The organism is Longimicrobium sp. (genome assembly GCF_036399935.1).
Classification (GTDB): domain Bacteria; phylum Gemmatimonadota; class Gemmatimonadetes; order Longimicrobiales; family Longimicrobiaceae; genus Longimicrobium.
The window spans coordinates 57,672-144,417 of record NZ_DASWMD010000054.1 but is presented as its reverse complement, the minus strand read 5'-3'; the positions used below and the strand labels follow the sequence as shown (position 1 = coordinate 144,417).

Annotated in this window: 77 protein-coding genes (1 of these 77 running past the window's edge); 29 read left to right on the top strand and 48 right to left on the bottom strand. The window is 71.9% G+C overall.

Annotated elements, in window-relative coordinates; translation table 11 throughout:
* A partial coding sequence (locus VGB24_RS16950) for a BlaI/MecI/CopY family transcriptional regulator (RefSeq protein WP_331071643.1) occupies window positions 1-216 on the bottom strand: 216 nt, incomplete at its 3' end.
* A gap of 267 nt (window positions 217-483) precedes the next feature.
* On the opposite strand from VGB24_RS16950, the gene VGB24_RS16945 reads away from it, so the two are divergent.
* Both VGB24_RS16945 and VGB24_RS16940 read left to right on the top strand, forming a co-directional pair.
* A complete protein-coding gene (locus VGB24_RS16945; protein ID WP_331074130.1) occupies window positions 484-876 on the top strand; it encodes a BlaI/MecI/CopY family transcriptional regulator in 393 nt (130 codons plus the stop codon).
* Complete coding sequence (locus VGB24_RS16940) at window positions 876-2,699, top strand: M56 family metallopeptidase (RefSeq protein WP_331074129.1); 1,824 nt, start codon at window positions 876-878, stop codon at window positions 2,697-2,699. Before VGB24_RS16945 ends, VGB24_RS16940 begins: the two co-directional genes overlap by 1 nt.
* Before the next feature lie 226 nt (window positions 2,700-2,925).
* Here VGB24_RS16940 and VGB24_RS16935 read toward each other — a convergent pair whose 3' ends face one another.
* Together VGB24_RS16935 and VGB24_RS16930 are read right to left on the bottom strand one after the other, a co-directional pair.
* A complete protein-coding gene (locus VGB24_RS16935) occupies window positions 2,926-4,428 on the bottom strand; it encodes an alpha/beta hydrolase (RefSeq protein ID WP_331074128.1) in 1,503 nt (500 codons plus the stop codon).
* A gap of 137 nt (window positions 4,429-4,565) precedes the next feature.
* Entirely contained in the window at window positions 4,566-5,918 is a 1,353-nt protein-coding gene (locus VGB24_RS16930; RefSeq protein WP_331074127.1) for a M56 family metallopeptidase, read from the bottom strand.
* A gap of 260 nt (window positions 5,919-6,178) precedes the next feature.
* Between VGB24_RS16930 and VGB24_RS16925 the strand changes: the two genes are divergently transcribed.
* Window positions 6,179-6,340, top strand: coding sequence for a hypothetical protein (locus tag VGB24_RS16925; RefSeq protein WP_331074126.1), 162 nt, complete (start codon window positions 6,179-6,181; stop codon window positions 6,338-6,340).
* A 66-nt stretch (window positions 6,341-6,406) separates the two neighbouring features.
* Here the strand turns inward: VGB24_RS16925 and VGB24_RS16920 are convergent, their stop codons facing one another.
* The gene (locus tag VGB24_RS16920) at window positions 6,407-6,820 is read right to left on the bottom strand and encodes a BlaI/MecI/CopY family transcriptional regulator (RefSeq protein WP_331074125.1); all 414 of its coding nucleotides are present in this window, start codon (window positions 6,818-6,820) and stop codon (window positions 6,407-6,409) included.
* Window positions 6,821-7,013: 193 nt separating this feature from the next.
* On the opposite strand from VGB24_RS16920, the gene VGB24_RS16915 reads away from it, so the two are divergent.
* Window positions 7,014-7,601 (top strand): outer membrane beta-barrel protein, encoded by a 588-nt coding sequence (locus VGB24_RS16915; protein WP_331074124.1) that lies wholly within the window; start codon window positions 7,014-7,016, stop codon window positions 7,599-7,601.
* A 28-nt stretch (window positions 7,602-7,629) separates the two neighbouring features.
* Here VGB24_RS16915 and VGB24_RS16910 read toward each other — a convergent pair whose 3' ends face one another.
* The 8 genes from VGB24_RS16910 to VGB24_RS16875 form a co-directional block, all read right to left on the bottom strand.
* Window positions 7,630-8,589 (bottom strand): hypothetical protein, encoded by a 960-nt coding sequence (locus VGB24_RS16910; protein WP_331074123.1) that lies wholly within the window; start codon window positions 8,587-8,589, stop codon window positions 7,630-7,632.
* Window positions 8,590-8,779: 190 nt separating this feature from the next.
* Complete coding sequence (locus VGB24_RS16905; protein WP_331074122.1) at window positions 8,780-10,135, bottom strand: M56 family metallopeptidase; 1,356 nt, start codon at window positions 10,133-10,135, stop codon at window positions 8,780-8,782.
* Window positions 10,128-10,514, bottom strand: a complete 387-nt coding sequence (locus tag VGB24_RS16900) for a BlaI/MecI/CopY family transcriptional regulator (RefSeq protein WP_331074121.1) — start codon at window positions 10,512-10,514, stop codon at window positions 10,128-10,130. Before VGB24_RS16900 ends, VGB24_RS16905 begins: the two co-directional genes overlap by 8 nt.
* A 187-nt stretch (window positions 10,515-10,701) precedes the next feature.
* On the bottom strand, window positions 10,702-11,334 hold the full coding sequence (locus tag VGB24_RS16895) for an outer membrane beta-barrel protein (protein ID WP_331074120.1): 633 nt from the start codon (window positions 11,332-11,334) through the stop codon (window positions 10,702-10,704).
* A 131-nt stretch (window positions 11,335-11,465) separates the two neighbouring features.
* On the bottom strand, window positions 11,466-14,090 hold the full coding sequence (locus VGB24_RS16890) for a TonB-dependent receptor (RefSeq protein ID WP_331074119.1): 2,625 nt from the start codon (window positions 14,088-14,090) through the stop codon (window positions 11,466-11,468).
* Window positions 14,087-15,109, bottom strand: coding sequence for a FecR family protein (locus tag VGB24_RS16885; protein ID WP_331074118.1), 1,023 nt, complete (start codon window positions 15,107-15,109; stop codon window positions 14,087-14,089). Before VGB24_RS16885 ends, VGB24_RS16890 begins: the two co-directional genes overlap by 4 nt.
* Window positions 15,110-15,153: 44 nt before the next feature.
* A complete protein-coding gene (locus VGB24_RS16880) occupies window positions 15,154-15,702 on the bottom strand; it encodes an RNA polymerase sigma-70 factor (RefSeq protein WP_331074117.1) in 549 nt (182 codons plus the stop codon).
* Between the two features lie 172 nt (window positions 15,703-15,874).
* A complete protein-coding gene (locus tag VGB24_RS16875) occupies window positions 15,875-16,483 on the bottom strand; it encodes a hypothetical protein (protein ID WP_331074116.1) in 609 nt (202 codons plus the stop codon).
* 279 nt (window positions 16,484-16,762) lie between these two features.
* On the opposite strand from VGB24_RS16875, the gene VGB24_RS16870 reads away from it, so the two are divergent.
* From VGB24_RS16870 to VGB24_RS16860, 3 genes are all read left to right on the top strand, one after another.
* Window positions 16,763-17,152, top strand: coding sequence for a BlaI/MecI/CopY family transcriptional regulator (locus VGB24_RS16870; RefSeq protein ID WP_331074115.1), 390 nt, complete (start codon window positions 16,763-16,765; stop codon window positions 17,150-17,152).
* Window positions 17,149-19,206: a M56 family metallopeptidase gene (locus VGB24_RS16865; protein ID WP_331074114.1), complete on the top strand. Its 2,058-nt coding sequence runs from the start codon at window positions 17,149-17,151 to the stop codon at window positions 19,204-19,206. The genes VGB24_RS16870 and VGB24_RS16865 overlap by 4 nt, the downstream gene beginning before the upstream one ends.
* A gap of 160 nt (window positions 19,207-19,366) precedes the next feature.
* Window positions 19,367-22,009: a DUF5916 domain-containing protein gene (locus VGB24_RS16860; RefSeq protein WP_331074113.1), complete on the top strand. Its 2,643-nt coding sequence runs from the start codon at window positions 19,367-19,369 to the stop codon at window positions 22,007-22,009.
* Window positions 22,010-22,016: 7 nt separating this feature from the next.
* Here the strand turns inward: VGB24_RS16860 and VGB24_RS16855 are convergent, their stop codons facing one another.
* From VGB24_RS16855 to VGB24_RS16760, 20 genes are all read right to left on the bottom strand, one after another.
* Window positions 22,017-22,811 (bottom strand): LytTR family DNA-binding domain-containing protein, encoded by a 795-nt coding sequence (locus VGB24_RS16855; protein WP_331074112.1) that lies wholly within the window; start codon window positions 22,809-22,811, stop codon window positions 22,017-22,019.
* Window positions 22,808-23,899: a sensor histidine kinase gene (locus VGB24_RS16850; protein ID WP_331074111.1), complete on the bottom strand. Its 1,092-nt coding sequence runs from the start codon at window positions 23,897-23,899 to the stop codon at window positions 22,808-22,810. The genes VGB24_RS16855 and VGB24_RS16850 overlap by 4 nt, the downstream gene beginning before the upstream one ends.
* Complete coding sequence (locus VGB24_RS16845; RefSeq protein WP_331074110.1) at window positions 23,896-25,230, bottom strand: acyl-CoA thioesterase/bile acid-CoA:amino acid N-acyltransferase family protein; 1,335 nt, start codon at window positions 25,228-25,230, stop codon at window positions 23,896-23,898. The genes VGB24_RS16850 and VGB24_RS16845 overlap by 4 nt, the downstream gene beginning before the upstream one ends.
* Window positions 25,231-25,238: 8 nt before the next feature.
* Window positions 25,239-26,729 carry an alpha/beta hydrolase gene (locus tag VGB24_RS16840; RefSeq protein ID WP_331074109.1) on the bottom strand — a complete coding sequence of 497 codons (1,491 nt, stop codon included), beginning with the start codon at window positions 26,727-26,729 and terminating at the stop codon, window positions 25,239-25,241.
* A gap of 173 nt (window positions 26,730-26,902) precedes the next feature.
* Window positions 26,903-29,632 (bottom strand): DUF5916 domain-containing protein, encoded by a 2,730-nt coding sequence (locus VGB24_RS16835; RefSeq protein ID WP_331074108.1) that lies wholly within the window; start codon window positions 29,630-29,632, stop codon window positions 26,903-26,905.
* A 35-nt stretch (window positions 29,633-29,667) separates the two neighbouring features.
* Window positions 29,668-30,426 (bottom strand): hypothetical protein, encoded by a 759-nt coding sequence (locus VGB24_RS16830; protein WP_331074107.1) that lies wholly within the window; start codon window positions 30,424-30,426, stop codon window positions 29,668-29,670.
* Between the two features lie 37 nt (window positions 30,427-30,463).
* Window positions 30,464-33,352: a HEAT repeat domain-containing protein gene (locus VGB24_RS16825; RefSeq protein WP_331074106.1), complete on the bottom strand. Its 2,889-nt coding sequence runs from the start codon at window positions 33,350-33,352 to the stop codon at window positions 30,464-30,466.
* Entirely contained in the window at window positions 33,349-33,744 is a 396-nt protein-coding gene (locus tag VGB24_RS16820; protein WP_331024257.1) for a BlaI/MecI/CopY family transcriptional regulator, read from the bottom strand. The genes VGB24_RS16825 and VGB24_RS16820 overlap by 4 nt, the downstream gene beginning before the upstream one ends.
* Before the next feature lie 64 nt (window positions 33,745-33,808).
* Window positions 33,809-34,525 carry an alpha/beta hydrolase gene (locus tag VGB24_RS16815; RefSeq protein ID WP_331074105.1) on the bottom strand — a complete coding sequence of 239 codons (717 nt, stop codon included), beginning with the start codon at window positions 34,523-34,525 and terminating at the stop codon, window positions 33,809-33,811.
* 241 nt (window positions 34,526-34,766) lie between these two features.
* A complete protein-coding gene (locus VGB24_RS16810; protein WP_331074104.1) occupies window positions 34,767-35,264 on the bottom strand; it encodes a LytTR family DNA-binding domain-containing protein in 498 nt (165 codons plus the stop codon).
* Window positions 35,265-35,384: 120 nt separating this feature from the next.
* Window positions 35,385-36,848 (bottom strand): amidase, encoded by a 1,464-nt coding sequence (locus tag VGB24_RS16805; protein ID WP_331074103.1) that lies wholly within the window; start codon window positions 36,846-36,848, stop codon window positions 35,385-35,387.
* Window positions 36,848-38,146: an AarF/ABC1/UbiB kinase family protein gene (locus tag VGB24_RS16800; RefSeq protein WP_331074102.1), complete on the bottom strand. Its 1,299-nt coding sequence runs from the start codon at window positions 38,144-38,146 to the stop codon at window positions 36,848-36,850. The genes VGB24_RS16805 and VGB24_RS16800 overlap by 1 nt, the downstream gene beginning before the upstream one ends.
* On the bottom strand, window positions 38,146-38,826 hold the full coding sequence (locus VGB24_RS16795; protein WP_331074101.1) for a TetR family transcriptional regulator: 681 nt from the start codon (window positions 38,824-38,826) through the stop codon (window positions 38,146-38,148). Before VGB24_RS16795 ends, VGB24_RS16800 begins: the two co-directional genes overlap by 1 nt.
* 114 nt (window positions 38,827-38,940) lie before the next feature.
* Window positions 38,941-41,526, bottom strand: coding sequence for a M16 family metallopeptidase (locus VGB24_RS16790; protein ID WP_331074100.1), 2,586 nt, complete (start codon window positions 41,524-41,526; stop codon window positions 38,941-38,943).
* 431 nt (window positions 41,527-41,957) lie between these two features.
* Entirely contained in the window at window positions 41,958-43,208 is a 1,251-nt protein-coding gene (locus tag VGB24_RS16785; RefSeq protein WP_331074099.1) for a hypothetical protein, read from the bottom strand.
* A 35-nt stretch (window positions 43,209-43,243) separates the two neighbouring features.
* Entirely contained in the window at window positions 43,244-43,615 is a 372-nt protein-coding gene (locus VGB24_RS16780) for a hypothetical protein (RefSeq protein ID WP_331074098.1), read from the bottom strand.
* A 149-nt stretch (window positions 43,616-43,764) separates the two neighbouring features.
* Window positions 43,765-44,793: a hypothetical protein gene (locus VGB24_RS16775; RefSeq protein ID WP_331074097.1), complete on the bottom strand. Its 1,029-nt coding sequence runs from the start codon at window positions 44,791-44,793 to the stop codon at window positions 43,765-43,767.
* The gene (locus VGB24_RS16770; RefSeq protein ID WP_331074096.1) at window positions 44,786-45,328 is read right to left on the bottom strand and encodes a sigma-70 family RNA polymerase sigma factor; all 543 of its coding nucleotides are present in this window, start codon (window positions 45,326-45,328) and stop codon (window positions 44,786-44,788) included. The genes VGB24_RS16775 and VGB24_RS16770 overlap by 8 nt, the downstream gene beginning before the upstream one ends.
* Window positions 45,329-45,392: 64 nt before the next feature.
* Window positions 45,393-46,463: a hypothetical protein gene (locus VGB24_RS16765; RefSeq protein WP_331074095.1), complete on the bottom strand. Its 1,071-nt coding sequence runs from the start codon at window positions 46,461-46,463 to the stop codon at window positions 45,393-45,395.
* Complete coding sequence (locus VGB24_RS16760; protein ID WP_331074094.1) at window positions 46,460-47,686, bottom strand: amidohydrolase family protein; 1,227 nt, start codon at window positions 47,684-47,686, stop codon at window positions 46,460-46,462. Before VGB24_RS16760 ends, VGB24_RS16765 begins: the two co-directional genes overlap by 4 nt.
* A gap of 369 nt (window positions 47,687-48,055) precedes the next feature.
* Here VGB24_RS16760 and VGB24_RS16755 point away from each other — a divergent pair, with 369 nt between their 5' ends.
* From VGB24_RS16755 to VGB24_RS16735, 5 genes are all read left to right on the top strand, one after another.
* Window positions 48,056-48,412 (top strand): PadR family transcriptional regulator, encoded by a 357-nt coding sequence (locus VGB24_RS16755; RefSeq protein ID WP_331074093.1) that lies wholly within the window; start codon window positions 48,056-48,058, stop codon window positions 48,410-48,412.
* Window positions 48,409-48,867: a hypothetical protein gene (locus VGB24_RS16750; protein WP_331074092.1), complete on the top strand. Its 459-nt coding sequence runs from the start codon at window positions 48,409-48,411 to the stop codon at window positions 48,865-48,867. Before VGB24_RS16755 ends, VGB24_RS16750 begins: the two co-directional genes overlap by 4 nt.
* A gap of 94 nt (window positions 48,868-48,961) precedes the next feature.
* The gene (locus VGB24_RS16745) at window positions 48,962-49,927 is read left to right on the top strand and encodes an alpha/beta hydrolase (RefSeq protein ID WP_331074091.1); all 966 of its coding nucleotides are present in this window, start codon (window positions 48,962-48,964) and stop codon (window positions 49,925-49,927) included.
* A 109-nt stretch (window positions 49,928-50,036) separates the two neighbouring features.
* Window positions 50,037-50,726, top strand: coding sequence for an energy transducer TonB (locus VGB24_RS16740; RefSeq protein ID WP_331074090.1), 690 nt, complete (start codon window positions 50,037-50,039; stop codon window positions 50,724-50,726).
* Window positions 50,727-50,861: 135 nt separating this feature from the next.
* The gene (locus VGB24_RS16735) at window positions 50,862-52,016 is read left to right on the top strand and encodes a sensor histidine kinase (protein ID WP_331074089.1); all 1,155 of its coding nucleotides are present in this window, start codon (window positions 50,862-50,864) and stop codon (window positions 52,014-52,016) included.
* A 517-nt stretch (window positions 52,017-52,533) separates the two neighbouring features.
* On the opposite strand, the gene VGB24_RS16730 is transcribed toward VGB24_RS16735, so the two are convergent.
* The 11 genes from VGB24_RS16730 to VGB24_RS16680 form a co-directional block, all read right to left on the bottom strand.
* Window positions 52,534-53,562, bottom strand: coding sequence for a dipeptide ABC transporter ATP-binding protein (locus VGB24_RS16730; protein ID WP_349263934.1), 1,029 nt, complete (start codon window positions 53,560-53,562; stop codon window positions 52,534-52,536).
* 233 nt (window positions 53,563-53,795) lie between these two features.
* The gene (locus VGB24_RS16725; protein ID WP_331074087.1) at window positions 53,796-54,959 is read right to left on the bottom strand and encodes an ABC transporter ATP-binding protein; all 1,164 of its coding nucleotides are present in this window, start codon (window positions 54,957-54,959) and stop codon (window positions 53,796-53,798) included.
* Window positions 54,956-55,567: a Uma2 family endonuclease gene (locus VGB24_RS16720; RefSeq protein WP_331074086.1), complete on the bottom strand. Its 612-nt coding sequence runs from the start codon at window positions 55,565-55,567 to the stop codon at window positions 54,956-54,958. The genes VGB24_RS16725 and VGB24_RS16720 overlap by 4 nt, the downstream gene beginning before the upstream one ends.
* Window positions 55,568-55,574: 7 nt before the next feature.
* Window positions 55,575-56,486, bottom strand: coding sequence for an oligopeptide ABC transporter permease (gene opp4C / locus VGB24_RS16715; RefSeq protein ID WP_349263933.1), 912 nt, complete (start codon window positions 56,484-56,486; stop codon window positions 55,575-55,577).
* A 275-nt stretch (window positions 56,487-56,761) separates the two neighbouring features.
* Window positions 56,762-57,745, bottom strand: a complete 984-nt coding sequence (locus tag VGB24_RS16710; RefSeq protein ID WP_331074084.1) for an ABC transporter permease — start codon at window positions 57,743-57,745, stop codon at window positions 56,762-56,764.
* Window positions 57,746-57,749: 4 nt separating this feature from the next.
* Window positions 57,750-59,465 carry an ABC transporter substrate-binding protein gene (locus VGB24_RS16705; protein WP_331074083.1) on the bottom strand — a complete coding sequence of 572 codons (1,716 nt, stop codon included), beginning with the start codon at window positions 59,463-59,465 and terminating at the stop codon, window positions 57,750-57,752.
* A gap of 127 nt (window positions 59,466-59,592) precedes the next feature.
* On the bottom strand, window positions 59,593-61,224 hold the full coding sequence (locus VGB24_RS16700) for an ABC transporter substrate-binding protein (protein WP_331074082.1): 1,632 nt from the start codon (window positions 61,222-61,224) through the stop codon (window positions 59,593-59,595).
* A gap of 65 nt (window positions 61,225-61,289) precedes the next feature.
* Window positions 61,290-62,093, bottom strand: a complete 804-nt coding sequence (locus tag VGB24_RS16695; RefSeq protein WP_331074081.1) for a lipoate--protein ligase family protein — start codon at window positions 62,091-62,093, stop codon at window positions 61,290-61,292.
* A 141-nt stretch (window positions 62,094-62,234) separates the two neighbouring features.
* The gene (locus tag VGB24_RS16690; protein ID WP_331074080.1) at window positions 62,235-62,924 is read right to left on the bottom strand and encodes a metal-dependent hydrolase; all 690 of its coding nucleotides are present in this window, start codon (window positions 62,922-62,924) and stop codon (window positions 62,235-62,237) included.
* Between the two features lie 127 nt (window positions 62,925-63,051).
* Window positions 63,052-63,441: a glycine cleavage system protein GcvH gene (gene gcvH / locus VGB24_RS16685; RefSeq protein ID WP_331074079.1), complete on the bottom strand. Its 390-nt coding sequence runs from the start codon at window positions 63,439-63,441 to the stop codon at window positions 63,052-63,054.
* 73 nt (window positions 63,442-63,514) lie between these two features.
* The gene (locus VGB24_RS16680; protein ID WP_331074078.1) at window positions 63,515-64,261 is read right to left on the bottom strand and encodes an adenosylcobinamide-GDP ribazoletransferase; all 747 of its coding nucleotides are present in this window, start codon (window positions 64,259-64,261) and stop codon (window positions 63,515-63,517) included.
* Between the two features lie 167 nt (window positions 64,262-64,428).
* On the opposite strand from VGB24_RS16680, the gene VGB24_RS16675 reads away from it, so the two are divergent.
* Complete coding sequence (locus tag VGB24_RS16675; RefSeq protein WP_331074077.1) at window positions 64,429-64,983, top strand: GNAT family protein; 555 nt, start codon at window positions 64,429-64,431, stop codon at window positions 64,981-64,983.
* 36 nt (window positions 64,984-65,019) lie between these two features.
* On the opposite strand, the gene VGB24_RS16670 is transcribed toward VGB24_RS16675, so the two are convergent.
* Both VGB24_RS16670 and VGB24_RS16665 read right to left on the bottom strand, forming a co-directional pair.
* A complete protein-coding gene (locus tag VGB24_RS16670; RefSeq protein ID WP_331074076.1) occupies window positions 65,020-65,772 on the bottom strand; it encodes a hypothetical protein in 753 nt (250 codons plus the stop codon).
* 135 nt (window positions 65,773-65,907) lie between these two features.
* The gene (locus VGB24_RS16665) at window positions 65,908-66,096 is read right to left on the bottom strand and encodes a hypothetical protein (protein WP_331074075.1); all 189 of its coding nucleotides are present in this window, start codon (window positions 66,094-66,096) and stop codon (window positions 65,908-65,910) included.
* Window positions 66,097-66,206: 110 nt separating this feature from the next.
* Here VGB24_RS16665 and VGB24_RS16660 point away from each other — a divergent pair, with 110 nt between their 5' ends.
* Window positions 66,207-66,362 carry a hypothetical protein gene (locus tag VGB24_RS16660; RefSeq protein WP_331074074.1) on the top strand — a complete coding sequence of 52 codons (156 nt, stop codon included), beginning with the start codon at window positions 66,207-66,209 and terminating at the stop codon, window positions 66,360-66,362.
* A gap of 213 nt (window positions 66,363-66,575) precedes the next feature.
* Here VGB24_RS16660 and VGB24_RS16655 read toward each other — a convergent pair whose 3' ends face one another.
* Window positions 66,576-67,073 (bottom strand): FKBP-type peptidyl-prolyl cis-trans isomerase, encoded by a 498-nt coding sequence (locus tag VGB24_RS16655; protein WP_349263932.1) that lies wholly within the window; start codon window positions 67,071-67,073, stop codon window positions 66,576-66,578.
* On the opposite strand from VGB24_RS16655, the gene VGB24_RS16650 reads away from it, so the two are divergent.
* From VGB24_RS16650 to VGB24_RS16640, 3 genes are all read left to right on the top strand, one after another.
* Window positions 67,064-68,836, top strand: coding sequence for an amidohydrolase family protein (locus tag VGB24_RS16650; RefSeq protein WP_331074072.1), 1,773 nt, complete (start codon window positions 67,064-67,066; stop codon window positions 68,834-68,836). The two genes, VGB24_RS16655 and VGB24_RS16650, sit on opposite strands and share 10 nt — an antisense overlap.
* Entirely contained in the window at window positions 68,833-69,339 is a 507-nt protein-coding gene (locus tag VGB24_RS16645) for a GNAT family N-acetyltransferase (protein ID WP_331074071.1), read from the top strand. Before VGB24_RS16650 ends, VGB24_RS16645 begins: the two co-directional genes overlap by 4 nt.
* Window positions 69,340-69,536: 197 nt before the next feature.
* On the top strand, window positions 69,537-70,715 hold the full coding sequence (locus VGB24_RS16640; protein WP_414676731.1) for a Fic family protein: 1,179 nt from the start codon (window positions 69,537-69,539) through the stop codon (window positions 70,713-70,715).
* Window positions 70,716-70,796: 81 nt separating this feature from the next.
* On the opposite strand, the gene VGB24_RS16635 is transcribed toward VGB24_RS16640, so the two are convergent.
* Entirely contained in the window at window positions 70,797-71,966 is a 1,170-nt protein-coding gene (locus tag VGB24_RS16635) for an acyl-CoA dehydrogenase (protein ID WP_331074069.1), read from the bottom strand.
* 225 nt (window positions 71,967-72,191) lie between these two features.
* On the opposite strand from VGB24_RS16635, the gene VGB24_RS16630 reads away from it, so the two are divergent.
* The 5 genes from VGB24_RS16630 to VGB24_RS16610 all read left to right on the top strand — a co-directional run bounded on the left by VGB24_RS16630 (window position 72,192) and on the right by VGB24_RS16610 (window position 77,235).
* Window positions 72,192-73,544, top strand: a complete 1,353-nt coding sequence (locus tag VGB24_RS16630) for a hypothetical protein (RefSeq protein ID WP_331074068.1) — start codon at window positions 72,192-72,194, stop codon at window positions 73,542-73,544.
* Window positions 73,545-73,732: 188 nt separating this feature from the next.
* A complete protein-coding gene (locus tag VGB24_RS16625) occupies window positions 73,733-74,671 on the top strand; it encodes an ABC transporter ATP-binding protein (protein WP_331074067.1) in 939 nt (312 codons plus the stop codon).
* A complete protein-coding gene (locus VGB24_RS16620; protein WP_331074066.1) occupies window positions 74,655-75,542 on the top strand; it encodes a hypothetical protein in 888 nt (295 codons plus the stop codon). Before VGB24_RS16625 ends, VGB24_RS16620 begins: the two co-directional genes overlap by 17 nt.
* Complete coding sequence (locus VGB24_RS16615) at window positions 75,539-76,498, top strand: ABC transporter ATP-binding protein (RefSeq protein WP_331074065.1); 960 nt, start codon at window positions 75,539-75,541, stop codon at window positions 76,496-76,498. Before VGB24_RS16620 ends, VGB24_RS16615 begins: the two co-directional genes overlap by 4 nt.
* Window positions 76,495-77,235, top strand: a complete 741-nt coding sequence (locus VGB24_RS16610; protein WP_331074064.1) for an ABC transporter permease subunit — start codon at window positions 76,495-76,497, stop codon at window positions 77,233-77,235. The genes VGB24_RS16615 and VGB24_RS16610 overlap by 4 nt, the downstream gene beginning before the upstream one ends.
* Window positions 77,236-77,312: 77 nt before the next feature.
* On the opposite strand, the gene VGB24_RS16605 is transcribed toward VGB24_RS16610, so the two are convergent.
* Complete coding sequence (locus VGB24_RS16605; protein ID WP_331074063.1) at window positions 77,313-77,543, bottom strand: hypothetical protein; 231 nt, start codon at window positions 77,541-77,543, stop codon at window positions 77,313-77,315.
* A 234-nt stretch (window positions 77,544-77,777) separates the two neighbouring features.
* Here VGB24_RS16605 and VGB24_RS16600 point away from each other — a divergent pair, with 234 nt between their 5' ends.
* The 7 genes from VGB24_RS16600 to VGB24_RS16570 form a co-directional block, all read left to right on the top strand.
* On the top strand, window positions 77,778-79,670 hold the full coding sequence (locus VGB24_RS16600) for a hypothetical protein (protein WP_331074062.1): 1,893 nt from the start codon (window positions 77,778-77,780) through the stop codon (window positions 79,668-79,670).
* Between the two features lie 14 nt (window positions 79,671-79,684).
* Entirely contained in the window at window positions 79,685-80,488 is an 804-nt protein-coding gene (locus VGB24_RS16595) for a glutaminyl-peptide cyclotransferase (protein WP_331074061.1), read from the top strand.
* Window positions 80,489-80,868: 380 nt separating this feature from the next.
* Window positions 80,869-81,576 (top strand): hypothetical protein, encoded by a 708-nt coding sequence (locus tag VGB24_RS16590; RefSeq protein WP_331074060.1) that lies wholly within the window; start codon window positions 80,869-80,871, stop codon window positions 81,574-81,576.
* Window positions 81,576-81,902 (top strand): ATP-dependent Clp protease adaptor ClpS, encoded by a 327-nt coding sequence (locus tag VGB24_RS16585; protein WP_331074059.1) that lies wholly within the window; start codon window positions 81,576-81,578, stop codon window positions 81,900-81,902. The genes VGB24_RS16590 and VGB24_RS16585 overlap by 1 nt, the downstream gene beginning before the upstream one ends.
* A 1-nt stretch (window position 81,903) precedes the next feature.
* On the top strand, window positions 81,904-84,165 hold the full coding sequence (locus VGB24_RS16580; RefSeq protein ID WP_331074058.1) for an AAA family ATPase: 2,262 nt from the start codon (window positions 81,904-81,906) through the stop codon (window positions 84,163-84,165).
* 278 nt (window positions 84,166-84,443) lie between these two features.
* Window positions 84,444-85,736, top strand: a complete 1,293-nt coding sequence (locus VGB24_RS16575; RefSeq protein WP_331074057.1) for a tetratricopeptide repeat protein — start codon at window positions 84,444-84,446, stop codon at window positions 85,734-85,736.
* A 468-nt stretch (window positions 85,737-86,204) separates the two neighbouring features.
* Window positions 86,205-86,746 carry the 5' portion of an AraC family transcriptional regulator gene (locus tag VGB24_RS16570; RefSeq protein ID WP_331074056.1) on the top strand. It continues 217 nt past the right edge of the window, so only the first 542 of its 759 coding nucleotides appear in the window; the start codon lies at window positions 86,205-86,207; the stop codon falls past the right edge of the window.

The following is an 86,746-nucleotide window of genomic DNA, read 5'->3' as shown; positions in this document are numbered from 1 at the left end:
TTCCGGCGCCACGGTGGGGAAGTAGCGGTAGGCGCGCCCCTCTGCCTCGTGGCGCACGAACCTCTTCTCCTCCAGCGTCTGCAGCGCCGACAGGACCGAGGTGTAGGCCAGGTCCTCGCCCAGTTCCTCCCGCACCTCGCTTACCGTTCCCGAGCCGCTGCGCCACAGGATGCTCATCACGTCCAGCTCGCGCGGGGTAAAGCTAATCTCGTCCATGAAATCCTCGCTACGGGTTCTTCCGTAGCAGTGTAGTCGCGGCGCCTGCACTTGTCAACTGTTTTTCCCGTAGATAGGCTCGGCGAGCGCCGGGACCCCCAAGGTCGCCAGCGACGCGGGGCGGCACCGGCCGACGAACGGCCGCGCGGGGGAGGCGGAGACAGGCCCCAGCGCACGTCCATGGTTTCGCCCGCGCGCCACACGACGGTCTTGACTACTCGTGTAGGCACGATTATCATCGTCTCATGACGACACGTGTAGGCACCCATGGCCCGTGAATCGACGATCGGCGAGCAGGAGCTGGCGCTGGTACGGCACATCGCCGACCGGGGCGGCGCCAGCGTCGCGGAGGCCGTCGACGAGTTCGGCGCCAGCCGCGCCCTCGCCCGCTCCACCGTGCTCACGATGATGGAGCGCCTGCGGAGCAAGGGGTACCTGTCGCGCCAGATGGCGGACGGCGTTTACCGCTATCGCGCCTGCGCCTCGTCGGCGGACCTGCTCAAGGACGCGGTGCAGCGGTTCGTGGAGCGGAGCCTGGACGGGTCCGTCTCGCCGTTCCTGGCCTACCTGTCCGACGCGCCCGAGCTGTCCGACCAGGAACGGCAGGCGCTGGAGCAGATCGTCGCCCGCCTCGACGCCGCCCAACGAAAGGACCGCTGATGCTCGCCCTTCTCGCCCGTGCGTCCATCGAAGGGGCGGTGCTGGCCGCCCTCGTCTGGCTGGCCTGCCGGGGGCTGCCGCGGCTGCCGGCCAGCGTCCGGGCGCTCCTGTGGTGGAGCGTGGCCGCGAAGTTCATCGTGGCGCTCGCCTCGCCTTCGGCGATCGTGCTCCCCGTGCTGCCCCGTGCCGCGGCCCATGCGCCAGCCGGCGAGGCGGCCGTCACGCCCGCTCCGCCGCTGCCGGTGGCGCAGGCGGGCGCCGCCGCCCGCCCCGCTCCCCTGCCCGCGCGCGAGTCCGGCGCGCCGGAGATCCCCTGGACCGCGGTCGTGGTCTGCGCGTGGGCGCTGGGACTGGGGCTGTCGCTGCTGCGGACGCTGCGCGGCTGGCGCCGCACGCGGGCCGTGGTCGCGCGATCGCGCCCCGGCGGCCCCGCGCTGCAGGCGGTTCTCGGCGAGCTCGCCGGCCGGCTCGCCCTGCGCGGAACGGTGGAGGTACGGGTCTCCACGGAAGTCGAAACGCCGCTGATCGTGGGCGGGCGCCGGCCGGTGATCCTGGTGCCGGGCGAAAGGTTCGCCGCGCTGCACCCCGCCGAGCAGCGCATGGCGCTCTGCCACGAGCTCGCGCACCTGAAGCGCGGCGACGTGTGGCTGGGGTGCGTTCCCGCGGCGGCCGAGCGATGCTTCTTCTTCCATCCCCTCGCCCGCCTCGCCGCCCGTGAATACGCGTTCTGGCGCGAAGCCGCCTGCGACGAGGCCGTCCTCGCCACGCTGGGCGCGTCGCCGCAGAGCTACGGCCGCATGCTGCTCGCCCTGGGGGTGTCACGGCAGACCGCCACCTTTTCCGCGGCAGGAGCCGCGTGGTCGTTCGGAAACCTGAAACGGAGACTCACCATGCTCGACCGCACATCCCCGCTCTCGCTTCGCGGCCGCCTGCTCGCCGCCGGCGCGGTGGCGCTCGCCCTGCTCGCGATCGCCCCCATCCGGGCCGTGGCGCGCTCCGCCACGGCCGCCGCTCCCGCCGTGGCGCAGACGGCCCGGGCGACGCCTCCACCGGCCGTGGCCGCGCGGATGGCGCCGCGGAGCACCGGCGGCGCATCCGCCACCCCCGCCGCCGGGCGTTCGGCCGGTCCGGGTCCGGAGCACGCCGCGCCGGCAGCCGCGGAGGCGGCGGCCCCGCCCGTACAGGAAGTGCACTTCATCCTGTTCCGCGAAGACGGGAGCACCACGATGTCCGGGCAGTCGGGAGACGCCGAGCGCGCGCGGCGCCACCGCCGGGCGGGCGAGCCGATGCTGTGGTTCCGGTACGGCGGCCAGGAGTACGTCGTCCGCGATCGCGGGGTGCTGGGACAGGTCGAAGAAGCGTGGGAGCCGGTGGGCCGCGTGGGCGAGGAGCAGGGCCGCATCGGTGCGCAGCAGGGTGCCATCGGCGAGGCACAGGCCCGCATCGGCGCGCGGCAGGCCGAAGTCGGGGCCCAGCAGGCCGCGATCGGGGCGCAACAGGGCGTCATCGGGGCACGCCTGGGGGTGCTGGCCAGCCGGGAGGCCGCGGGGGTTTCGGCGTCGGAGCGCCGCGAGATCGAGCGGGAACGTGCGGAACTGGGAGACGAGATGCGCCGGCTCGGCTCCGAGATGGCGGTGCTCGGCCGGAGGATGAGGGAAGTCAGTGCACCGATGAGCGAGCGCGGCGACGAGATGGCGGCGCTCGGGCGCGAGATGGGGGAGCTCGGCGACCGCATGCGAGCCGCGGTGGCGCGCGCCAACGCCGCGACGGTGGCGCTGGTCCGGCGGGCGATCGAGAGCGGCGCGGCGGCCGCCGTCCGCTAGGCGCGCGGAACGCCCCGGTTTTCCAGCCGGGGCGTTCCGCGTCCGGCGCAAAGCGACGATCTTCCGCCTCCCGCAGGGCTACTTCACCGGCCACCCCCAGGCCTGGTCGGGGGGCGGCGCGGGCAGCGGTCCCCCGGCTCCGGCGCGCACGCGCCGCACGAGGGAGTCGTGCTGGCGGAACGGCGCGCCCGCAGGAGCGGACGCGCGTTCTCCCGCCTGGCTTCATTCACCGGTTCGCCCGGGGCGGGGAAACCCGGAGCGACCGGGTGCGGGGCCCCCGCTCGCCCTGGAAGTAGCCCTGGATGACCTGCGCGATCTCGGGGGTGGAGAGGAAGAGGTCGTCTCCGTGCGACGCGCCCTCGACCACCAGGTGCGATCCGTTGGCGAGTCCCCGGAGCGCGGCTTCGGCGTTCTCCACCGTGGTGCGCCCGTCCAGCGTGCCGCTGATCAGCAGAACGGGGACGGACGAGCGCACCGGCTCGCCGTACGACGCGGGGAGCGGGGCCACGCCCCATCCCGCGCACGCGTCGGGAAAGTCCAGGGTGGCCCGCCCCAGCAGCGCCGCGCCCGCCTGGCTCTCCACCCGCGCGCGCCGGCCGCTCGAGACGGGCACCTGACAGTCCGACAGCGCCTCGTACGGCGAGGTGATCCCCCCGCGCAGCCCCTCGAGCTTGAATGCCGCCAGCATGCGGTAGTCGCCCCGGGCCGCCGCCCCGAACGCCGTCGGCAGCATCGCCATCTGCCGTCGGTCGCCCAGGGTGCCCGCCACCAGGAACTGTGCGTCCGTCTTGCCGAGCCCCACGGTGACGGCCGACCCGGAGCGGCGATCCTGCACGCTCACCCGTTGCGGTGCCGCGTCCAGCGCCGCGAACACGGTGCGCAGCAGGGGCACCAGCTTCGCCGCCGTGTCGGACGGGGCGGCCGCCGCGAGCGCCGCTTCCAGCGCGTGGATCACCCGGTCGTGTTCGGCGGGCATGTCCAGCATCTGGTCGGGTGCCTGTACGCCGGCCAGCACGGCGCTCTCCACGTGGCGCGGGTGGCGGCGGATGTACTCCAGCCCCAGCTGGCTTCCCGTGCTGATCCCCCACAGCCTCACCCGCGGTGCGCCGAGCGCCGCGCGAACGGCCTCCACGTCGGCCACGATCTCGCGCACGTTGAAGCCCTCGGGGGCTACCCCCGCGCTCCTCAGGGCGGCGGCGCACGCCCGTGCGTTGCGGCCCAGGATGGCGGTGAGCGTGTCGTGGACGATGGGGACGGCGACGGGGAGCGGCTCCCCTTCGGGACACGCGATCCGGGGCTCCGACCGCCCCGCCCCGCGCAGGTCGATGGCGATCACGTCGCCGAGTTCGCTGAGGCGCCGGAAGAGGGGAAGCCGGGGCCCGCGAGCCGCGGCGATCCCCGATCCGCTGCCCCCGGACAGGTAGATGATCGGTGCCCCGGGCGTGCTGGACGAAGACCGGAACCGCACCAGTCGAAGCGTCACCGGCGAATGAGCCGTTCCGCCGCCGCGGACCTGTGGAAGCTGGAGCTCGCCGAATTCCACCGGCACCCGCGCCGAGTCCGCGGCCGTGATGGTCCCCGGCTCCCATCGGATGGCGGCCGAAGGCGCAGGCGCGGCTGGCCCGTGTCCCGGCGGGGTGCAGGCGGAGGCGAGGACGACGGCGGCGGCGGCGACGCGCAGACCGCGGAACTGAAAACGGGGGCAAACGCCGGGCTTGAGATGGTCCATTCTGGACGCTCCCTGGAGTGAGCAGCACCGCGATGGCGCTGTTTGGGTGGATGACGCCGCGTGGGTGCGGCGGAACGGATGGGACCCTCGATGGCGGGGCGGCGTTCGCCCCGCTCAGCGGTTCGTGGACGCGCGGGCTAGGGTGCCCGCTCGATGGAGATGTTGCCGACGCGGCTGCCGACGACCAGCGACCGTCCGGACCCTGGATCGCCACCGGAACCGTGCTCGCCCAGGCTGCCGCGGCGGCGCATTCGCTCCCACCTCCCCAGCCGGTGCCCGCGCAGGGGAAAGTCGCTGGACACCCTGCCCGTTTCGGAGCGGGCCGCCAGCGACACCTGCGGATTCGTGGGGAGCCACACGCGGATGTTGCCGCTCAACGTGCTGACGAAGAGCGTGTCCGCCCAGGTAGTGCTTCCCATCCGCAGCCGCACGTTGCCGCTGCCGGTGGCCGCCGAGGCGTGGGAGGTGGTGCGGACGTCCACGTCGCCCGCGGAGGACTCGGCGTGCACGGGTCCGCGCAGGAGCCCGGTGCGGATCGTCCCGGTGCTGGTGTATCCATGGAACGCCACCCCGGCCGGCACCTGGACGACGAAGTCGATCTCCACGTCGTTCACCCGCGTGTTCCGCTGCGCCGACGGCCGCCCCGGGATGCACCGGTTGGGCGACGAGCCGGCGGGGGCCGGGTACAGCGCGCAGATCGTCACGCGGTCAGGCGACCGCACCACCTCGAAGCGAACGTCGGGCTCGGTCGCGCGCCCGTGGCGGGTGGCGCGCACCACCACGGAATCGCCCGCGGCCGGCTCGGCGCGGATCGCCCCCAGCAGGCCGCCGACCTCCACCACGGTTCCCGGTGCGGCCACCCCCGACCACTGGAACGCGGGTGTTCCCCACGCCCACGGCCCGCCGGCCGTGAACCCGGGCGCCACGGTCATCACCAGCGCGAGCGCGGCCAGGCCGAAGGACCACCTCGCCACCCGGGGGAGCCGGGACGCCGGCCAGCCGTCGGAAAGGAGGCAGCGCACGCGGCGGGCGATTGAGCCGCGGTGCTCGCCCAGCGCGGGCGCCAGCAGCGGCTCGCGTTCCGCCGACAGCCAGCCGCCCACGGCGGCCAACGCACGGGCCAGCGCAAGCCGAAGGCTGCCGGCCCGCTCGACGGCGAGCTGGTCGCTGAGGTATTCGGCCTGCTCCTGCAGGTGGGTCCGCGCCGCGCGATTGAGCGGCTGAAAGAAGAAGATGGATTCCACCGTCACCGAAACCAGCAGCCACGCGGGATCGTGCCGCACGAGGTGGGCGACTTCGTGCGACAGCACGGCGCGCATCTCCTCTTCCGAGCACTCCTCCAGCGCGCGCCGGGGCAGGCAGATCTCCGCCCGGCCCAGGGCGACGGGGGTGCCCAGCGACTCGGACACGGTGAGCCGGACGGTACGGCGGAATCCCAGCCTGGCGCAGGCGTCCCGCAGCAGGGAGCACGCCCGCGTCTTCCACGTCACGGCGCCGGCCCATGGAACGGCGTGCCCGGCGCGTGGCGAACGCAAGGCGGGCCAGCATGGCGCCCGCGAACATCATCCACGCCAGCACGAGCGCCAGCGGCGCGGCACGCAGCAGCGTTCCGGCCGAGGGCAGGCGCGAAGCGTACCGTTCCGGTCCGGAGGTGCCGTCCGACGGCGCTGCGCCCCGGCGCCCCGGCACGCGGGCAAGGGGAGCGGAAGGCGCCTGGCCCGACCAGTGCCGGGCTTCGACCAGGCCGCCGGTGGACACTCGCGCGAACACCGCGGGAACGGCCCCGGTCGTCTGCAGGGTGGCGGTCGCCAGGCCGCCGAGAAGCGCCGTCCGCCACAGCAGCTCACGCGTCTGCGCCGAGGCCGAGCGCGTGGATGCCCACCAGGCGCCGGCCAGCAGCACGGTGCTGTGAACGAGGTACGTGGCCACCCAGGCCAGCGTGCCAGCGCCCACGCGTACCAGCAGGTACAGCACGGATTCAGCGCTCATGGGTGCCTCCCCGGCCGGTGTCGTCGAGCGCCTTTTCCTTTGCCGCGATCATGGCCTTCACCTCGGCCAGCTCTTCGCGGGTGACGTCGCGCTCGGCGAGCAGGTGGCTGATGACGGTGGGAACGTCGCCGGTGAACAGCCGCTCGGTGATGCTGCCGATCACCGAGCGCTGCACCTCGCCCTCCACGAGGGCGGGGGAGTAGATGAAGGAGCGCCCTTCGCTGCGGTGGGTGACGGCGCCTTTGGCTTCCAGGCGGCGCAGCAGCGTCGCCACGGTGCTCTGCGCGATGCCGCGCGTGGCGCCAAGGTCGCGCTGGACGTCACCGACGGTGGCCTCGCCGCGCCGCCACAGCACGCGCATGAGTTCCAGCTGAAGATCGGTGAGGGAGCTTTTTGCGGGCATGCGGAAACGGGGGCTGGGAGGACGGGCCGCGATGGGTTACACATGTAATATTACAAGTGTAACTCAATCCCGTCAAGGAGGGCGGTGGCGCCCCCTTTCCGCAGACGCGAAACTTCGCTACTACTCGCGATGTACACTGCGGCTGGCCGGGCACTCTCGTCCGGTCCTTCCCACTCTCCCACCAGAGGCCCCTATGAAGCTCGCATCGCGGATGGTCACGGGGGCGGTCGTGGTCCTGCTGGCCTCCGGCGGTTCGGCCGCGGCGCAGGAGAGCCGGCCGTCCGTCGCGGGATTTGCCCTGGGCACCCACGCCGTGGGAATGAGCAGCGACCAGGGAGCCGCCGCGCCCCGGCGGGGTGGGGGCGTGGGGGGCTTCATCGGGATGGGGGTGACCCGCCACCTGATGGTACTCCTGAACGTGGACCTCGCCGCCGGCGCGTTCCAGGACGACGAGAGCATCGGCCTGCTGGGCCATGCCGACATCGCCGCGCGGGTGGCGCCGTTCCGGGCCGGCGTGGCGTTCCCCTACGCGCAGGTCGCGTTCTCCAGCGGGCTGAGGGAAACCACGGCCGACCGGCAGCTCCAGGGGACCGGGTGGACGGTGGGCGGGGGAGTGGAAGTGGTGTTGAGCCCGATGGCGAGCCTGGATCTCGCCGTTCTGCGCACCCGCGTGCGGCACGACGAGCTGACCGGCTCCGGGCCGGGAGATCCGGTCCGCGTGCGCGAGGCGACCACGCGGGTGCAGCTGGGGACGGTGTGGCGCCCGCCCTACCGGCCCTGACGCCACGAATCTCCCGCGCGGGGTTGCGTCAGCGCGTCGTGTGCCACGCTTTCCACTCCTGCTCGAGCGCGGGGATTCCGTGCGGCAGTCGGCGTGCGTGGGCCGCCAGCACCTCCTCGACCGTCTTGCCTCGCGCCAGCCCTTCGCCCAGGCGTGCCACGAACACGGGCCCTTCGCGCTCTGCCATGAACTCCAGAACGGAGTTCGTTTGGGAGTAGAAGGTAATGCCGCGGGTGCCGCCGAACTCGCCCGGGCGTACCCGCAGCCGGGTGATTCCCGGGCCGGTGCCGGGGACCCGCGCCGTGTCTCCCGCCCCGGCGCGCTGCGCATCCATCACGTTCTGCAGCTGCCGCCAAACCGGGTGCTCCATGCTGAACAACTCCGCCAGGGGGATCGTCGAATCGGCCACGGCGCGGAGCTGGGCGACTCGCGACTCGTGGAGTGCCTCCGGCTCGCAGAGCGTCGCCACTCCCTCGTCGAACCAGTCCGGCAGCGCCGGGTCGCCGTAGCTTCGCGGCGCGCCGGCCCCCGGGCGGGCCGCGGGGCCGGCCGTGCGGCCCAGGGTCACGGAGGTCTGCGCCATCAGGAAGACGTGACAGGCTTCGTGCGAAATCGCGCGCTGCCCTTCGACGCCGGTCGCGCTGACCGTGGGATCTCCTTCGAACTGCACCAGCCAGGGGAGGACCGCGCGGAATCGCGCCCGGAAGGGGGCCCAATCGAACGCCCTCATCTCGTCCGTCGAGTTGAAGACCATTACGCCGATCAGGGGCGGCGCCACGCCGAAGTGCCTTTCGAAGATTGCCGCGCCCCGGTCCAGCTCCTGGCGGACGGCCTCCGCGACCGCGTCGTTGGGGGCGTAGAGCTCGTAGGACGCGGTCCGAACGCGCGCCGCCGGGAGTGCTTCGGCGGAGGGCCCGGCCGCGGCGGCCGGCGCGCGCTGCGGGGCCGCGCACGCCGAGGCCAGCCCGGCGAGAGCCAGGGTGATCATGCGCGCAGCCATCCGCCCGCGGCGGTGCGCCGTAGAAACCCAACAGGTCTGATCGCGGTTCATGAGGATGCTCCGGCCAAGTGACGGGTGAGTCAGGGTCGCGACCACCACGGCCACGAGTCTTACACATTGTAATACTACATTATGTAGAACTATTGCGCAAGCAGGCCCGCGCACGGTTCCAGAGCGGCTACCTGGGCCCGGGCGCGGGAGCGGGACGGACTGCCGCGACGATGCCGGCCAGCAGCTCCTCCGGAGACTCCGTCCCTGAGCGCCCCACTTCCTGGAGCAGCTCGAGGATCCGAGCTTCCGCCCCGCGCAGCTGGGCCGTGTCCGCGCCGTTCCGGTTCATTCTGGCGACGTAGACGGCCGGCGCCGTGCCTGGCTTCTGTCTTTCCAGCAGCTCTGGAATGGGCGGGGCCCGTTCAAGGCGCAGCACGTGTACGCGGGGGCCGGGCCCACCTTCCGCGCCAGGCGCCGAGCCGGCCTCCACCGCACCCTCGAATTTGGGGGGTGTGGCCATGGACCACGCCGGCGCGGCGATCGCGACCACGCACACGCCGAGAGCGGCGAGCACCAGGTCGCCCGCCGCGACGGATCGCGGCGGCTCGCGCCGGCCGTTCACCAGGCGCTCCGCGCGGGCGAGAACCGCCGAGGGGGTCGCCGCCATCGCGGCGGCACCTACCGCGGGGGGAGCCGCACGCTCGACGTGCCTCTCCGCCACCGCGGCGAGCGCCCGCAGCAGTCCGAGCGGCGTACCGGTACGCCGCACCGCATGATCGTCACACGCGTACTCGGCCACCTCCACCATCCGGCGGCGAGCGACCCCGTTCAGCGGCTGGAAGAACATCACGCGGGACAGCACGAGCGCGCCCGTCTGCCACAGGGCGTCGCCACGAGCAAGGTGGGCCAGCTCGTGCGCGAGAATGCTCCGCTGCTCCAGTGGTTCGAGCGTGTGCAGGAACCAGCCGGGGACGCAGACCTCGCTCCATCCGAGCGCCACCGGCGAAGAGCAGGCGGGCGCGACGGAGAGCCGGACCGGCCGCCTGAGCCCGGCCTGCCCGTGGAGCTCCGCGAAAATGCCGAGCAGCTCCGCGTCCTCGACGGCGCGGCGCTCCATGAACCGGCGAAATCGCCGGTGCGACCGCACCACCCCGGCCAGCCCGAGCCCGGCGACTGCGAGCCACGCCAGCACGAGGGCGGGTGCGAGCAGGCTCGTTCCGCGGCCCACCCCCGCATCCAGCGCCGCGGCTCCCGCGCCGCCGCCGGGCGCCGGCGGCAGCGCCAGCCATCGTCCCGCCCGGGCGGCGGCGGCCGGGGTCCAGGCACCCGCGAGGGGCGCGTAGCCGAGGCCGACCTGGAGGGTAGCGGAGGCGAGGGGTGCCAGGAGAGCCGACTTCCAGAGCAGATCCACCCGGGCGACGGACCGCACGAGCCGCCCCGACGCGAGCGCAGCGCCGCCCAACACGAGGGTGCTGTGCAGGAGGTAGGTGACGAGCCAGCTCACCAGGAGCTCGGCCACCGGGCCGAAGGTGGGCTCAGCCATCGGCATCTCCGCGTTCGCGGGCCTCCAGGTCGTGGATCAGCTCCCGCAGGCGCGCAAGGTCGCTCCGGCTGACCGCGGAGACGGCAAGAAGGTGGCTGACCATCGCCGTAAGGTCGCCGTCGTAGAGCGGCACGGCTGCCTCGGAGAGCTCGCTGATCGCGATCTCTCGTACCTCCGCCTCCGTAGCCGCCGCGCGATAGACGTACTGACGGCGGTCGGTGCGGTGCTGCACCAGCCGCCGGTCCTCCAGACGCGAGAGCAGTGTCGCTACGGTACTGTGCGCACGCGGCTCCGTGAGCGCCCCCTGGACCTCGGGAACCGTGGCTTCTCCGCGGTCCCAAAGCACGCGCATGATCTCCAGCTGAAGTTCGGTCAGCATCGCCGCTCCGGTACGGGTACGTACTTCCTACACCGTGTAGAAGTAATTGTTGCGGCGAGTGGGGGCCGCCCGGGGAGCGGCAGCGGACGCGCGCACTCCCGGGGCGAAGAAGGGCTGGTTCGGCCGGGGCGCTCCGGCCCGTGAGCGGCTTCACGGGCCGGAGTCGGCGGGCGCTCCTGCGCCGGCGCTACGGATGCCAGGTCACGCCCAGCTTCAGGCGGGCCACGGTGAGGTCGGACCCCGCGCCCGCCGGGTCGATCGCCTCTCCGTCCTTCTCGAACTCCGACAGCGAGGTGATGGACTCCTGTACGGCCAGCTCCACCGCGAGCCGCCGGGATACGAAATACTGCAGCCCCGCGCCCACGCTGAACCCGCTGCCCCCCGCGGAAGCCACGAACGGCTCGCCGCCCTCCTCGTCCGCGAATTCGTCGGCCACGCCCGTCGAGGCGATCGCGGCGCTCACGTACGGCCGCAGCGCCGAACCGGCGCCCAGAAAGGTGTAGCGAAGGCCGATGTCCAGCTGCCCGACCACGTACTCCCCGTCGAGCTCCTCGATCTCCCTCCCGCCGTCGTACCGCACCTGCAGCGCGTCGACCGCAAGATAGAGCGCGATGCGCTCGTTGAAGCCGTAGCCCAGCAGGAAGCCGAAGCCCGTCCCCGTTTCGCGGCTCTTCACCCCCTGTGATTCGGTGTTCAGGACCGCGCCGGCCGCGTTCAGGTTCAGCAGGAGCCCGGAGTTGTCCGAGACCTGGGCCACCGCCCGGGGTGCCGACAGGACCGCCGCCGCCAGGAGGGCGGAGCGGATGATGATGTGTCTCATTGCGCTGCTTTCGTTGGTGAGTTGGCCCCGGGTGCCGGCGCGATGAAGGATTCATCGCGCCACGCGGCCGGGGTGGTCACGGCCGGGAATCACGCGATCCCGGCCGTTGGCGTACCCGTCTCCCGCCCCGGTCAGAATTCCCAGTCCACCGATACGCTGAACCATCGCGGCACCGCGTAGTCCGGGCGGGCGGAGATGAACGGCGGCTCCTCGCCGGTGGAATCGTCGGGGAGGTTCGAGGCGTCGTACGCGTTGAACACGTCGAGCGAGGTGCGGATTCTCCCCGGGCGCGTGTTCCAGCTGCGCGCCACGCGGATGTCGAGGCGATGGTAGGCGCCGAGCCGCTCGCCGTGGAGCGGGCCGAAGCTGCGGGCGAGTTCGACGGTGGTGTCGGCGAAGGCGCGGAGAACGACCGTGGTGCGCGTGGAAGGCCGTCCGGAGCGTGCCTGCCAGGCGGCCCCGACCTGCCAGCCCGGCCGCGGAGCATAGCGCGCCTCGGCGCGCACGGAGTGGCGCTCGTCGAAGGCGGAGGGCAGGGACCGGCCCTCGGCGCGCATGCGCGCCTCCGCCAGCGCGTAGCTCACGGTCCACCCCAGGGCGCGGTCCGGGTCGCCCTCGGCGAAGAGCTCCACCCCACGGCCGGTGAGCCCCTCCGGCGCCAGCCACACCCCCTCGTCGGCAAAGAGCTCCGGGACGATTTCGGGGAACAGGGCCGGGTCCACGTGGCGCGCGGCCACGGGCCGGTGCCGCCGCACGTAGGCTTCGGCGCGCAGCGTCGCGAAGCCCGGTGCACGATGCTCCACCCCCGCCACCCGGTGCTCGGCACCGTCGGCCCGCGCAAACCGCGTCGCCCCGCGCGAAACCTGCAGCTCTTCGATCCCCTGCGGCTGGTGGTACAGTCCCCATCCCGCGCGCAGGGTGGTGCGTGGCCCAACTTCCAGAGCGGCGCTCGCCCGGGGCGCCCAGCTCGCCTGGCGCGTCAGCCCCGACCAGTCGTAGCGAAGCCCGGCTTCCACGGTGAGCGCCTGCCAGGGCCGCACGCGGTGCAGGACGTACGCGCTGGCCCGGGTTCCCGCCGGCGCCACGTCCACCCGCACCGCCTTGGAGAGGGGACCCAATCGCACCGACCCTTCTTCGTCCAGCCGGACGCGGTGCCGCTCCAGGCCGTAGTGGTATTCGGCGGAGGCGTTCCTGAGGTCGATCCCCCAGCGGAGCTGGTAGGCCGGCGAAAGCGGGTGCGTCCAGTCCTGGCGCAGCGCGGCGATCCGGAAGCCGCGGCTGTCCGCAACGCGCAGGACGGGGGTCGGCTGGCCCGACGGATCTTCGGCGGAAAGAAGGAAGAGCGAACTGTTGCGCCGCCGCCACTGGGACGAGAGCGAAAGGACGGTGCGCACGGCGGACCCGCCGCCCAGGGCCGACGTGGTGGTGACCCACGCATATGCGCTGCGGTGCCGGCTTCGGTAGCCGGCGGCTTGCTCGCGCAGGTGGTCGGCCGCACCCAGCAGGTGGGCCGCTACGCGATGGCGGCTGGCCACCTGGTACTCCGCCTTGGCGAACACGTCCGCGTAGTCGGCCGACTGTACCTCGAAGTTCAGCTGCTTCAGCAGCCACAGCCCCGGATGGCCGCGCCGCGCCGAGACGAGCCAGCCGCCGCGCCCCGACGAAAAGCCGCCCTCGCCGTGCAGGCGCGACTCCTGGAGGCTCAGGCCCGCCTGGCCGCGCGCCGAGTCCCGCCGCGGGCTGGTGGAGCGGATGTCGAGCACGGCGCCCAGCCGGCCTCCATGCTCCACGGGAAAGCCGCCGGTCAGCAGCCGCACCTGCCCGACGTTCTGGAGGTCGACGATCGACACGAGGTCGTATACCTCCTGCAGGTGGAACGGCCGGTACAGCTCCATCCCGTCCAGGAGGACCAGGACCTCGTCGGGGCTTCCGCCACGGACGCCGAACCGCGCGGAAAGGTCGCTCGACGAAACCCCGACGAGCCGCTCGACCGCCCGGAAGGCGTCGGCCGCGACGTGGGGCAGGGCCCGCACCTGCTCCCGCGAGCGGGCCTGGGTCGTTCCCCCCGCTTCGCCGACGGCGCCGTACGTTCCGGGGGCGACGACGACCTCCGACAACGCCACGGGCGCCACCCCCAGCGTCAGCACCACCTCCGTCGCACCGCCGCTCCCGACCTCCACCGAATCCAGCCGGGCGGGGGCGTGGCCCAGCCGCGTCGCGGCCAAGCCGTAGCGCCCGGGGGGGAGCTCCTCCACCCGAAAGCGGCCGTCCGGGCCCGACACGGCCGCCAGGGGGGTGCCCACGACCCGCACGAGCGCTCCGGCGACCCCGGTTTCCCGCCCGTCGCTCCGCACCGTGCCGTGAATGGCCCCGCGGCCCGGCTGGAGCCCCGCCGTCCGGACGGGAACGAGGATCAGCGTGCCCGCCGGCGAAACCAGCAGGTCCAGCGCGCTCCCCCGCAGCAGCGCGGCCAGCGCGTCGCCCACCGCGATGCCCCGCGCATGCAGCGAAACGCGCCGCTGCAGCTGCGGCAGCTCGGGGTCGTACACCAGGCTCAGCCCCGCGTCGGCCGCGATGCGGCGCAGCGCGGAAGCGAGAAGCACCTGCTCCAGCGCCACGTCTACCGGGCGGCTCAGCGGGGCGGAGCCCGCGATGGCATCTCGCAAGGGCACGCCCGGGCGCCCGCGCTCCTGCGCCCCCGCGGGGGCGGCGGCGAGTGCGCAGCCGGCGGCCAGCAGCGCCAGGAGGCGCCTCACGATCCCTCCGGCGGCCGGGAGATCGTCACGACGCCGCCCTTTACCTGGTGCTGCACGTTCAGCGCGGCGGAGATCGCGTTCAGGACTTCGGAAAGCGAGGCATCGGCGATGGACATGGTCACGCGGCGCCGCCGGAGCGCGGGGTGAACCTCCACCCGCACGTCGTACCATCGCTCGATCGCCGCGGCCACGTCTCCCAGCTGCGTGCCGGAAAACACCATGCGCCGGTGCGTCCAGCCGATGTACGCGCCGACGTCGGCGCCGCGCGCCACGCTCAGCCCCGAATCCGGGTCCAGGCGTCCCAGCTCTCCCCGCGCGAGCACGACGCCCGCGGCGCGCGCACCGCCGGCCGGGCCCAGGCGCACCCGCCCCTCGGCGACGGCCACGTCCACCCGTGCCCCGGGCCGTGCGCTCACGTCGAAGACCGTGCCCAGGACCTCGACGACTGCCGCGCCCGCATGCACCCGGAAGGGGCGGTCCGGCCGCCGGGCCACCCGGAACAGCGCCTCGCCCCGCAGGTGCACCTCCCGCGTGCCGCCGAAGGCCGCCGGATAGCGCAGGCGGCTCTCGGGCGCCAGCATCACCTCGCTCCCGTCCGCGAGCCGCACGGTCACCAGCTGGCCGCGGCTCGCCACGGCCTCGCGCATGGCCGGGGCGGGCGGGGGGCCTCCGCCGGTGATGCGCGCCGCCAGGGCCGCGCCCCCCAGGAGCAAGGCAGCCACGGCCGCGGCCCGCAGCACGGGCCACGACCGGGCGGCCCGCCCCGGGAGCGGGGCGCGGCCGAAGCGGCCTTCCCCCGCGGGGGAGCGCGTGTCGCTCCCGGTCCGCGCCTGGACGCGGGCCCAGGCGGCGTCCACGTCGTACGCCGCGGCCGGCCGGCCGGCGCCCCCGAGCGTGTCGACGAGCTGGCGGAACTCCGGGTCGTGAAGCACCCGCCGACGAACGGCCGCCCGCTCCTCGGCCGGCGACTCACCGGCCAGGTAGCGGCCGAGCACTTCCCAATCGATGTCGCCCTGCATTGCTCCCCCTTGCAACGGACCGCTGGACAGGTGTGCGGCGGGACCTACGCCCGCAGGTGCGCGAGGCGCTCGCGCAGCACCTTCACCGCGCGCCCCAACTGGTTCTCCACTCCCTTCACCGACACTTCCATCACCGCCGCGATTTCGGCGTACGTCATCTGCTGCTGCCAGCGCAGCACGACGGCCAGGCGCGCCCGCTCGGGGAGCTGCTGGATCGCGTCGTCCACGGCCCGCGCGACCGTCTCGGAGTGCATCCGGTCGTCCACGGCGGGTCCGGCCTCCGCCATCCCCGGAACGGCGCCGCTTCCGTGGTCGAGCAGCCTGCGCCGTACCCGGCGGTGCTTCAGATGGTCGAAGGCACGGTTGCGGGCCGCTCCGAACAGGTACGCGGCCAGGCTCCCCCGCACCGTCCACTGGGCCCGCTTCTCCCAGATGGAGACGAACAGGTCCTGCACCAGCTCCTCGGCGGTCTCGGGCAGGTCGGCGTACCGCTCGACGAAGGTGCAGAGCCGCGGGTAGTATGCCCGGAACATCAGTTCGAAGGCATCGCGGTCCCCGCGGCGAATGCGCTCCGGCCATTCGCTTTCACGCATGCCTTCGCGTACCCCGCCGTTCCCGGGATCTCTCATTCCGTCGGCCGAAACGAGGGTGCGATTCGTGAGTCCATTCGTGCGCGCATTGCTGAGGCCGGCGAAGGGCAGCCCTGGCGGGAAGCCGTGCAGGCGCCCGCCCGCGATATTTCCGCGGACGGGCCCCGCGGGGTTGCTACGCCGCGTCCAGGGGGACCCGTTCGTCGACCTGCTCGCCGCAGACCGTCCCGGTGATGGTCAGCGTTTCGCCCGAGGCATCGACTGCGCCGCTGACGTCGAGGGAGCAGCGGCGGGTGGGCCCGGTCCGGCGGGCCCACGCGAACGCCCCCGCCAGCGAAACGTCCAGCCGCGTGATCATGGGCCCTGCCATGGTCATGCCCACGTGCAGGGCCATGTCCGGGTCGCCGGTGATGCGGACCCACTGGCCGCCCTCGGTGGGGATGGCGCACCCCCGGTGGGTGACCGTCGCCTCCAGGTCCGACTGCACGGTGTACGAAGCTTCGTCGTACTCCCCCACCAGCTGGCCGGCCAGCGCCACCTCGCCCGACGAACAGGGGTGGACCTCGGAAACGGCGATGGTGAACGGGTTGGTGGCCGGCGCCTGCAGCCAGCCGGCACTGGTGGCCTCCGCGAAGCCCGCGGTGGCGTCGAACACCACCGCCTGCACGAGCGCGCCGATCTCGGCGCGGGTGAGCCGTTCCGGGGCGGCCGCGGGGTTGTCGCTGCAGGCGGCGCCGAGCAGCACCGTCATCGAAAGGCACGCGGGGAAGATTCGGTTGCGCATCGTACTCTCCTGGGAGGGGGAACCGCACATGGGAGCGGACCTTGGCAGCGGCGGATGCGCGCTGCTCGATCGTTCCATCCAGGGAGACGACGCACACCCGCAAAACCCCACACCGCGGGAGCGTCGTCTTCACCCGCGCTCCCCCCACGCTGCTTCAGGGCGACGCGGCTTCACGGAGCGCGGCCGGGCGCACACGAGGCTCTTGACACGGAACGTGGAATGCTGAATATTCAGCACAGGCTGAAAATTCAGCACACACGATCCCGTGGTGGACCCGTCATGCAAGCCAGCACTCCAGTCCCGCTCAGCCGGCGCGAACGCCAGATCATGGACATCGTGTACCGCCGCGGCAGGGTGACCACCGCCGAGGTGCTGGAGGAGCTCGAGGATCCCCCCACCTACAACGCGGTGCGGTCCGCCCTGCGGCTGCTGGAAGAGAAGGGCCACCTCAAGCACGAGGAGGAGGCGCGCCGGTACGTGTACCTGGCGACCACGCCCCGCACGCGGGCCCGCAGCCATGCCCTGCAGCACCTGGTGAAGACCTTCTTCGGCGGAAGCGCCGAGCAGGTGGTCAACGCCCTCCTGGCCGAGACGGAGCTTTCGCCGGCGGAGCTGGACCGCATGGCGCGCCGCATCGAAGAGGCCAGGCGCGCCGAGGAGGAGTCGTGAGCCCCGCGCCGGACGGGTTCGTGGCGCTGGCGGCCGCGGGTGCGCTGAAGGCGAGCGTGCTGCTGGCGGCGGCCTTCGGGGTGACGGCGCTGCTGCACCGCCGCAGCGCCGCGCTGCGGCACCTGGTGTGGACCGTGGCCCTGGGCGGCGCCCTGGCCGTGCCCCTCCTCCAGGTCGTCCTGCCCGCGCTGGAGGTGGCCGTCCTCCCCTCCCCGCCCCGGGCGGCGGCATCCGCCGTTTCGCCGGCGCCGGCGGAGCCCGCGCCTGCCGCCGTCTCGCGCCCCGCGGTACGGTCCGTGGACGCGGCGCCCGCCTCGCCCCGGCGCGGCCTCCCGGCGTGGCCCGTGCTGGCGGCGTGGGGCTGGGGGCTGGGCGCGCTCGCCCTGGCGCTGCGCCTGTCGGTGGGGGTGCTCAGGGTGTGGTGGCTGGGCCGCCGGGCCAGCGAAGTGACCGACGATTCGTGGACGCGGCTGGCGGATTCGCTCGCGCGACGGCTGCGGCTGGGCCGCATCGTCACCCTGCTGCGGGAGGAGCGGGCCGCGGTGCCCATGACCTGGGGGGTGTTCCGCCCCGTGGTGCTGCTTCCCGCCGAATCGGCGGAGTGGAGCGACGAGCGCCGCATGGTGGTGCTGGCCCACGAGCTGGCCCACGTCCGCCGCTGGGATGCGCTCACGCAGTGGGTGGCCCACTTCGCCGTCGTCCTCCACTGGTACAACCCGCTGGTGTGGCTGGCCGCCCGGCGGCTGCGCGAAGAGCGGGAGCGCGCCTGCGACGACGCGGTGCTCACCATCGGCGCGCGCCCGTCGGCCTACGCCGACCACCTGCTTACCCTGGTGCGCTCGCTGGGCCGCTCCGAAGGGCCCGTGGCCGCGCTGGCCATGGCGCGCCGCTCGCAGTTCGAGGGACGGCTGCTCGCCATCCTGGAGCCCGCGAACCCGCGGCGGGGCCTGTCCAGCCGCACCATCCTCACCGGGCTGGCCGCCGCCGTGGTGGCCACCACGCCCCTGGCCGCACTGCGGGCGACGGCCCGCCCCGCCCCGGCGTCCGCCGTCGCCGGCCCCGCTGCCGGCCCCGCGGCGAAGGCGGGCGAACGCGTTCAGCCCCCCGCCACGTCCGGGCCCCACGCCGGTCGTGCGCCCCTGGCCAGGGCGGTCCTGCCTCCCCCGAACGTGCCGGGGGCCCTGGCCACGGCGGCCGATACGGGAGACGTGTCCGCGGTCATCCAGGCCGTGCGCGGCATGGGTTCCTCGGCCGAGCAGGCGAACGTGCTGATCACGCTGATGGAGCGGCGGACGCTCGGGGCAGGCCACGCGATCGAGCTCCTGGGGGCGCTGGCGGACGTGGAGTCGCGTGCCAACGTTCGCGACGTGCTCGTCGCGGGAATCTCCCGGCTTCCGCTGCGCGAGCGCGCGGTTCGCGATGCCTGGTTCCGGGTGGTGGAGGGGATGGAGAGCGGCGCGGAGCAGCGCGGCGTGCTGGTGGCCCTGCTGCAAAGCGGCCGGGTGGACGGCGACATGCTGGCGGCCGTCCTCCGCGCGACGCACGCGATGTCGTCCGACGCCGAGCGCCGCGACGTGCTGCTGGAGGTGATGAAGGGCCGGCGGCTGAGCGGCGCCGCGCGCGACCGCTTCCTGGCCGCGGTGGGGGCCATGCAGTCCGACGCCGAGCGCGCCACGGTGCTCACCGCGTTGGGGACGGGCGCGCAGCCCGCTCCGTCGCGTCCTCCCCGGCCGGCCGGCTCGGCACAGGCCGGGTTGTGGACCAGCAACACCAACCATCGTCACATCGAGGACGAGGTGGAGCTTTCCAGGGGCGAGCTCCGGGCGGACCGCGTGCGCCTGAACGCGGCGCGCGACGGCGTGCTGGGCATCGCCGAGGGAGGCTCGCTGACCATCGCCGAAACCAGGCGCGGAGGCGAGGTCGTCTCGCTGCGCGTGTCGCCCGGGCCCGGCGGTTCCCTTCGTTACGAGTACCGGGTGGATGACGCCGGGCGCCCGTTCGACGCGGACGCGCGTGCCTGGCTGCGGGAGTGGATCCACCGCGCGGCGAACTGAGCCTCGTGGAAGGGTGGAAACGGGGCGCCGAGCCCCGTTTTCGGGCCCTGAGTGCTGATTTTTCAGCGCAAGGCGCGTACGGCAGCACGCAGAACGGAAATCGACTTGGCATCGAATGCTGAAATTTCGGCAGTAAAAACTTACCCCCGGGAGGATGGTCATGCGGAAAACGGGATGGATGCTGGCAGCGGCGCTCGTGCTGGCGGCCTGGGCGGGGCAGCCCGCGGGCGCCCAGGCGAACACCCCCGCGGCCGACGCCCGCAGGGAGGCAGGGGCGCGCAAGCAGGCGCGAGCGGTGCGCGTGGAGGGGCGCCCGCCGGCCATCGACGGCCGCCTGGACGACGCCGCGTGGGCCCAGGCCACGCCGATCAGCGACTTCGTGCAGAAGCTTCCCACCGAGGGCGCGGCGCCCACGGCGGAGACGGAGGTGCGCTTCCTCTACGACGCGGCATACGTGTACGTCGGCGCGCGGATGAAGGCGGCGGCCGAGGGGATCCGGGCGCCCATCACGCGGCGGGACAACGGCATCCTGGCCGAGTTCATCCGCGTTTCGTTCGACACCTACCAGGACCGGCGCACCGCCTACAGCTTCGGCGTCACGGCGGCCGGGGCGCGGCTCGACGGCTACCATCCCACCGACAGCGAGGCGCAGGACGTTCGCTACGACCCGGTGTGGGAGGCACGCGTGGCCCGCGACCCGGGCGGGTGGACGGCCGAGATGCGCATCCCCCTCTCGCAGCTGCGATTCATCGCGCGCCCCGAGCAGACGTGGGGCCTCAACGTCAACCGGTGGATCCCCAGCCGCGAAGAGGACCTGTACTGGAGCCTGGTGCCCGCCAGCGAGAGCGGCTGGGCGTCGCGCTTCGGCGACCTGGCCGGGCTTTCGGGCGTGCGCCCGGTGCGCAGGATCGAGCTGATGCCGTACGTGGCTTCCGGCGCCACGCTGCGGTCGGGGGTGCACCCGGCCGATCCCCTCACCAGCCCGCGCGAGGCGGCGTTCCGCACCGGGGGCGACCTGAAGGCCGGCCTGGGATCGAACGTGACGCTCGACGTGACGGTGAACCCGGACTTCGGCCAGGTGGATGCCGATCCGGCGGAGGTGAATCTTTCCGTCTTCGAAACCTTCTTTCCCGAGCGCAGGCCCTTCTTCACCGAGGGCAGCCAGCTCCTGTCCGGAGGGGGCGCCTCGTACTTCTACTCGCGCCGCATCGGCGCTCCGCCGCGCGGGCCGGCGGGAGGCGACTTCGTGCGCCGTCCCGACGATTCCACCATCCTGGGCGCGGCCAAGCTCACCGGACAGCTGCCCTCGGGGCTGTCGCTGGGCGTGCTGGCGGCGGTGACCGACCGCGAGCAGGCCCGCACCTACGACTCCGCGACCAGCGTCTTCGGCCGGGTGGAGGTGGAGCCGCGCACGGGGTACGCCGTCGCCCGGGCGCAGCAGCAGATCGGGAGCGGCGGCTCCACCGTCGGCGCCACGCTCACCGCCGTCTCGCGCGACCTGGAGCCGGGCTCGCCCCTGGCCCTGCGGGTGCCCGAACAGGCGTTCGCCGGCGGCGTGGATTGGAACCTCCGCTTCGGGCGCGGCACCTACCAGGTGGGCGGCCACGTGGGCGCCAGCCGGGTGGCGGGCGACTCGCTGGCCATCCTGCGCCTGCAGCGAAGCTCCGCGCGCTACTACCAGCGCCCGGACGCCGACTACGTGGAGCTGGACCCCTCGCGCACCGGCCTGGCCGGGTACACGGCGTCGTTGAACGCGGCGCGCATCAGCGGCCAGCACTGGCTGTGGACCACCGGGGCCGCGCTGAGCTCGCCGGGGCTGGAATTGAACGACGCGGGGCGGCTGTCCGTGGCCGACGCGGTGAGCGCCTTCGCCGAGCTTCGCTACCGGGAGACGAAGCCGCGGGGGCCGTTCCGCAGCTACGACGTGTTCGTGACCCCCGAGGTGGGGTGGAACTACGGCGGCACGCGGACGGGAGGCACCCTCTGGCTGGACGCGGTGGGAACCTGGCAGAACCGCTGGCGCAGCGACTTCACGGCGTTCTACACCCCCCGCGCGCAGAGCGTCACCGCCTCGCGCGGCGGGCCGCGGGCGGGAACGCGTGCGTCGTGGGCCGTCATCAACCGCCTGGCCAGCAGCAGCGCGGCGCGCTTCCGCTGGAACGGCCGCGTGTACTACGGCGAGAACGAGGACGGCCGCGCCACGTACCGGCTGAGCGGGGGCGTGGCCTTTCGCCCGGGCCCGCGCTGGCAGCTGTCGGTGGATCCCAACTTCCTGCAGAGCACGCCCACGCGGCAGTACGTGGCCACGCTGGATGGCGGGCCCGCCGCGACGGGGGGCAAGCGGTACGTGTTCGCCTCCGTGGGCCGCAGCGAGTTCTTCGCCCAGGTCCGGCTGAACTACCTCTTCACCCCCGACCTGTCGATGGAGTTCTACGCCGAGCCGTTCGCCTCCAGCGGGCGCTACCACACCTTCGGCGAGCTTCCCGCGCCTGGGAGCCACGAGCTGACGCTGTACGGCGCCGACACCACCCGCGTGCGCCGCGAGGGCAACGCCACCCGCGTGCTCGGCCCCGGCGGCGGGGCGGTGGTGCACGACTTCAACGTGCGCTCGTTCCGCAGCAACGCGGTGCTGCGCTGGGAGTGGCGCCCGGGAAGCTCGCTCTTCGTGGTCTGGCAGCAGGACCGCGCCGGGGAACGAGACGAGATCGCGCCGGTGGGCCTGGGGTCGCTCGCCCAGACGCTGGACGCCCCCGGCGACCACCGCCTGGCCATCAAGGTTTCCTACTGGCTGCCGCTGCGGTGAGCACGCTTCACCAGTCGCTCACGAACCTCCTGGACAGGTTGGCGCGGAAGCGGCGGCTGAGGCGCAGCTCGGTCCCGTCCAGGAGCAGGACCAGGTAGTCGCCGCGGAACCAGGGCTTCAGCTCGCGCACGAAGTCCAGGTTCACGATCGTGGAGCGGTGGATGCGCACGAACCGCCCGGCATCCAGCTCGTCTTCGAAATCCGAGAGCGCCCCCCGCACCAGGTGCGTGCCGGATGCGGAGTGGATCGTCACGTAGTGGCCGTCCACCCGCAGGTAGCGGACGGTGGCGACCGGGACGATCTGCACCCCCGACGCCGTTCGCGCCGCCAGGTATCCGCGGCCCTGCGCGGAGTGGCTCCCCGTGGCGCCGGCCAGCAGCTCCCGGGCGGCCCGCACCGCTTCGCGCGCACCGCCGCCGCCCCCGGCGTCGCGGGAAAGCAGCTCCCGCAGCCGGGCCACCGCCGCCCGGAAGCGCGCCTCCGCCACGGGCTTGAGCAGGTAGTCGATCGCGTGCAGCTCGAACGCGCGGATCGCGTGTTCGTCGTACGCGGTGACGAAGACGACGGGCGGCATGACCTCCGGGCCCACCTGGTCCAGCACGTCGAAGCCGGTTCCATCCGCGAGCCGGATGTCCAGGAACACCGCGTCCGTTTCGCGCGCGCGAAGGTGGGCCACCGTTTCCGCCGCCGTGCCGCACATCCCCACCACCTCCACGTCCGGCTCGGCGGCCAGGTACGAGTTCAGCAGGAGCCGGGCGGGCGCCTCGTCGTCCACGATCAGCACCCGGATGCGGGGGTTCATCCGGCCTCCGGCGTACGGGAGCCCACGATGGGAAGGCGGATCTCGGCCACGGTGTGGCCGCCGGCCTCCCGGAGGGTCACGGTCGCGGCGCCGCCGTAGATGCGGTTCAGCCGGGCACGCGTGTTGGCGAGGCCGATCGCCTCTCCCGATCCGTCGCCGTTTCCCGCCGCGGCGGGTGCGCTCGCCACGTTCGCCACCGACAGCACCAGCACCCCGTGCTCGCGGCGGGCGCGAACCAGCACCTCGCCCGCCCCGGAGTACCTCACCGCGTTCTCCACGAGCGGCTGCAGCAAAATGCCGGGCACGCGCAGCGACCGGGTCTCCGGATCGGCCTCGGTGCGCAGGCGAAAGCCGTCGCCGAACCTCATCCGCTGGATTTCCGCGTACCGGGCCACGATGGCAAGCTCCTCGTCGAGCGTTACGTCCGCCGCCGACGATGCGCGCAGCACCAGCCGCAGCAGCTCGCCCAGCTCCGAGAGCATGCGCTCCGCACGGGGCGGATCGATCCGCACGAAGGCCGCCACGGCGTTGAGCGCGTTGAAGAGAAAGTGCGGCTCCAGCTGCGCGCGAAGCAGGCGAAGCTCCGACTCGGCCAGCTCCGCGGCCAGCCGGGCGCGGGACGTTTCCTGCTCGCGCGCCAGCCGCTGCTCGATCAGCACGGTGGCACCCACGGCGAACAGCAGGTACATGATCACGTTGCCGGGGAGCCGGTGGGCCAGGAGCCACGCCAGCCCCTCGCCCAGCCCCGTCCCCTGCCCGCTCCACCCGAACAGGAAGCGGCTCACGGGCAGGAGCATGGCCAGCTTGACGATGGAAAGCAGCGTCCCGGCCGCCAGGTGAAGGGCGATGCCGCGCGCGAGCGGCGGGCGCCCCAGGGGCACCCGCTCGGCCACCGCCACCACGGCCGGCGCCAGCGCGGCCCATCCCAGCCAGGGGAGAAGCTCGCGGGCGACGGCCAGGGCGCCCTCCCGTCCGCCGGAGCCGCCGAACTCGGGAAGGGCGTCCAGCAATCCGAACGCCGCCGCCGCGGCGAACGCGGGGAGCCAGGTCCGGCGGGCGGGAATGCGCCCCGGCGCCGCGGTTCTCACCGCAGCTCGCGTCCCAGAAACGCGAGCACCGCCGCCCACGTCTCGCGGTCGGCACGGGCGTATCCCGCCGGGGTGCCGCCGGCGCGCCAGAACCCGCCCGCCGTCCGGGGCGGCGTGGGAAGGTACGGCACCAGGATGGAGTGCCCCGCCCCCGAAAAGGAAAGGTGCACGGCGCGCCGCGGATGGCGGTGGGCGCGCAGGCGCCGCACGACGGATTCGGCACCCTCGGCGGCGGGGATCATCTGGTCGTCCGCCCCGGACAGGAGGAGAACCGCCCCGCGGATGCGCTCGACGGGGATGGCCGCCCTGGCCAGCGCGGCCGTGTCGGTGCGGCTCGCCTCGTACAGCGTGCGCAGCGTGTACGGCGGGGCGCGCCGGAACTGCGCCTCCCACTCGGCCGAGGGGCGCTGCAAAAGGAAGGGGACCGGCTCGCCGCCGAGGGACCAGGAGGACTCCGGGCGCGAGCGGCCCTCGCGCGTAACGCCCTGCTGCACGGCGTCCGTCGGCGCGTAGGCCACCACCGCCCTGATCCCCGGCAGGCGTGTGGCCGCGAGCAGCGCCAGCTCGGCGCCCTTGCTGGTGCCCAGCAGGGCCACCCGCCCCGCGTCGAGCTCGGGGCGCGTGCGGGCCCATTCCAGGGCTGCCTCCACCCGCTCCACCGGCACCGCGAAGAGCTCCCCCGGCAACCCGGGAAGGCCGAAGTAGGCTACGGCCAGCGCGGCGTAGCCTCGCGACGCGAGCGCCGAGGCGCGAAGGTCGTCGAAGCCGCCCTCCGATCCCCCCAGCACCACCACCAGCGGATGGGGACCTCGCCCGGCCGGAAGGTACAGGCGCCCGGTGAGCGCGTCGGAATGCACCTCTTCGCGCCGGACGCCGGGGGCCAGGAGCGCGCGCACCAGCGGGCGCCGCTCCACCACCCGCCCGTCCACCCGCAGCTCCACCTCGTGGGCGAGCGGCGCCGGCGGTGCCCAGGAAGGCGTGGAGGGGCCCGACCCGCTGTCCCGCTCCATCGACCAGAAGAGGCCCATCGCATCCCTTCCCCCGTAGCTCCCGGAGTCGGGCGCCTGGACGGACGCGTCGATGCGCCCGTGCTCGTCCGCGCGGAACCAGGCGACGGAGCGCAGGGCGCCGCCGGGCGCATCCGGCCAGCGGACGACCAGGGCCGCCGCCTCGCCGGGACGCAGCCCCTCCGCCCCCACGCGTACCCTCTCGTCGACGAGCGCCGTGTCGGCCGGCACCACGAGCCTGGGCGCGGATGCCGCCGGTGCCGGGCCCGGCGGGGGCGCGCAGCCGCAGAGCGCCGCCCCGATGATCAGGAGCCTCGTCCACACCGGCGGCATCAGCGCGGCCCTCCCGCGGGGGCGGAAAGCGCGGCCGTGAAGCGGGGGGCGGGGAAGGACACCCGCGCGGCGGACACGTCCTCCCCCGCCAGGAAGCGCGCGACGATGTCCTGCACCGCCGGCGACGGCAGCGACTCGTGCCCGGCGTTGTCGATCACCAGGTGCACGCTCACCGGGAATCCCCACCGCACCTCCTCTGCCTGGAACGGCGGCGTGTTGGTGTCCAGCGTGCCGCTGATGAAGAGGGTGGGCACCGTCGTGAACACCGGCGGCCCGCCCCGCCCCGTCCGGACGCCGGCCCCGGCGCAGGCACCGCTCTCCCACTGCAGGTTCACGTTGCGGAAAAGGGCGCCCTGGGCAGCCCTGCCCGCATCCATCATCCGCCCCTCCGGCCATCCGCCCGCGCAGTCGACCGCGGTGGCCATCGCCGAGCGGCTGAAGCCGTTGTACAGCGGCTCCAGCTCGCGGGCGAGCGCCTGGTACTCGCCCCGGTCCAGCGCCAGCAGCAGCGCCGGGATGCTTCCGTAGGTCCGGCCGTCGGCCATCTTCATCCGCATCACCCAGCGCAGGCCGATGCCCCCCACGCGCAGGGTCACCGGCTGGTTGGACGGGCGCTGCGTGATCGCGACCTCCACCGGCTGGCGGTCCAGGCGCTCCAGCACGCGGCGGTACAGGGCGGACAGGTCCGGGACGGCACCGGCGAGCGCGGAGTCGCGCGCCGCGAAGTACCCCAGCCTGGTGATGAGCACGTCCCAGACCGCGGGCTGCGATACGCGGTCGTTGGGCCCTTCCACCGACGCGAGGACGGCCCGGTGCACGCGCCCGCCGTGGCGCTGAAGGTACACCTGGCCCAGCAGGGTTCCGTAGCTGTGGCCCAGGAGGCTGACGCGCTCGTACCCGAGCGCCGCCCGGATGTCGTCGATGTCGTCGGCGCTCTCCTCGCTGGTGTACCCGGCCAGGTCCACCCCGGCCTCCTTCCACCGGCGCGCGCAGGCCGCGGTACGCTCCGCGAAGACGGCGCTCCAGCGCGCTTCCGACGCGAACAGGTCCACCGGCGCGCCGGCGGCGGGGCAGTCCAGCACCGGCCTGGACATCCCCAGGCCGCGCTGGTCCACCAGGATGACGTCGCTGCGCGCCCGGATCCGCTCGAAGAGGGCAAAGTAGACGGGGACTCGCGCCATGAGCGCCCCGGGAGTGCCGGGCCCCCCCGCCATCCAGACGACGGGCGGATCCGGCCGGGCCGCGCGGGTGCGGAGCCTGACGAACGCCACCTCCACCGTGCGGCCCCCGGGTGCGCCGCGCCGCTCCGGGACGGTGATCCGCCCCAGCTCGGCGGCGGTTTCGCGGCCGTCGAACGCCCGGTGGGCGAAGGGCTCCAGCGTCAGCGGCGGACGCGCGCCGCGGGTCTGCGCCTCCGCGCCGGTTGCTGAACACGCGAGGATCAGCGCGGCGACGGTGGCGCGGGAGCGAAAGAAGGAGATGCGGAACATGAGGCAGCCTCGGCCCGGGAAGAGGGCCCCGGACCGCGTCGCGGCCCGGGGGGTGCCTCAACCATACCGCGAGTGCAGATGGCTACCAACGAACCTGGCCCGGGTGGGATCGCGATGGGCGCGAGCGGGACGGGTCCGGCGTGAACGGGGGAGGGCGCGGTGCCGCCCGTGGTTCAGCTCCCGATCCAGTACGTCGCCTTCACCATGAAGATGTTGCGCGCGGGGTCGCGGAAGATGGAGCCGTCGTTGCGCGCATCCATGAAGTCGCCGGTGAAGTCCAGCCCGCTGCGGTCCTGCTGCCACACGAAGAAGAGCACCGAGCCGGGACGGTATTCCCAGCGCAGCACCGCGTTCCCCCGCACGCTGCGCAGCGCGAAGTCGCGCTCGCCGAAGCCGCGCGCCACCTGGAAGGGGGCCGCCGGGCCCGCGCCGCCATCCGGGTCCACCGTGAGCACGCCGGTGGTGTCGTTGCGCACCGCCGTGCCGCCGTCGCGTCCGTAAACGCGGAAGCGGTACTCGCCGGGGGTCTGGAACTCCTTGTACTCGCGGAAGTCGCCCCGCACGAAGAAGGGCTGCGCGAACAGCTCCAGGCTGAGCCGGGGGGTGAACGTCCAGTCCACGCGCGTGCCCACCGCCACGGTGGTCTGCTCCAGGTCGGCGAACACGTAGCGGCGGCCGAAGGTTTCCTGCGCCAGCGTGTCGGCCAGGGAGCGGACGAACTGGTCCGTGTCCTTTTCGTTGATCCACTGCGGCTCCAGCCTCACCCGGACCGCCGAGCTGGGGCGCGCATCCAGCGTCACCCCCACCACGTGGTCGAACTCGCCCGAGGTGTCGGTGCGGTAGCTCAGGTTCAGCCCCCCGATCACCCGCTTGCGGCTGTCGGACCGCAGGTTCAGCCCCGTGCTCCACTGCGCCGGCACGCTGGCCAGCGGCCCGCCGCGCGTCAGGCGGTCGTTGTCCACCTCCGGACTGCCGCCCACGCGCCCGCCCAGCGACCAGAAGTTGGCGAGCTGCACGTTGCCGCCCAGGTTGTACCCCTCGAAGATGCGGTCGCCACCGAAGTTCACGGCGTGGTTGCTGAACGCGAACACGTTGTAGTTGCGAAACCGGCGCCCCGCGCGCGTCTCGCGGTACATCAGGAAGGTGGAAAGCGAGCGGTAGTCGGCGCGGGTCTGGAAGCCGGCGTCGTTCACCTCGAAGCCGGGGCTCACCGTCTGGAAGGTGAGCGAGCCCAGCCAGTGCTTGCCGCTGGTTTTGGCCAGGGCCAGCGCGCCCGCGTACCCGGCCAGCCGGGTGGCGGCGCTGTCCAGGCGCAGGTGGTCCGCGTCGGGCCGGGCGAAGTAGCGGGTGGATGCGTTCTGCGCGGCCGTGATCACGCCGCGCTCCCCCGCCACCGTGCTCGCCGACGCGAACCCGTTCAGGCTCCAGGTGCGGTTTCCCCACGAGTGGTCGAAGTCCACGCCGCCCATGTACGCCGACGAGCGCAGCATTGCGCCCAGCGCAGGCTCGCCCAAATCGCGGTGGATGGCCGTGACCATGGCGCCCGCCACGCTCTGCCCGCCCCGCAGGTCGCGCCGCACGCGCCCGGCGAAGTAGTTGGAAAGCGGCTCCACCGGCGCCGAGCCCTCGCGCAGCACCGTGTCGCCGGCCACCACGCGCCGGCCCAGGAAGGCGCCGTTCTCGCGGGTGGTGACGGCGTCCAGGAGCCCGATGGACCATCCGCCGCGGGTGCGGCCGCTGAGCTTGGCCGCCGCGGCGATCGTCGTCTGCTCGGGCGCGTCGGAAAAGAGCACGTCGTCCTCGCCCAGCCGCCCCGACAGGGTGCGCTGCGGCCGCCGCCCGATGCGCCGCGAGTAGAAGGGCTGCGTGAACTGGTAGTTGTTGAAGGAGTTGGTGGGGTGCCCGAAGCGGAAGATGTCGGTTCCCTCGGTGAAGAACGGGCGCCGCTCCGGGAACTGCACCTCGAACGCGCTCAGGTTAACCACCGCCGGGTCCACCTCCACCTGGCCGAAGTCGGGGTTTACCGTGGCCGTGAGCGTAAGCCCCGAGGGAAGGCCGTACTTGACGTCCACGCCGGCCGACGCGGTCAGGTCGTTGGGCCGGTAGAACGGGTTCGCCGCGTCGCCGCCGGGGGCGCGGTCCATGCGCGCGCTGGTGTACGGCTGGATCTCCAGGCGGCGCGGGGTGCGCAGCCCGTCCAGCCCCGCCAGGTCGCCGAAGCGTGACACGAAGCCGCCCTCGCTCTGCGTCCACGGCGACCAGGAGGTGCGCTCCTCGCGCCGGGCCACGTCGCGCTGCACCTGCACCCCCCACACGCGCCCCGCCGCCGGCTCGCGCCGCCCGTAGCGCAGCTGCGAGAGCGGAATGCGGTACTCCGCCGTCCACCCCGCCGAGTCCACCAGGGTGGCCACCTCCCACACGGCGTCCCAGCTCAGGTCCTCGTTGGTGTCGTCGAAGTGGAAGACGTCCTTCTTCACCCCGCGGGGGTTCACCGAAAAGCGGAAGCCCGTGCGGCGGTCGTGGTACGTGTCCAGGATCACGTGCACCCAGTCCGAGTAGATCCCCGAGGCGTCGCGCCGGGCGAGCTGGGCCGCGATGGAGTCCGGGCGCGCGTCGTACATCCGCACGCCCACGTACACCGCCTGGTCGTCGAAGAGGATGCGGGCCTCGGTGCGCTCCCGCGCCGGGGCCCGCGGGGTGGGATAGCTTTCCGTGAACGCGTCCGCGACCCCCGCCGCGGCCCATGCGGCCTCGTCCAGCCGGCCGTCCACGCGGACCGGCCCGCTCACCCGCGCGGCGCGGACGGCGCGCGTGGCCGCGCGGGTGGAGTCGGCGGGGACCTGGGCCAGGGCGGCCGGGGCGCAGACGAGGAGAAGGAGGAACGTGAGATGGATCCGGCGCATGGCTGCCTCGGGACGTGGGTGGGGGGCCGCGGCGCTCATCGCGCGCGGGACAGGATGGATTCGAAGAGGTCCAGCGCCCGCGGGGTGCCTTCCTTGCCCAGCAGCTGCAGCGCGGCGCGCCGGCGTGCCGGGTTCCCGTCGCGGGTGGCGATGGCGAGCCACTCCTCCTCGCCGCCGTTCTTCCGGGAAAGCTCCGTGTCGGCGCGGTCTCCCCGCTCGGCGCCCCGGATGGTGGCCGCCGCGCGCCGCCCCAGTTCCTTGGCCGCCATGCTCCGCGCCTCCTGCGCCCGTGCCGACCGCGCCACGCGCAGCAGCCCCCGCCACACCGGTTCGCCGTCCAGAAGGAAGACGGGCACCAGCGCTCCCCGCGCGACCTGGCCGTCGCTCCGCATGGCCACGTCCAGCAGGAAGGCACTCGCATCGGCCGGGGAAACCGCGACCGCCGCCGCCCCGGGAGCAGGTCCCGCGGTGGCGCGCACCGAGGCCACGCGCCCGCCCGCCATCCCCAGCGCCACGCGCACCGGCCCGGGGGTGCACGCCGCCTCCGCGTCGTGGGGGAGATGCGTCAGGTTGGGGACGAAGAGCGCCACGCCGCCGCCCGCCAGGCGCCGGCCGATCACCGCGCGGCCGTCGCCGCACGCCCCCGGCGCCGCGTCGAAGTGGATCAGCACGGTGCCGTCGCGGTTCGCCGCCACCTGCCGCGCGAGCGTCTGTGCCTCCGCGGCGGTCGCGTCAGCGGTGGCCAGACCCCAAAGGAGCGCGACGGCCGCGCGGAGATGCGAAATTTTTAGCATGCTGGTACGCTTTCGAGTGGAAGGCGGGGCGCGGGGGCTACCCGCGCGCGCGTGAGCTTCGGAGGTGAGCGATGACGGGTTCCGCGGCGCCGCGCACGGCCACGTGCGGATCGCGCAGCAGCGGCTCCACCATCGCGAGGGCGCGGACGTCGCCGATGGCGCCCAGCGCTTCGACGGCGCCGGCCCGCACCTGCCAGGCGGGGTCGCGCAGCACCGCGCCGAGGGCCGTCACCGCCCGCGTGTCAGGCACCTGCGCCAGCGCCGATGCGGCGTTCGCGCGAACGCGCCAGTGCGGGTCTGCCAGGGCGCCGGTGAGCGCGTTCACCCCCCTGCGCTCCCCCGCGGCCCCGAGCGCCCAGGCGGCGTAGGCGCGCACCCGCCAGTCCCCGTCGCCCAGTGCCGCGGAGAGGGGGCGGATGAGCTCGCCCCCGCGCACCTGCGCGAGCGCCCAGGTGGCGCGCTCCCGCACCAGGTCCATGGCGCTCGCCGGGGTGTGGTCGAGCGCCGGGCGCAGCCGGCGGATGGCCGCCGCATCCGCGCCCGACGCGCTCCCCGCGTTGCGCAGTGCCAGCTCGCGCGCGCCGGGCGCCAGCGGAAGCCGCTCCCCCGTGGGCTGCGCCGCCGAAATTTCGCGCGGCGGGTCGGTCGTCTCGGCGCGCGCACGGGCCCGTACGCTCGCGGCCGGGTGCGATCGTGCGATTTCGCGCAGCGCGGCGCGCACCTCCTGGCGCGTCCGGGCGGGGACGTCGCCGCGCCCCAGGATGCCGGCCATCGCCTCGACGGCCTCGCCCTGCACGCTGTCGTCGGGGTCGTTCGCCACCATGCGCCGGAGCCCGGCGATGGCCTCATCCGTGGCCAGCACCCCCAGCCCTTCGGCGGCCTCGCGGCGCGCCTCCTCGCTGGAGTGCACGCGGGCGATCTTCAGTAGCCCCGCGAGCCCCGCCCCGCCCGGCAAGCCGGCGAGCGACTCGGCGGCCTCGCGCTGCACCTCCGGGTCCGTCTCCTGGAAGGCGAGCCGCTCCAGCGCCTCGGCAGCGGCCGCGGGGGGCGCGTTGCGGGCGATCGCCTCGACCGCGGCCCGCCGCTCTTCGCTCGTCCCGGTGACGAACGCCAGTCCGTTCCTGCCGGCGCGGGCACCCGGCGGCTTCTTCCACTCCTGGACGACGGTGCAGGTGCCCGCGGTGCAGTCCAGCTCGATCTGCGGGTCCGGGTTCGGGTCCGGATCGGGGTCCGGGAACACGCGGACGCGCTGCTCGTTCGCCGGGGCGGGATACTCCTCGTCGCCGTCCCCCGTATCGACCCGCCCGCGCACCACCGCCCCGCCGCCGCTCACCACGTTCACCCCGCCCGTCACGCGGTCCAGGAGCGCGCCCGCGCCCGCGGTGCGGATCTCCCCGTCCAGGCGCGACCGGGCGATCATCACGCCGCCGCCCTCGCTGGCGAAGTCCACCGTCCCGCGCAGCCGGTCCAGGTGCAGTCCGTCGCCGCCCGAGGTCCCGGTGAAGCGGCCCTCCACCTCGCGGATGGACACGCCGCCGCCGCGCGAGCGCACGGCCACGTCGAAGTGCCGCGGAACCCAGATCCGCAGCTTGTCGTGGCGGCCGGCCCCGCCCGGGCGGCGCCCGGTCACCCGCACGCCCCCCGCGGCCGCGACGGCATCCACCCGCCCCTCGCGCGCCCGCGGGCCGGTGAACTCGGCGTGCACGAAGACCGCGTCGCGCTCCCACCCCGTCACCTCCACCGCGGCCTCGTCGTCCATCACCAGCTCCAGCCGCCCGCCCGGCCGCGCCGCGACGGTGCGCTCCACCACGTGCTCCTGCGCCTGCCGCACCCCCGCCGGCGCCGCCGGGGGACGCGCCTTCGCCACCGCCGGGTGCACCGCGGCCACCAGGCCGGAAAGGGCCAGCGCGACGGCGGCAGCCGCGGCGCTCGCCGCCCGCGACGGGGCGCGGCGGCTGCGCACCGCGTCCAGCACCGCCAGCATGCGCCCTTCCAGCTGCGACGGGCGCGCCATGCTCACGGCCACGGGCGACGCGCCCCCGTCCGGCCGAAAGGCGCGCGCCACCTCCAGCAGGTGCGCCGCGTAGCTCCGCGCGCGGGTGCCGGCCGCAAGCACGCGATCGTCGCACGCCAGCTCGCGCTCGGCGCGCATCCGCCGGGCGGCGTACCACACGCCGGGGTGCACCCAGTACAGGGCGCACGCCAGGGCGGCCAGCGTCTGCAGCAGGCAGTCGCGCCGTGCCACGTGGGCGAGCTCGTGCAGCAGCACCACGCGGCGCCGCTCCGCCGACCAGCCGTCCGCCGCCGCGGGAAGGAGCACCACGGGGCGCCGCGTTCCCCACGTCATGGGCATGGTGGCGCGGCCGCTCCGCAGCAGGCGAACGGGGCGCTCCACCTCGGCCACCCACACCAGGTCGCGCAGCAGCTCCCGCCACTCGGGCGAATCCAGCGGCGTGGCGCTCCGCGCCAGGCGCGCCACGCTCCACCGCCCCGCCACCACCCGCGCGGCCAGCGCCAGCGCGACCAGCGCGTAGAGCCCGGCCAGCAGCCACTCCACGCCGATGGGCGCGGGGGCGGCGGGCACGCTGGCGGGCGCGGCCGCCGCGGGCCGTCCACTCGCCGCCTCGTCCTCCATCGCGGCCGGTGCGGCCGGCAGCGGACCGGCGGGAGCGGAGAAGGACGCGGGAGCCGGCTCCGCCTCCCTCAGCACCGCCACCCGCCAGCCGGGGAGGAGCACCGACAGCACGGGAAGCGACAGCACCGCCCCGATGGCGAGCGCCCACACCATGTGGCGCGTGGCGGCCGAGGCGCCGCGGTGCAGCAGGCAGGCGGCCGCCAGGCCGGCGACGGCCACCACCAGCGTGGCCTTGGCGAGCAGGCCGAGCACCGCGAGCGCTTCGGCGGCGGAAATGGGGGGCGGAGTCATTTGTCGTCTCCAGCGTCGCGGGCTTCGTCCAGCAGGCGGGAAAGCCGATGGTACTCGTCGTCGGAAAGCGGCTGGTGGGGAAGGTCCAGCAGCGCCGCCACGGCCGACGCGCGCGAATTGCCGAAAAAGGTCTGCACCAGGTGCTGGAGGGCGGTCTGGCTCACTTCCTCGGGCTCCGCGGTCGGCAGGTACACGTAGCGGGGCCCGTCCTGCTCGTGCGTCAGGTAGCCTTTCTCCTCGAGCAGCCGGAGCATCCCCCGGATGGCCGAGTTGCTGGGCGGGTCCGGCAGCTCGGCCAGGACCTCCTGGGCCGTGGCCCGGCCCAGCCGGAACACCACGTCCATGATCTGGCGCTCGCGGCGCCCCAGGTCGAACTGCGAGGGAGCGGACATCCACATCCTTCCATGTTAGTGCATTGACATCCTGTCAGTACACTAACATGCCCCGCGGAGGAGGTCAAGGTTCTCGTTGGCCCGGGGCACCGTGCCTGGACATGAAATCCAGGAGAACGGAGGCGAAGCGTTCGGAGGCGACCACCGCCGCAAGGTGGCCCGTACCGTGGAAGGTGTGCACTTCGGCGCCGGGGTAGAGACGGTGCAGGGCGGCCCGCTCCGCCGGCGGAAAGAACGGATCGTCGTCCGCCTCCACGATCAGCACCGGGTACGGCACCGGCCCCAGGGGCTCGCTGCCGAAGCGGTCGCCGGCCTCGGCGGCAATGCGAACGCGGCTCAGGATCGCCGCGCCTGAAAGCCCGGAAACGATCGCGTGAAACTGCTCGAGCCAGAACGGATCCGCGCCCCGCAGCACCGTCGCCAGCCGCCGCCGCAGAAGGGCCCGAAGCACCACCTCGGGGACCCGGTCGAGCAGCCGGACCGCCCATCGTCGTCCGCGCATCGGCCGGGGCGCACCGGTGTGAGAAAGGATGAGCGAATGCGTCCGCTCCGGGTGCAGCCTCGCGAATGCCTGCGCGACGAGCCCGCCATACGACCCTCCGGCGACCACCGCGCGATCCACCCCCGCGTGGTCCAGGACGGCGGCCAGCCCTCGTACCAGGGAATCCAGGTCCGGAGCAGCCGGGTAGTCGGGCGCAATCACCCTGGCCTTGCGCTCGAGGGCGGTGATGGCCGTGAACGCGAACTCCGCCACGCCGAGCGCGCCCCCCAGCAGCAGCACCGCTGGGCCTTCCCCGCCCCCGCGGATATAGGTCCAGGGCTCGGGATGAGGAACGTGAATCGGCGGGTGCGCGGCTCGAAACGCTTCGAACCGGCTTTCGATGAGTGTGGGCATCGGGGGGGCAGGAGAGAGTGGGCGTGGATGGGCGCCTGCGAGGAAGACGCACCGGCCACCCCCCGGCGGTGCATCTCAAACCCGGAGCGTGGGAGACGGTTCCCCGAATGCACGGGGCCCGATTCCCTCAGCGTTCCGCCTGCGCCGCTGAATCGTCTCCTGCCGGGTCATCCGCCGGAGCGGCTGGCGGCTCTGCGTCCGGCCCCGCGAGAAAGTACGGTTCGAGGCGGCTCCGGTAGCTGCGGCTCAGCTTGAGAACCTTCCCGTCCCGCAGCACGACGTTGTAATCTCCTCCAAACCAGTGCCGAAGTTCCACGATGCGGTCCAGGTTCACGATCGTCGATCGGTGGATGCGAAGGAACAGGATGGGGTCCAGCTCCTGTTCGAGCGCCGTGAGCTTTCCGCGCACAATGATCGTTTGGCCCGCGACGCAGATCCGCACGTGGTGGCCGTCAGCCTCGACCCAGTCGATGTCATCGACCCTGACCAGCCGGAGGACGTCGCCGGTTCGCAGGAGCAGGTGCCGGCGGCGCTCCGCCTCTCCGGGATGCGCTGTCCGGCGGGTCGGCGCGGCGCCGGAAACGGAGGTGAGCCGGGAGGCGCAGTGGGGGCAGGGCGCGGTCATTTTCTCCAGCAACGCGGTGTTCTGCCAAGGCGTTCGTACCCATGGCTACAAGGACGGGTTCGGCGCGCCCGGCGTGGCGTGATGAATCGAAGCCCGGCGGCCCCTCGGCGCGCGCAACGGTCAGGACGAGAACGCGGGCGGGGGGTGGAACCCGCCCAAGGCCTGCTCCACGGCCTCGGCGGCGTCCAGCAGCTCGAGGTCGTGCCAGCGCCGCCCGACCACCTGCAGGCCCACGGGCATGCCCTCGCCGTCCACCCCGGCCGGAACGGAAACCACGGGCACACCCAGCACCCCAACGGCGCATGCCCAGGCACCGTTCGCCAGCGAGTAGGACTGCTTGCTTCCGTTCACCCGGATCGGGGCTCCCGTGCGCCGGTGGGTGAACGCCGGCGTGGCGGCGGCGGGGCACAGCCAGGCATCACAGGTGGCAAGGAAGGTGTCGGCGGCGGTGATGAGCTCGTCCCGCCGCTCCAGCGCCAGCTCGTACCCCCTCATCCTGCCCCCGAGGCCGGCCGCGTAGCCACGGCTCCACGCGCTGCGGCCGTGGCGGGGGCCCACGGCGGCCCGCCACGCGACGCGCAGCGGCGCGGGCATGGCGCCGCCCACCTCGGCGCCCAGGATCCTCCCCCAGACGTCCAGCGCTGCGTCCAGCCCGGGGGGCGTGCCTTCGTGGACGGTGTGGCCGGCCTCCCTCAGGCGCGCCACGGCCCGGGCGATCACGGCCCGGGAGCCGTCGTCCAGGGGAAAGGGCCCGAGGCCCAGGGCGAAGCGCCGGGCTCCGCCCGTGCGGACGGGGGGCGGGGGGGCGGGGGGCACCTCCCAGTCGCGGCCGTCGGGGCCCTCGATGAGCCCCAGCACGAGCCGAAGGTCCGCCACGGTCCGGGCGATGGGACCGTAGCATGCGATCCGGCGAAAGAAGCGCAGCATTCCCGGGATCACCGAATGGCCGGTCGCCGGCACCCGGTTCTCCGTCGGCTTCAGCGCGTACACCCCGCAGAAGTGGGCCGGCACGCGAAGCGAGCCCGCGGCGTCGCTCCCGACGTCGAGCGGCGACAGCCCCGCCGCGACGGCCGCCGCGCCCCCGCCCGAGCTTCCGCCGCAGGTGCGGTCCGGGTTCCACGGGTTGAGCGTGCGTCCGAAGATGGGGCTCACGCACTGCCAGTCGTGCGCGTTCTCGGGAACGTTGCTGTGGCCCAGCACGATGGCCCCCGCGTGGGCCAGCCGCTCCACGACGGTCGCGCTCCACGGGGGCACGTTGCCGCTCGTGATCCTGCAGCCGTAGGTGGTCCGCAGGCCGGCGACGTCGAAGGTGTCCTTGATGGTGACGGGCACCCCGTGCAGCGCCCCCCACGATTCGCCGCGGCGGAGCGCGGCGTCGGCTTCGGCGGCCCGGCGCGTGGCGCGGGCGGCGTCGAGGGAAACGAGCGCGTTCAGGCCCCCGTTCAGCCGCCCGATCCGCTCCAGGTGTGCCGCGACGACCTCCGCCGAAGCAATCCGTCCCGCGGCGATGTCCGCCGCCAGCCGGTGCGCCGGAAGCCGCCACGGCTCGCCGCCGGCCAGGGCGGAACCAGCATCCGTGTCCATCAATCCCGCAGGTAGCGGCGCACGATCTGGCTGGTACGTACCCGCGCGCCCAGCCGGTGGAGCGTCTGGTACAGCCCGGCTTCGGCGCGCGCGAGGAACACGTACTCCGGGAGCGCACCGCCGGCGCGGGTCAGCCGAAGCGACTCTGCCGCGTAGTCGCGAAGAAACTCGGCGTCGGAAAAGTCGAATGCGCGTTCGTCGTCGTCGGGGGGGTACACGCGGCCGTAGAAGCGCTCCGAGAACTGCACCAGCGCCCGCATGGTGGCATCGCCCAGCCGCTTTCCGTACAGCGAGTACCGCTCGGCCAGGAGGGCGCGGAACTCGTCGGAGTCCCGCGGGCCCGGGTACAGGAAGATCTTGCGGAGGTTCTCCACGAACCGGGGGGGCACGTACTTCACGCAGCCGAAATCCACCATGCCGATGGAGCCGTCGTCGTGGAACAGGTAGTTCCCCCAGTGCGGGTCGGCGTGGAAGGCCTTCATGTGCAGGAGCTGGAAGTAGTACAGCTCCAGCAGGTTCGCGCCGATGCGGTCCCGGGTTTCGCGCGAGGGGCCGCGGTCCAGCACGTCGTCCAGGTGCTCGCCTTTCAGCCGCGACATCGTAAGCACGCGCTCCGCCGAAAGGTCCCGGTACACGGCGGGAACGGACACGAACCCCAGCGGCTGCAGGCCCGTCGCGAAGAACTCGATGTTCCCGGCCTCGCGTACGTAGTCCGTCTCGGCCACGATCTCCCTTTCCAGCTCGTCCAGCAGCTCCGCCGAGAGCACTTTCGACAGCTTGGCCGGCAGCGACACCGTGCGCAGCAGCCGGAAGTCGCTGGCGATGGCGTCGCCGATCCCGGGGTACTGGACCTTCACGGCCACCTCGTCGCCCGCGTGCGTAACCGCCGCGTGCACCTGGCCCAGCGAGGCGGCCGCGAACGGGGTGGCGTCGAACTCCGCGAACACCTGCTCGGGGTTGCGGCCCAGGGTGGAGCGGAACTGCGCCCTGACCAGGGAAGGGTGCATCCCGGGCGCCTCCATCTGCAGCCGCCCCAGCTCGGCGAGCATCTCCTCGGGGAGCACGTCCCCCTGCAGGCTGAGCGCCTGTCCCAGCTTCATGGCCGGCCCGCGGAGCGAAAGCAGCCCTCCCGTCATCTGCCGCCCCGCGCGTGCATGCGTGGCGCGAAGCTTCTCGGCGCGCTCCTCCTCGCCCAGGAACATCCGCTGCACCAGGTAGCCGATGTAGCTGCCGCTCACCCCCGCGCTCATCGCCGCCATCCGCAGCGCTCTCCGCGCGGCGCCCTCGTCGCCCGCCATCAGATCCCCCCTTCGCGCAGGAACGCCGTCCCGAAGCGGAGCGAGCGGTCCAGGAAGGCGAGCGTGTTCTGCTTGGCCGGCGAGGAATCGTGAAGCCAGTACAGGAGCACGCCCAGGTAGTAGATCCAGAACGCCTGGGGTGCGATCCAGCCGAGCTGGCGCGCGCGCCGCTTGGGCAGCGACTCCTCGATCAGGTCCTGCACGAAGTCCAGGTACCGGGCCCGCAGCTCCAGCGCGCGCGGGCTGAGCGCCAGCTTGGACGACGGCCGGAGCGCCCGCACGAAGGCGGCGCCGATGAAGCTTTCGTAGGGTGCCAGGTACTCGATCTGGCTGTGCACCAGCGCGAAGAGCTTTTCCTCGAGCGCGGCGCCTTTCAGCGTGGGGTCGGCGCGCACGGTGGCGATGGCGTGGTCCACCTCGGCCTCGAAGAAGTGAAGCGCGATGTCGTCCTTGGTTTCGAAGTAGTTGAAGACCGTGCCTTCGGCCACCCCAGCCTTCATGGCGATCTCGCGCGTGGTCGTCGCCTCGAATCCCTTGCTTTCGAACAGCTCCAGCGCTGCGGACACGATGCTCTCGCGCGTCGCCGTCTTGTTGCGCGCCCGCCGCCCCGAGATGGGGCGCACCGCCGCGGGGGTGGAGTGCGGCTCCGGAGGCACGTCGTCCGTGAATGGATCCTGCATGGGTCCCGGTCCTTTCGAGCGAGAGGTGCACACGCCGCCCACTCAAAAATGAGTGCGCTCATCAATAAATATGAGCGCACTCACTTTTCGTCAAGGGCGGCCTCGCCCCCGGGCTCAGTTGCGCCGTACCGCCGGAACGGTGAGCAGCGGCGACGTCGAAAGCGCGCGGAGGATCTCTACGACTTCGCTCGTGGGCGTGGAACGGATCATGTCCGCGCCGCGATCGGGGGGATACCCGTTCCAGAGCACCGATGCAGCCCAGCGGCGGGGGTCCCGCGCCGCACCGAGACGCTGTACGGCAAGCCACTCGCGGAACTCTTCGATGGTCGCGCCGAGCCGCTCATCGCCAAGCAGCTGCGTCAGCACCGACCGCACCTCGGCAACGACCGTATCTGCATCACCCGCCTTCGTGCCTGCACGCAGCTGCCAGATCGTGGTGCCCTCCGTGTGAACCGGGATCATCCGGCTTTCGAAGTCGTACGCCAACCCGGTCTCGCCACGCAGCCTGCGCGCAAGGGCGGCATCTTCACGCCCGCCGATGAGCGCGTTGGCAATCGCTGCGGCGGGCGGAACGGAGCTGCCGTTGCCCCACGGGAGGCAGGCCGCGACGAAGACCGAAGTTGCGGGTGGAGGCGCATCAGGGGCGTCCGGGGCACGGGCCGAACAGGAAGCCCCTCCGCGGCGGCCCTCACCGGCGCCAGCGCGGTTGGGGGAGGATGCACCCAGCCACTCGGACGCCTCGGCCGTGTCGGCACCGAGGAGCACCAGGCGCATCGACGACGGTTCCGGCAGCCGTTCGAGCATCGCCCGCACGTCGCGAACGTGAAGCTCGTTCATCGTACGCAGTTGTGCTTCGAGCGGCTGGGGCTGCCACATCCCTCGTGCGCGCTCCGATCCGACCAGGTGCCGGAACGTCGTCTCGGCGCGGGCATTCGGCTCCCGGGCGGCCTCCGCGAGCAGCCGCTGCTGCCGCGCGCGCTCTGCCTCGAATGCCGCGGAGTCTACTTCCAGGTCCCCGATTGCGTTCGTCAACAGGTGCAGCACCGCGCCGGCGCGGCCGCGAGGCACCACGGCAGCCAGCTCCAGAGCGAGCAGGCCGATGGGGGTGGGCGCGACGCCGAGGGTACGGAACGCGTCCGTCGTCGCCAGCGGCGGATAGGGCAGCGACCGGATCGTCGGAGCAGCGCCCAGCGCGGCGAGGGTATCCCTCAGCATCGTGCCGCCGATCCGAAGCGAGCCGAAGATCCGCGCGAGTACCTCCAGCGCCGCCACGTCCACATGGCTAGCGCGAGACAGGTCCGGCGTGAAGGACGCGGCGACCGCGGCTGAATCGGCGATACCCCCGCTCGCGGAGGTCCACCGGATCCCTCGAGTGCTCACCAACCACCGCTCACCCCACGAGGGGCTCGTCCACCCTTCTGCCGCGCCCGCGGACGCTACAGCTGCGGCCGGTGTGGATGGCGATGTCTGCTCCGGGGGCTCCCGCAGGGCGGACGGCCACAGTGCCGTTCGGTCCGGCAGGTCGGCGAGCAGGCCGGAGAGCAGCGTCCGCTCCCGCCCCATCGTGGCCGAGTCCTGGGCGGAGCCGAGGCAGTAGCGCCAGTCGCCCGCTGCTTCACACGCGATCAGCGCCGAAGGCGTCAGCCTGGCGGAGCGCGGAGCCAGAGCGGGAGCCGCGGAAGCGCGCCGCTTGTCGTCGAGGACCCGCTGAAGCACCCGCGCGGCGGTCGCGTGGTCGCCGGCGGTCGCCCGAATCCGAATGACGGACGCCGGCGCGTCGGCGGTGAGCTCCACCCGGACTGCCGCGCTTTCCGGCGGAACAGACTCCAGTTCCTGCTGCCACCGCGCCAGCTCGCGCTCGAGCAACGGCCGGTCCCGGTGCTGAATCCCGGGCGCGGCAAACGAGGCGACAGCGGTGCCGCTGCCCGCCCCACCCGCGGCCCTGTAAGCCCCGTGGACGATGCGAACGCTGTCCCGATGTACGGGCCGTGGCGGGGCCGGCATTCGCGAACGGACGCCGCCCAGGATCTCGCCGGCCATCCCGAGAACTTCGCGAGCGGGGAGCGGAGAGCTGATGACGATCATGCAGTTGGCGGGGCCGTAGAACCGATCGTAGAAGGTTTTCAGCGAAGCGTGGTCGATACGGCTCAGGCCATCGTGCGAGGACACCGACGCGAGCCGGGACCCCGCGAAGAGAACACCCGCGGCGGACACCGTGTCCGCACGGCCGCTCCCGGCGACTTCGATCTGGATCCTTCGTCGTTCGGCGTCGATCGTGGAGGGCAGCAGCGCCAGCTCCCCCATGCGAAGTGCTTCATGGTGCAGGATGGCGCCAAGCGCCGACGCCGACGCATCGGGACTCGACGCGTTGAAGGCGGTGAATGCGGCCGAGGTGCTCGCGCCCGCGCTGATGCCGGCTTTGTGAAGCTCGGCAGCGATGGAGGGAGACGACGTGGTCTCGCGCATCGCGAGATGTTCCATCAGGTGCGCCAGCCCGCGGTGGCTGGCATGCTCGTCGCGGTACCCGGCAAAGTAGGCCGTGGTGACGTCCAGTGTACGCGGCGCGGTGGTGATGGCGACGATCAACAAGCCGTTGGGGAGGGTGCGGGCCTCGACCGCCTGCGACCACAGTGCACTCGGAAGCAATGCGCACAGCAGCGCGCCGGCAAACGCAGGACCTCGAGAAAACGCCCCCGTCATTCCAGCCTCCTTCAGTCGGGTTGTACAACTGGCCAAAGCCTGGAGTGGCTGCCGGGCCGATCCGGCGCAGCTCGCGGATCGCGGCCTCTCTCCCGCCGGCCCGGCTCTCCACGAGCCAGTGCAACCGCTCCGTGCACGAACGCCGCGAGCTGCCGGCCGTCGTCTTCAAGGTACTGCGGGTCGAGCGTCAGGACAGGTTGGCTGTGGGGAATGACGCGAGACTGGATTGACCACGTCGCGGGTGAACAGCCACGGCCCGACGTCATACGTGCCAGGCAGCCGAAGCAGCTGCCCCCGGCCCCGCCGCTCGAGCGCGGATTCCGAGTGGGTGCGCACCCGCACCTCCCCGGCGTGTGCCCGCGCGGGTTCCCCACCGGCGAGCGAGGCGAGGATGATCGCGAAGCCTGCACTGCCGATCCTCATAGGAGATCCTACCGCCGCCGCTCCCCGCGCCAGCGGATGCGCCACACCCGCCCCCGGGCGTCGTCGGAAACGTACAGCGATCCATCCGGCCCCACGGCCAGCCCGCTGGGCCGCGGGCGGGGCGAGCTCCAGGGGCGGCCGCGGCCGGCGCCCTGCAGGAAGGGTTCGGCGGGGCCGAAACCGGCGGGCGTACGGGGAAGGAAGACGACCGCGTAGCCCGTGGGCTCCAGGGGGTGGCGGAACAGCGACCCGTGAAGCGCCACGAACATCCCGCCGCGATACCGCGCGGGCACCCCGCGTCCCGGGTGGACGGCGATGGCCATGGGCGCGGAGTGGGCATCGAAGGTGGCGACCGGGCTCTCCGCCCCCGTGCACGCCACCGGAGGGCGGGCCGATCCCCCGTAGGCGGGCGCGCGCACCATCTGGCCGGCGGCGGGATCGAACATGCAGTAGGGGAAGCCGTAGTCTCCACCGGCGCGGATCCGGAACAGCGTCTCCGCCGGTTTGGCCGCCGCGTCCCGCGCGGTGTATCCCGCTTCGGGCCACCAGCGGTCCAGGTGGTCGATGCCGTGGGGAGCCGCGTACACGCTTCCGTCGCCCGGGTCCACCCCCAGCGCGACCGAGTGCCGGAGCCCCGTCGCGAAGCGGGTGGAAAGCGTGGGCGAGAAGGGCTGGGGAACGGGCCCCAGCGCGCCGGGAAAGCGCCACACGCCCCCGCTGGTGAGCAGCTCCCCGCACGGCGCGGCGCCTCGAAAGTCCCGGCCCCGGTAATCGCGCTCGCAGGCGTTGGACGGCGCCCCCACGTTCACGTACAGCGCGCCGTCCGTTCCCAGCGCAAGGCTCCTGGCGCCGTGCTCCAGCTCCGGAATGCCATCCACCACCGTCTGCGCGCGCTCCCGCGGAACCAGGCTGTCCGGGTGCAGCCTCCACCGGTACACCCGTCTCCAGGCGCCCAGGAACAGGTATCCGCCGCCCAGCGCGATGCCGGACCCCGCCTCGGGACCGAAGGTGGCGCGCACGTCCGCGCGGCCGTCGCCGTCGGTGTCGCGAAGGGCGAGCACCCCTCCGTCGCGGGAGCCCTCGCGCCAGCGCGCCACGTACACGTCGCCCCAGGGCGCCACGGCCAGGTGCCGCGCGGGGCCGGCGTCGTCGGCGAAGAGCTCGGCACAGAAGCCGGGAGGGACGGCGACGGACGAATCGCACGCGCGGCCGCGCCCCGAGCATGCGGCGATCAGCAGGACGAGGGGGAGCGCCGCCACCCGGCGCGTCCCTGGCGAACCTCGGCCGGGGCCCGTCACCGGGCGGCTGCGCGCGAGGGCCGCACCGCCCCGTCGCCCCGCCGCAGCGTCACCAGCAGCATGCCCGCGCTCCACCCGATCGCGACCAGCGCCGCGAACGGGCCCACGTTGCGGTCCGCGTTCATCGCGCCGTACAGGTGCACGGCAATCACCAGCAGCGCGGCGGCCCGTACCGCGGTGGTGGCCCAGTGCACGCGCCGCCACCGTGCCGCCGCGGCCAGCAGGAGCGCCACGGTGCTCCCCGCGCCCCAGACGCCGGTCCAGAACGGCTGCACTTCGCCGCCCTGGATTCCGCGTACGTAGAGTTCCTGCGCGCCGCCGAACACGAGGAGCGCGGCGGCCACGGCACTGATGAGCAGGGATCGCATGAGGGTACCGGGGGTGGGATGTGTCAGCGTACGATGTATCCGTCATTGATATATCGTACGCTGATGTATACCCCCGCAGCTGCCCGGCCGTCAAGATGCCGCATCACCCCGCGATTCTTCCCCCGCCATCGACGGAAGCCGGCACCCGCTCACCGGTGCATCACGTACGACCACGCCCGCCGCCACGTCCGCTTCCAGACGGGAACGGACTCGGTGGTCCACGACCGCTCCAGGCTGCGGCGCCAGCGCAGCATCGCGCGTGGATCCAGCTCCAGCGCCGCGCTGTCCGTGACGCCCGCGGGAGGCGGGGCAAGCTGCACCAGGCGCGCGTAGACCAGGCGGCGTTCGGCCGGAGCGACACGCTGAAGAAGGTGCCAGAGCGTGATGGTGGTCCCCGCGTCCGACGCGGCGAGGAGGACCTGGAGCGCCTCCGCGTCCTCCCGCGCCTCGTATCCGCGCAGCGCCCGCCGAAACGCCGGGCCCGCGCGAACGGGGTAGGGAAGCCCCGGCCCGGCACCGGGGGTAAGGGTCGCCTCGTTGCCGGCCAGGACCACGGCGCGGCGGCTCCCCTCCACCAGCTCCACCTCTCCCGATTCCACCCGCAGCACGCCCGCGCCGTTCTCGTCCAGCGACAGCGTGTAGATGCAGCCCAGGTCGATGGCGAGGGCGCTGGGCGTCTCCACGAGAAAGAAGCGCGGCGGGGCCCAGATGCGGGCGTGGAGCGTTCCCCGGTCCATCGCCATCCGGTGCTCCGCGCCTTCGGCCCTGACCAGCCGCGCGCGCGACCCCGGGCCCAGTTCCGCCCTGCCGATCCTTCCCACCTTGATGCGGGCGGCGCCGCCGCTCCCGGTTTCCACCCACTCCTGCTCGCGGAGCACGTCGCCACCCGGCGTGTCGGAGACCGGCTGGCCCCCCGCCATGACGACGCCCTGCATGCGCCTGACCGTCCACGGCGCGTCGAGCGACCGCGCGACGCTCCCCGCCACCACGGCCGCGAGCACGGCCGCCGCGGCCAGCCCCGCGGCGGGACGGAACCACCGGCGCCGGCCCGTCCGTTCCGCGGAAGGAGCCGCGAACGGCGCTGGCTGGTACCGCAGCGGGGCCAGCGCCTTTTCCAGCCGCTCGATCTCCGGATCGGGGCGGGCCCCGGGATCCCAGAGGTAGTCGTTTTCAGGCATGGCTCTCTCCCAGCAGGCTTCGCAGCTGCGCGAACCCATGGTGCAGGTAAACCCGGACGGTGCCGTGCGAAAGCCCGGTCTGCTCGGCGATCTCCTCGCCGCTCATCTCCTCCACCAGGCGAAGGACGAGCGGCTCGCGCAGGCGCTCGGGCAGGCGGCGAAGCGCGGCCATCACGTCGGCGTGGCCCAGTGCGCCGTCCGGCGGGGCGCCGGTGGCGGCGATCTGGTCCGAAAGCTCTTCCGACGGCCGGTGTGCCCGGTGGTGCATCCGGGCGACGTTCCGTGCGACGGCCGCCAGCCACGCCCCCACCGTTTCCGGCTCGCGAAGCGTGTGGAGCTTTCCCATCGCGGCCACGAACACGTCCTGCACCAGGTCGTGGACGTCGTCGGCGCGGGCGTGCGAAAGCAGCACGCCGTGCACCATGCGCGCGTACCGCTCGTACAGCAGCCCAAACGCGGCGCGGTCTCCACCCTGCGCCGAGCGCACGGTGGCCGCGACGTCCAGCGGGGCGCCTGCCGGGGGCCCCGGGGTCACGCGCCCACCCTCCCGAACCCGGGCGGCGGGGGCATCCGGCGTGGCGCCTGGTGGAGCATCGTCCTCACGGCTGCGCGTGCAGGGCGAGGGCGAAAGCGCGGCCTCGCCACCGGCGGCGCAGCCGAACGCCCGCCCCGCCGGCCGCGGTGAAGACCGCAACCACCAGCGCCAGTCCCACGCCCGTGTTTCGCCCCCATTGGTGGTGAAGGACCTCCGCGTGCCCACCCGGCGCAATCTTCCGCACCCGCAGGTACGGCCCAACCCCCAGGTCGCCCAGGATGCCCAGCGGCGCGCGCGGATGCTCCAGCACGTAGACGTGCACACCCGCGGCCACCACTCCCGCCGGCGACCAGTAGGGGTGCTTGCGGTACACCGGACGCGAAGACGACCCGTTCCACCGGTGCAGCACGCGGCCGGCGAAGTCGGCGGCCAGGATCGTCCCGTCCGGGGCGACGGCCACACCCAGCAGGTCCTCGTCCCAGCGCCGGTCCGACAGCGCCGGGCCCAGGGTGCGCACCCGGCCGGCATGCTCCACCGAGCGCAGCTGTCCGCCATCCGCGACCACCATGCGGCCGTCGCCCAGCCACGCCATGCCGTCGATGGCCCCGAACCCCGCCGCCCCGCCGGTGCCGTCGCGCGTGCCCGTCCCGCCGCCCGCGAGCGTATCGATCGTTCCGTCCGCCCGCCGCCGCAGCAGGTGAACGGTTCGATGCTCCGGCGCACGGTCCGGCTGGAAGGCGCTTCCCGAGTAGAGGGCGCCGTCGTCCCCCACCAGGAACGACTGCAGCCCCATTCCTCCCAGCGAACGACCGGGATCGACCCAGCTCAACCGCCCGGCCAGGTCCAGGCGCCACACCCCGCGGGCCGAACCGGACGGATGCACGTGGGTGCCGTACACCGCCCCGTCGGGCCCCAGCGCGAGCGCGTGGGAGTGGATGCCGCGCGCGACGGGCTCTGCCGGGCCACCCGGCGTGATTCGCCAGATGATGTTGGCGGGGATGTCGGCGACGTAGACGCGGCCGTGGCGGTCGACGACGACCCCCCACCCCTCGTGGGCGGCGGCGGGGCGGGCCCCTCCCGCCAGGGCGGCAAGGAGGGCCGCCAGCCACGCACCGCCTCGCGCAGTCCGGCTCACGGCGCGGCGGGCGGCGCGCCGGCCCGCCGGTGCACCACGTGCCCGCCCTTCAGCACCAGGGAGGGCCGCCGGGTGTTGCGGATGTCGGCCGTGGGGTCCCGCTCGACCACCAGGAGGTCCGCGATCCGGCCCACCTGCACCGAGCCGTAGTCCGCCTCGATGGCGAGGGCTTCGGCCGCGTTCAGCGTCGCCGCCCGGATGGCCTCGGCGGGCGTCAGCCCGGCGTGCGTGACGAGCTCCTCCAGCTCGTAGTGCACCACGGGGATGGAGTCGCGCCCGGGGCCCATGGCGTCGGTTCCGGCCAGGAAGCGTACCCCTCCGGCGTGGGCGCGCCGGACGAACTCGCGGGTCCACGCGATGGTGCGGTCGGGATCGCGGCCCAGCGCGCCGCGGTTGTCCTGGCGAACGTTCAGCACCGACAGGGTCGCGTCCATGAAGGTGCCGGTTTCGCGGAGCGCGCGGATGTAGGCGTCGATCCGCGCCGAACGGGCGGGATCGCCCGAGAAGTCCGAGGCGTTGAGCGTCCCGCGCGAAACGTCGGGCAAGGCGCCGGCGTCTTCCCACACGGCGTAGGTGGCGTGGGAGACGGAATGCACGCCCGCGGCCACCACCTGGCCGGGCGAAGCCGGAAAGACGGTGCTGTGCGCCCACACCCGCAGCCCCTGCCGGCGTGCCTCGGCCGCCACGCGCCCCACCAGCGCGGGGCTGAGGTTCGCGTAGATCTTGATCGCGCTCGCCCCCGAGGCGCGGGCGTCCGCCACGATGCGCGGAATGTCGCTGGTGTCGGTGACGGCGTGCTGCCAGGGCGCGGCGCCCAGGGGGTGCTGCGCGGTCCACGCGGCGGCCCGGGGGTCGTCGAACCACGACGGCCCGGCGACCAGCGCCGCGTAGTAGATGCGCGGCGACAGCACCGTGTCGGAGCGGGCGCGGTCGGCCAGGGTGCGAAGGGCGGGCGCGAGCCCGGCCATGTCGCGCACCGAGGTGACGCCGCCCGCCAGCACCAGCTGCAGCTGCATCGGGGGCGCGGGCCTGCCGCCCAGGGTCAGGTGCACGTGCGAATCGAAGAGCCCGGGCATCAGGTACTTGCCCGCGAGGTCCATCGTCTGCGCCGCCCGGGTTGCGCGCCGGGCGGTCGGATAGATGGCGGTGATGCGCCGGCCGCGGATTTCCACCGTCATCGGCTGTGGGCTGGCGGGGCCGCCGGTTCCGTCTACGATACGCACGTTCGTCAGGGCGAGGTCGGCCTCCACCGCGACGGGGGATGTACCCGGCTGCCGGGCCGGTGCGCACGAGGCGGCGGCAAGGCTCGCGGCCGCGAACGCCAGGATCAGGCGTGGGAGGCGGCGACGGGGGGCGGCGGTGATACGGGCAGCGGGAGCCATGGAGTTCCGGGGCGCGGGGTGAGCGACGGACGACTCGGTGGTCGCCGTCATTCCTGAGAGATGCATCGGAGGGCGCCCGTGTTAACACGCCTCGGGACATCCGCCTCTTCCCCTCCGCCCGGTGCGGGAAGTCCTCCCTTGCCCCGTCGCCTTTCCCGATGTATACATCAGCTGCCGATATAGTCCACCCCGCTCCCTCCCCCGCATTCCATGCTACCTGCCCACCCGGAAGCAAGCGGGTTCCTGCCGCTGACCCCGGCCACCTTCCACATCCTTCTCGCCCTGGCCGGGGGCGAGCGGCACGGGTACGCCATCATGCAGGAGATCGCCGAGGGCACGGGAGGGGCGCTGCGCGTGGGGCCGGGAACGCTGTACGGCTCGCTGAAGCGCCTGGTGTCCGACGGGCTGGTCGAAGAGGTGGACGACCGTGCCGCGGACGACCCCCGCCGTCGCTACTACCGGCTCACCGGGCTGGGCAGGGCGGTGGCCGGTGCCGAAGCGCTGCGGCTGGACTCCATGGTCCGCACCGCGCGCAGCCGAAAGCTCATCGGGCCGGCAAGCACATGAGCGGCCCCGCCTCCGGCCGGCCGGACAGGCGCGACCCGCTGCCGTGGGTGGTGCGCGTGCTCTCGGCGGCGTACCCCCGGGAATTTCGGGACGGGTATCGCGAGGACCTGCAGCAGTGCATCCGCGATGCGCGCAACGCACTGGAAAACCCGTCCCCGGCCGCGCGCGCCGGCTTCTGGCTGCGCACTTCCGTGGACCTGGCGGGCGCGGGGCTGCGGGAGCACGCGAGTTCCTGGCGCGCCGCACCGCGGAGGTCGGCTCCGCTCCGGCTGCTGGGGTTCACCTCGCTCGCGCTGGCCGCGGCGAACGTGCTGGTCGACTTCTTTTCGGCCGAGCTCCAGATGGGGATCGGCGCGCTGCTCCTCACCTCCGTGGGGCTGGCGGGGGGCGCCCTGCTCACGCGCGACGGCCCAGGCCCACCTCCTGACACCGGAGCACCGGAGCGCGGCCCCTGAGCGGACGCTCGCGCTCGTGACCCGTGGACGGGGTTGCTCCGGCCCGGGGTCCCGACGTGCTTGCCCACTTCCACACACCCTCTCGCGCCGGCCGATGCACGGAACCTGGAAAGTTGCGGGGATACTCGCCGTACACCTGCTGGGTGCCTGCGCCAGCGTTGCAAAGCCGGCCGCCACTTCGTCCGACGGGTGGCTCCCCGCCCGCGACGGAACCCGGCTCCACTACCGGGCCATGGGCGAGGGGCGGGATACCATCCTGGTCGTGCACGGCGGTCCCGGCCTGGACATGAACTACCTCGCCGGCGGGCTGGGAATGCTCGCCGAGCGCAACGTGCTGATCTTCTACGACCAGCGGGCGACGGGACTCTCGGAGGGAAGCCCCGGCGAGCGGATCTCGATGCAGACGTTCATCGAGGACCTGGAGGACGTTCGGGAGGGGCTCGGCATCTCGCGCGTGAGCCTGCTGGGCCACTCGTGGGGCGCGCTGCTCGCGCTGCGCTACGCCGCTTCGCACCCGGAGCGTGCCCGCTCGCTCGTCCTCCTTGCCCCGATGGAACCGGGCCAGCGGTTTCGCGCCGAGACCTCGGAGCGGCAGAAGCGCGCCCGCACCGCCGCCGATTCCGTCGCCATCGCCCGCGTGCTGCAGTCGCCGGCGTTCCGCGCGGGCAACCCGGCGGCCGTGGATTCCCTCTACTGGCTGTCGTTTCGCACCACGTTCCGCGACCGCGCCCTGGCTGGCCGCCTGGTGGTTGGATCCACCCCCCGCACCGCCGAGCACGGGGGTACCGTGGCGTCGCAGATCTTTTCCCGGCTGGGCGCGTACGACTTCTGGAACACGCTCGGCCAGGTGCGCGCGCCCGTGCTGGTCGTGCACGGGGACGCGGACCCCATCCCCGCCGCCATGGCCCAGGAGCTGGCGCGCAGCCTCCCCGAGGCCTCGCTCGTGATCGTTCCGGCCGGCCACTTTCCCCACGCCGAAGCGCCGCGGCAGGTGCGGCGGGCCGTCGAGCGGTTCTGGCGGGAACTGCCTCCGCCCGACACGATCCCGCCCCGCGGGTGACGTGTCGGACGGTCGCCCCATACGCCACGAAGGGTTATTGTCACTCGTGATTCCGGGGCACGGCGGGGTGCCGCCCCCGGGAACCTTCTTTCCTCATCGATCGATTCCGATGCGCGTTCTGCTCTGTGCCCTGGCCCTGCTCTGCACCGCGCCGTCGCTCTACGCGCAGGGATGCAGTTGGGAGCCCGCCCGTCCACCACGCGGCCGCGAGGCGCGGGAGGACTCGATCCGCAAAGCGGCTCAGGCCGCCAACCGCCAGGCGCTGCTGGACGCCGCGACTGCCGCGGGAGTGCGCGAGCCACGCGGTGTCGTGGTCTTCTCCGTGGAGCGCAACGGGAGCGACCCCTTTCTGCGCATCTTCGAAGGCAACCTCGATGCGCCCACGCTGGCGGGCGTGCTGCCGGGGATGGTGCAGCGCGCGGTCCAGATCCCGCAACGTGGCCCGGGCCGAATCACCCTGTTCACCCGCTTCGATACCCTGCCGCTGCCGCCGGCGCGCGCGGACGGCAAGCGGCACGAGTGCCCCCCTGTGCTGACCAACCGGCACGTCATCCAGGGTGCGCTGAGCAACTGGGTCCAGCAGCAGGGCCCGGTTGCAACCCTGCCCGGCACGGTTTACCTCAGCATGTTCCTGGGCCGCGACGGGCGGGTGCTGCACTCCGAACTCTCGCGGCGGAGCGGAAACGCCGCGTTGGACCGGTTTACGCTGGGGCTGGTGCCCATGCTCGCCTTCCGCGGCGCCACAGTGGACGGTGTGCCTGCGGACGTGTGGGTGCAGCTCCCGATCAGCCTGCGCTAACCGCCGGCCGTAGCGTCGCCAAGAAGGCACCGGGGCCAATCCTGGTGCCTTCTGCCGTTCCATCTGTGCATCCGCGGGGCTTGCCGGACACGTCAGCGAGCCGGCCTGGTCCGGCAGCCTGGAGCAAAGGGAGCAATGCATGACGCGTCGGTGAACGCCCCGCCGGGGACGATGTCCATCGCGGAGAACCAGCTTCTCGCCGGGATGCGCGGCGAGGTGCGCGACGAGATCGCGCGCCTGGCAGAGGTGATCGATCTCGCCGAAGGCGAGATTCTCTTCGACCTGGAAGATGAATCGGACGAGCTGTACCTCGTCCTGGGCGGAAGGATCTGGCTTGGACGCGGCGAGGGTGAGCGCAGGGTAACCTTCGCCATGGCGGGTCCCGGCGACTTCTTCGGGGAGATGTCGTACTTCGCGCCCGCGCCACGCTCTGCCCGGGCGCAGGCCGTGACACCGGCCCGGGTTGCCCGGCTGGAGAGGGCGGCGATCGAGCGGGCGCTCGAGCTCGCGCCTGCGTTGTTCACCCGGAACGCCATGTCCGCATTCATCCGGCGCGTGCGGGCGAGCAACGATGACCGCGTGCGGGAAGCGCTGCAACAGGAGCGGCTGCAGATCGTCGGTCGAACGGCCATGGGCATCGTGCACGACCTGAAGAACCCGATCAGCGTGGTGCACGTGGCGGCTTCCTGCCTGGAAGACGGCATCCCTCTTCAGGATGTGCCGGGGCGGCTACGGCGTGCCGCGGAATCCATGACCGGAATGCTCGACGGGCTCCTCGCGTTCACCCGTGGCGACGCGGGTCTCCAGGTCCAGCGCGTATCGCTGCGGACCCTTCTGCTCCCCCTCGAGGAGCAGGCGCTGGAAGCGATGGAGCGGCGCGGCGTACAGGTGGAGCGGGACCTGGATCCCGACCTCGTCGTCGTCGCCGATCCGGGCCGCCTCTCGCGGGCACTGCTGAACATCGTGAAGAACGCGGGCGAGGTGATGCCGGATGGCGGCCGGCTGACACTGGCAGTTCGGCAGGAAGGTCCTGAGGTGGTGTTTTCGATCGCCGATACGGGAGGCGGCATCCCGGAGGAGGTGCTCCCCACGCTCTTCGACGCCTTCGTGACGCACGGCAAGGCGGGCGGCACCGGTTTGGGCATGTCGATCACCAAGGCCTTCGTCGAGGCACACGGCGGCTCGATCGAAGTCCACAACGTCCGCGGGACGGGAGCCACCTTCGTGATCCGCCTCCCACAGCCGGGCTCCGATACTTACTCCGAAAATCGAGATCACAACGCCGGATAGGTGGGCCCGCAGATCGGCGCTGTCGCTCTTCACCCGCACGCGGGGCACGCTGGTGAGCTCGGGCGTGCGCATCCTGGAAGGGCGGCAGATCACCGCGGCGCACGCGGGCGCGGCTGGTTGCGGCTACCGCTGGGTGCAGGTATATACCCGCCTCACGGAGCGCAGCGGGAGGGAGCGCGGAGAGCCCCGCCATCCTGATAAGGATTGACGGGGCTCCGTACCTCGACAACACCACCGCAGGCCCTCAGGCCTCCTGCGCGGCAGATGCCGTGACCGAGGAATTACGCGCTCAATTTACCCGAATGACCGGTGCCACGCAACCCCTGATCAGCCTCACGGCGCTTGAGCGTGCGCTATCCGCGGAGCGACTGGGCGGCTATCGCCGGCCGGCCCACAATGCGGACAATGGACAGGAGGATGGCGTACTGTCTACGTCGGCGGGGAGACTGCAGAGGGCACCGGGGTCGGCCCCGGTGCCCTCTGCAGTTCTGTTCCGTCCTTGTCCCGCAACTCCCGCCTACTGCAGGACCGGCAGCGGGTCCTTGCCGTTGAAGCCGGCGCCCAGCGGCACCTTGATGCAGGCCGCGAAGTGGCCGCCGCCCTTGTCCGCCAGCGGCGGGACGATGCTGGCGCAGTCCGCGTCCTTCAGCGGGTGCTGGCAGCGCGGGTGGAACGGGCACCCCGGCGGCGGGTTGGCCGGCGAGGGCACGTCGCCCTGCAGCACGATGCGCTCGCGCCGCACCCGCGGGTCGGGGATGGGCACCGCCGAAAGCAGCGCCTGCGTGTACGGCATCAGCGGGTTGCGGTACATCTCGCCGGATTCGGCGATCTCCACGATGCGGCCAAGGTACATCACGGCCACGCGGTCGGAGATGTGCTCCACCACCGACAGGTCGTGGGCGATGAACAGGAAGCTCAGCCCGAACTCCGTCTGAAGGTCCTGCAGCAGGTTGATCACCTGCGCCTGCACCGACACGTCGAGCGCCGACACCGGCTCGTCGCACACGATCAGCTCCGGCTCCACCGCCAGCGCCCGCGCGATCCCCAAGCGCTGCCGCTGCCCGCCCGAGAACTCGTGCGGGTAGCGGATGGCGTGCTCCGGCCGCAGCCCCACGATGCGCAGCAGCTCGGCGATGCGGTCCTTGGCCTTTTGCCCCGTGGCGATGCCGTGGACGGAAAGCACCTCGCGCAGCATGTCGCTGATGGTCATGCGCGGGTTCAGCGAGCTGTACGGGTCCTGGAAAACGATCTGCACCCGCCGCCGCATCGTCCGCAGCTCGGCCTTGTCCATCTCGAAGATGTTGCGGCCCTCGAACAGCGCCGCGCCGGCCGTGGGCTCGATCAGGCGCAGCACCGCGCGGCCCATGGTGCTCTTGCCGCAGCCCGACTCGCCCACGATGCCCAGCGTTTCGCCCTTCTTCAAAAAGAACGACACGCCGTCGACCGCCTTGACGTCGCCCACGTGGCGGTTGAAGAACCCCTTCTTGATGGGGAAGTACTTCTTCAGCCCGCGCACGACCAGCAGCGCCTCGGGCGGCGGCTCCATGTCGTCGGGCGTCTCGCCGCGCAGGTCGCTGTCGCCCTTGGCGGGGGGCAGCTCCGGGCGCTCCGGCGGCGTCTTGTGCACCGCGTCGCGCGAGGCGCCGTCCGCCACCGCGCGCTCCACACCCGCGCCCACCAGCGGCGACGAAACGGAGGCCGGCTCGCTGCCGCCGCTGCGCTGTCCGTCGGCCGCGCCCTGGCCGCCGGCGGGGGTGCGCCCCTCGGGAGCGTTCGCCATCAGGCCACCTCCCCGCCGTCGAGCTCGGGCGCCAGGTCCGGCGAGCCCGCCACCGGCGTGGCCGCGCCCGTGCCCGTCAGCGCGCCCTCGGGGGTAAAGCCGCCCGTCTCGCGGTTGATCTCGGCGCGGCGCTCGGGATACTTCACCAGCCAGCACTTGTTCTTGCGCCCGGGCCCGATCTCGAACAGCGGGGGCGCCTCCTTCTCCGTCTTTTCCCAGCCGTACGGGCAGCGGTCGTGAAAGCGGCACCCGGTGGGCCAGGCGATGGGCGAGGGCACCACGCCGGGGATCACCGCCAGGCGGCCGACGTCCTGCCCCAGCTTGGGCATGGAGCGCAGCAGCCCCTCGGTGTACGGGTTCTGCGGGTTGTGGAACACGTCGTCCACCGGCCCCTCCTCGAACACCTGCCCCGCGTACATCACGATCACCCGGTCGCACGTCTCGGCCACCACGCCAAGGTCGTGGGTGATCAGGATGATGCTCATCCCCAACTCGCTCTGCAGCTTGTTCAGCAGCTCCAGGATCTGGGCCTGGATGGTCACGTCGAGCGCGGTCGTCGGCTCGTCGGCGATCAGCAGCTTGGGGTCGCAGGCCAGCGCCATGGCGATCATCACGCGCTGGCGCATGCCGCCCGACAGCTGGTGCGGGTACTCGTCCACCCGCTGGTGCGGAATGGGAATGCCCACCAGCTGGAGCATCTCGATGGCCCGCGTGCGCGCGGCCTTCTTGCTCAGCCCCTGGTGAAGCCGCAGCGACTCCTCGATCTGAAATCCCACGGTGAACACCGGGTTCAGCGAGGTCATGGGCTCCTGGAAGATCATGGCGATGTCGTTGCCGCGGATCTGCCGCATCCGCTTTTCCGACGCCTGCGCCAGGTCTTCCATCTCGCCGTCGCTCCCGCGGAACAGGATGCGCGAGCCCTCCTGGATCTTTCCCGGAGGATTGGGGATCAGGCGCATCACCGAGAGCGAGGTGACGGACTTGCCGCTCCCCGACTCGCCCACGATGCCCAGCGTTTCGCCGGGGTTCACGTGGAAGGAAACGCCGTCCACCGCGCGCGCCAGCCCCGCGTCGGTGCTGAACCAGGTGCGCAGGTTTTCCACCTGCAGAATCGGCCCGTCCGCGCCCGGCCGCGCGCCCGCCGTGTTGTCCGGTTGCGTCAAATCAGCCCCCATTCTTGGATCACCCACGAAAGCTTCGGCAGCGGCTCTTGCCACAACCATTCCACGGGCAGCCGCATTCCCGGCAGTGCGTCGCTCGTCAGGACCATCTGAACGCCCACGTCACGGCGCTCGTACTGGCCGCGCCCCGTAAGCCGGTACGCCTCTACGACTTCGCGCTCCGGGTCGATCAGCCAGTATTCGGAGTTTCCCGCTTCTTCGTATTCGTAGAACTTGTCGCCCCGGTCCGTCCCGCGGCTCGACGGGCTCAGGATCTCGATCACCAGGTCCGCCGGGGCCTGCACGTACGTCCCGTGCACCTGGCCCGCCCGGTCGCCGCGGAGAAAGAAGACGTCCGGCTCCCGCGCGACGCCGTTCCCCAGGCGCAGCGCGAAGGGCGGGACGAACACCTCCCCCAAGTCGTGCGCCTCGGCCCAGTGCTGAAGCACCCCCGACAGGAAGCGCGTCAGCCGCGACTGGCTCCGGTTTCCCGGGCTCATGACGACCACCCGTCCATCCACCCACTCCGCGTGCACGCCGTCATACGCCTCCAGGTACTCCTCGAAGGAGATGCTTCGCACGCCCTCCAGCGGAGGAGCCTGGGTAGACATCACGGCCTCACGTGCGCAGGCGCGGGTCCAGCGCGTCGCGCAGGCCGTCGCCCAGCAGGTTGAAGGCGACCACCGTCAGCACGATGGCCAGTCCCGGGAAGGTGGCGATCCACCACGCCTGCGTCAGCGCGTCGCGCCCGTCGGCCACCATGTTCCCCCAGGTGGGCGTGGGCGGCTGCACCCCCAGCCCCAGGAACGAGAGCGACGCCTCCGTCAGGATGGTCAGGCCAATGCCCAGCGTGGCCGACACGATCACCGGGGCCATGGTGTTGGGCACCACGTGGCGGGTGATGATGCGGAAGTCGCTGAACCCCAGCGCCCGCGCAGCCTGCACGAACTCGCGCTCGCGCAAGCTGAGCACCTCGCCGCGCACGATGCGCGAGGTGCCCATCCACCCCGTCAGCCCCAGCACGATCACCACCAGCCAGAACGAGGGGTTCTCGAAGATGGCGATCACCACGATCAGCAGCACCAGCCGCGGAAAGGCCAGCATCATGTCGGTGACGCGCATCAGCACCGCGTCCACCCAGCCGCCGAAGTAGCCCGAAAGCGCCCCCACCATCGTCCCTAAGGTGATGCTGATGCCCACCGCCACGAAGCCGATGGAAAGCGAGATCTGCGCGCCGTACAGCGTGCGGCTGAAGATGTCGCGCCCGAACTTGTCGGTGCCGAACAGGTGCTCGCCCGAGGGCGGCAGGTAGCGCGAGGTGATGATGTCGCCCTGCGCCGCCGGGTCGTACGGGGCGATCAGCGGGGTGACCAGCGTAATCACGTACAGCAGGATCATCACCGCCATCCCGCCCATGGCCAGGCGGTTCTTCTTGAAGTGCCGCATGGCGATGGACCACTGCGAGTCGCCCCGGGTGCGCGACTTCGCCAGCTGCTTGCCGCTGACCGACTTCCACGTCCACCACACCATCCCCGCGACGACGGCGATCAGCGTGACGACGGCCACCCAGTAGTCCCACCCCAGCCGCGGCCGCGGCTCGGGAAGCAGCTGCCGGGCCTGGTGCCGCTGCCAGGCGGTGAGCGCCACCCACACGGTGAAGGCCCAGGCCAGCACCAGCGTGGCCACGCGGCCCCACACCACCCCGGCGCCGCGGCGCGGGGCGGGCGCGTGAAGCTCCTGCCCCGTGGCCTGGGGCATGGGCTCGGGCGGGACCGACTCGGGATCGGGAGAAACGCGGACCATGTTCAGTCGTTCCGAATGCGGGGGTCGACCACGGCGTACAGCACGTCCGAAAGCAGGTTGCCCAGCACCACCATCGAGGCGATCACGAACGAGGTGGCCATCACCATCGGGTAGTCGCGCGCCAGGATGGCGTCGACGATGGCCCGCCCCATTCCCGGCCAGGCGAAGATGGTTTCCACCAGCACCGCGCCCGAAAGCAGGAAGGGCAGGTACAGGCCCAGCAGGGTGATGATGGGAATCAGCGCGTTGCGCAGCGCGTGCTTGAAGACCACGGTGCGCTCCGAAAGCCCCTTCGCCCGCGCCGTGCGGATGAAGTCCTGGTGGATGACCTCGAGCATGGCCCCGCGCATGTACCGCGCGACACCCGCCGCGGAGCCGATCCCCAGCGCGATGGCCGGCAGGATCAGGTGCATCACCCGGTCCCTGAACTTCTCGGCGCCCGTCAGGTACTCGTAGTCGATGCTGGTCATCCCCGAGGCGGGAAAGCTCAGCGCCCATCCGTCCTGACCCGCCCGGAGCGAGAAGATCAGGATCAGCATCAGGGCGAACCAGAAGCTGGGCATCGAATAGAAGAACAGCGCCAGGAAGGTCAGCACGTTGTCGGCGATGGAGTACTGCCGCACCGCCTGCACGATGCCGATCAGCATGCCCACCACGAAAATCACCACCAGCGAGATCAGGGTGAGCTGCATGGTGTTCCACAAAATCCCCGGCAGGATCTCGTTGATGGGCCGCATCTGCCCGAACGAGTAGCCGAAGTCGCCGGTGACGAAGCTCCACAGCCACTTGCCGTACTGCTCGTGAAGCGGCCGGTCGAGCCCGAAGTTGCGGCGCATCTGCTCCAGCACCTCGGGGCTCACGTTCGGATTGGCGAACTTGGCGATCGGGTCGCCCGGCGCCAGTTGGAGCACGAAGAAGATGAGCGTCAGGATCCCCAGCAGAAGGGGAATGGCGCCGAGCAGCCGCCGGACCAGGTATGCGAGCATCCTCTTACCTCGAGCCTCCCTTCGCGGAATCAGGCGCGGCCCCGCGCTGCGGGCCGCCGTTCACCCACCATTCCCAGCTGCGGGCGTACGCCCCGTAGCTGGTGACGTGCGTGCCCCGCAAACGGGGGCTGATGCCGGTGGTGTTGTCGTAGTAGTACAGCCAGGTGTAGGGCTGGTCCTGCACGATCCTGGCCGCGGCGGCGCGCCACAGGGGGTTTGCCTGCGCCGCTGTGGGCTGGGAGCGTGCCCGCTCGATCATGGCGTCGACTTCGGGATTCGCGTATCCCACCACGTTGTATGCGCCCTGCGACGACCAGGAGGCGCTCAGGTCGGCGTCCAGCCCCACGCCCCAGCTGCCCAGCGCCGCCTGGTAGTCGCGCTTGGTGATCAGGTGGTCGAAGAAGGTGGTGAGCTCGTACATCTGGATGCGGGCGTCGACGCCCACCTCCTTCCACTTCCGCTGCAGGATGGTGACGACGTCCTGCCGGCGCTGGTTGCCCGTGTTCGTCATCAGCGTAAAGCGGAAGGGCTTTCCGTCCTTGTCGCGGATGCCGTCGTTGTCGGTGTCGCGCCACCCCTGCGCGTCCAGGATGCGCTTGGCGCCCTCGGGGTCGTGGGGCAGTGGCTGCGATGCCGGATCGTGCAGGTCGCGGAAGATGGGCGAGTAGGGCCCGGCCGCGCGCTCGGCGTAGTCGCCCATCCGCAGCTGCTGCATGATGCCGTTCACGTCGATGGCCATTCCCAGGGCCCGGCGGATCTGCGGGTCCTCGAACTGCGGGACGGTCTTGGCGTTCCAGGCCACGAACTCCCAGTAGCGCCGCGACTCGCGGCCGAAGCTCAGGCCGGGCTGCCGCTGCTGCAGCACGGGCGCCTGGTCGAAGGGGATGCCGCGCGCGAAGTCGACGGTCCCGTTCAGCAGCTCCACGATGCGGGTCTGCGGATCGGGGATCACCCGCATGACGATGCGGTCCAGCCGCGGCCTGACGGGAAAGTGCGGGTTGGGCACCAGCGTGATGGCCTGCCCGCGCTGGTGTGCGCCCACCATCCACGCCCCGCTCACCACCATCTTCGTCAGGTCGCTGAACACCGCGTGCGTGCCCAGCTTGTCGCGCGGGGTAGCGGCGTACACGTGCCGCGGCGCCACGTTCAGCGCCGCGTCGAACAGCATGCCCGGGTAGCGGCGCTTGAAGTGGATGACGACCGTGGAGTCGTTCTCCGCCTGCACCGAGTCGATCTGCTCGGTCATGTAGCTTTGCGGCGAGGCCGTCTTTTCGTCCGCGGCGGCCTGGTACGTCCACACCACGTCGTGCGCCGTGATGGGCTGGCCGTCGGACCACTTGAGGGCGCTGCGCATCCGGAAGCGCATGGCCGCGGAGTCGGGGCCCGTGTACTCGTGGTGCCAGGCCAGCGCCATCGGCGACTCGTCCGACAGGCGGTACACGGCATGGCCGTTCTCCCAGCTCTGGCTGGTGAGGGCCATGTACATCACGTCCATCATGTCGCCGTCCGGGGCGCCCTGGAAGAACAGGGGCATGGGCCGGCTCAGGTCGCCGATCTCGGCCACCACGGCGGTGCCGCCCTGGCGCGGCCCGCCCGCCGCCGCCGAGTCGCCCTTGGCCGCGCCGTCCGCCCCGCCGCGGTCGCCGCACGCGGCCAGCAGCGCGAGCGTGGCAGCCGCCCACGCGCCCCGGCGCGCCCTGTCCCTCGCCGTTTTCATCATGGTATCCGCTGGTGTGTCCGTGCTGGGTTGGGAAGGATGCCGCCGGCCGACGCCAGGTCGCGGGGATGCGGTGGACGCGGGCGCCGCGAGCCCGCGGAGGGCGGGCTCGCGGCGCGCAGGCAGCCGGTCAGCGCTGCCGCACCCACCAGTCGCGGATGTTCACGATCTTGCTGCGGGCGTCGGCTTCCACGTTCTGCACCCGGGGGCCCAGGCCGGCGATGTCCTCGCTCCAGTACAGGAACGTGATGGGCTGGTCCTGCTGGATCAGCTGCGCCCACTGGGCCCACACCTGCTTGGCCTGGCCGGCGTCGGTGCTGCGCATCCCCTGCTCGGCCAGCTGGTCAGCCTGCGGGTTGCAGTAGCCGGTGCGGTTGGCCGAGCCCTTCACCCGGGCCTGCGCGCAGGAGAACAGGGGCGTGGGGTCCACCTTGAAGGTGTCGAGGCTCCAGTTGGCCAGCACGGCGTCGTACTCGCGCGCCTTGTACTGCTGGAGCATCGACTGGAACTCCTGCGGCCGGATGTCGATGGCCACGCCCGCCGCCTTCAACTGCTGCTGCACCACCTGCGCGATGTCGGCGTGGGTGCGGTTGGCGGAGTTGATGGTGAGCGTGAACCGCAGCGGCTGGCCGTTCTTGTCGGCCACGCCGTCGTTGTTGGTGTCGCGCCACCCGGCCTGCGCCAGCAGCGCCTTGGCCTGGTTCACGTCATACGGCAGCGGCTGCTGCTGCGTGTACATGGGGCTCCACGACGGGATCATCCCCGTGGCGGGCTGCCCGAAGCCGCCCAGCAGGCCGTCGATGATGCGCTGGCGGTCGATGGCCATCGTCAGCGCCCGGCGCACCCGCGCGTCGGCGAACAGCGGCCGCGTGTTGTTCCAGGCGAAGAAGGTGAACTCGCGCGACGGGTAGTGGCGCAGGTCCAGCCCGCGCTGCTGCTGCACCTGCTTGGCCTGGTCGGGCTGCAGGGTGTAGGCGGCCATGTCGGCGGTGCCGTTCACCAGCTCCGTCACCATGGTGGTGGCCTCGGGAGTAATGCGGAACACCACCCGGTCCACGTTGGGGCGCCCGCCCAGGGGCTCGGGGAAGTCGGTGTTCGCGACCAGCGTCAGCGACTGGTTGGACTTCCACTCGCCGAACTTGAACGGCCCGCTGCCCACCGGGTTGCGGTTGAACGGGTGCGTGGAAAGCTCGCCCGCCGACACGCCCTGCAGCAGGTGCCGGGGCATGGGCGCCCACCAGAAGGCGTCGAGCGCCTGGGCGTGCGGGGCCACGAAGTCGAAGCGGATGGTGTACGGGTCCACCACCGTGGCCGACTGGACCATGTTCAGGAACGCCGAGCCCAGCAGCGAGGCGGCGGCGCTGTCCTTGGCCAGGTCGTAGGTGAACTTCACGTCCTCCGCCGTGACGGGCTTGCCGTCGTGCCAGTGGACGTCGCGGCGCAGGTGAAAGGTGACGTTGTTCTCCGTGAGGTCCCACCGCTCGGCCAGCCAGGGCTGGGGCTGAAGCTTGGCGTCGTACTGGATGATGGGCGTGAACAGCATGTGCTTGATCACGTCATCGGTGGTCAGGTGCGTGTTGGTGACCGGGTTGAACGCCTGGAAGTCGGTCGACACGGCGAGCGCCGCGGTTCCGCCCTGCTGCGGCGGCCCGGCGGCCTTGCCCTTTTCGCCCGCCTTGTCGCCGCCTCCACCCCCGCCGCCGCACGCGGCCGCCAGCACGAGCAGTCCCGGCAGAACCCGCCGGAGATGTCTGGCCTTCATCCCGTCCCCCTCACGTCGTCGGTGTGCACCACACGCGGGCCGGACACGGCGCCGCTGAGACCGGCTCAACGATGCCAAGTCCATGCCGGATTCTCGTAATGGCCCCGGTGCTCGTCCGCGCCCCTCGTTTCAGCCTCGCTCAACCTCCCTCGTTCCAGGCGCGCGCCGGTCGTTTCCTCCCATCCCGCGGCCAGCGCGGCCACCAGCCCGTCCCACTCCGGCGCCCGTCCCAGCAGGGCGGTGAGCGTGGCCGGCGGCGCGGGCGGCTCCACCGGCGTGCCGGCCTTCATCAGCGCCGGCACCAGCGACTGGTCGTCGCCGATGGGGAGAGACCCGTGCTGAAGGATGATGCCCCGGTCCCGCCGCTGCGCGCTTCCCACCAGCTTGCCTCCCGCCGCCGTCACCTCGCCCTCCACCGGCTGCTCGAAGCAGGGGGCCAGCGAGGGGATGGGGGCGCGCCCCTGCCCCGCGGGCTGCAGCCGGGCATCGATCCCCAGGCGCCGCAGGCCGGCGACCAGGGCGCGGTTGATGGCGGCGTACGCCTCGCGCGGCGAGCCCAGTACCCCGTCCCGCACGATGACGGAATAGGTTAGCTCGCGGTGGTGCAGGACGGCCCGGCCGCCGGTGGGCCGGCGGACGACGTCGATGCCGCGCCGCCGGATCTCGTCCACGTCGTACCCATCGGAGGGCTGGTTGCGGCCCAGCGACAGGCAGGCGGGGGTCCAGCGGTAGAAGCGCAGGAGGGGCACGCCACCGTCGCGCACGCCGTCCGCGAGCGCCTCGTCCACGGCCATGTTCCACGCACCGGGCGCGGGGGGCGTGTCGAGCAGGCGCCACGCGGTTCGTACGGCGTCGGTTGAGGAGAGCATGTCGGCGGATGGTAGGCCGCGGATGGTGCGGGCGTCAAGGGACGGCACGGGGAAAAGCGAGAGCCGCGGAGGTGCACCCTCCGCGGCCCATCGTTCCTCCGCACCTCCGCGTGATTCCCCCCGTCCTCCGGACAAAGAGGATCAGAGCTCGTAGCTGCCGCCCGGCTCCAGGATTTCCACGCGCGCGGCCTCGCCCACCATTTCCCGGAAGCTTTCGGGGTTCTGGTTGATGACCTCGAAGGTGTTGTAGTGCATGGGGATGACGGTTTCCGGCTGGATCATCTCCACCGCGCGGGCGGCATCTTCGGGCCCCATGGTGAAGTTGTCGCCGATGGGCAGGATGGCCAGGTCCACGCGTCCCTGCAGCAGCTGCATGTCGGTGATCAGCGCCGTATCGCCCGCATGGTAGATGCTGGGCCCGCCGTCCAGGCTGATCAGGAAGCCGCAGCAGTCGGTGGTGAACGCGCCTTCCTTGTCGCCCGCGATGCTACCGGTGTGCACCGCCGGGGTCAGCTTCACGCGGCCGAAGGGAAAGAGGTACGCCCCGCCGATGTTCATCCCGTGGCCGTTCTTCACCCCCTCCTGCTGGCAGAACGACACCAGCTCGAAGGTGGAGATCACCGTGGCCCCCGTGCGCTTCGCCAGCGGAATGCAGTCGGCGAAGTGGTCGAAGTGCCCGTGCGACACCAGGATGTAATCCAGCTTGTCCACGTCCGCGGCCTTGATGTCGGCGGTGGGATTTTCGTCGAGCCACGGATCGATCATGATCCGCGTGCCGTCGCCGGTCTCCAGCATGAAGCAGGAGTGTCCGTGCCAGGTAAGGCGTGCCATACAACCCCAGTGCGTGAGTGCGGTAGTGCGTGAGTGCGGGAGTCGATGTCGTGCGCGGGCCGCCCTTGGATACGTTCCGTAAAGCAGTTCCGCACTAACGCACTAACGCACTCACGCACTAGCAGTTCTATCCGATCAGCGCCTCGTACCCGGCGGCGTCCAGCAGCGAGTCGGCCGCGGACGGATCGTCCAGGCGAATGCGGATCATCCAGCCCTCCCCGTACGGATCGCTGTTCACCACGCCGGGGTTGGCGTCGAGGGCCGTGTTCACCTCCACCACCTCGCCCGCCAGCGGCATGAACAGGTCCGAGACCGCCTTTACCGCCTCGATCGTGCCGAACGTGCCGTGCGCGTCGAAGTGGTCTCCCGGCTTGGGAAGCTCCACGAACACGATGTCGCCCAGCTGGTCCTGGGCGTAGTCGGTGATCCCCACGGTAACTACGCCGTCCTGGCCGCCGGACGGCTTCAGGTACTCGTGGTCACTGGTGTATCGCAGGTCCTGCGGGACGTTGGACATGTCTCTCTCCGCGCGGTTCGGGCCGGTGTGGTCGGGCGGCATACTACGGGCCGCGCCGGGGCGGGTCAACCCGTCACCCCCACGGAAGCAGCGCGAACAGCGCCCCCACCTCCGCCGCCTCGCACGCCACCGCGCACGCGGGGCCGTTCACGCCCGCGAAGCGGTCTACCAGGAAGGCCACGGCGGCCAGGGACAGCAGGGTCCCCGCGGTGACGGCCAGCGCCGTCCGCGCCGGGTCGGGCGAAGCGGCCGTCACCAGCCCCAGGACGGCGACCGCCACCCACGTGGCCGCCCACAGCGGAACGGCGCCGCTCAGCACCGCGTCGGGCCGGCCGCGCTCCGCCGGCGCGTAGGTGCGCAGCGCGTGCACCATCGCCCATCTGCCCAGCGGGGCGGCCACGAGCGGCGCGAACGCGGGAGCGTGGGCCAGCGCGGACCACTTTGCCAGCATCAGCAGCACCAGCCCCGCCGCGCCGAACGCGCCCAGTCTGCGGGTGCGCAGCATCCGCAACCGCCGCTGCCGGCCATCCAGCGGGGTGAGCGCGGCGTCGCAGCTTTGTGCCCATCCCACCAGCGTGGTCGCGCCCGTGACGGCGGCCCACGCGGCCAGGGCCAGCGCGGCACGGGGCCCGGCCGGGGCGTCGAGAAGCAGCATGGCCGCCGGCAGCAGCCCCACGCCCAGCCCGACGAGGGGATAGAACGCGGTGGATTCGCGCAGGTCGCGCGGGTTCTCGTCTTCCCGCGGCGGCAGACGCCACAGGGTCAGCGCGCCCGCGGCCAGCCGCAGGCGGTGGATGGAGCTGTGCTGATGGTATTCCACTTCGTACGAAAGCAGGGTTCGGACGTGGCGCCCGCGGATCGATGGGCGCGAGTCCCGGCGCATCCGCACGCACCGGGCCGGGCGCGGCGCCGGGCGTTGTGGAGGCGGAGAGGGATGCGCATCTTTCCGCCTCGTTCCTTCCTGCCGACCGCCTCAGCCGCACCGCCGTGATTCTCCGCACCAAGCGCCTGATCCTGCGCGAGTTCCAGGTCGATGACTGGAAGCCCACGCACGTGTACCAGAACGATCCCCGCTACCTGCGTTTCTACGACCGCGACTCCATGTCCCCGGCAGACACGCATGCGCTGATCTCCGCCTTCCTCGGGTTCGAAGCCGAGCGCCCGCGGCGGAACACGCAGCTCGCCATCCTCCTGGCGAGCACGGGCGAGCTGATCGGCAACGTGGGGGTGCGGCGCGAGGCGCCCGACCACCCGGTGGCGGACATGGGGTACGAGCTTGCCCCCAGGCACTGGGGCCACGGGTACGCCACCGAGGCGGCGCGCGCCATGCGCGACTGGGCGTTCGGCGACGAGGGGCTGGCGCGGCTTCACGCCCACTGCATCGCCGACAACGCCGCGTCCGCGCGCGTGCTGGAAAAGCTGGGAATGCGCCGCGAAGGCCTGCTGCGCGACCACGTCTTTCAGAAGGGGCGCTTCTGGGACGTGCTGCTGTACGGCATCCTTCGCGACGAGTGGGCGGCGGGGGAGGGGAACGAGCCCTGAACCGAGCGCGTGAGACGCTCTTCCGCCCGCCGACCGTCAGAACGGGTGCTCGATGCTGAGGTAGAGGAACGCGTACCGCTCCCCGCTGCTCGCCCCGACGCCGATGGGCACCGCGAGGCCGGGAACGACCTGCGTGGCGCCCAGGTTGAACGCCGCCCGCACGCCCGGCGAAACCAGCAGGCTCTCCGAAACCACGTCCCCCGCGTCGGTGCGCGACCAGAGCGCCTCCACCAGCAGGTTCACGCGCGGGTGCGCCAGCCAGACGACGCTCTGCCCCAGGCTGATCTCCACCTCGCCCTCCGCCCCATCGTTCAGGTCGCCGACGTTCGGCAGCAGCGTGACGCCCGCGTTGGTGTGCGCCGCGAACGCGGGTGACAGCGCCAGGCTCACCGGCAGTCCCACCGCCATCCCCGGGTTCCCCGCGCCGAACGCATCGTGCCCGGTGGGAAGGATGGCCGTGAGGCTGGGGGCCACAGCGACCCGGCCGCTCAGCAGCTGATAGCGGTACTGGATCTCGACGTCGCCCCAGCGCGTCTCGTCGTTCACCCGCAGCAGGGGGAGCGTGTAGCTGATCTGGTGGCGCTGGCTGAAGAGCGGCCACTCCTGCGTGAACCCCAGCTCGACGATGCCGTCGTCGCCCATCGCCGTCGCGACGTGCTGAACCACCCGCGCCTCCTGGTTGTACGCCTCTTCCAGGAGAAAGCTGTTGTCGGAGATGGGCGTCTGCGCATCCAGACGGGCGGCGAAGGCAAGGCCCAGGAGCAGGACGGCGCGGTGGATCGGCAGCATGTCGTCACAAATCGAACGAGGAATTTAGAGTACCTTAAAACAGAATAGCGGGAACGTCCGGCGCGTCAACCCGCCGGAACGAAACGAGGGCCGGCGGATCGCTCCGCCGGCCCTCGCCGTCCCTTCCGATGACGATCAGAACAGGGTGATGCCCACCAGGATCTGGTTGCGCTCCAGCTCGCCGCCCTGCGTCGACGCGCCGAACTCGCTCACCCGGCGGTACTGGGCGTCCAGCCCCAGCACCTGGCCCAGCTGCATGCGCGCGCCCACCTGGAATCCCAGCTGCGTGCGTTCGTCCTTGAACTCGGGGTCGGCGTTCTGCACCTCGTTTTACCGTGTACTGCCCCAGCCCCCCATGCACGCCCACGTACGGGGTGATGGGCAGCAGCGGCAAATCGATGAAGTAGTTCGCTTCCGCCAGCACGCCGAAGCTGGTGGACTCACGGTCGAACTCCGTCACCTTGCCGGTGGTGTACCCCGTCACGCCGATGCCCACGCCCAGCGGCAGCACGTACTCGGCGCCCACGCTGAAGCCGTCGGCCGCGGGGGTCTGCTCCTCGTTCTTCACGTCCGAGGCGTTGAACAGGTAGTGGCCCTTGAGCGCGAATCCCGACTGCGCCTGCGCCGAACCCGCGTGCGCGGCCAGGGCCGCGGCCACCAGGAGCGCCATTCTCTTCTTCATCCGAAATCCGATCTCTGCGGGTGGTTCACCTGGACGCGGCGGGCCTCGTTCGGCTCCGCGCGCGTCCGCCATCGGCTCCATGTAGGCCTGAACCCCGCCGCAAGTTCCCCCTGCGACCGGATCAGTTGACGGCGAGCAGCTCCACGTCGAAGACCAGCGTGGCGTTGGGAGGGACCGCGCTCCCCGCGCCGCGGGCGCCGTAGCCCAACTCCGGCGGGATGGTCAGGCGGCGGCGCCCGCCCACCTTCATCCCCGCCACGCCCTCGTCCCAGCCGCGGATCACCCGCCCCGCACCCAGGGGAAACTGGAACGGCGTTCCGCGATCGCGGCTGCTGTCGAACTTGCGGCCGTCCACCAGCGTCCCGGTGTAGTGAACGCTCACCTGGTCGCCGCTCTTCGCCTCCTGCCCCGTCCCCACCTGCTCGTCCGTGTACCGCAGCCCCGAGGGGGTCGTCGTTTCTTCCGCCACGTCTGCTCTCCCGGTCAGGTTTCCGTCGATGAACGGCGCTCCCGGCCGCAACACGCGTTCCGCCGTGGTCGATTGCGGCCCTCCGCCCACCGCCGTACTCTGTCCGGCGCCCCAGCAGAAACCCCGTACGCCATCCGCCGATGACCTCACTGGCCCGTTTCGCCGCCGCCGCGCTGCTCGCCGCCGCGCTCCCCTCCGCCGCGGGGGCCCAAGCGTACCCGCCCGCCCAGCGAGCGAGGGACAGCGCCCAGGCGCTCGCCGCGTTCCGAAGCAACATCGCCTCGATCCACGGCCGCGACCGGCCGGCGTACCTCACGCACTACCTGCAGAGCCCGCGGCTGGCGCGCACCGGCCCCGGCGGGGTGCAGTGGGGCTACCAGGGAATGACGGGCGGCGACCCCAACGCGTGGCCCGATACGCTGGTGGCCACCCACTACGAGGTGGTGCCGCTGGCCCCCGGTGTGGTCTACGGCACCTACCGCTACCGCGTGGCGCAGGGCGGCACCAACTCGCGCGGTGTGTCGGAACGGGTGCTGGTCAGGCAGCCGGACGGAAGCTGGAAGGTGGCCGTGAGCACCGCCTTCAACGCGCCCGGAAACGGGCCGGTGCCCGCCGTCGCCTTTACCGGGGCCACGGTGATCGACGGCACTGGCGGGGCGCCCCTGCGCGACGCGACGGTGGTGATGAGGAACGGGCGGATCGCCTGCGTGGGCCGGTGCGAGGTGGGGGCGGACGTGCACGCCATCGACGCGCGCGGAAAGTGGATCATCCCCGGGCTGGTCGACGCGCACGTCCACTACTCCCAGACCGGCTGGGTTGACGGACGCCCCGACGCGGAGGACGTCCGCGCGCGGTTCCCCTACGATTCCACCGTGGCCGCGCTGGAGGCGCACCCCGAGCGCTACTACCGCAGCTACCTGTGCTCGGGCGTCACCGCCACCTTCGACGTGGGTGGCTATCCCTGGACGTGGGGGCTGCGCCGGGACGCGGAAGCCAGCACGGTGGCGCCCCACGTGGCGGCGGCGGGCCCGCTTCTCTCCACCCGGGACCACTGGGTGAACCTTCCCGCGTCTCGCCAGTTCGTCCACACGGCCAGCGACTCGGCGACGCGCGCCGGGGCGCGGATGGTCGCGCACCACGGCAGCGACGCGGTGAAGGTGTGGTACCTGGTGGAGGGGCAGAACCCCGACACCGTGGCGCTCAAGGCAGCCGTCCGCGCCGCCGCCGACGAGGCGCGCCGCGCCGGCCTGCCGCTGATCGTGCACGCCACCGGGCTGTGGGAGGCCAAGGACGCCGTCCGCGCGGGCGCACACCTGCTGGTGCACTCGGTGGACGACGCCATCGTGGACGACGAGTTCATCCGCCTGGCGCGCGAGGCGGGGACCATCTACACGCCCACGCTGACCGTGACGGATGGCTATCGCCAGCTGTACCAGCGCCGCTTCGATCCCCAGGGCCTGCCGATGGAGTGCGTGGACCCCGCCACGCGCGCGAAGGCCGCGCTGACGGACTCGCTCCCGGCGCGCACGCTGGGCCCCGGGTTCGCGGCCTATTTCGAGGGGATCGGACGAACGATGAACGAGAACCTGCGCCGCGTGCATGCGGCCGGCATTCCCGTCGCCATGGGCACCGACGCCGGCAACCCGCTGACGCTGCACGGCGCATCCGTCTACCGCGAGATGGAGGCGATGGCGCAGGCCGGGATGTCGCCCATGGACGTGCTGGTGTCGTCCACGCGCATCGCCGCGCGCGCCATGCGCAGGGACGACATCGGCACGCTGGCGCCGGAAAAGCTTGCGGACCTGGTGGTGCTGGACGCCGACCCCCTGGCCGACGTGCGCAACCTGCGCGCGGTGCGCCTGGTCGTCCGCGCGGGCGAGGTGTGGACGCGCGACGAGTTGGAATACCGGTGATCCGCCCGCTGGACGCCGCCGACGCCGCGGCGTTCCAGGCGCTGAGGCTGCGCGGCCTGCGCGAGTCGCCCGAGGCGTTCGGCTCCACGTACGAGGAGGAGGCGGGGATCCCGCTGGACGAGATTGCCGCTCGCCTGGCGCGCGGGGCTGAGGGAGAGGACGTGGTGTTTGGCGCGTTGGACGATGGCGTGCTTGTGGGTGTGGCGGGGCTGCGGCGCGACCGCCATCGCAAGGCACGGCACCGCGCCCATGTCTGGGGGATGTACGTGGCTCCCGAGGCGCGCGGGCGTGGGCTGGGCCGTGCGCTGCTGGAATCCCTGATCGCGCACGCCCGCACACTCCCGGGTGTGGAGCGGCTGACGTTGAGCGTGGTGCCCGACAACCAGGCCGCGAGGTCGCTGTATCTCCACCTCGGCTTCGTCTCTTACGGCCTGGAGCCCCGGGCGTACCGTCTGGATGGCGAGTACTGGGACTCGGAGCACATGGCGTTGGTCCTCGCATAGCCCTGTCGTGGACCGCTGTTAAATAAAACGCTACTTTTCTTTCATAACGTCCTCGCCTGTGATAGATTCCTTTCATAGCGGGAGAGCCTATGAAAGAAAGCAGCGTGTTTCTTTCATAGCGTCGCTTCCTGTCAAAGGAACCTTTCGCACGGGCTCGTGCCCGATCGTGTGGCCGGGGGGAGCGTAGAGCAATGGACGTGCAGTCGTTCGTATCGGCACGGGCGGGGCGGATCATTCAGCAGCAGGCGGGGAAAGACGGCTTCAGCGCCTTCATTCCCGCACGGCTGCCGCCATTGCCCGGCCTGGAGCTGACCGGCGGGTTACGGGACCTGCTTGAGCAGGCCAGCATCTCGCTCGGCCGGCTGGATGGCGTCTCGGCATCGCTGGACCCGGACCGGTTGCTGTACATCTACGTGCGGAAGGAGGCCGTTCTCTCCAGCCAGATCGAGGGAACGCAGTCCACGCTTTCGGATCTGCTGCGGTTCGAGGCCGAGGGGGCACCCGGGATGCCGCTGGACGACGTGCGCGAGGTGTCGCGGTACGTGGCCGCGCTGCACCACGGGTTCAACCTGCTGCGCGGCGGCCTTCCCGTAAGCCTGCGACTGGTTCGCGAGCTTCACCGGGTTCTGATGCAGGAAGGGCGGGGCAGCACGCGCGCGCCGGGAGACTTCCGCCGATCACAGAACTGGATCGGCGGGTCGCGGCCGGGGAACGCCCGGTTCGTCCCCCCACCTCCGCATGAGATGATGATCGCGCTCGACAACCTCGAGCGCTTCATCCACGACCAGCCGGAGCGCACGCCGCCCCTGCTGAAGGCCGGCTTGGCGCATGCCCAGTTCGAAACCATCCACCCGTTCCTCGACGGCAACGGGCGTGTGGGCCGCCTGCTGATCACGCTGCTGCTGTGCGCCGAAGGAGCGCTCACGCAGCCGTTCCTGTACCTGAGCCTGTACTTCCGCGAGCACCGGGCGCAGTACTACGAGCTGCTTCAGCGTGTGAGGACGGACGGGGACTGGGAAAGCTGGATGGAATTCTTTCTCACCGGCGTGGCCGAGGTTTCAGCCCAGGCGACCGCCACTACGCGGGCACTGCTCTCCCGCTTCGAGAAAGACCGCGAGCGGATACTGATCCGCCGCGGTTCGGGGTCGGTGCTGACGATGTTCGAGTTCCTGCGCGGCCGGGTGATCACCACGATTCCGCGTGCCGCGAGGGAGTTGAACCTTACCCACCCCACGGTGACCACCGCGCTCCGCCGGCTGGAGGACATGGAGATCGTCCGCGAAATCACGGGCCGGCCGCGAGCGCGAGTGTACGTGTACCAGCAGCAGCTGGACATCCTGAACCAGGGCATCGACGGGCAGTTGCTGCCGGACTGAGCGCCTGCGGCTGGGAGAAAAAGTGACGAGGGACACCCGGCCAGCCGGGTGCCCCTCATCACAGAGTCCGCCCATCCCGAACTACTTCATCAGGTTCTTGGCGATGGTCTGCAGCTGCATGTTGCTGGTGCCTTCGTAAATCGAGCCGATCTTGCTGTCGCGGTAGAACTTCTCCACCGGGTACTCGCGCGTGAAGCCGTAGCCGCCGAACAGGTCCACCGCCGTGCTGGCGATGCGCTGGGCCACCTGCGATGAGAACAGCTTGCCCATCGCGGCTTCCTGCAGGAAGGGCAGGCCTGCGTCCTTCAGGCGGGCGGCGTTGTACACCATCAGCCGCGCGGCCTCGAGTTCCGTGGCCATCTGCCCGATCTGGAACTGCACGCCCTGGAAGTCGCCGATGCGCTTTCCGAATTGCTCGCGCTCCTGCACGTACTTCACCGTGGCGTCCAGCGCGCCCTGCCCGATGCCGATCATCTGCGCGCCGATGCCGATGCGGCCCTCGTTCAGCGTTTCGATGGCCGTCTTGTAGCCCTTGCCCACCTCGCCCAGCACGTTCTCGTCGGGGACGAACACGTCTTCCAGGATCAGTTCGGTGGTGCTGCTGGCGCGGATGCCCAGCTTGTCTTCCTTCTTGCCCACCGAGAAGCCGCCGAACTCCTTCTCCACGATGAACGCCGTGATCCCCTTGTAGCCCGCTTCGGGGTTGGCGTTGGCGAAGATGATGAAGATCTCGGCCTCACCGCCGTTGGTGATCCACAGCTTGCGGCCCGTGACCCGAAAGCCGCCGTCGGCCTTGACGGCGCGCGTGGCCAGGGCGAACGCGTCGGAGCCGCTGCCGGCCTCGGAGAGCGCGTAGGCGCCCACCTTTTCGGCGCACAGCTGCGGGAGGTACCTGGCCTTCAGGTCGGCGGAGCCCCAGCGCAGGAAGGCGTTGTTCACCAGCGTGTTCTGCACGTCGACGAACACGCCCACGCTGGCGTCCACGCGCGACAATTCTTCCACCACCAGCGCGGCGGTGAAGAACGAGGCGCCGGTGCCGCCCAGCTCCTCGGGAACCTCGATGCCCATCAGCCCCAACTCGAAGAACTGGGGGATCAGCTCGGGCGACATCTTCTGGTGCTCGTCCATCTCCGTCACCAGCGGACGGACGCTTTCTTCGGCGAACTGCCGGACGGCTTCGCGGAACGCCTGCTCGTCTTCGTTCAGAACCGTCAGCGGGGCGCCGGCGGTGGCCAGGTCAACGCTTGCCATGACTCGCTCGTCTCCATCACGGGGATCAGCCTGCACCCCATCGCGGTGCAGCCGGGGAATATGACACAGGGCACCGAAAACGGCGAGGGGGAGGGATGATCGGACGGCGGACGACGGACCGGCACGGCGGGTGCGTCCGAAACCATCGCGCGGTCAGGACGTAGTTCCCAGTGCGCCGGAACTCCCGGCGAACTGTTCGTACGCTCAGGCACGGGAGATGGGACGATGGATCACAATCCGAGTGGGCCCGGCGACACAGGGGCCGGATCTAGCGGGAGCGGGTACACGGGCGGCGGCGGACCGGGTGCGGGCATTCCCGGCGGCACCGCGGGTTCCAGCGGTGGCACGCCGGGCGGAACCGGCGGCGTGACCGGAGGCCCGGCGGGCGGGCTGGGCGGCAGCGACGTCGGCGGCGGCACGGGTGCGCCGGGGGGGTGGACGGGCGGCACCGGAGGGTCTACCGGCGGTGCGGGCTACGGCGGGACGGGCGCGGGTGGCTCCACCATCGGCGGTGACAAGGCGTACACCGGTGCGACCACGGGCGGCTCCGGCGGCACGGGGGCTCCGATTTCCGGCACACAGGCGGCTTCCGACCTCGGCGGCCACGCGATCCCCGGCGGAGCGGGCGGCGCGGCGGGTGGGTCGACCGGGTCCACGGGGTCGGCCGGCTCCACGGGCGCCGGATCGGCGGGGACGGGGGAGACTGCCGGGAGCGGCCGGCACGACCCCTTCGAGGAGCTGAACTCGCGGCTGGAGTCGGTGTTCGGCGAGCTGCGGCCCCGGATCAAGCAGGCGTTCCAGGACCTGGACTCGCGCGTGGACAGCGCCCTCGCCGACATCAAGCCGCGCGTGCAGGAGGCCCGCGACAAGGCGCGCCCCAAGGTGGACGAGTTCATCGCCGAGGTGCAGCCCAAGATCGACGGGCTGCTGTCGCGCATCCAGGGTGCGCTGGACGGCATCCGGCGCGAGTTCGACGATCGTGCCGAACGCGCGGACGCCCGCAGCCACAGCGCCGAGGGCGGCTCCGGCGCGCCGACCTCGTCCACGGCCAGCACCACGCCGGGCGCGACCGGGGCCACCGGCACGCCGGCTGGCGCCAGCACGCTGACGCCGGACATCGGCACGGCGGGCACGGCCTCCACCGATCCGCTGGCCGGGCTGGGAACCGCGGGCAGCGGCCTCGGATCTTCCGGCTCCTCCGGTCTCGGCTCCAGCGGCCTTGGGTCGAGCGGCTCCTCGGGCCTCGGCTCCAGCGGGCTCGGGTCGTCGTCGGACCTGGGGCTGACCGGCAGCGGGTTCGGATCCACCGGCCCCGGCCTCGGCTCCACCGGAGGCGGCCTCGGGTCGACGGGTTCGGGCCTCGGCTCGGATCTGGGATCGACAGGCTCCGGCCTGGGCTCCACGGGCAGCGGCCTCGGGTCGACGGGCTCCGGCCTGGGATCGGCGGGCGGCTCGACCGGCGCGGGCGGGACGTGGCCCGAGATGTCGGAGGACAGCAAGCGCATCGATCCCCCGCTGGAGCATGGCGGTGGATCGCGCCAGGGTGAGGACCCGGGCGGCAAGACGCCGGGTTTCTGATCGGGCGACGGAACGGAACAGGACGGGCGGGGGCTACGGCCTCCGCCCGTTCGTCTTCGGATCCGGGTGCCGGCCGGCACGCACTCGCGCGGGTGAAACTTACGCAGTAGCTTTCCCGTTACCTCACCCATGCACTTCCCGCCGTCTGGCGGACCATCTCCCTTCCACACACCGCCACAAGGGATCGGATGCCCCTGATCTCCGCTCGCGACCTCACGCACACCTATCCAGGCGGCGTGACGGCGCTTCGCGGGCTTTCGCTGGAGCTGGAACCCGGCATCATCGGGTTCGTGGGCGCCAACGGGGCCGGCAAGAGCACCTTCATCAAGATCCTGCTGGGGCTGCTGACACCCACGTCGGGCGACGTCAGCGTCTTTGGCCTGGACGCCCGTACCCGCGGCCTGGAAATCCGGCAGATGGTGGGCTACATGCCCGAGCACGACTGCCTTCCGCCGGACCTGACGGCCACGGAGTTCGTCGCCCACATGGGGCGCATCTCCGGCCTGCCCCGGGCCGCCGCCCGCGAGCGCGCCGCCGAAATGCTGCGCCACGTGGGGCTGTACGAAGAGCGCTATCGTCCCATCGGCGGATACAGCACGGGGATGAAGCAGCGCGTGAAGCTGGCGCAGTCGCTGGTGCACGATCCGCGGCTGCTGCTGCTGGACGAGCCGACGAACGGATTGGACCCGGCCGGCCGCGAAGAGATGCTGGAGCTCATCCGCCGCACCGGCCGCGAGTTCGGCATCGCGGTGATGGTGTGCTCGCACCTGCTGGGCGAGATCGAGCGCGTCAGCGACTTCCTGGTTGCCATCGACGCGGGACAGCTGAAGAGCGCCGCCGCGCTTCACACCTTCACCGGCGACCAGCAGCTGCTGGCGGTAGAGGTGGACGAGGGGATCGACCAGCTGGTTGCCCGGCTGACGACCGTGGGCATCACCGCGCGCGTGGACCAGGGGATGGTGCTGCTGCCCCTGTCCGACGAGCGCCCGTACGACGCCGTCCGCGACGCCGCGGCAGACCTGGGTCTGGCGCTGGTTCGCATGGAGCGGCGCCGCAACACCCTCCAGGACCTGTTCCGCGCTCCCACCCACGCAACCACCGAGGAGGCGCATGTCGCTCGCGCCTGACGCCGTCGCCGGGGTCATCTATGACATCGGCTATCGGAAGTACGAGGGCGCCCGGCTGGGCCGCGGCTACGCCTTCCGCACGCTGTACGTCCACTCGCTGCGCAGTGCCTTCGGGCTGGGCCGCGGCGGGAGGGCGCTGTGGATCCCGTGGATGCTCTTCGCCTTCATCTGCTTTCCCTCGGCGGTGTCGGTGGCGGCCAGCGCGTTCACGGGCGGCATGGCCAACCTGATGAGCTACGACGACGTGTTCGCGTTCGTGTCGCTCGTGATTGCCCTGTTCAGCGCCGCGCAGGCGCCGGAGCTGGTGAGCCGCGACCAGCAGTACCGGGTGCTTCCCCTCTACTTTTCGCGGCCGCTTCCCGCCCGGGAATATGCGGGCGCCAAGCTCCTGGCGATGTGGACGGCCGTCGTCATCCTGGTGCTTACGCCGCTGCTGATCCTGCTGGTGGGCCGGCTGGCCATGGGGGCCGACTTCGTGGCGGCGGTGAAGGCCGAGTCGAAGTACTTCCTTCCCATCCTGGCAACCCCCCTCGTCGCCGCGCTGGGCATCGGCACGCCGGCCCTGGCCCTCGCCTCACTGGTGCAGCGCCGCTGGCTGGCGACGGCGGCGGCGTTCGGCTTTTTCTTCATCACCGTGCCGATCGCGGGGATCCTCACGGAGATACTGGAGGGCGACGCGCAGCGGTATGCGGTGCTCATCAACCCCATTTTCGCCGTAGGGGGTGCCATCCTTGCCCTGTTCGGGGCCAAGGCCGACGGCGTGCTCAAGGATGCCACCGAGCACCCGGAGCTGTACGGTCTGACCGTGGCCGCCCTGGCCGTGATCTCCATTGCGATCCTGGCCTGGCGCTACCGGAGGATGACCGTATGAGCACGCAGCTCCTGGAATCGCCCTCCGTCCCCCTGCCCGTGTCCTCTGCCGCCGCGCTGGAGCTGCGGAACGTGAGCAAGTGGTACGGCAACGTGGTCGCCGTCAACGACATCACCTTCTCGCTGGGGGCGGGGATCACCGGACTGCTGGGCCCCAACGGCGCCGGCAAGAGCACCATTCTCCACATGATGTCGGGGTTCCTGGAGCCCTCGGCGGGCGAGGTGCTGGTGGACGGGCGCTCCGCGTGGAAGAACCCGGAGATGTACCGCGCGCTGGGGCTGGTTCCCGAGCGCGAGGCCGTGTACCCGTTCCTGACGGGCTACGAGTTCGCGCTGATGAACGCCCGCCTTCACGGCCTCGCCGACGCGAAGGCCGCCGCGGAGCGGGTCATCGACATCGTGGACCTGCGCGGCGCCATGAACCGCCGCATCGGCACGTACAGCAAGGGCATGCGGCAGCGCGCCAAGATCGCCGGAGCGCTGGTCCACGATCCGCGCATCCTGCTGCTGGACGAGCCCTTCAACGGCATGGACCCCACCCAGCGCATGCAGATGATGGATCTGCTGAAGCGGCTGGCGGCGGAGGGGCGCACGATCCTCATCTCGTCGCACATCCTGGAGGAGCTGGACCAGCTCGCGAACAACGTGCTGGTCGTCGTCTCGGGCCGGCTTGCCGCGTCGGGCCACTTCCGCGAGATCCGCCGGCTGATGACGGACCGGCCCCACACCTTCAACCTGCGCTCCAGCGACGACCGGCGCCTGGCCTCGGCGCTGGTGGCACACCCGTCCGTGCACGGAGTGGAGCTGGGAGAACACCTGAGCGTGCGCGCGAGCGACCGCGGGTCGTTCGCCCTGGCGCTGGCCGGCATCGCCCGGACGGCGGGGGTGACGCTGTACGAGCTGCGGCCTACCGACGAGTCGCTGGAAAGCGTCTTCAGCTACCTGGTGAAGCGATGAGCCTGATGATCGAGCGTACCCTGGCCAAGATCGCCATCCGCCAGCTCACGGGAAACCGCAAGGTCTGGTGGGTCGCCCTGCTGGCCCTGCTGCCCGCCCTGATCGCGTTCATCGCGGCCCGCCAGACGGAGCAGTCGATGGAAACCGTGATGGTGGAGACCAGCACGCTCATCGTCTCCGTGCTGCTGCCCCTGCTGGCGCTGGTGGTGGGGACGGGGGTGTTCGGGGCGGAGATCGACGACGGCACCATCGCCTACGTGCTGGGCAAGCCGGTGGCGAGGTGGCGAATCGTGCTTACGCGCATCGTAGTGGCGGGAGCGGCCACGGCCGCCCTGCTGGTGCCCGCGACGCTGCTCGCTGCGCTCGTCGGGTTCCAGCGGCTGGACCCGGACGGCCTGGTGCTGGGCTTTGCGGCCGCGGTGGCCGTGGGCGGGCTGCTGTACTGCGCGTTGTTCGTGGCCCTGAGCCTCACCACGCGGCGCGCGCTGATCGTGGGGCTGATCTACGTGGTGGTGTGGGAGGGCTCGCTGAGCCGCCTGATGCCCGGAACGCGCGCGCTGAGCATCCGCGAGTACACCCTTTCGTTGGCCGAGGCGCTGGCGGGCGGCAAGGACGGCATGATCGCCGCCTCGCTGGATGGGCGCACGGCGCTGATCATGGGAACCGTCGTTGCAGTGCTCGCGACCGCCCACGCCATCCGCCGCCTGAAGCGCTTCGAAATCGGCGAAGCGGTCTGATGTGATCGGCGGATGTAAACGACTCGGGGGACCACGCAAACATCGTGGTCCCGCGAGTCATTTCGGAAGACGTCGGATCACGACCGCCGCTCGTTCTTCCCGCGCGGGAGCCGCCCGATGATCTCCGGAGCGTCGGACGCACGCGAGGCGTCTACGTCGGCCGGAGTGACGGACGCGAGCGGGTTTCCGCTCGATCGAATGCGCTCGCGCGCGACCAGCGCCAGCTCGGCAAGCTTGCGCTGGAACCCGGGCGACTCGCCCATCGCCGGAGCCGTTTGCCCGCCGAGCCTCGGCTTCGGTTCTTCCACATCGCCTCCCGTGAATCAGCGTCTACTTGGGACGCGTGAATGATAGCGCTGTGGACAGTAGGTGGGTAGGCCAAACATAATCGTGCATGCGCGGTCGCCGCAGCCTCCACGCGAGGTTTCTCCTTCGGGTGGGAACAATCCCCGTTCTTTGACGGTCCCACGAGGCTTGCGCGCGGCTGGCATCCGCCGGGTTGGCGTGCTAAATCTCTCGCCGGGCGACACCGCAACCTGATCGTGACCATCCTCATGCGTTTCAACATCGCGGCCCGCGCCGCGCGGGCTTCCGGGCTCGCCGCGCTGGGCCTGCTGATCGCCGGCACGGCGGCCGCGCAGCCGCGCGTGGAATACGAAATCCGCTATCCCAACCGCGTGCACCACGAAGCCGAGGTGACCGCCACCTTCCACGGCGTGCCCGCCGGGCGCCCGCTGCAGGTGCGCATGAGCCGCACGTCGCCGGGGCGGTACGCGCTTCACGAGTTCGCCAAGAACGTCTACGCCGTCCGCGCGGCAGACGGCGCCGGCCGAGCTCTCTCCATCACCCGGCCGGATCCGCACCAGTGGGACGTGGCCGGGCACGACGGAACGGTGCGGGTGACGTACACGCTGTTCGGCGACCGCGTGGACGGCACCTACACGGCGTTCGACGCCACGCACGCCCACATGAACATGCCCGCCACCTTCGTGTGGGCGCTGGGAATGGAGAACGCGCCGGTCCGCGTGCGCTTCGACCGGCCGGAAGGGTGGCGCGTGGCCACGCAGCTGGTGCCTACGCCGGACAGCAGCGTGTTCACCGCGCCGCACGTGCAGTACTTCATGGACTCGCCCACCGAGGTGGGCCCGTTTGACCTGCGGACCTGGACCGTCGCCGGGCCGGGCGGGCGCACGTACACCGTCCGCCTCGCCGTGCACCACCTGGGCACCCCCGCCGAGCTGGACCGCTACGCCGAAAAGGCGAAGAAGGTGGTGGCCGAGCAGATCGCCACCTGGGGCGAGCCCGCGCCGTACGACTTCGGCACCTACACCTTCATCGCCGACTACCTGCCCTGGGCGGACGGCGACGGGATGGAGCACCGCAACTCCACCATCCTCACCTCCAGCAACTCCCTCGCACGGGCCGAGATGGGGCTGCTGGGCACGCTTTCGCACGAGTACTTCCACTCGTGGAACGTGGAGCGCGTGCGCCCCGCCTCGCTGGAGCCGTTCAGCTTCACCGAGGCCAACATGTCGGGCGAGCTGTGGTTCGCCGAGGGGTTCACCAGCTACTTCGACGACCTGTTCATCCGCCGCGCGGGGATCGTAAACGACTCCGGCTACGCGATCTCGGCGGGAGCGATGGCGAACGCGGTGGCCAACGCGCCGGGCCGCCGGTACTTCTCGCCGGTGGAAATGAGCATGCAGGCGCCGTTCGTGGACGCGGCCGTTTCCATCGACCCCCACAACCGCGGCAACACCTTTCTCAGCTACTACACCTGGGGATCGGGGATCGCCTTGGGGCTGGACCTGTCGCTGCGCAGCCGCTTCCGCAACGTCACCCTGGATGACTACATGCGGGCGGTGTGGCGCGAGTTCGGCCGGCCGCAGACGGAGGCACTGGCCCCCGCGCGGCCGTACACGATGGCCGACCTGCGCCGGGTGCTGGGCGAGGTGACGGGCGACCGGGCATTCGCGGACGACTTCTTCGCGCGCTACGTCGAGGGGCGTGACGCCGTGGACTACGCCGCGCTGCTCGGCCGGGCCGGGTTCCTGCTGCGCAAGACGCAGCCGGGGCGCCCCTGGCTGGGCGCGCAGCTCGAGGACGTGCAGGGCGGGGGCGTGCGAATCGCCGGCTACCCGGCGATGAACGGCTCACTCTACGCCGCTGGCTTTACCGCCGGCGACGTGATCCGCACCGTGGACGGGCAGGCGGTCGCCGACGCGGCGGCACTGCGGGCCGTGCTGGAGAGGAAGCGGGCGGGAGACGTGCTCCAGGCAGGGTCCGAAACGCGCGGCGGAACGCGACAGGCAGCGGTGACGCTGGTGGAGAACCCCGCGCTGGAAGCGGTTCCCTACGAGGCCGCGGGAATGCGGGTTACGCCGGAGATGCGCGCCTTCCGCCAGTCGTGGCTGGGTTCCGGAGCCAGGCAGTGAACCAGAAGAATTCGATGAGGACCACCCTTTTCGCGCTCGCGCTGCTGATGATGAACGCGGCATCCTGCGGCAACGACGCAACCGACGACGGTGCCGGGCAGCCGCCGCCGGCTACGGCGCCCGTGCAGGCGGTGGAGCAGGTGCGCAGCTATCCCCACGACTCCACGGCGTTCACGCAGGGGCTGGTGTGGCGCGACGGCACGCTCTACGAGAGCACCGGGCGCTACGGCCAGTCGACGCTGCGTGTCGTCGAGCTGGAGACCGGACGCGTGGTGAAGAAGACGCCGCTTGCGCCGCAGTACTTCGCCGAGGGCATCGCGGCGGTGGGCGACAGCATCTACCAGCTCACCTGGCGCGAGGGGGTGATGTTCATCTACGACCGCCGCACCCTCCAGCCGGCCGGGCAGGTGCAGTACAGCGGGGAGGGATGGGGGCTCACGAGCGACGGAAAGTCGCTGGTGATCAGCGACGGGTCCAGCTACCTGACGTTCCTGGACGCGAAGACGCTCAACCCGCAGCGCACGGTGGCGGTAACGGACGGCGGCACGCCCGTGCACGACCTGAACGAGCTGGAGTGGGTGAAGGGCGAGGTGTGGGCCAACGTCTGGCACACCACGCGGATCGCGCGCATCGATCCGCAGACGGGGCGCGTGAAGGGATGGCTGGAGCTTGCGCCCATCATTCCCGCGCGCGCCGACCCGGAGGCCGTGCTCAACGGCATCGCCTACGATCCGCAGGCCAACCGGCTGCTGGTCACGGGAAAGCTGTGGCCCGCCCTCTTCGAGATCCGCATCCCGTCCCTGGGCGTCGGCAGTTGAAACAACGGTGGGCGGGCGCGCGTAGGGTGACACGCCGGATGCCGGCTGCCTCCACCCGAATCGCCGACCCTCATGCTGGTCCTTCGCATTGTCCTGACGCGCGTGCTCCGGGGGCCCGTGATCCGGCTCCTGAGCCGTGGCTTCCCCCTTCTGCTGCGCGCACTTCGCCTACTTCGGCGCTGACGGGCGGACGGCCGGGCCCCTGTCCCTGAACGGGCGCTCCGCCACACGGCGGAGCGCCCGCCGTCGTAGGGCTTGCCGTAACCCCCTGCAACCGTGCAATTTGCCCGCTGGGCGCCCATCCCGTGGCTCCCCGTTTCGTCCACGCCTTCGCGTGAGATCACCGCTCTTGGGGCCGCACGGAAATCCATGATCCTGAGATGACGCCAGGCACCTCCCACGGCGAGGGCCCGTCTCCGCTGCTTCCCCTTCCTTCCCTCGCCATCGCGCCGCTGTATCCCGGCAGCTTCTTTCCGCCACCGGACGAGGCCGGGCGTGCCCTGCTGGTGGGGGACGTGGAGGGCGGCGCGTCCCTCGCGCGCGCCGTGCTGGAGGGCTCGCCTTCCACGCCCGAGCGATTCGGGGCGCTGCTGGCCTTGGCGGTCGCGGACGGGCTCCGCGGCCGCTACCAGGAGGCGCTGGAGGGGATCGACGCGGCGGAAGCCGCCCTCGGCGAGCCGGACGATGCGCAGCGGGTGCTGGTCCTGGCCAACCGCTCCGCCGCGCTGGTCGGGCTGTGGCGGCTGACGGATGCCGAGCGCGCGGCGGCGGAGGCGCTCAAGGCGGGGCGTCGGATGAAGGACGATCACCAGGCGGCCGTCGGCGGCTTCGCGCGGGCAATGGCGCACCTGGCCCGCGGCCGCCGCGCCGACGCGCGCACGCGGCTGGCGGAGGCCGTTCGCGGCTTCGCCAGGGCGGACGACGTGCTGCGCCAGGTGCAGTGCCACCACCTGCTGGGCGAGATCGCCTACGACGGCGAAGACCCCATCCGCGCCGGCAGCCACTACCGCGACGGGCTGGCGCTCGCCCGGCCGGCCGGGGCGCTGGCCGCGGTGGAACTGCTGACGCTGCGCTTCGAGCACCGCTGATGGCGCGCCACCCGGTGGAGCCCGACGCGGAGGGGCGCGAAGACGTCGCCCTGCAGGAGCGCACCAGGACGCAGCCCCCGCGCATGTACCGCGTGCTGCTTCACAACGACGACTACACCACGATGGAGTTCGTCATCGAGGTGCTGGTGCGCTGGTTCGACAAGGCCGAGCCCGAGGCCATGCGCGTGATGCTGCAGGTGCACCACCTGGGCGCGGGGGTGGCGGGCACCTACACGCGCGACGAAGCCGAGACGCGCATCTCCGAGGTCACGGACGAGGCCCGCGCCCGCGGCTTTCCGCTGCTGCTTACGATGGAACCGGAGTAGGATGTCACAGCCGGCGCTGCGCCCCGAACTGGAGATGAGCCTGCACCTGGCCGTGATGGACGCGGCCCGGCGCGGACACGCGTACGCGGGGCTGGAGCACCTGCTGATGGCGCTGCTCCACGACGACGACACCGCCGACGCGGTCCGCCGCGCCGGGGCAGACGTCGAGCGGCTGCGCGCGCGCCTGGAGCGCTTCCTTTCCGAGCAGATCCAGACGGGTGCCGAGCCGCGCGACACCAGCTCGCCCACGCTGGCGTTCCGGCGCGTCGTTCAGGAAGCCGTGCTGCAGGTGTACCGCTCCGGGCGCGACGAGGTGACCGGGGCGCACGTGCTGGTCGCCATGTTCGACGAGGCCGACAGCTTCGCCGTGCATTTCCTGGGGGAGCAGGGTGTCGACAAGCTGTCGCTGATGCGCACCGCTTCCGACGGCACCGTGCCGGACGGAGAGCACACCGTCCCCGCGGGCGTGGACGGTGACGAGGCGGAGCCTGCCCGCGATGCGCTCGCGAGGTTCGCCACGTCGCTCAACCGCCAGGCCGCGGACGGGCGGCTGGACCCGGTGATCGGGCGCGACAAGGAAATCACCCGCGCCATCCACGTCCTGGCCCGCCGCCGCAAGAACAACCCGCTGTTCGTCGGCGACCCCGGGGTGGGGAAGACGGCACTCGCCGAAGGGCTGGCGCTGCGCATCCACCGCGGCGAGGTCCCCGCGCCCCTTCGCGACGCCGAGATCTTTGCGCTGGACGTGGGCGCCCTGCTGGCCGGCACCCGCTACCGCGGCGACTTCGAGGAGCGGCTGAAGGCCGTGCTGCGCGAGCTGGAATCCCGCCCCGGAGCGGTGCTGTTCATCGACGAAATCCACACCCTGGTGGGCGCCGGCAGTACCAGCGGGGGCGCCATGGACGCCTCCAACCTGCTGAAGCCCGCGCTGGCCGCCGGGCTGCGCTGCATGGGCTCCACCACCTGGGACGAGCTGCGCTCGCACTTCGAAAAGGACCGCGCCCTCGCCCGCCGCTTCCAGAAGGTGGAGGTGGCCGAGCCCTCGGTGGACGACACCGTCCTCATCCTGGAGGGGCTGCGGCCGCGCTACGAGGAGTTCCACGGCGTGCGCTACACCCCCGAGGCCCTCCGCGCCGCCGCGGAGCTCTCCGCCCGCCACCTTCACGACCGCCGGCTTCCCGACAAGGCCATCGACCTGCTCGACGAGGCCGGGGCCGACGTGCGCCTGGCCGGCGCGGAGCCCTACCCGTCCGCCGACCTGGAGAGCGATGCCCGGCCGGAAGTGGGCGTCGAGGTGGTGGAGCGCATCCTTTCGGCGATGGCCAACGTGCCCCCGCGCACCGTCGTGGGGAACGATCGCGAACGGCTGCGCACGCTGCAGCCGGAGCTCCAGGCGCGCGTCTTCGGCCAGGATGAGGCGATTGGGCAGCTGGCCTCGGCCATCAAGCTGGCCCGCGCGGGGCTGCGCGACCCGCGCAAGCCGGTGGGCTCGTTCCTCTTCACCGGCCCCACCGGCGTGGGCAAGACCGAGGTGGCGCGCTCCCTGGCCGAGGTGATGGGGGTGGAACTCATCCGCTTCGACATGAGCGAGTACATGGAGCGCCACACCGTGTCGCGGCTGATCGGGGCGCCCCCCGGGTACGTGGGCTTCGACCAGGCCGGGCTGCTGACCGAGGCCGTCACGCGCGCGCCCCACTCGGTGGTGCTGCTGGACGAGATCGAAAAGGCGCACCCCGACGTCTTCAACCTCCTGCTGCAGGTGATGGACTACGGCAAGCTGACCGACAACAACGGGCGGCAGGCCGACTTCCGCAACGTGGTGGTGATCATGACCAGCAACGTGGGCGCGGAGGAGATCACCCGCCGCCGGCCGGGATTCGGGGCCGGCCCCGCCGGCCCGGGCGACGACGATCGCGCCTTCGAGCGCATGTTTCCGCCGGAGTTCCGCAATCGCCTGGATGCACGGATCGCGTTCGCGCCGCTCTCGCCGGTGGTGATGGAGCGGATCGTCGGCCGCCTCGTGCGAGAGCTGGCCGAGCGCCTGGCGGATCGGCGCGTCACGCTGGAAGTGTCGCCCGCGGCGCGGGCCTGGCTGGCGGAGCACGGGCACGACCCGCTCAACGGGGCCCGCCCGCTGGGCCGGCTGCTGCAGGACCGCGTGGCCCGCCCGCTTTCCGAGGAACTCCTGTTTGGCGCCCTGGAAAACGGCGGCGTCGCAAAGGTGGACGCCGCCGCGGGAGAGCTGTCCATCCAGTATTCCTGATCCCACTGGGCGCAGTCTCTCAGCCCTGACGGAGTGCGGACCTCATCGTGCGACAAGGTGTACATGGTTTGTACCATATGGGGCCAACACGGAAGCGGACACGACCTCTGCGGCATTCGGGATCGTAGCAGTTTGGAAGAGCCGCCATTCTCTGCGCGGGCCTAAATGCGTGTGGAGAAAGAAAATAGTGGCGTTTCGGCACTCTGTTGCATATAGTATACAGTATTGTCACTGTGCTAAGAGAAATTCCAGGGTACACCTGCAAGGAGAATGTCTGGATGAAGACTTCCAGAAATAAGGCAGCCGCACTGCGTGTTCCCCGCCGGTGGCGTACGCCGCCGCCGCTGACCCGCGGCGCGGAGTCGCTGGAGGGGATGGAGATCCTCCGCGAAGTCGGCGGCGAGGTAGGCGTGCTGCTGTGGCAGGCGTACCGTAACGTGATGTTCTGGTCCACCACCGACGAGGGCGAGCGTGGCCACCTGTTCTCGCCGCGCGCCGGCGAGCGGCGGCGGCAGGAGTTGGGCGAGGCGCGGGTTCCGGCGGAGCTCGCGGGCGCGCTCGACGCCGTCGCGACGATGCTGGGGTCGCCCGATGGCACCGGCGGCGGCGAAGTCGCCGACGCGTGCACCGCCATCGCGCGCTGGGCCGAGGAAGAGGGCCACATGAACACGGCCCTGGCGTACACGCAGGCGGCTTCGGTGGCGTCGCCCCGCAACGCGCGCCTGGCCCTGGCGGTGGGGCAGCTCGCCCGCCGCCGCGCTGAGCTGGCGCGCGCCGAGACCTGGTTCCGCCACACCATCATGGTGTCGCGCCAGATCGGCGACTGGGAAGCGTACTCGCGCGCGTACATCGCGCTTGGCAACATGTTCGTGGCGCGCGGCAACTTCCCGGGCGCGCACCGCATGCACATCAAGGCGCTGCGGGCGGCGCGCCGCAAGGGCATGCCCCAGATCCAGGGCATGGCGCTTCACGACCTGTTCGTCATTTCCGATGAGAGTGGACGCCACGAGCAGGCGGAAGAGTATGCTCGCCAGGCTTTCCGCGCGTACGGCACGACGCACCCTTCGCTGCCGTCGCTTGCTCATGACGTCGCGTATTTCTGGATGCAACACGGGTATTTCCAGCGGGCGATGGACGTGTTCCACGTTCTGGAAGGGCATTTGACCACGCCTCGCGAGCGCCTGGTGCTCATTTCGAACCTGGCCCGCGCCGCCGCGGGCGTGGGTAACCGAGATATTTTCAGGAAAGCCTGGACCCAGGTGTACCGCCTGGCCAAGGAGCCGGAGTTGCAGTCGGTCGTGTCTACCGCGCTACTGGAACTCGCTCTGGGAGCCGCGAGCCTGTCCGAGTGGGATCGCGCTGAACAAGCAGGCCAGGAGTCGCTGGAGTTGGCGCAGAAGTTTGGCCACGGCAAAACGCGGTTCCGTGCCGAGGCACTGCTCGATTCAATCCGAACGGGCCGAGCCGCCCAGGAGCGTGGCGCCGTTGGCCGTGCGTCACCGAAAGCCGATGCGCTAGCCTCCGACTTCGTTCGGAGCCTTGGCGGATCGCAGTCCACAGTGGGCGTGTAAGCAAACAGAACTCCCCGCAGGTTTTGCCCGCGGGGAGTTCTGTCGAATTGCGCCGGGGATCAGCCGCCGGACCCAAGGTAGCCGCTACACCGCGTCGCTCCCGTCACGGGGTCGGTTTCCCAGCTCTTGCATTGCGCAGCCTCTTCGCGCGAGGCGCCGGCGGGCTCCGCTTCGGGAGTGGTCGGGGAGTTGCCGCAGGCACCCAGGGCGCCGATCGCGAGGACTGCCAGGAAAAGCCGGGCGAGTTTCATCTGTGCTCCGATTTCGTGCTGGGAGGTTTTGTTCGAATGGGCTGACGGGAGGTTGTGCCCGAGGTACGTCTGAAACTTGCGTGTGGACGCCCCCCTGCGCCCATTCTCCTGCGCCACCTCACCGATTATTAACAGACAAGTCATGCTTTCGCCTGGGCGCTCGCTGCTTGTGTTGCACTCTAACGGTGCATTTCGGGAGCACCTGGGGCGGTTGGGCGTGCGCGGCTATCAATGTTCGTTCGTGGCCACGTGGGACCGCCTGCGGGAAGCCGTAGTCGAGGCGCCCCCCACCGCCATCCTGGTCGTCGACCCGTATTCCCCCGCCAGGCCCGGCTCATGCCGGCTCTCCAGCGACCTTCGCTCGCTCCTGCTGGAGTTTCCCTCGGCCACCGTGCTGGCGGCCATGGACGTGCCGCCGGGGCGGTCGGGCGACCTGCGCACGCTCGGCGAGTGGGGCGTCACCGACGTCATTTGCCTGGACGAGGACGACACGCCCGAGGCGGTGTACCGCCGGCTCCGTTCGGTAGAGGGGCGCACCCTGCAGGCGCTCCTGCAGCGCACGCTTCCGCCCATGATGTCGGGGCGCGCGCGGATGCTGATGATGACGGCGGCCGAGGTGGTGTCGGTGGGGGGGAAGGGGCGCGACCTGGCGCGACGGCTTCACCTGTCGGAGCGCACGGTGCTGCGATGGGCGGAGCGGGCGGGGCTCCCGGCGCCCCGGCGGATGCTGGCGTGGATGCGGATTTTGCTGGCGGCGGT

What these genes read in the sequence shown, in the direction of transcription:
- VGB24_RS16895 (WP_331074120.1), bottom strand. Translation starts at nt 11,334, where the DNA reads ATGAGACACATCATCATCCGCTCCGCCCTCCTGGCGGCGGCGGTCCTG.
- VGB24_RS16575 (WP_331074057.1), top strand. Translation starts at nt 84,444, where the DNA reads ATGAAGACTTCCAGAAATAAGGCAGCCGCACTGCGTGTTCCCCGCCGG.
- VGB24_RS16755 (WP_331074093.1), top strand. Translation starts at nt 48,056, where the DNA reads ATGCTACCTGCCCACCCGGAAGCAAGCGGGTTCCTGCCGCTGACCCCG.
- opp4C (WP_349263933.1), bottom strand. Translation starts at nt 56,486, where the DNA reads ATGGTGTGGTGGACGTGGAAGTCGGTCAGCGGCAAGCAGCTGGCGAAG.
- VGB24_RS16945 (WP_331074130.1), top strand. Translation starts at nt 484, where the DNA reads ATGGCCCGTGAATCGACGATCGGCGAGCAGGAGCTGGCGCTGGTACGG.
- VGB24_RS16630 (WP_331074068.1), top strand. Translation starts at nt 72,192, where the DNA reads ATGGATCACAATCCGAGTGGGCCCGGCGACACAGGGGCCGGATCTAGC.
- VGB24_RS16700 (WP_331074082.1), bottom strand. Translation starts at nt 61,224, where the DNA reads ATGAAGGCCAGACATCTCCGGCGGGTTCTGCCGGGACTGCTCGTGCTG.
- VGB24_RS16820 (WP_331024257.1), bottom strand. Translation starts at nt 33,744, where the DNA reads ATGTCCGCTCCCTCGCAGTTCGACCTGGGGCGCCGCGAGCGCCAGATC.
- VGB24_RS16780 (WP_331074098.1), bottom strand. Translation starts at nt 43,615, where the DNA reads ATGCGATCCCTGCTCATCAGTGCCGTGGCCGCCGCGCTCCTCGTGTTC.
- VGB24_RS16735 (WP_331074089.1), top strand. Translation starts at nt 50,862, where the DNA reads ATGCATGACGCGTCGGTGAACGCCCCGCCGGGGACGATGTCCATCGCG.
- VGB24_RS16650 (WP_331074072.1), top strand. Translation starts at nt 67,064, where the DNA reads ATGACCTCACTGGCCCGTTTCGCCGCCGCCGCGCTGCTCGCCGCCGCG.
- VGB24_RS16625 (WP_331074067.1), top strand. Translation starts at nt 73,733, where the DNA reads ATGCCCCTGATCTCCGCTCGCGACCTCACGCACACCTATCCAGGCGGC.
- VGB24_RS16830 (WP_331074107.1), bottom strand. Translation starts at nt 30,426, where the DNA reads ATGCTAAAAATTTCGCATCTCCGCGCGGCCGTCGCGCTCCTTTGGGGT.
- VGB24_RS16855 (WP_331074112.1), bottom strand. Translation starts at nt 22,811, where the DNA reads ATGAACCCCCGCATCCGGGTGCTGATCGTGGACGACGAGGCGCCCGCC.
- VGB24_RS16695 (WP_331074081.1), bottom strand. Translation starts at nt 62,093, where the DNA reads ATGCTCTCCTCAACCGACGCCGTACGAACCGCGTGGCGCCTGCTCGAC.
- VGB24_RS16905 (WP_331074122.1), bottom strand. Translation starts at nt 10,135, where the DNA reads ATGGCTGAGCCCACCTTCGGCCCGGTGGCCGAGCTCCTGGTGAGCTGG.
- VGB24_RS16875 (WP_331074116.1), bottom strand. Translation starts at nt 16,483, where the DNA reads ATGCGCAACCGAATCTTCCCCGCGTGCCTTTCGATGACGGTGCTGCTC.
- VGB24_RS16885 (WP_331074118.1), bottom strand. Translation starts at nt 15,109, where the DNA reads ATGCAGGGCGACATCGATTGGGAAGTGCTCGGCCGCTACCTGGCCGGT.
- VGB24_RS16710 (WP_331074084.1), bottom strand. Translation starts at nt 57,745, where the DNA reads ATGCTCGCATACCTGGTCCGGCGGCTGCTCGGCGCCATTCCCCTTCTG.
- VGB24_RS16825 (WP_331074106.1), bottom strand. Translation starts at nt 33,352, where the DNA reads ATGACTCCGCCCCCCATTTCCGCCGCCGAAGCGCTCGCGGTGCTCGGC.
- VGB24_RS16730 (WP_349263934.1), bottom strand. Translation starts at nt 53,562, where the DNA reads ATGGAGCCGCCGCCCGAGGCGCTGCTGGTCGTGCGCGGGCTGAAGAAG.
- VGB24_RS16880 (WP_331074117.1), bottom strand. Translation starts at nt 15,702, where the DNA reads ATGCGTGAAAGCGAATGGCCGGAGCGCATTCGCCGCGGGGACCGCGAT.
- VGB24_RS16635 (WP_331074069.1), bottom strand. Translation starts at nt 71,966, where the DNA reads ATGGCAAGCGTTGACCTGGCCACCGCCGGCGCCCCGCTGACGGTTCTG.
- VGB24_RS16935 (WP_331074128.1), bottom strand. Translation starts at nt 4,428, where the DNA reads ATGGACCATCTCAAGCCCGGCGTTTGCCCCCGTTTTCAGTTCCGCGGT.
- VGB24_RS16790 (WP_331074100.1), bottom strand. Translation starts at nt 41,526, where the DNA reads ATGACGGGGGCGTTTTCTCGAGGTCCTGCGTTTGCCGGCGCGCTGCTG.
- VGB24_RS16745 (WP_331074091.1), top strand. Translation starts at nt 48,962, where the DNA reads ATGCACGGAACCTGGAAAGTTGCGGGGATACTCGCCGTACACCTGCTG.
- VGB24_RS16775 (WP_331074097.1), bottom strand. Translation starts at nt 44,793, where the DNA reads ATGCCTGAAAACGACTACCTCTGGGATCCCGGGGCCCGCCCCGATCCG.
- VGB24_RS16915 (WP_331074124.1), top strand. Translation starts at nt 7,014, where the DNA reads ATGAAGCTCGCATCGCGGATGGTCACGGGGGCGGTCGTGGTCCTGCTG.
- VGB24_RS16860 (WP_331074113.1), top strand. Translation starts at nt 19,367, where the DNA reads ATGCGGAAAACGGGATGGATGCTGGCAGCGGCGCTCGTGCTGGCGGCC.
- VGB24_RS16805 (WP_331074103.1), bottom strand. Translation starts at nt 36,848, where the DNA reads ATGGACACGGATGCTGGTTCCGCCCTGGCCGGCGGCGAGCCGTGGCGG.
- VGB24_RS16585 (WP_331074059.1), top strand. Translation starts at nt 81,576, where the DNA reads ATGGCGCGCCACCCGGTGGAGCCCGACGCGGAGGGGCGCGAAGACGTC.
- VGB24_RS16580 (WP_331074058.1), top strand. Translation starts at nt 81,904, where the DNA reads ATGTCACAGCCGGCGCTGCGCCCCGAACTGGAGATGAGCCTGCACCTG.
- VGB24_RS16705 (WP_331074083.1), bottom strand. Translation starts at nt 59,465, where the DNA reads ATGATGAAAACGGCGAGGGACAGGGCGCGCCGGGGCGCGTGGGCGGCT.
- VGB24_RS16870 (WP_331074115.1), top strand. Translation starts at nt 16,763, where the DNA reads ATGCAAGCCAGCACTCCAGTCCCGCTCAGCCGGCGCGAACGCCAGATC.
- VGB24_RS16590 (WP_331074060.1), top strand. Translation starts at nt 80,869, where the DNA reads ATGACGCCAGGCACCTCCCACGGCGAGGGCCCGTCTCCGCTGCTTCCC.
- VGB24_RS16900 (WP_331074121.1), bottom strand. Translation starts at nt 10,514, where the DNA reads ATGCTGACCGAACTTCAGCTGGAGATCATGCGCGTGCTTTGGGACCGC.
- VGB24_RS16910 (WP_331074123.1), bottom strand. Translation starts at nt 8,589, where the DNA reads ATGATCACCCTGGCTCTCGCCGGGCTGGCCTCGGCGTGCGCGGCCCCG.
- VGB24_RS16940 (WP_331074129.1), top strand. Translation starts at nt 876, where the DNA reads ATGCTCGCCCTTCTCGCCCGTGCGTCCATCGAAGGGGCGGTGCTGGCC.
- VGB24_RS16595 (WP_331074061.1), top strand. Translation starts at nt 79,685, where the DNA reads ATGAGGACCACCCTTTTCGCGCTCGCGCTGCTGATGATGAACGCGGCA.
- VGB24_RS16835 (WP_331074108.1), bottom strand. Translation starts at nt 29,632, where the DNA reads ATGCGCCGGATCCATCTCACGTTCCTCCTTCTCCTCGTCTGCGCCCCG.
- VGB24_RS16615 (WP_331074065.1), top strand. Translation starts at nt 75,539, where the DNA reads ATGAGCACGCAGCTCCTGGAATCGCCCTCCGTCCCCCTGCCCGTGTCC.
- VGB24_RS16840 (WP_331074109.1), bottom strand. Translation starts at nt 26,729, where the DNA reads ATGTTCCGCATCTCCTTCTTTCGCTCCCGCGCCACCGTCGCCGCGCTG.
- VGB24_RS16610 (WP_331074064.1), top strand. Translation starts at nt 76,495, where the DNA reads ATGAGCCTGATGATCGAGCGTACCCTGGCCAAGATCGCCATCCGCCAG.
- VGB24_RS16690 (WP_331074080.1), bottom strand. Translation starts at nt 62,924, where the DNA reads ATGGCACGCCTTACCTGGCACGGACACTCCTGCTTCATGCTGGAGACC.
- gcvH (WP_331074079.1), bottom strand. Translation starts at nt 63,441, where the DNA reads ATGTCCAACGTCCCGCAGGACCTGCGATACACCAGTGACCACGAGTAC.
- VGB24_RS16920 (WP_331074125.1), bottom strand. Translation starts at nt 6,820, where the DNA reads ATGCCCGCAAAAAGCTCCCTCACCGATCTTCAGCTGGAACTCATGCGC.
- VGB24_RS16720 (WP_331074086.1), bottom strand. Translation starts at nt 55,567, where the DNA reads ATGTCTACCCAGGCTCCTCCGCTGGAGGGCGTGCGAAGCATCTCCTTC.
- VGB24_RS16740 (WP_331074090.1), top strand. Translation starts at nt 50,037, where the DNA reads ATGCGCGTTCTGCTCTGTGCCCTGGCCCTGCTCTGCACCGCGCCGTCG.
- VGB24_RS16810 (WP_331074104.1), bottom strand. Translation starts at nt 35,264, where the DNA reads ATGACCGCGCCCTGCCCCCACTGCGCCTCCCGGCTCACCTCCGTTTCC.
- VGB24_RS16750 (WP_331074092.1), top strand. Translation starts at nt 48,409, where the DNA reads ATGAGCGGCCCCGCCTCCGGCCGGCCGGACAGGCGCGACCCGCTGCCG.
- VGB24_RS16670 (WP_331074076.1), bottom strand. Translation starts at nt 65,772, where the DNA reads ATGCTGCCGATCCACCGCGCCGTCCTGCTCCTGGGCCTTGCCTTCGCC.
- VGB24_RS16620 (WP_331074066.1), top strand. Translation starts at nt 74,655, where the DNA reads ATGTCGCTCGCGCCTGACGCCGTCGCCGGGGTCATCTATGACATCGGC.
- VGB24_RS16800 (WP_331074102.1), bottom strand. Translation starts at nt 38,146, where the DNA reads ATGGCGGGCGACGAGGGCGCCGCGCGGAGAGCGCTGCGGATGGCGGCG.
- VGB24_RS16795 (WP_331074101.1), bottom strand. Translation starts at nt 38,826, where the DNA reads ATGCAGGATCCATTCACGGACGACGTGCCTCCGGAGCCGCACTCCACC.